Raw genomic sequence first — 81,082 nt, 5'->3', positions numbered from 1 at the left:
CTCTTCAGGGCCACCCCCTCCTAAGCCCCCGGCCCGCCCCGTCGACCGGGGGCGCCTCGTCTTCTTTCGCCAGCTTGCGCCACTTTGGGTGGTCGCGAGCCCTTGACCATATGGACAAACAGCAAGGAGTCACCCCATGCAACGACCCAAGATCATCCTCTCCTCCCTCGATCTGGCGCGCCTCGAGCGACTACTCGAGAGCCTGCCTCCCCAGCAGGCCCTCAACCATCCCCTGCAAGGGGAGCTCAGTCGCGCCGAGGTCCTCGAGCCCGGACAGATGCCCGCCGATGTGGTGACCATGAACTCCACCGTTCGCTTTCGTCTGGAGAGCAGCGGTGAGGAGCACAGCCTCACCCTGGTCTACCCCAAGGATGTGCAGGGAGATCCACAGCGCATCTCGGTGTTGGCCCCGGTCGGCTCGGCCCTGATTGGCCTGACGGTGGGTGATGAGATGACATGGCCGGGTCCTGCCGGCCAGCCCCTGCGGATTCGCATCCTCGAGGTGCTCTATCAGCCGGAGCGTGCCGGCGAGCTGCACCGCTAAAAAGGGGAATACAGATCAAGGGAGGCGCCGCTTCGACTTGAGTCGGGCCATGGCCAGGGGTAAGGTAGCGCCTCCTCCCTATTTCGGTTGTCACCATGATCACCATCGCCCTCATCGACGATCACCTGATCGTGCGCTCCGGCTTTGCCCAGCTGCTCTCCCTCGAGCCCGATCTCGAGGTGGTGGGCGAATTTGGCTCGGGCCAGGAGGCACTGGCCGGCCTGCCCGGCTGCGCCCCCCGGGTCTGTATCTGTGACATCTCCATGCCCGATATCTCGGGGCTGGACCTGTTGAGCAAGCTGCCTAGAGGGTTGGCGGTGATCATGCTGTCGGTGCACGACAGCCCCGCCCTCATCGAGCAGGCGCTCAAGGCCGGCGCCAAAGGATTTCTCTCCAAGCGCTGCCACCCGGACGAGCTGATCGCGGCGGTGCGCACCGCCGCCAGCGGCGGCTGCTACCTCACCCCCGAGATCGCCCAGAAGCTCGCCTGTGCGCGTCAGGATCCCCTGACCAGCCGCGAGCGCCAGGTGGCCGAGCGCCTCGCCCAGGGGATGGAGGTCAAGGCCATCGCCGCCGAGCTCGGCCTCTCTCCCAAGACGGTGCATGTGCATCGGGCCAATCTGATGGAGAAGCTGGGGGTGGGCAACAATGTCGAGCTGGCTCGCCGCCTCTTTGACAACTGGTGATGTACCGCCTTCCCCGCCTGCTGCCCCTGGCCCTCTCCGGCAGCATCATCTTCAGCGCCGGTTGGTTTTGCCTCTGGAGCATCAGCCTGCATCTGGTCGAGCGCCCCGAGCTGGCCGCCCTGCTCTTCCCTTTCGGCCTGCGTCTGGGATTGATGCTGCAATGCCCGCGCCGGTTTTGGCCGGTGCTGCAGCTCAGTGAATGGGGGCTCATCGCCTGGCTCCATAGCCAGGTTGGCATGCCCAATGCGAGCTGGCTGGTGGCCGGCTCCCTGCTCACCCTGCTGCCGGTGGCGCTGGCCCATCAGTGGCGCCGTGCCGACGAGTGGCACACCCTGCTGCTGCAAGGGGCGGCCCTGGTGGCGGCGGCCCTGCTGCAATCCTTGCTCTGGTTTGGCCAGGATGGGCTCACCGCCCTGCTGCTCACCCTCACCGGTGGCCTCACACTGGCCCCCACCTGCCTGCTTATCTGGCACTACCTGACCCGAGCCAGCTGGCAGCCCCTGGGCCCTGCCCTGGTGGCCCAACCGGTGGCCTGGCGCGCCCGTCACCTCATCTGGTATCTGCTACTGTTCGCGGTGAGTCTCTCCCTGCAGCTGGGGCTGCCCAAGGAGCTGGCCCGCTTCACCCCCTTCTGTCTCGCGCTGCCCATCATCGCCCTTGCCTGGCGCTATGGCTGGCAGGGAGCCCTGCTGGCCACCCTGATGAACGCCATCGCCCTTATCGCGGGCCAGACTTGGCACGATCATGCGGTGGACCTGCTTCTCTCCCTGTTGGCCCAGAGCCTGACCGGCCTACTGCTGGGGGCCGGGATCCAGCGTCTGCGCGAGCTCAACGGCGAGCTCGAGCACCAGCTCGCCTGCAATCGCCAGCTTGCCGAGCGACTGGTGGAGACCGAGGAGCACGTGCGCCGGGAGGTGGCCCGTGAGCTGCACGACGACATAGGCCAGACCATCACCGCCATCCGCACCCAGGCGGGGATCCTGCCGCGGCTGGCACCGGATAACCCCGGCGTGACCCAAAGCAGCGCCCTCATCGAGCAGCTCTCCCTCGGGGTCTATGATGCGGTGCGTCGCCTGCTGGGACGGCTACGCCCGCGCCAGCTCGACGATCTCCCCCTGGCCCAGGCGGTGCGCGCCCTGCTGCGGGAGATGGAGCTAGAAGCCCAGGGGATCGTCACTCACCTGGAGTGGCGCATCGACGAGGAGCAACTCAGTGAAGGGCAGAGGGTTACCCTGTTTCGGGTCTGCCAGGAGGGGCTCAATAACGTGGTCAAACACGCCGGCGCGAGCGCCGTGACCCTGCAAGCCTGGCATCAGGGGCAGTGGCTGCATCTGGTGCTCGAAGACGACGGTTGCGGCCTGCCTCAGGATCAGACCCCCCGGGGCTTTGGCTTGCTTGGCCTGCGCGAGCGGCTGCAGGCCATGGGGGGGGAGCTCTCCCTCTCCTGTACCCACGGCACCCGCCTCTCGGTCACCCTGCCCGGCAGACGTAACAAGGAGCGCTGATGTTCGGTTTTTTAAGAAGCCCGGCCTGGGCCCCGGCTATCACGGACCCGGCAGAAATAGCGCAGCGCTATCGCTATTGGCGCCGCCATATCCTGCTCTCTATCTATCTGGGGTACGCCCTCTTCTACTTCACCCGCAAGAGCTTCAACGCCGCCATGCCCGACATGCTGGCCAATGGCATCATAGCGCGCACCGATATCGGGTTGCTGGCCACCCTTTTCTACATCACCTACGGGCTGTCGAAGTTCTTCTCGGGCATCGTCAGCGATCACTCCAATCCCCGCTATTTCATGGGGCTGGGGCTGATGGCCACCGGTGTGGTCAACATACTGTTCGGTCTCTCCTCCTCGCTCTGGCTGTTCGCCCTGCTCTGGGTCGCCAACGCCTTCTTCCAGGGATGGGGCTGGCCTCCCTGCTCCAAGCTGCTCACCACCTGGTATTCGCGTTCCGAGCGGGGGGGCTGGTGGGCCCTGTGGAACACGGCCCACAACGTGGGGGGCGCCCTCATCCCCATGGTGGTGGCCACCGTGGCCCTGCACTATGGCTGGCGCGCCGGCATGATAGTGCCGGGGCTGTGCGCCATTGCCGCCGGTTTGTTCCTGTGCTGGCGACTGCGGGACAAGCCCCAGACCCTCGGGCTGCCGAGCGTGGGGGTATGGCGACAGGATGCTCTGGAGATGGCCCAGCAGCAGGAGGGGGCGGGTCTCTCCCGGCGCCAGATCCTCCATCGCTATGTGCTGACCAACCCCTATATCTGGCTGCTCGCCTGCTGCTATGTGCTGGTCTATGTGGTCCGTGCCGCCATCAACGACTGGGGCAACCTCTATATGCAGGAGCGGCTGGGGGTGGATCTGGTGACGGCCAACTCGGCAGTGACCCTGTTTGAGCTGGGGGGCTTTGTCGGCGCCCTGGTGGCAGGCTGGGGATCGGACCGGCTCTTTAACGGCAACCGGGGTCCCATGAACCTCATCTTCGCCGCCGGTATATTGCTCTCGGTGGGCTCACTCTGGCTGATGCCCTTCGCCACCTACGTGATGCAGGCGGCCTGCTTCTTTACCATCGGCTTCTTCGTCTTCGGCCCCCAGATGCTGATCGGCATGGCGGCGGCCGAGTGCTCCCACAAGGATGCGGCGGGGGCCGCCACCGGCTTTGTTGGTCTCTTCGCCTACATGGGCGCGGCCCTCTCGGGCTACCCCCTGGCCAGGGTGATGGAGATCTGGCACTGGCAAGGCTTCTTCGTGGTGATCGCCATCGCCGCCGGCATCTCGGCCCTGCTGCTGCTCCCCTTCCTGCGGGCCCAGGCCCCTCGCCAACCGGGCTGACGTCCTCAGAGCCCGGACGGCATCTTGTCCAGGCACTCGGGGCCACAGACCCGATTCTTGCCCAGGCGCTTGGCCCGGTAGAGGGCGAAATCAGCCCGCTTGAGTGCCGCCTCCAAACGCTCACCGGCCAGGATGCGGTCCACCCCCAGGCTGGCGGTCACCCTCACCTCGCCAAAGCTCAGCAGGGCTATCTCGGCACAGAGCTGCTCGCAGAGCCGATAGCTCTGGTCCTCATCGAGGTGCATCAGCAACACAAACTCCTCACCCCCGATCCGGGCGGCAACGGTGCCCGGCAAGCGCTGCAGCTGGCGGCCCACCCCCTGCAGTACCCGATCCCCCATCTCATGGCCAAACCTGTCATTGATCTGTTTAAAGTCGTCGAGATCCATCATGGCCACCACCAGTGGTGCCCGCTCCATCAGGGTGCGCATCCTCTGGTGCAGCCCCCGGCGGTTGTAGAGCCCGGTCAGCGGGTCATGGGTAGCCTGTTGGCGCAGGGCGAGGGTGTGGTGCTGAATACAGAGCAGCAAGACACCGACTGGAGTCAGGTAACCGGCCACCAGCATGGCCAGACAGGCGGTGATGATCGCGGCGCGATGATCCCAGGGCAGGGGTATGCCGCTCATCAGCAGGGTGTTGATCAACACGAAGAGGGTGAGAGAGAGGGTCACCAGCCCCAGCAGTAGGATCACCAGGCGATAGTTGTGCCCCCCGTGGCGCGCCAGTTGCCAGATGAGCATGGAGCCAAACCCCGAGAAGGCGATCGCCATCAGGAGCAGCGAGGCTCGCGGCATCCCTAGCCAATGACTCAAACCCAGCAATCCGATCAGCAGCAACATGCCGCCGCACCAGCGTTGCCACTCGTTGGGAAGTTGCAGGAAGGCACGCACCCCCGCCAGCATCAGGGCCGCATGAAGCAACAAGAAGAGATTACCGGCCCACAACCCCGACTGGAGGGTGAGCTGGGTACCCACCACAAAACCGGTCAGGCCGGCCAACGCCATCAGGCTGGCTGCCCACCAGAAGTGAATACCCGGGATTTGACGATAGGCCCGCCAGGTGAGGGTGAGGGTGAGAAAGGCCAGCACATAGCCAAACAAAACCATCAGTATCAGGAGGCGAGTATCGGTATGGGAGAGAGCTGCATCCATGCTTGTCTAACCTGACTCAACACTGACGGGAGTATATGGAAAAGCCGCTGCCGTGTCCCTATTGAAACATGACGGTAACAACACTTTTGACATCCTCATCATTGTTCCCCGCAGATACGGCCCAAAAGCCCCCCAAAAGGGGGATCGCCGCCTGTTAATCGAATGCAAAAAGTGCAGTATGCTGGGCAAAACATCGACAAGGATGACTCATATGGATGTGAAGCTGATCCTCCTCTACCTGGCCCCCCTGTTCCTGCTCTTTATCGGAGCCGAGATGTGGTACCTGCATCGTCACGGGGAGCGCTTCCCCACCGCCCGCTACCAGTGGCGCGATCTGCTGGCCAACGCCACCCTGGCCCTGATGCACCAGGGGGGGGATCTGCTCGCCGCCCTGCTCATCACCCACATCTATGATGCGGTCTGGGGATGGCGCCTGCTGGACATCCCGCTCACCTTCTGGAGCGTACTGCTGCTCTTCTTGCTACAGGATCTCTGCTACTGGCTGTTCCACTTCGCCAGCCACCACGTGCGCTGGCTGTGGGCCTCCCACGTGGTGCATCACAGCTCGGAGCGCCTCAACCTCTCCACGGCCTTTCGCCAGAGCCTGATGTACCCGGTCTCGGGGATGTGGCTCTTCTGGCTGCCGATGATCCTGCTCGGTTTTCCTCCCGAGGCGGTCGTCGCCACCGTGCTCCTGAGCCTCGCCTTCCAGTTCTTTGTCCATACCCAGGTCATAGGGCGCCTGGGCTGGCTCGAGTGGGTACTCAACACCCCCTCCCACCACAGGGTCCACCACGCCAGCAATCCGGGCTATATCGATCGCAACTTCGCCGGCGTGCTGATCATCTGGGATCGCCTCTTTGGTACCTTCGTGGAAGAGGATCCGGCCACGCCGTGCCGCTATGGCATCACCAAGCCCATTCACAGCTTCAACCCCATCACCCTCACCTTCCATGAGTGGCGCGACATGCTCCGTGAGGCGCGCCCCCTCCCCTGGCGAGAGCGGCTCGGGGTACTGTTTGGTCCCCCGCTGCCCCGCCAACATGACAGCGTGCCCGGGAAGGCTATCTTTAGGGAACCCTAATCCCCGGAGATATCCCCATGTTCAGGAGTCGACTCGCACAGGCCATCTTGCCCCTGCTCACCGCCACGGCCACCCAGGCTGTCACCCTCACCAGCCTGGACTGGCCTCCCTACACGGGGGCGACCCTGCCCGGGCAAGGAAAGACCAGCGAAGTGGTCAAGGCCGCCTTCACCGCGGCCGGAGAGACGCTCACCATCAAGTTCCTCCCCTGGCAGCGAGCCGTGGACGAGGCCAAGGCCAATCCCGAGGTGGTGGGCTACTTTCCCGAGTACCAGGATCCCCAGAGCCCCTGCCTCTTCTCGGATCCCATCGGCCATGGCCCCCTCGGCTTTGCCCAGCAACAGGCAAACCCCGTCACCTGGCAGAGCCTGGACGATCTCAAGGGCAAGAAGATAGGCGTGGTGACCGGCTATGTGAACACCGTCGACTTTGATAATCGGGTAGCCAGCAAGGCTCTCAGTGTCGATGCGACCACCTCGGATGCCCAAAACCTGCTCAAACTGGGCAACGGGCGGCTGGATCTCGCGGTGATCGACAAGAATGTGATGGGCTTTCTGCTGCAAAGCGATCCCAAGCTGCAAGGGCTGGCCGACAAGATCGGCTTCAACGATCGACTGCTGGAGGACAAGACCCTGCATGTCTGCTTCACCGACACTCCCCAGGGGCGGGAGGCACTGGCCCGCTTCAATCAGGCGCTGACCCGGGAGGCGGTGAAAAAGCTGATGGAATAACCGGCAAGACATCACCGAATGCAAAAAAGAGAGGGCCGATCGTGGATCGGCCCTCATCATATCACCCGGTGTTACCCAAGTATGATCAGTTGTGCTCGCGGCGCTTGTTACCAAACTTGCGCTTGTCAAAGCCACCTTCGCGGTTGCCGTGCTCGCGGTTACCATTGCCTTCGCGACGCTCCTTGAACGGACGGCGCTCCTTGTTGAAGGGGCGGTCACGGAACTGGCGCGGGGGAGCGCTGCGGGTCCCTTCCGGTACTTCGGTGTAGGGAGTGATCATCAGCGGGCGCTGGCAGACACGGGCGCGACGCAGCACTTCCATCACCTCGGCGCTCATGCCCTTGGGCAAGTCGACGGTGGAGAAGTCATCGGCGATCTCGATGTTGCCGATGAAGCGGCTCTCGAGGTTGGCCTCGTTGGCGATGGCGCCGACGATCTGACCCGGCTTGACGCCGTGATGGGAACCCACGTCAACGCGGAAACGCTCCATCTTCACGTCAGGATTGTCTTTGAGCGGACGCGGCTCCAGACCCGGCATGCGACGGGCCGGGCGATCGCCACGGTTAAAGTCGCGCTCGCCGCGGTTGTTGAAGTCACGGTCACCGAAGTCGCGCTGACGGTCGAACTCGCGGGGCGGCTGGGAGAGCAGCGGATCCGGCTTGGATTCGTCGAGCAGCAGGGGCTGATCCCCTTGCACCAGCTTGGCCAGGGCGGCAGCCAGCTCGATGGGGTCGACAGACTCATCCTGCACCAGCTCGTTGACCAGTTCGTAGTAGGTCTCGAGCTCCTCACCCATCATGGTCTCGCGAATGCGCTCCTTGAACTTGGTCAGGCGGTGCTGGTTGATGTCGGCGGTGGTCGGCATCTTCATCGGCTCGATGCTCTGACGGGTCGCATGCTCGATAGAACGCAGCATGCGACGCTCGCGCGGAGCCACAAACAGGATGGCCTCACCCTTACGACCGGCACGACCGGTACGGCCGATACGGTGCACGTAGGACTCGGTATCGTAGGGAATGTCGTAGTTCACCACGTGGGTGATGCGCTCGACGTCGAGACCGCGGGCGACCACGTCGGTGGCGATCAGGATATCCAGTTGACCCTGACGCAGCTTCTCGACGGTACGCTCACGCAGCTTCTGCGGGATGTCGCCGTGCAGGGCTTCACAGGCATGGCCACGAGCGGCCAGCTTGCCGGCCAGCTCTTCGGCGGCGTTCTTGGTACGCACGAACACCAGCAGGGCCTCGTAGGGCTCTACTTCCAGCAGACGGGTCATGGCTTCCAGCTTGTGGGAGCCGGTCACCTGCCAGTAACGCTGACGGATGGTGGTCGCGGTCGCAGTCTTGGAGGCGATCTTGATCTCTTTGGGGTTCTTCAGGTGCTTCTGGGCCACGCGGCGGATCTGCTCCGGCATGGTGGCAGAGAAGAGGGCAACCTGACGACCGGCCGGGCACTGGTCCATGATCCAGTCCACGTCGTCGATAAAGCCCATGCGCAGCATCTCGTCCGCTTCGTCCAGCACCAGGGCCTTCAGACCGGAGAGATCCAGGCTCTTGCGACGGATCAGGTCCATGACGCGACCCGGGGTACCGACGACCACCTGGGCACCGCGACGCAGGGCGCGGATCTGGGTGTCGTAGGAAGAGCCGCCATAGATGGGCAGCACGTGGAAATCGGGCATGTGGTGGGCGTAACGCTGGCACGCCTCGGAGACCTGGATGGCCAGCTCACGGGTCGGAGCCAGAACCAGAATCTGGGTAGAGCGATTGCCCGCCTCCAGGCGAGACAAAAGCGGAAGCGCGAAAGCAGCGGTCTTCCCTGTACCGGTTTGAGCCTGCCCCAGCAGATCATGACCCGCCAGGAGCGGCGGAATGGAGGCGGCCTGGATCGGTGACGGGCGCTCGTAGCCAACGTCATGCAGCGCCTTCAAAATGGGCGCGGCCAATCCCAGCTCGTCAAACAGGGGCAGTTGTTCGGTATCAGACATAGATTCTTCCAGGTTTAAGGCAGGCGGTTCACACCGCAGAATAGCAAAAAGGCGGCGATTATAGCGCCACTTTCTCCGGCTGTCTTGAAAAATGTGATTGGCATCTCAAAGACATGGCAAGTATATGCCTGTGTGGCACGATTGGCATGGTGATTTTTCAACCAGTGCTCTGGCACGCGCTTCAGAGGGTGCTGCCCGAACGCTTGGCCTTGAGTACCGCCATGGTGATCCGGCTGGTGCAGATGAGGCGATCCCGCTCATCCTTTATCTCTATCTGCCACACCTGGGTGGTGGCTCCCAGATGCACCGGACGGGTCACCCCGGTCACCACCCCTTCGCGCTTGGCACGTATGTGGTTGGCGTTGATGTCGAGACCGACACAGTAGTGATCCCCATCCACCGCCATATTGGCGGCAATCGACCCAAGTGTCTCGGCCAGCACCACGGAGGCGCCCCCGTGCAACATGCCCAGCGGTTGGTGGGTGCGACTGTCGACCGGCATGGTGGCGGCAATCCAGTCGTCGCCAAAGCCACTGTAATGAATATCGAGGTGGGCCATCAGGGTGTTGTGCGAACTCGCCTCCAACCCCGCCAGGCTCATGGGTTTCTTCCAGATAGACATTGCTCTTCTCTACACAGGTGTAGCCTTCGGCTACCAGGGATAAGTGACCCCGGGCCACTCTACCCAGGGCATGTCACGGCCGGGAAACACGGGCTGCTTCCAGTGCCAGCGGTTGACCAGCCAGCGCCGTAGCGCCAGGCCAAAGCTCTCCTCATCGATGGGGGCCTCCCCGACAAGCCAGAAGAAGGCCTCCACCTGCACCCCGGGCAGCAGCGAGGGGTAGAGGTAGACGCCCCCGATAAGCTTCGTCTCGGCGGCATCCCACACCGAGTAGACAAAGGAGCGACGGGCGCGAAACTCCGATACCTGCCACTCCAGATCCGCCTCGTGCTGGGCCAGGGAGAAGTGCGCCGACGGCCAGGGGTCATCGGAGCGAAACAGCTGATGCAGCCGCTCTCGCTCGCGCATCAGTGCCACATACTCCACCACCGCCTGAGCCTCGCCACACCCCTTGAGCACGAAACGGGCGTGGCAGTACTCCTCGGGCACCAGGAAGCGCTTGCTGGGTTTGAGCATCACAGCCGCTCGAGCAGCGCCTGCAGCGGGTGCTTGAGCTTCTCCCCCTCCATACGTCCCACCTGACTGCGACACGAATAGCCGGTGGCGAGGCAGCGCTCTTTGGGCAGCCGCGAGAGGGGCTCGGCCCAGCTCAACCCATAGATGGCGCGCGAGCGCTCCAGATGGCGGGCGTCGTGGCCATAGGTACCGGCCATGCCGCAGCATCCCACCGCCACCGCCTCGAGGCGGGCACCAAAGCGCTCGAATACCTGCTTCCACTGTTGGGTGCTGGCCGGCAGGGCGGTCTTCTCGGTGCAATGTCCAAACAGGTACCATGGCTCGTCACCGCTGGCCTCAACCTCGGGGGCCGGCAGCGAGAGCAGCCACTCCTGGGGCAGCAGCACCTTGAACTCACCGCGCGCCTCCCCCAGGGCCTTGACGTACTCGTCCCGGTAGCAGAGCACCATGGCCGGATCGACCCCGATAAGGGGCACCCCGAGGCGGGCCACCTTGCCCAGAAACTGGGCCGTGTTGGCGGCGGTGCGGGCAAAGGCGCGCAGGAACCCCTTCACATGCTGGGGCTTGCCATTGGGCTTGAAGGGGAGCAGGTAGGGCTGGTAACCGAGCCTGCCACACAGGTGCACCAGATCCCGCACCACGGGGGCATCGTAGTAGCTGGTGAAGGGATCTTGCACGATCAGCACCACCTTCTGGCGTTGCTCGGCACTCATGCGCTCGAGCCCCGGCAAGTCAAAGTAACGCGCCTTGTGGTCGTGCAGCGACTCGGCCAGGGTCGGTACCGACAGCAGGGGCACATCCACCATGCCGAGCACCTTCTCGCTCGCCTTCTGCATCCACTCCTTTTCCAGGAAGAAGTTGACCATGCGCGGCGCCTTGGCCATCAGGGGGGTATAGCTCTCTACCGTGCCGACGAAGTAGTCCTTGGGGGCGCGCAGGTAGCGGCTGTGGTAGAGCTGCATGAAACGGGAGCGAAAGCTCGGCACATCCACCTTGATGGGGCACTGGCTGGTGCACGCCTTGCACGCCAGACACCCCTCCATCGCCTCCATCACCTCGTGAGAGAAGTCGTACTGACCACGCGAGCGAGCCCAGGTGTTGCGCACCTTGTCGACAATCTGCTTGAAGCGTACACCGCCCGACTGCAGGGCCACCTCTTCGGCGAGGGGATCGAATCCCTGCAGGGCCAGCTGGCGCAGCCACTCGCGCATCAGGCCGGCGCGTCCCTTGGGGGAGTGACGCCGGTCGCGGCTCACCTTGACCGAGGGGCACATGGGGGAGTCGGTCTCGAAGGTAAAGCACAGACCGTTACCGTTGCAGTCCAGCGCCCGGGTGTAGCTCTCGCGCACCGCCACCGGGATCTGGCGGTCATACTTGCCACGCTTGGGGCCGTCCACCGACACCAGCTCGGCGGTACTGTCGAAGGGGGTACAGATCTTGCCCGGATTGAGACGGTTATTGGGGTCGAATGCCCCCTTGACTCGCTGCAGCTCCTCCCACAACTCACCGAAGAAGGCGGGACCGTACTCGGAGCGGAACCCCTTGCCGTGCTCGCCCCACATCAAGCCGCCGTATTTGGCGGTCAGCGCCACCACCCGATCCGAGATGCGCCGCAGCATCACCTCCTGCTCGGGATCGCACATGTCCAGGGCCGGGCGCACGTGCAAGACGCCGGCATCCACGTGACCAAACATACCGTAGTCGAGGCCGTGCTCGTCGAGCAGGGCGCGAAACTCCATGATGAAGTCGGCCAGGGACTCCGGCGGCACAGCCGTATCCTCGGCAAAGGCGACCGGCTTCTTGCGCCCGTCGGCATTGCCAAGCAGCCCCACCGATTTCTTTCGCATGGCATAGATGGTCTCGATGCTCGGCAGGTGGTCACACACCTGATAGCCGATGATGCCCGCCTCGCCGCGTGCCATCAGCGCGTCGATGCGCCGGCACAACTCGGCGACCTTGGCGGCGTGCTCGGCCTCGTCAAGATCGGCAAATTCGACGATGTTGAGCCCGTCCATCCGCTTGCCCGGCACCTCCTCGATGAGGCTGCTCACCGAGTGCCAGATGATGTCGGCCTTGGCCAGGTTGAGCACCCGCGAGTCCACCGTCTCCACCGAGAGGGCCTCGGCCGCCACCATAAAGGGGGCGCTGCGCAGGGCTGACGGAAAGCTGTCGTACTTGACGTTGACCAGGGTGCGAAAGCGGGGGATGGGGGTGATGTTGAGGCGCGCCTCGACGATAAAACCGAGGGAGCCTTCCGAGCCGCACAGCACCCGGCTCACGTCGAGGGCATCCTCGGCGGGGTCATAGAGGTGCTTGAGATCATAGCCAGTCAGGAAACGGTTGAGCCTGGGGAAGGTCGCCTCGATATCGGCGCGGCGCTCGCGGCCGATGCGATAGAGGGTACGATAGACCTCCCCTTCCCGGCTCTTGAGGGCCAGCTTGTCGGCAAGACGCGCGCCCTTGAGGGGCTCGGTAGCGATGATGTCGCCATTTTCCAGCACCGCCTTGAGACCGAGCACGTGATCCGAGGTCTTGCCGTAAACGAGTGAGCCCTGCCCCGAGGCATCGGTGTTGACCATGCCGCCTATGGTGGCGCGGTTGGAAGTGGAGAGATCGGGAGAGAAGAAGAAACCGTGGGGCTTGAGGGCGGCATTGAGCTGATCCTTGATGACCCCCGCCTGGACCCGCACCCACCCCTGCTCGGGATTGATTTCCATGATCCGGTTCATATATCGGGAGAGATCGACGATAATGCCGGCGCTTAAAGACTGGCCATTGGTGCCGGTGCCGCCGCCCCGGGGAGAAAACGTCAGCTCCCGGTAGCGGGACTCCTGTGCCAGGGTCAGCATACGGCTGATGTCGTCGGCGTCTCTTGGGAAGAGCACCGCCTGGGGCGTCACCTGATAGACGCTGTTGTCCGTCGCCATCGCGAGCCGGCCCGCATATGACCTGTCCATATCGCCCTGAAAGCCTCCTGCCCTCAAGGCATCGAGGAAAGCCAGGACGAGAGGGGACACACTGCCTTGATAATCGAGTCTCGGGATCATGAATCCTTGTTCCCTGCTTGTTTAACCATGTCAGTCGACATGCTGCTCCAGCCGGCGCTCCGGCGACCACAATGCGGCCGGCATCCACGCCGTCCGACATTCGCTCACATCTTGTTATTCGTCGGCGGGCAGTATACCAGCCACGACGGCGGCGGGATCAAGCCTGTCAGGCACCTTTCCACCACCTTGTTTGACTACCTATGGAGGATTGTTATGGCTTCTCTTAGCCATGTTATCAGTACAGAGAAACAGGCCCTCACCCTCTCTCTGTTTGGCTGTATCGGTTTTGCCACCTTCGGCATCGCCTACGGTTTGTTTGTCGGCTCCCATGCCATCTTGCTCGACGGCATCTTCACCCTCTTCAGCATGGGGATGACGGGTCTGGGTCTGGTCACCGCCTATCTGGTCACCCGCCCCCACGACGCCCGCTTCCAATACGGCTATGCCCACTTCGAGCCCATCGCCAACGTCATCAATGGCGCCCTCATACTGACCCTCTGTCTGGTTGCCCTCGGGGAGGGGATCACCGCACTGCGCCAGGGGGGACGAGAGATAGCGCTCGACCACGCCCTGCTCTACGCCGGCATCTCAACCCTCTTCTGTGCCGGGATCTACACCCTGGAGGCCAAGGTGGCACGGCGCACCGGCTCCGAGCTGGTGCGGGTCGATGCCAAGGAGTGGCTGGTCGACACCATTTTGAGTGCCACCCTGCTGGTGGGATTTGTCATCGCCCTGCTCCTCGAGCAGGCGGGTTATGGCCACTACAACCGCTATATCGACCCTGTGCTGGTCTCGGTGCTGGCCCTGTGTGCCACCCTGATCCCCATCAAGGTACTCGGACGCAATCTGCGCGAGGTGCTGAAAATCGCCCCCAGGGGGGAGGTACAGCAAAGGGTGCACCAAGAGGTGCAGGCCCTTCGCGATCGCTACGGGGTCGAGTGCTACAGCCATCTGGCCAAGAGCGGCCGCCGCTTCGATCTCGAACTCAATATTCTGGTGCCCCAGGGCCAGGAGTGGCCCATCGCCCGCCAGGATGCCCTGCGCCAGGAGCTCTGGAGCCGCCTCGGCGACACCCTGGGAGATGCCTGGCTATCGGTCTGCTTCACCGCCGAGAAGCGCTGGTTGTGATCCCCCCCATATAGGGTCTTTCACCGAGTTGTAACAAATATGTAAATGAAGTGACTCCTGTGCCCGGCATAACACGGGCACATTCCATCCAATGACAAGGAGTCACTCATGTACCACGCCCGGTTAGCCCTTCCTCTGCTGCTCACCAGCGCCTTCGCCCTGGCCGACACAGATGTCTATCTCACCAATAACGGCCCCGAGCCGGTTCAGATCGAGGTGCGCCACGATGGCCCCCTGCAAGAGGGAAGTCAGTGGACCCAGCACCGCCAGGAACTTGGTCCCTGGGAGCGGGCCATGGTACTGAGTTTCAACCGCTACGAGGGGGTCAAGGCCGGTCAGGTCGATCGCTTCGAGACCCGGGTCACCACCGCCGACGGCAGCCGCTACACCCTGAGTCAGGAGATGGTCGGCACCTGGTGGAACACCAGCCTGCGCCACGGGGGCGCCACCGAGGAGAGCAGCTCGGGCTGGCTGTCGGATCGCACCATCCATCGTCTCTCCGGCGCCAGCGAACTCGCCTTTGCCGCCCGCTATACCGGCCGCTATGACGATCTCGACTATCAGATCACGGCGCCCCAGAGTGCGCCCACCCCATCACCCGACGAGGGGCGCCTCTCGGTCGCTACCTACAACATCTGGGCCCTTCCCGTCATCGCCAAGCGCATCGGCGAACGGCTGGCCCTGCTGCCATCACACCTCAAGGGGTATGACGCCCTGCTGCTGCAAGAGGTGTTCGACGGGCGGCGCGACGCCTTCTTGCAGGCACTGGCCAGGGAGTATCCCTACCAGACCAAGGTGCTCGACAAGCCCGGCATCAACATTCACGACGGGGGCGTGGTGATCGTCAGCCGTTACCCCATAGTGCGCGAGGCCCAGTTCGTCTATCCCGACTGCACCGGCACCGACTGCTTCGCCGACAAGGGGGTGGTCTATGCCGAGGTGATCAAGGGGGGCAAGGCCTGGCACCTGTTCGCCACCCATGCCGCCTCCTTCGATACCGACGCCGCCCGCGCCATCCGTCAGACCCAGTTCCGCCAGATCCGCGACTTCGCCGCGCGTCTGGCCATCCCCAAGGGGGATACAGTGCTCTATGGGGGCGACTTTAACGTCAACAAGCGCAAGTTCCCGGACGACTACGCCGGCATGCTGGCGGGCCTCAACGCCGGCGAGCCCGGCTATGCCGGTTGGGATGCCACCTTCGATCCGCGCGTCAACGCCTACTCCGGCGGCCTGCTCTCGGGTGGCGCCAACGTGGAGTATCTGGACTACGTCATGGTGAGCCAGGATTACGCCCCGGCCAGTGCAAACCGCAACACGGTGGCCATACCGCGTACCAGCGCCGCCGGGATCTGGCCCGAGAGCAACCTCTCGGATCACTTCCCGGTACAGGCCGAGGTGAGTCGATGAAGGCGCGGCTGGGGGCGCTCGCCCTCTGCCTGCTCGGCGTCTGGCTGCTGTGGCCCGCAGACGGCCCCGCACAAACAGGTGCCGCGCCCGGGGCCCCGCTTCCCGCGCCGCAGGCCCACCCGCTCGCGCAGGAGACGCTTCGACAGGCGCCCAGCACGCCGCCCGCGGCTGCGACCGCGCCGGCTGTCGAGCCCTTGCCACCGCTGAGTCCCGGGCAGGAGAGCCTGCTCGCCGGGGAGGCGCAATCGAGCGACGCCCCCCTCAGTGACAAGGTGGCGGCCCTGTCGTCCCTGCTCGGGGAGCTGCCCTCGGCCCTGCTGGTGCAAGGACGCTACGCCCTCGCCCTGGAGGCCCTCGCCGAGGCGACCGAAGGGCTCTCGCAGGGCGAGCGCCTGGCCGCGCTCTCGAGCCTGCAGGATCAGTGGGCTCACGATGAGCCGGCCCTGGCTCCCGATCTTTTCAATCCCGCAGCCCGCCTGCAGCAGGCGCGTCAGCTCTGGCCCGATGATCCCGTGGCGCCGATGGCACGCCACTTTCTGCCAAGGGAGCAGGCCAGTGCCACCCTCGCCTTCGAGGCGCAGCAACAGGCCCAACGGACCGAGCGCCGCCACTACCAGGAGGCCTTGGCCGAGCTGGAGGCAAACCTGGCCCTGCGCCGGGACGCCATGGATGAGGCGAGCTGGCAGGCCGAGCGGGAAGCGGCCATCGGACGCTTTCGGCGCGACTTCTTTACGCCCGCCACACCCGTTCGGGAATAACCACAGCGGGGGCTCATGCCCCCTCTTCTCCCTCTATTGCTGCGATAAATGCAGCACTGCTTTGCTGTTAATGGCCTTTTTTGACAATAACACGCCCCCTATGCTGGAGCCCTCTGTTTGACACCTCTCGAGGCTCCCCATGCAACCCGATCTCCTCTTCACCCCCTTTACCCTTGGCCGGCTGACCCTCTCCAATCGCATCGTCATGCCGCCCATGACCCGCTCGCGCGCCGCCCAGCCTGGCGACGTGGCCACCGAGCTGATGGCCACCTATTATGCCCAGCGTGCCGGTGCCGGCCTTATCGTGAGCGAAGGCACCCAGATCTCCCCCCTCGGTAAGGGCTACGCCTGGACCCCCGGCATCTATAGCCCCGAGCAGGTGGCCGGCTGGCGTACCGTGACCGATGCGGTGCATGCCAACGGGGGCACCATCTTCGCCCAGCTCTGGCATGTGGGTCGCGTCACCCACCCGGACAACATAGGCGGTGCCCAACCGGTCAGCGCCTCGGCCCTGCGCGCCGAGGGGGTGCGGGTGTTTGTGGACAAGGACAATGCCCCGGGCTTTGTGGAAACCGTTACTCCACGCGCCCTTTCGGTCCAAGAGATTGCCGACGTGGTGCAGGCGTTTCGCCAGGCGGCCCGCAACGCCATGGCGGCGGGCTTTGATGGCATCGAGCTGCACGGGGCCAACGGTTATCTCATCAACCAGTTTCTCGACTCGGAATCCAACGCCCGCACAGACTGCTACGGCGGCTCCCTCGACAACCGCCTGCGCTTCCTGCGCGAGGTGGTCGAGGCGGTCGGCGCCGAGATCGGCATGGAGCGGGTCGGCGTGCGTCTGGCGCCGCTCACCACCCTCAACGGCACGGTCGACGCCGATCCCGAGCAGACCTACACCGCCGCCGCGCGCCTGCTCGGCGAGCTCGGCGTGGTCTACCTGCACATCGCCGAGGCTGACTGGGACGATGCCCCCCTGATGGGCGTCGACTTCAAACAGGCTTTGCGTGCGGCCTATCCGGGCACCCTCATCTACGCCGGCAAATACGACGCGGCACGCGCCCGCGCCGCCATCGCCGAGGGTTGGGCCGACCTGGTGGGCTTTGGCCGCCCCTTCGTCGCCAACCCGGACCTGCCGGAGCGGATCCGCCGCGATCAACCCTGGGCCCAGCACGATCCGGCCACCCTGTTTGGCGGCAGCGCCAAGGGGCTGACCGATTACCCCAGGGCCGACGGCTCGGCCGCCTGATCCCCGCCAAAGAGAGGCCCCGCACTGCGGGGCCTGACGTTTTTGCCGATGCGCCTAGAGAGCCCCCTCACCGAGGCTGGCTTTGAGAAAGTCGAGCCAGACACGCAGGCGCGGATCGCGCTGGGCATCGGAGTAGAAGACGGCATTAATCGGGCGCGAGGCACCGCTGTTGGCGCTGGCCAGCACCTCAACCAGGGCCCCGCTGGCCCTATCCTCGCCGGTCATAAAGTCGGACAGACAGACGATCCCCTCCCCGGCCAGGGCCAGCTGGCGCAGGGTCTCGCCGCTGCTGGCGCAAAGGCCGGGGGTCACCGGCAGGCGGTCCCCCAAGGCCGAGCGAAGGGGCCAGTGATTGAGGTGATCGGGCGCGATAAACCCAAGCAGGGTGTGCTGGCTCAGGCTTGCCACCGTCTCGGGTGTACCACTGCGAGCGAGGTAGGCGGGTGAGGCCAGCAGGCGAATGCGCGTGCGCCCGAGGGGCATGACGCGCAGGGAGGAGTCCTCCAGCTCGCCGATGCGGATGGCCACATCGACCCGGCGCTCCATCAGGTTGATAAACCCCTCCGAGCTGTGCAGCTGCAGCTCGATACGCGGATAACGCTGCCGAAAACAGCCGATGAGGGGCACCAGCTGGTGCAGGATAAAGGGGGTGGCGGCGTCGACTCGCAAGATCCCCTCGGGCTGCTCCCGGCGCATCAGGAGCGTCCCTTCCACCTCGGCCATCTCGGCGATGATCGTGAGCGCCTTCTGATAGAGCCAGGCCCCCTCTTCGGTCAGGCCCAGGCGCCGGGTGGTGCGGTTGAGCAGCACGGTGGAGAGCTTCTGCTCGAGGCGCTTCACGCCCCGGCTGAGGGCCGAGTTGTCGATGCCGAGGTTGTCGGCCGCCTGGCGAAAACTGCCCGCCTCCACCACGGCCACGAACTGCATCAACTCATCGGAGTGGATCTTCATGATGACGGATTTCCATGCAATAGTATCAGGGCTTTATATCGTCCCGGTCAGGGCCATGACAAGCCGTGCCCTGCCACCTCTCTCTGATTAACAGGAGCCCTCCATCATGGATGCCCCCCATCGCGATCCCGTTCGCCGCCTGACCCTCACCCTTGTGCTCCTGGCCCTGGTGGTCCTCGTCTATGTGCTGTTTGCCCAGCGCCTTACCCCCTTGAGCCGCGAGGGGAGCGTGCAGGCCTTTCTGATCCGCATCGCCCCCGAGGTGGCCGGCAAGGTGAGCGCCGTCGAGGTGAGCGATAACAGCCAGGTGGCCGCCGGCGCCCCCCTGTTTCGCATCAATCCGGATCCCTACCGCATCGCCCTGGCCCAGGCCGAGGCCCATGTCTCCAGCGTAGGGCAGGCGATCGGCGCCGACACCGCCGCGGTGCAGACCGCCCAGGCCCGCATGGTGCAGGCCAAGGCCGCGCGCGATAACGCCGCCGACAATGCGGCCCGGGTGCTGGAGCTGGCGCGCCGGGGCGTCATGTCGGCCGCCCAGCGGGATCAGGCCAGCGCCACCCTGGCCCAGGCCGAGGCCGCCCTCACCGCCAGCGAGGCCGATCTGCAGCGCGCCCGCCAGAGTCTGGGTCCCCAGGGGGAGGAGAACCCCCGCCTCAAGGAGGCGATGGCCACCCTGGCCAAGGCACGCCTGGACCTGATGCGCACCACAGTGGTGGCCCCCAATCAGGGCGCCATCACCAATATCCAGTTGGCCCCTGGCCAATATGCGGCCGTGGGCACCCCGGCCATGACTTTTATCGACACAGGCGCAATCTGGATCACCACCATGCTCGACGAGAATGCCCTGGAGTATCTCAGGGCGGGACAACCGGCCGAGATCCTGTTTGATGTGCTGCCCGGACGACTCTTCAAGGCCCGCCTCGAGAGCCTGGGCTTTGGCAGTGCCGGCAGCCTGGGCACGGATCAGAGCACGGGTCTGCTGATGGCCCCCAGCGGCAAACAGGCCGGGCGCCAGTTCCCCGTCACCCTGGTGCTGGACGAACCGCTGCCACGTGGCCTGCGCTATGGCTCCCAGGCGACCGTGCTCTTCTATCCGGGCAAGAGCGCCTGGATGGAGTGGGTCGGCGGCCTCTGGCTGCGTGTACTGGCCCAGCTCTCCTACCTCTCATGAGCGGGCAAGCATGGCGCCATGGGGCACTGCGTCTTGGGATAATGCCCATGGTTGTCCTGGCCATAGAGATGCAAAGCGGGGCCAGCCTGCCCATGCTCGCCCCCATCTTCACGGTGATCCTGCTGTTGCTGATGCCAGGACGCCCCCCCCTGGTGATGCTGGTCAAACTGTTGGGGGTAGTGGTGATCTGCAGTGCCCTCATCGGTCTGATGGCCCGCCTGACCGGCGGCAATCTTTTCGCCTTCTGGCTGACCATGATCGCGCTGGTGGTGGCCCTGTTTGCCCGCCTCGAGCGTAACCCGGCCGATCTGGTGGGGCTGCTTGGGCTCATGGTCACCACCATGAGCCTGGTGCTGGTACAAAGCGATCCGGGCTGGCCCATGGCCATCGCCCCCCTGATGGGCAAGGCCATCGTCAAGGCCATCTTCTGGACCCTGCTCGCCTTCGCCCTCTGGCCCCGCCCCTGGCCGAGCTGGCCGACCCCGGCGGCAACCGACAGCCGCCCCCCTTCGGCACTGCAGGTGCTGGGCAAGAGCGCCGCCCTGCTGTTGGCCGTGGCCCTGGCCATCGCGGCCCAGGATCAGAGCGCCATCCTCATCGGTGCCACCCTGGCCAACCTGCTGCGGGCCAATGATCCCACCCTGACCCGCAGCAATGCCCGCACCCTGCTCACCGCCAACCTGCTGGGCGCCCTGGTGGCCCTGCCCCTGGTATTGATCATCTGGTTGCTGCCCAATCCCCCCTTCGCCCTGCTCTGCGCCCTGGCGGCCAGCCTCTGGCTCTCGGGACGCCTGGCCTGCGGCTGGCCCATCCCCGTCATCCAGAGCGCCATGACGGTGCTGCTGACCCTGCTGGCCAGCCTGCTGCCGAGCCAGAGTCTGGTCGCCATGGGGGATCGCCTCCTCACCGTGCTGCTCACCGTGCTCTACTGCGCCCTGGTGATGCGGCTGCTGCACCCCGGCCATGGCGAATTGCTGAACACAGACCCATGACCACAGAGCGCCCGGGCCTCGCCTCGAGCCCGGGTCTCCTTCCTGGTGTCACCACCCAACCGTCACGATATGGAGCTTCGATGTCCTCTCCCTTCTCTCCCCTCGAATGGCGCCGTATCAACCTGGCCCGCCAGGGGCTGCTCACACCTCCTGCGGATCTGCTCACCACGGTGCAGCGCCTCGGCTATGTGCAGATAGATTCGATCAACGTAGTCGAGCGCGCCCACCACCATGTGCTGCACTCACGCCTGCCGGGCTACCAGCCCGCTCAGCTCGATGCCGCCCTCGCCCGTGGCGAGCTGTTCGAATACTGGTCGCACGCCGCCGCCTACCTGCCCATGGAGGACTACCGCTTCAGCCTGCCGCGCAAGCTGGCCCTGCGCGATGGCCAGCGTCACTGGTTCGAGCGTGACTGTGCCGTGATGGATCAGGTGCTCGGCCGCATCCGCGAGCAGGGCCCGTGCAAGGCGAGCGACTTCGACCACCCCGGTCACAAAGGGGGCTGGTGGGAGTGGAAGCCGGCCAAGAAGGCCCTCGAGCAACTCTTTATGGAAGGAGCGCTCATGGTGGTGCGGCGGGAGAAGTTTCAGAAGGTGTTCGACTTGACCGAGCGGGTACTGCCGACAGGCATCGACACCCGGCCCCCCGATGACGAGGCATTCGCCCGTCACCTTGTCGAGCGCTACCTAGCCGCCCAGGGCTTTGGCAGCCTCAGGCAGATGGGGTATTTGCGCCGCAACGTGCAGGCGCCCATCAAGGCGGCGCTGGCGGCCATGGAGGAGGAGGGCCGACTCGAGAGCTTTGCGGTCGGGCGCGAGCGCTACTGGTTCGAATCCGATCTCGCAGCCCCCACCGGAGTGCCCAACCGGGTGTGGCTGCTCAACCCGTTCGATAACCTGCTCATCCAGCGTGAGCGGCTGCGCCACTGGTTCGGGTTTGACTACCAGCTGGAGGTCTACCTGCCCGCACCCAAGCGCCGCTTTGGCTACTACACCCTGGCGCTGCTCTGGGGGGAGCACTTCATCGGCCGTCTCGACGTCAAGGCCGAGCGAGCCTGCGGCAAGCTGCTGCTTAAAAATCTGGTGCTGGAGCCGGCCGCCTATCGCGAAGACGGTCGGCTGCACGACTTCCTGCCGGCCCTGGAGCAGACGCTGGCCGACTACACCGCCTTCAACGGCTGCCAGCGCTGGAAGCTGGAGCGCAGCAGCGACCCCCAGCTAAAACGCCACTACAGCCGCCAGCAGTGGATCTCATAGCGAGGCGGCGATGGCCCAATGTCGGCTTGAGAAACAGGCGGAAGAGAGAGCAAAGCGGAAGAGCGTCAGGCTGCGCCTCCTCGTCCACACCATGTGGATGACCAGAGGGCAAAGGGGAGATAAGCGATAGATATTCCAGAAATGGAGGCGGCCCCACCAGCCACATCCCGGCACTCGAGTCCCCCGCCTTGGCTGCTTCCTTCCGGACCTGACCAGGTAGACGGGTTATCGATGCGAGAGGACCAATGGGGCCACCATCGAACGCGGTGAAGTCTAACAGAGCGCCCCTTCAATGCAACGGCTTTTTGCCTCTTTCAGGCGCGTTCGTCTGCTTTTTCAGCAAGTTGCCGCAACCTGGCGCAGCAGCCTCAGCTAAAGAGCATAAATTTCGCCCCCACCACGAGCAGCAGGCAGGCAAACCCCTGTTTGAGGCGCTTGGGAGGCAGACGATGGGCCAACCTGGCACCGATGCGGGCAAACTGGGTGCTGGTAAGCACTATGCCAAGAAGCGCCGGCAGGTAGACGTAGCCCACCGACCACTCGGGCAAGTCCCCATGCCCCCATCCGGCATAGAGATAGGAGAGGCTACCCGAGAGCGCGATGGGAAGGCTACAGGCCGCCGAGACCGCCACCGCCCGGCTCATGGGCACGCTGCACCAGGAGAGATAGGGCACGGTGAGCGAGCCCCCGCCGATGCCGAAGATGGCCGACATCCAGCCGATCACCAGCCCGGCCACCCCGTTACCCGCCCGTCCGGGCAGCGGCCGCCCCCCCTTGGGTTGCAGGGAGAGCCCCATCTGCAGGGCCATGGCCCAGGCGAAGATGCCGATGATAAGGTTGAGGGTGGTGGCCGGCAGCAAGCTGGCGGTGAGACCACCGAGCCAGCCCCCCAGGATCATGCCGACGGCAAGCTGGCGGATCAGGGGCCAATCCACGGCCCCGCGCATCTGGTGCACCCGCAAGGAGCTCACCCCGGTGAAGATCATGGTGAGCATGGAGGTGCCCAGCGCCAGGTGAGTGATGACATCGGGATGGACCCCCTGCAGGCGGAAGGTGGCGACCAGCACGGGGACTATGATGAGCCCGCCGCCGATGCCAAACAGACCGGCCAGCATGCCGGCGCAGGCCCCCAGCAACAGATACCCGAGAAACAACATAAGAATTCCTTGCTCATAACAAAACGGGATGGCGTAGAGCCATCCCGTCATGGTGCCTGTTAATTGAGGGGAATGGTACCGTCCATCACCTTGTAGAAGGCCAGCACGGCAAAGCCGAGCAGGGCCGCCGTCATCCCCTGCTCGAGGCGGTTCATGCCGCGCAGGCCGTGATGCTGACGCGCCTTCCAGTAGATGAAGATCCCCGGGCTATAGAGCAGGGCCACCAGCAGCAGGTACTCGATCCCCGCCGCATAGACCAGCCAGCAACCGTAGCCGGTGGCGATCAGGGCCAGCAGCATGTCGCGCTTGCGCTGATGGGGCTGCCCCTCATAGGTCTGCCCCGAGAGCGCCAGTTTGAGGCCATAGGCGCCGGAGAAGACATAGGGCACCAGGGCGGCCGCGGTGGCGATGTTCACCAGCGCCAGATAGGTGGAGCTCTGGAAGTAGATGACGATGAGGAAGAACTGCACCAGGGCAGCCGAGCACCAGAGCGACACCTGGGGCGAGCCGTTCTTGTTCTCCCGGGAGAACCACTCGGGGAAGACCCCGGTCTTGCCGGCGATATAGGGTACCTCGGCCGCCAGTACGGTCCAGCTCAGCAGGGCGCCCATCACAGAGATCACCAGGCCGATGTTAATCAGCCAGGCGCCCCAGGGACCGACCACCTTCTCGAGGATCAGGGCGGTGGAGGGGTTCTTGAGGGCGGCCACTTCCGGCTGGCTCATCACCCCCAGGGTGAACAGGGTCACCATGACGTAGAGGGCCAGGGCGCCGAGCAGGGCCAGTACGGTGGCGCGTCCCACGTCGCGGCGATGACGGGCGCGAGCCGATACCACCACGGCCCCCTCGATGCCGATAAAGACCCACAGGGTCACCTTCATGGTGGACTTGACCTGCTCGAGCACGGAGCCGAGCTCAGGGGTCTGTTGGCCCCAGATATCGAGAGTGAAGGTCTCCATGTGGAAGGCGAGCAGGATCGCCACACAGAAGACGATGAGGGGCACCATCTTGGCGATGGTGGTCACCACGTTGACCATGGCGGCCATCTTGACCCCCTTGAGCACCAGGGCGTTCACCGACCAGATGAGCAGGGAGGCAAGCACGATGGCGACGGGGGTGTTGCCATCGCCGAAGATGACCCGTTCCGGGGTATCGAAGAAGTAGCTCAGGGCGCTGAAGACCACCACGGCATAGGAGACGTTGGCCAGCAGTTGGCAGATCCAGTAGCCCCAGGCGGCATTGAAACCGATGAAGTCACCAAACCCCGCCTTGGCATAGCTGAAGATGCCGCCGTCGAGATCCGGGCGACGCATGGAGAGCGACTGATAGACCAGGGCCAGGCAGATCATGCCAAGGCCGGTGACGAGCCAGCCGATGGCGATGGCACCGACCCCGGCGTGGGAGGCGATATTTTGCGGCAGACTGAAGACGCCGGCTCCCACCATGGAGCCAATGACCAGGGAGACGAGGGCGCCAAGACCCAATTTATTATCCATCTCTGTCCCGTTGCTTGCTGTGGCAGCGATTGACGTCCCTATTCAATCCACTCGCACTAAAGAAGGCAAACCCCGCTCCGGGGCCCATGAAAAGGGCGGCAACTATATTGCATGATTATGCCTGCCGCAACGTTCATCACCTCTAATCGATCCGGTTTTGACCGGGCGCAATTTTACAGAAATGACACAGGTTGCCTGTGACAGGGGTCAAATTAGACAAGATCCCCTGACATTTCACACAGTTGCAATTTGGAGAAAGAGATGGCATGGAGAACGGCTGCATGGCCATGCAGCCGTCCATGCTGGCCATTCAGAGACGCAGGCCGCCGTCGATCTCGATCATGCGCCCACTCAGGTAGTCGTTGTGAAGGATAAAGCGCACCGTGTCGGCGATCTGGGCCGCCTCACCGAGTCGCCCGACCGGGATGGCCTGACGCATCCGATCCATCGCCTCGGGCTTCATGGCTGCCGTCATGTCGGTGGCAAACACCCCGGGGGCTATGCCCATCACCCGGATACCATAGCGCGACAGCTCACGGGCCCAGGTGACCACCAGGGCCGCCACCCCCGCCTTGCTCGCCGCATAGTTGCTCTGGCCCATGTTGCCGGCCCGGGCAATGGAGGAGACGTTGATGATGACGCCGCCCCCGGTCTGGCTCATCAGGGCCGCCGCCTCGCGGCCACACAGGAAGGTGCCGGTGAGGTTAACGTCGATGACCGCCTGCCACTGGGCCAGCGACAGCTTCTCGAGGGGATGACCATCCCGGCGCTTGATGAGCAGGCCGTCGCGCAATATGCCGGCACAGTTGACAAGCCCGCTGAGGGAACCGAGTTCGCCGAGTCGGGCGAAGGCCCCCTCCACCTCGGCCTCATCGGCCACGTTGCAGGGCAGCAGCAGCGCCTCCCCTCCCCGACTCTCCACCTCGGCCTGGGTCACCTCAAGATCGCTGCGGTTGACGTCAAGCAGCGCCACTCTGGCCCCTTCAGAGGCCAGCGCCAGGGCGATGGCCCGACCCAGACCACGACCGGCACCGGTCACCGCAATCAGCTTGTCATGAATATCCATGCTTACTCCTCTCAATGCTCCGGACCACGATAGAGCCGTTGAATGCTGGAAAAGTCGAGGGCCTCGTTGCCCCATTGGGCGTGGAGCTGAAACAGATTGCGGGCGGCGGCACCGAGCGGCACCGGTCTCCTGGCGTGTTCGGCCAACGCCATGGCCAGTCCCAGATCCTTGACCATCAGCCGGGTCATGAAGCCCCCCTGATAGTCGCGTGACGCCGGGGCACTCTCCATCACCCCGGGCCAGGGGTTGTAGCGCTCCAGGCACCAGTTATTGCCCGAGCTCTTGCCCATGATGGCCGAAAGCACGGCGGGATCGAGTCCCTCGCTCACCCCGAGGGCCAGGGCCTCGGCGGTGCCCGCCATCTGGATGGCGAGCAGCATATTGTTGCACATCTTGGCGATCTGACCGGCGCCAAGGGGGCCTGCGTGAAACAGGTTCTGCCCCATGGCCGCGAGTACACGCTTGGCGGCCTCCACGTCGGGCGCCTCCCCCCCCATAATGAAGGTCAGGGTCCCGGCCCGGGCCCCGGCGGTGCCACCTGAGACAGGCGCATCCACAAAGCGCAGCCCGCGTGCCCGCGCCGCCTCACCCACGGCGCGGGCCGAGGCAACGTCGATGGTCGAGCTGTCGATGACCAGGGTGCCGGGTGGCAGGGCGCCGAGCAGATCGTCGCCGAGCCAGAGGCCGGTGACATGCTGTCCCGCCGGCAGCATGGTGATGGCTACCTCACAGTCCGAGACCGCCTCGCGGGCGCTGGCCGCCGCGATGCAGCCGGCGGCGGCCGCCTCGGCCAGGTGCTCGGCCAGCAGATCGTAGACCCGCACCCGGTGACCGGCGCGGACCAGGTTGGCGGCCATGGGGCCACCCATGTTACCAAGACCGATAAATGCGATGTTCATTCTCTCTCCTTAGGCAAGTTGAGCCAGGGGATTGTCCCCGCCGCGCCAGCGCCACATGTCGGCCAGCCAGTCGGCGGGCACCTCGCTCTGCCTGGCGAAGCGCCAGCACGGGGACTTGTCCTTGTCGATAAGCAGGGCGCGCACCCCTTCCAGAAAATCCCCCTCCAGCACGCAGTTGACCGAGAGGGCGAGCTCCTCGGCAAACACCTCGGCCAGCGACAGGTGGCGGGCATGCCCGTATTGCTGCCAGGCGATGGCCCGGCTGATGGGGCTGCCACCGTGGCACGTCGCCTGGGCCTGGGCCAGGGCCGGCCAGGGCGCGAGATCGGCGGCAAACAGGCGCGCCAGGATCCCCTCGAGGGAGCGACCGGCCAGCAGCGCCTCTATCTGCCCCCGGTGGGGCAGCAGCAGAGGCTCGGGGGCCGGCATCCCCTCCCCGAGGCGAACGAGCAGGCCGAAGATGGCCTCATCGAGCGCCTCCCCCTCGAGCCGCCAGTCCAGCCCCTGCAGCCGCTCCTTGAGCTCAGCGCGGCGCGCCGCCGGGATCAGGGCATCGGCCATCCCGAGCGCCAGGGCATCGCTGCCGTTAAAGCGGGCCCCGGTGAGACCGAGCCAGAGCCCGAGCCGCCCCGGCATACGTGACAGGAACCAGCTGCCGGCCACATCCGGGTAGAGGCCTATGCTCACCTCGGGCATGGCGAGCAGGCTCTGCTCGGTCAGGATGCGAAAACGGGCCCCCGCCAACAGGCCGATACCGCCGCCCATGACGATGCCATGGCCCAGGCAGAGGATGGGCTTGGGATAGGTGTGAATGGCGTGATCGAGGCGGTACTCCTGCTCGAAGAAATCGGCGGCGAACTCACCGAGCACACTCACCGGCTGCTCCTGGGCCAGGTGGTAGAAGGAGCGGATATCACCGCCGGCGCAAAACGCCTTCTCTCCCCCCTCCAGCCAGACGGCGCGTACCCTTGGATCCTCAGCCCACAGGGCGAGCTGCCGGCTCAGGAGCCGGATCATCGGCAGGCTCAGGGCGTTGAGGGAGGCGGGGGCATCCAGGGTCAAGACGCCGATACACAGATCCCCGGGCAGGGGCAGATGGCTGACATGGACTGTCATCAGGCTCTCCTCGTCTCAGTAGTGCCAGCGGGGTGGACGTTTTTCCAGGAAGGCCTGCACCCCCTCCTGCTGATTGGGGTCATCAAACAGGGCGAGGAAGGCCTCGCGCTCCAAAGGCAGCGCCTCGTCACGGGGACGACGACGCCCCTGATTGATGAGCCCCTTGCAGGCACGCAGGGCCGCCGGGCTCTGCTGGGCGGCGTGAGCCGCCATGCGCCGGGCCGCCTCGACCCCGTGCCCGCTCTGCACCACCTGCTCCACCAGCCCAATCTCGTAACCCAGGGTCGCATCGACCCGCTCGCCGCACAGGATCATCCGCTTGGCCCAGCCCGGCCCCACCAACTCGGTGAGGCGCTGGGTACCGCCGGCACAGGGGAGCAGCCCTACCGAGGCCTCCGGCAGGGCCAGCACCGCCTGCTGCTCGGCGATGCGGATGTCGCAGGCGAGCGCCAACTCGAGACCGCCCCCCATGGCGAAGCCGTTGATGGCGGCAATGGTGACGCCGGGGAAGGCGGCCAGGGCGTCGAAGGCCTGGCCAAAGGCCTCGCCCACCTCGCGGGCCAGCCCCTTGTCATCGCCGGAAAACTGCTTGAGATCGGCCCCGGCACAGAAGAACTTCTCGCCGCTGCCAGAGAACACCAGGGCCACCACCTCGGGGCGGCTTGCCACCTCCTGCAGTATGTGGGTAAGGGCCTGCAATCCGTGCAGGGTCAGGGTATTGGCGGGAGCATGGTCCAGGGTCAACAGGGCGGTATGACCGTGATACTCCACATGGATCCTTGTCATCATGGGGCATTTACTCCAGGCTGAGCCCCTGCTCGCTGAGCAGGCGGCGGGCAATAATGAGGCGCATCACCTCGTTGGTTCCCTCCAGAATGCGATGCACCCGGGTATCGCGCAGATAGCGCTCGAGGGGGTAGTCGCGGGTATAACCATAGCCACCGAACAGTTGCAGCGCCTCGTCACAGATCCTGAAGCCGATGTCGGTCGCAAAGCGTTTGGCCATGGCGCACCAGGCGCTCTTGTCGGGGCAGCCCTCATCGAGCCTCGCCGCCGCCTGACGCACCAGGAGGCGCGCCGCGGCAAGCTCGGTCGCCATATCGGCCAGACGAAACTGCACGCTCTGAAATTCGCTGATCGGGTGACCGAACTGCTCGCGCTCCCGTACATAGGCGAGCGCGTCGTCGAGGGCCCGCTGGGCGGTTCCCACCGAGCAGGTGGCGATGTTGATGCGCCCGCCATCGAGCGCCTGCATGGCAAACTTGAACCCCTCACCCTCCTGCCCCAGACGATAGGCGGCAGGCACCCTGACCCCTTCGAAGATCACCTCGCGGGTCGGTTGGCTGTTCCAGCCGAGCTTCTCCTCGGCCTTGCCGTAACGCACGCCCCTTGTCTCGGCCGGCACCATGAAGGCGGAGATCCCCCCCGCCCCGGGGCCACCGGTGCGGGCCATCACCACCAGCACGTCGGTGCTGCCTGCCCCCGAGATAAACACCTTGCTGCCGTCGATGAGGTACTCCTCTCCCTCGCGCACCGCTCGAGTCTTGAGGGCAGCGGCATCCGATCCTGCCCCCGGCTCGGTGAGGCAGTAAGAGCCGAGCAGCTCGCCGCTCGCCAGGCGCGGCACCCAGACGGCGGCCGTCGCCTCGGGCAACCACTGCCCCAGCATCCAGCTCACCATGTTGTGGATGGTGAGGTAGGCGGTGGTCGAGGTGCAGCCCATGGCGAGCTGCTCGAAGATGAGGCTGGCATCGAGGCGGGGCAGCCCCAGACCGCCGTGATCCGGCGTGGTGTAGAGGCCGCAGAAGCCGAGCTCGGCCGCCCCCTTGATGGTCTCGATGGGGAACTCATGCTCCCGATCCCAGCGCGCCGCGTGGGGGGCCAGGGCCTCCTCGGAGAAGGCGGCCGCTGCCGCCATAAAGGCTCTCTGATCCTCGGTGGGTCTAAAGTCCATGTCTGCTCCTCAGCGCAGGGTGATGGTGAGATTGGGGCCGGCGGCCGACTCGTCGTCGAACCAGCGTTCGGTGACCGTCTTGGTCTCGGTATAGAAGCGCACCGCCTGTTTGCCGTAGGCGTGGAGATCCCCGTAGAAGGAGCCGCGCCAGCCGGTGAACGAAAAGAAGGGGAGCGGCACCGGGATAGGGACGTTGATCCCCACCTGGCCCACCGCCACCTCATGGCGGAAGTGACGCGCCGCGGCGCCGCTGCCGGTGAAGAGCGAGGTGCCGTTGCCATAGGGGTTGTCATTGATAAGTGCGATGGCCTGCTCCAGGCTCTCCACCTCCATGCAGGCGAGCACCGGGCCGAAGATCTCCTCCCGGTAGAGCCCCATCTCTGTGGTCACGCCGCGAAACAGGGTAGGCCCCATCCAGTTGCCCTCGGGGTAGCCGGGCACCTCCACCGAGCGCCCATCCACCAGACACTCGGCCCCCTCACGGACGCCGGCCTCGATAAGACCCGCCACGCGTGCCTTCGCCCCCTGGCTGATGAGGGGGCCATAGGCCGCCCCTTCGTCGTTCCAGGGGCCCGGGCGCACCGCGCGAAACGCCTCGGCCAGCTCGGGGATCCAGTCACGGGCCGCCCCCACGAAGACCGCCACGCTGATGGCCATGCAGCGCTGGCCGGCGGCGCCGACCCCGGCCCCCACCAGATTGCTCAGCACCTGGCTCTTGTTGGCATCGGGCAGGATCACCATGTGATTCTTGGCGCCGACGAAGCACTGGGCCCGCTTGAGGTGATGGGTGGCGGTGCGGTAGACATGGGCCCCGACCCGGGCCGAGCCGACGAAGCTCACCGCCTTGATGAGAGGATGGGTAATGAGCTGATCCACCTGCTCTCCCCTGCCGTGAATGACGCTGAGGATGCCATCGGGGGCGCCGGCCTCCTTGAAGAGCTCGGCCAGGCGCATGGGAGTGAGGGGATCCTGCTCGGAGGGTTTGAGCACGAAGCCGTTGCCACAGGCGATGGCGAGCGGAAACATCCAAAGCGGGATCATGGCCGGGAAGTTAAAGGGGGTGACACCGGCGCACACCCCGAGGGGCTGCATCCAGGAGTGGCCATCCACTCCGCGGGCCACGTTGCCCAGGGTCTCTCCCATCATCTGGCTGGCAATGCCGGAGGCTTGCTCCACCACCTCGATGCCGCGCCACACGTCCCCCTTGGCGTCGGCCAGGGTTTTGCCGGTCTCCTGGGCCAGCAGCTCGGCCAGCTCGTCATGATGCACCTTGAGCAGGTGGGCAAAACGCATCATCACCCGCGCCCGCTCCGGGGCAGGTACCTGTCCCCAACTGCGCTGGGCCTCGGCGGCGCTCTGGATGGCCAGCTCCACCTCATCGCTGGTGGCGCAGGGCACGCGCGCCAGCAGGCGCTGATCGAGGGGGCTGTGAACCGGCAACCACTGATCGCTTTGGGACGGCACGGCGTGCCCCCCGATGAGCAGGGGAAGGTCGCCAAAACGGGGGGATAACGAACTGGCCATGGCAGGGCTCCTCATGGAAATTTACCTTAGACTAACAACTGATTTACGTTTACGCTAACGTAAACTTACCCCTGGATTGGACGGACCAGTTGGGGTCATTCAGACCCGGCTGTCACTCTGGGCGCCCATCCCCATGACTCACGGAGAGAGAACCCATGCATGACGACAGCCTCGCCCCCCTGATCGATCAGGTGGAAGCCTTCTGCCAGAAGCGGATCGCCCCGCGCGCCGCCGAGATCGACGTGAGCAACCAGTTTCCCCGCGATCTCTGGCCCGAGCTCGGCGAGCTGGGACTGCACGGCATCACGGTGGCCGAGGAGTATGGCGGGGTGGCACTGGGCTATCTCGCCCACGTCATGGTGATGGAGCAGGTGAGCCGGGCCAGCGCCTCGGTGGGCCTCTCCTACGGCGCCCACTCCAACCTCTGCATCAACCAGATCCACCGCCACGGCACACCGGAGCAAAAAGCCAAGTACCTGCCGGAGCTGGTGAGCGGCCGCCACGTGGGGGCACTGGCCATGAGCGAGCCGGGCGCCGGCTCCGATGTGGTGAGCATGCGCCTGACCGCCCGGCGCGACGGGGATGACTTCATTCTCAATGGCAACAAGATGTGGATCACCAACGGCCCCGATGCCGAGGTGTTCGTCATCTACGCCAAGACAGATCCGGCCGCCGGCCCCAAGGGGATCAGCGCCTTTATCGTGGAGAAGGGCACCCCGGGCTTTGGCACCGCCCAGAAGCTCGACAAGCTCGGCATGCGTGGCTCGAACACCTGCGAGCTGGTGTTCGACCAATGCCGGGTGCCCGCCGCCAACCTGCTCGGCGCCCTGGGGGGCGGCGTGCGGGTGCTGATGAGCGGCCTCGACTACGAGCGCATCGTGCTCGCCGCCGGCCCCCTTGGCATCATGCAGGCCTGCATGGATGTGGTGCTCCCCTATGTGCGCGAGCGCAAGCAGTTTGGCCAGCCCATCGGCGAGTTCCAGCTGGTGCAGGGCAAGCTCGCCGACATGTACACCCGTCTGGCCAGCGCCCGCGCCCTGGTCTATTCGGTGGCCCGCGACTGCGACGCCGGGCGCACCAGCCGCAAGGATTGCGCCGCGGCCATCCTCTACGCCGCCGAGAGCGCCACCCAGATGGCCCTCGATGCCATCCAGCTGCTGGGAGGCAACGGCTACATCAATGACTACCCGACCGGGCGTCTGCTGCGCGATGCCAAGCTCTACGAGATAGGCGCCGGCACCTCGGAGATCCGCCGCTGGCTCATCGGCCGGGAACTGATGGGAGAGGCATGATGGCGCACCTTCTCTCCAGCCTCGACACCCGCGCTCCCGACTTTATGGAGAAGCAAGCCGCCATGGCCGCCCTGGTGGCCGATCTCGACGCCCGACTGGCCGTCGTGCGCCAGGGCGGGGGCGCGGCCAACAACGCCCGCCACCAGGCCAGGGGCAAGCTGCTGCCCCGGGATCGACTGCTGCATCTGCTCGATGCGGGCTCCCCCTTTTTGGAACTCTCCCCCCTGGCGGCCCACGAGGTCTATGACGAGCCGGTGCCCGCCGCCGGCATCATCACGGGGATCGGCCGTATCCAGGGACGCCTGTGCATGCTGGTGATCAACGACGCCACCGTCAAAGGGGGCACCTACTACCCGCTGACGGTAAAAAAACACCTGCGCGCCCAGGCCATCGCCGAGCGGCTGCACCTCCCCTGCCTCTATCTGGTCGACTCGGGCGGTGCCTTCCTGCCGATGCAGGACGAGGTGTTTCCTGACCGGGATCACTTCGGTCGCATCTTCTACAACCAGGCGCGCATGTCGGCCCGGGGGATCCCCCAGCTCGCCGTGGTGATGGGGCTCTGTACCGCCGGCGGCGCCTATGTGCCGGCCATGGCCGACGAGTCCATCATGGTGAAGAATCAGGCCACCATCTTCCTCGCCGGTCCACCACTGGTTAAGGCGGCCACCGGCGAGGAGATCAGCGCCGAGGCGCTCGGGGGTGCCGAGGTGCACTGCGCCCTCTCGGGGGTGGCGGATCACCTGGCCCGGGACGATGCCCATGCCCTCGCCCTAGCTCGCACCCTGGTGAGCCATCTGCCTGGCGATGACAGTGAGCCGGCCCCTTATGCAGAGCCGCGCTACCCCATCGAGGATCTCTACGGCCTGGTGGGTGCCAACCTCAAAAAACCGGTGGAGGCGCGGGAGATCATCGCCCGCCTGGTGGACGACTCGGCATTTGACGAGTTCAAGGCGCGCTTTGGCACCACCCTGGTCACCGGCTTCGCCAGCATCTGCGGCATGCCGGTGGGGATCCTCGCCAACAACGGGGTGCTGCACAGTGACAGCGCCCAGAAGGGGGCCCACTTCATCCAGCTCTGCAACCGGCGCGGCACCCCACTGCTGTTTTTACAGAACATCACCGGCTTCATGGTCGGCAGCGCCGCCGAACATGGGGGCATCGCCAAGCACGGGGCCAAGCTGGTCACGGCAGTGGCCTGCAGCCGGGTACCCAAGCTGACCCTGATCACGGGTGGCAGCTTCGGTGCCGGCAACTATGGCATGGCCGGGCGCGCCTTCGAGCCTGACTTCCTCTTCAGCTGGCCCAACAGCCGCATCTCTGTGATGGGGGGAGAGCAGGCCGCCGGCGTACTGACCCAGGTGCGCCTGGACAAGCTCGCCGCCGAGGGACGCCGCCCCGGGGATCAAGAGCTAGAGGACATTCGCCGCCCCGTGCTCGAGCAGTACGAGCGTCAGGGCCACCCCTACTACGCCAGTGCCCGCCTCTGGGATGACGGGGTGATCGATCCGGCCGACAGCCGGATTGTGTTGGCCCTGGCCCTGGCCGCCTGCCGGCAGCGTCCGCTGGGCGACGAGCAGTACGGCATCTTTCGCATGTAAAGGAGGCCTCATGAACGGATTGAGAGTGGAGCAGCACGGCCCGGTCGCCGAGCTCATCCTGTGCCGCCCCGAGCGCCACAACGCCCTCGATGAGCGGCTCATCGAGCAGTTGCAAGAGGCCCTGGAGGATCTGGGGCACACCCATGGCCAGCCCATCGAGCGGCGCCCCCACGTCCTTATCCTGCGCGCCGAGGGGGCCCATTTCTGCGCCGGGGCCGACCTCAACTGGATGAAGAGCCAGGCCCACAGCGACTTCGAACACAACCGGGAAGATGCCCGCCAACTGGCGCGTCTGCTCCACATCCTCCATACCCTGCCCATGCCGACCCTGGCCCTGGTGCAGGGGGCGGCCTATGGGGGAGCCCTGGGTCTCATCGCCGCCTGCGACATGGCCATCGCCGCCGAGGATGCCCGCTTCTGCCTCTCCGAGGTCTCTCTGGGTCTGGTGCCCGCCATGATAGCCCCCTATGTGGTACGGGCCATGGGGGTGCGTCAGGCCCAGCGCTATATGCTAAGCGCCGAGCCCTTCGACGCCATTACCGCCTGCCGCCTGGGGCTGGTACACGAGACCGCCCGCACCACCGAGCTGCTCACCCAGGGCCGCCAGCGAGCCGTGCGCCTGTGCCAAAACGGCCCGGAGGCGATGAAAGAGACCAAGCGACTGCTCGCCCACCTCTCTCTCGATCCGGCTCTCTATGAGGAGATCACGGTCGACGCCATCGCCCGGGTGCGTGTCGGCAAGGAGGCCCAGGAGGGGATGCAGGCCTTCTTCGACAAACGCCGCCCCGCCTGGCGCCAACATCAGGACCCCGACAAGGAGACCCCATGAGTCCGATCCGTCGCCTGCTTATCGCCAATCGGGGCGAGATAGCTTGTCGCATCATTCGCACTGCCCGCACCCTCGGCATCCACACCATCGCCGTCTACTCCGAAGCCGACGAGGGGGCACTTCACACGACCCTGGCCGACGAGGCCTGGCCCATCGGGCCGGCCGCCGCCCGGGAGAGCTATCTCGACGGTGAGAAGATACTCGCGGTCGCCCGCGCCGCCCGTGCCGATGCGGTACATCCGGGTTATGGCTTCCTCTCCGAAAACGACCGCTTCGCCGAACGTCTCGAGCAGGAGGGGCTGATCTTCGTCGGCCCACCGGCCAGCGCCATCCGCGCCATGGGAGACAAGGCCGGCGCCAAGGCGTTGATGGCTGCCGCAGGCCTGCCCCTGATGCCCGGCTACCACGGGGAAGATCAGAGCGAGGCCACCCTGCTCGCCGAGGCCCGCCACATTCCCTTACCGCTGCTCATCAAGGCGGCGGCAGGGGGCGGCGGCAAGGGGATGCGCCGGGTCGACCGACTGGAGGATCTCTGCGAGGCGCTCGCCTCGGTGCGCCGTGAGGCAGCCAGCGCCTTTGGCGATGAGCGGGTGCTGCTCGAGCGCTATCTCGAGCGGGCCCGCCATGTGGAGGTGCAGATCTTCGCCGACCGTCACGGCCACGCCATTTATCTGGGGGACAGGGACTGCTCCTTGCAGCGCCGCCACCAGAAGGTGATCGAAGAGGCCCCGGCGCCGAGCCTGCCCGACTCGCTGCGCCAGGCCATGGGGGAGGCCTCGGTCGCAGCCGCCCTGGCCATCGGTTACGTGGGGGCCGGCACCATGGAGTTTTTGGTCAGTGGTGACGACTTCTACTTTATGGAGATGAACACCCGACTACAGGTGGAGCACCCGGTCACCGAGTGCGTCACCGGCCTGGATCTGGTGGCCTGGCAGCTGGGTGTCGCCCAGGGGGATCCCCTCCCCCTGACCCAGGAGCAGGTACGGCTCACCGGTCATGCGGTGGAGGCCCGGCTCTATGCCGAGGACGTGGCCGCCGGTTTTTTGCCGGCCAGCGGCCCCATTGAGTGCCTCACTTGGCCGGACGGGGTGCGCATCGATACCGGTGTGCGCGCCGGGGATATCATCAGCCCCCACTACGATCCCATGATCGCCAAGTTGATCGCCCACGGCCGGGATCGCGCCGACGCCCTGGCCAGACTGGCCTGCGCGCTGGATGCACTGACCCTGACCCCCCTGAGCCACAACGGTCCCCTGCTGGCACGCCTGTGCCGCGACCCGGATGTGCTGACCATGGCCCACCATACCCAGTGGCCTCTGCCGACCGCTGACGCCCCCCCCCCGGAGATCGCCTGGCTCGCCGCCGCCCTGCTACTGATGCCACAGGCCGGCGACAGGGATCCCTGGCTGCAATTTCGGGGCTTTCGACTCGGGGGATTTCAGGAGCTGCAACTCACCCTGCAACTGGGGGAGATGCGGCGCCCCCTGACGCTCACCTTCGATCGCCGTTCCCATGTGGCCTGGCAGGGACAATGGATCCCCTGGCGCCGGGAGGACTCGCAATTGCAACTCTTTATTGGCGGGCACTGGTGCACCATGGGGTGGCGCGGGGCGGCCCTCCATCTGGAGGGCGCCGCCTACCCCTTCCTCTTGTGTCACCCTGACCTTGACCCTGTCGAGGCCGAGGCGGCACACGGCGCCATCGCCCCCATGCACGCCATGGTGGTGGAGGTGCTGGTGCGCACCGGTGAGCGGGTCGCCAAGGGGCAACCTCTGGTGGTGCTCGAGGCGATGAAGATGGAGCACACCCTGCGCGCCCCCGAGGAGGGGCAGGTCGCCGCCATCCACTGCGCCCATGGCGATCAGGTCAGCCAGGGCATGACGCTGGTCAGCTTCGAGGAGACCTAGATGAGCGATCGTGTAACCCTGGTGGAGATGGGCCCCCGGGATGGCCTGCAAAACGAACCCCACCACCTCCCCCTGCCACTTCGCATCGAACTGGTGGAACGCCTGTGGCGCAGCGGCCTCTCCCGCATCGAGGTGGCGGCCTTCGTCTCCCCCAAGCGCGTTCCCCAGATGGCCGATTCTGCGGCCCTTCTGGCCGCCCTGCCCCGCCACCCGGACCTGCGTCTCGGCGCCCTGGTACCCAATGAGCAGGGACTCATGGCCGCCCTTGGCGCCGGCGTGCAGGAGATTGGCCTCTTTACCGCCTGCTCCGAAGGCTTTACCTTGGCCAACATCGGCATGGGTATTGAGGAGTCTCTGCTGCGCTTTGGCCCCCTGGCCAGCGAAGCCCGCCGCCACGGGGTCCGGGTGCGGGGCTACCTCTCCACCGTCATCGCCTGTCCTTATGACGGCATCACCCGCCCCAAACGGGTGGCTCAACTCGCCGCCCGGCTGCTCGACCTTGGCTGTGACGAAATTTCCCTCGGCGATACCATAGGGGTCGGCACGCCGGGCAGCGTGGCGCCCATGCTCGACGCCGTGCTCGGCGAGGTACCTGCCGGCCAGGTGGCGGTCCACTTTCACGACACCTATGGCCAGGCCCTGGCCAATCTGTTACCGGCTCTGGAGCGGGGTATACGCATCATCGACAGCTCGGTGGCCGGGCTCGGCGGCTGTCCCTATGCACCGGGGGCCTCGGGTAACCTGGCCAGCGAAGAGGTGGTCTATCTGCTGCAAGGGCTGGGGCTCGACTGCGGAGTCACTCTCCCGCTCCTGGCCGCGACCGGAGAGTGGATCAGCCGGGCGCTGGGGCGCCCCAACGGCTCGCGCACCGGGCGAGCCCTCTGTGCCAAGGCGCGTCAGGAGGTGCACTCATGAACCGAACCTATACCATCTCCCAGCTGGCCCAGGAGTTCGACATCACCCCCCGCACCATCCGCTACTACGAGGATGAGGGGCTGCTGACCCCCACCCGGGAGGGGCAAAGTCGCATCTATAACCAGCGGGATCGTACCCGCCTCAAGCTGATCCTGCGGGGCAAACGGCTGGGTTTTAGCCTGGCCGAGGTGCGCGAACTGTTTGAGCTCTACGATGCCGATCCCTCGAGCCGCACCCAGCTGCACTCCATGCTGGCGCTGATCACGGTGAGACGCGCCGCCCTGGATCAACAGATGGAGGATATCCGCATGGTGATGGCCGAGCTCGAGGCAGCCGCAAAACGCTGTCAAAGGGCCCTCGATGACTTGAATTCCGGTGCCGCCTAGGAAAAGCTGAGAGTGGGGCTTGAGCGGGGGATGATGGATGAGGTGGCTGACTGGATTGGGGCTCTTTTTCGCCTGCTTCGCCTGGGGTGCCGTCGAGGTGAAGGTCGGCGGCTATCCTTTCGCCCCCTTCGTGGAGAAGCGCGCCGATGGGGGTTGGCAGGGGCTGACGCTGGATTTAATCGAGGCGCTCAACGCCGGGCAGTCTGACTATCACTTCCTCTTTGTCCCCACCTCGAGCGCCAACCGCTATGAGGCGCTGCAGCTTGGTCGTTTCGACATGATGCTGTTTGAAGACGTCAACTGGGGTTGGAGCAGTGAGCGGATCATGATCTCCCCACCCTTTCTGTTTGACGGCGAACGCTACATCGCCCTCAACAAGCCGGGGCGGGACCAACGTCTGTTCGACCAGATCGACAAGCTGCGTCTCATCGGCGTCAAAGGGTATCACTACGGCTTCGCCGACTTCGAAGGGGATCCCGCCATCTTGCAACAGCGCTACGACATCCTGCTGGTCAAGGATAATGTCAGTATCATCAAGGCACTGCTCCTGGGCAGGGGCGATGTGGGGATCATCACCCAGGCCTATCTGCAGCGCTATCTTGACCAGCACCCCGAGCTCAGGAAGCAACTGCTCATCTCCCATAACTGGGATCAGCGCTATCAGCTCAGGGCCCTCATCCATCCCGCATCCAGGGTGAGCCTTCCCATGCTCCAGCATTATCTTGGCGAGCTGGAGCAAAAGGGGGTACTGACCAAACTGTGGCAAGCCTATGGTTTGAGCGCCGTCGCGGTGCGATAATGGCGCCATCAAAGGCCTGAGTGAATCCATGTCGTACTCCCAGCTTCGCCGTTACTGGCCCCTCATTCCGTTTACCCTGCTGATCTTGCTGATCTGGCAGACCCCTGTGCTCCTGCATCGCTATCTGCCCCCCTGGCTGGCCGAGCGCACCGGTCTGCAACTTGAGTGGCAACCTCCGGTATTTGGCCTTCACACCCTGAGCCTTCCCGCCCTGAGCCTCAGGGACAGCGCAGGAGCCCCCCTGCTCGCCTGGGACGAGCTTACCGTGGCGCCGGCCTGGTGGGACTCACTGCGTCAGCAACGCCTCATCCTTCACACCCTGTCTCTGGGCGGGGCTCGCCTCGAGCTGGTACGCACCGGTGACGCCACCCTCAATCTGATGACGGCGCTGGCCCCCTTGCGCGGCGATGCCAGTGCCGCGCCCTCCGGCACCCCACCCGGGCTGGAGATTGGGCAGCTGAGCGTGCGGCGCGGTGCGATTCACTATCGCGACGAACGCGCCCTGGCCAAAGGCCGCCGGGATCCGTCGCTCACTCTGGATAACATCGACCTGACCCTGCCCGGCGTTAACCTGATGGCCGCAGCGCCCCTGCCCTATACCCTGACCGCTCGCCTCAACGGGGCGGCGCTGCAGAGCAAGGGAGAGGTGCGTCTCTCCCCCTGGACGGTCAGTGGCGACAGCCGGCTCGAGGGGCTCTCCCTCGCCCCCTTCACCCCGCTCTGGCAACCCTGGTTCAAGGCAACGATCACCAAGGGCACCCTCACCGCGGCAGCCCGCTGGCAGGCTGGCGAGGCGGGCTGGAAGATAGAGGCAGGCAAGCTGCAACTGGGCAAGGTGCATCTGGCTCGCAGCAAGGCTCAGCCCGGCAGACCGGGCGAGTGGCTCAACTTCGCCACCCTCGCCCTCGACGGGATCAAGGTCGATGGCCAAAAACAGCAACTGAGCGTCAAGAGCCTGAGCTGGCAATCCCCCCATCTGGCGCTGCTACTCGACGAGCGCTATGAGCCGGACCTGATGGCCCTGCTGCCCCCCACTGACGCCAAAGACACTGCGCCTCCCACACCCTGGCGCTGGACGCTGGATAAGGTGCAGCTCAAGGGGGGGAGTATCGACCTGTGGGAGTCCAGCTCCGGCAAGTCCCGCCAGCGTGCCTTCTCGAATCTGGATCTGACCCTGGGCGCTCTCTCGGAGCGGCTCGACAAGCAGAGCCCGTTCACCTTCTCAACCCGGCTCGACCAGGAGGCCAAAGGCTCGTTCAACGGAGCGATAAGCCTCTCCCCCCTGCGCCTGACGGGGGCCCTGGCGCTTGACGAGATTCCCCTGGGTTGGGCCCAGGCCTATGTACAAAACTACCTGAGGCTGCGCATCGAGTCGGGTGCGCTCACCACCCGCCAACAGCTGCATCTCGAGCAGGACAGCGCCGGACGTTGGCGCCAGGCCACCCTGGAAGGGGGGCTGACCATTCGTGATGTCCGGGTGGTGGACAAGCGCGACAACCAGCGACTGCTCGCCTGGCAGGAGCTGCAGGTGGAGCGGCTCAAGAGCGATCTGCTCACCCTCAAGAGCGAGATAGGCCGTGTTCTTCTTGAGCAGCCCTTCAGTCGCCTCGAGATAGACAAGGAGGGCAACACCAATCTCGCCTCCCTGCTGCTGCCCAACGCCCCGACCCGGGATCCGCAGAGCGCGGGCCCAACCCCTCGCCTGCATATCGATGAGGTCGTCACCCGTCAGGGCAACCTGCGCTTTGCCGATCGCCGCCTGAGCCGGGACTTTGTGGTCGATATCGCCGCACTCAACGGCATCACCCGCAACGTCAGCAACATCCCCGGCAATCGCTCCCGGATCAGCCTGCAGGGCAAGGTAGATCGCACCGCCCCCGTCTCTATCGAGGGGAGTGCCAACCTGCTGATCGAGGAGCCGGTGCTGGATCTGGTGGCCAATTTCAAGAGCCTGGAGCTCACCACCTTCACCCCCTACAGCGCCACCTATGCAGGCTACGCCATCGATCGGGGCCAGGTCTCCATGACCCTCAAATACCAGTTGGAGGGGAGCAGGCTCGAGGGGAGTAACGACATTCGCATCACCAAGCTCAAGCTGGGCGAGAAGGTGGAGAGCCCCCAGGCACTGGATCTCCCCCTCAAGCTCGCCATCGCCCTGCTGTCGGATGCCAATGGCGTGATCAACCTGGATCTCAAGGTCAAGGGGGATCTCAACCAGCCTGACTTCAAGATAGGCAGCCTGCTGTGGAACGTTCTTGGTAACACACTGAGCAAGGCGGTCACCGCGCCCTTCTCCCTGCTCGCCTCCCTCTCGGGGAGCAGTGAGTCTCTCGATGAGGTGCAGTTTGCCCCCGGTGAGAGTGAACTGGCGCCCGCCCAGCGTGAACGGGTCGCCAGCCTGGCCGATGCCCTGCAGCAGCGCCCCCGGCTCGGGATCAACCTACGCGGTGAGGTCGACAAGCGGGGAGATCTGCTGGCGCTGCAGCGCCAGCAACTGGAGAACCAACTCGGCAAGGAGCTGGATCGCAGTATCTCCCTCGGCGACATCGGGCAGGATCCCGAGATGCAGGAAGCCCTGGAGGATCTCTTCCAGACCACCTTCGCTGGCCCGCTCAAGGAGCAGGCTCTGGCCCATCAACTGGTCCCGGGCAGCAACGGCGCCTGGCAGTGGGGCATAGAGACACTGGCCACCCGCCAGGAGGTGAGCGACAAGAGCCTGCGCCGGCTGGCGACACGCCGAGCCCAGGCCATCAAGGCAATGTTTGTGGATGATTACAAGATCCCGCCGGATCGGGTCTTCGTCCTCGACAGCCAGATAGCAGGTGAGCAAGGGGGGCCCCGCGTCCTCTTCTCTACCGAGCTCAACTAAAAAGAGCCGTTTTCACACCAAGTGTGCAACAGCGCAAAAACAGGGGGGAAACAATCGGTTTCTCCCCTTCCCATGTTGTGGTTTTTTTTCACCAAAGCCGAGCTTTCCCCCTTGTCTCGTCCCGTGGCCATGACTAGAATCCCGCGACTTTTTAATCAATCCCCCACCTTTGGAGATCCTCACGTGAGTGAAAAACTGGCCAACCCGGCACCCCTCGGTCTGATGGGCTTCGGCATGACCACCATCCTGCTCAACATCCACAACGCAGGTTTCTTCCCGATCAGCGCCATGATCCTGGCCATGGGTCTCTTCTACGGCGGCGTCGCCCAGATCATCGCCGGCATCATGGAGTACAAGCGTGGCAACACCTTCGGTGTGACCGCCTTTACCTCCTACGGTCTGTTCTGGCTGACCCTGGTGGCCCTGATCGTCATGCCGACCATGGGTCTGGCTGAAGCCACTCCCCACGCCTACATGGGCTGGTACCTGCTGATGTGGGGCGTCTTCACCCTCTTCATGCTGTGCGGCACCGTCAACTTCCCCAAGGTGAAGCAGTTTGTCTTCGCCTCATTGACCGTACTCTTCTTCCTGCTGGCCGCCCGCGACTTCACCGGCAGCACCCTGATCGGCACCATTGCCGGTTTTGAAGGGATCATCTGTGGTGCCAGCGCCATCTACCTGGCCATGGCTACCGTGCTGAACGAGCAGTTCGGCCGCGTCGTGCTGCCCATCGGTGAGAAGGCCAAGCCGGTCGCCACCCTGAAAGCCGCCGCCTGATCACGGCGCGTCGAGATGAAAAAGGGCTCCCGATGGGAGCCCTTTTTGTTGCCAATATCCCTCCCCCGTCGGGGAGGGCGAATGCACTTAAGCGCGATCGAGCAGGATGTTGAGCATGCGGCGCAGGGGCTCGGCGGCGCCCCACAGCAGCTGATCACCCACGGTGAAGGCGGAGAGGTACTCAGGCCCCATGTTGAGCTTGCGCAGACGACCGACCGGGATGGCCAGGGTGCCGGTGACGGCGGCCGGGGTCAGCTCCCGTGCCGTGATATCGCGCTCGTTCGGGATCACCTTGACCCAATCGTTGTGGGCCGCCAGCAGGGCCTCGATCTCGGCCAGGGGCAGATCCTTCTTCAGCTTGATGGTGAAGGCCTGGCTGTGGCAGCGCAGGGCACCGACGCGCACGCACAGACCGTCGACCGGCACCGGGGCGCCGTCGATGCCGAGGATCTTGTTGGTCTCGGCCTGACCCTTCCACTCTTCACGGCTCTGACCGTTGGGCAGGGCGGTGTCAATCCAGGGGATCAGGCTGCCGGCCAGGGGCACGCCGAAGTTATCGACCGGCAGGGTGCCGGAGCGGGTCTTCTCGGTGATCTTGCGCTCGATGTCGAGGATGGCAGAGGCGGGATCGGCCAGCTCCACCGCCACCTCGTCGCGCAGCAGCCCCATCTGGGTGACCAGCTCGCGCATATGGCGGGCGCCGCCGCCGGAGGCGGCCTGATAGGTGGCCACGCTTACCCACTCCACCAGATCGGCCTTGAACAGGCCACCCAGGGCCAGCAGCATCAGACTGACGGTACAGTTGCCGCCGACAAAGGCCTTAACGCCCTCGTCCAGGGCGCGCTCGATGACATCGCCGTTGACCGGGTCCAGGATGATAACCGCGTCTTTTTCCATGCGCAGGGCCGAGGCGGCATCAATCCAGTAGCCTTGCCAGCCGCTGGCCAGCAGGCGCGGGTAGACGTCCTTGGTGTAGTCGCCACCCTGACAGGTGATGATGATCTCCTGGCTGGCGAGCGCCTCGATGTCGAAGGCATCCTGCAGGGTGCCGGCATCGATACCGAAGTTGGGGGCGGCCTCGCCGGCTTGCGAGGTGGTGAAGAAGGTGGGCTGGATGCGGGCGAAGTCCTTCTCTTCCTGCATGCGGCTCATCAACACCGAGCCCACCATACCGCGCCAACCGACCAAACCGACTTTTTTCATGATATTTCCTACCCTGGATAGCTGAGAAACTCTCGATAAAAACGCCCTGAGCCCCTTTGGCAACAGAGCGGTAACAAACATTGCGCTGCGAAAAATGCGTCTCTCCACATTACGGATTGTGGGCCGACGCGCAAGTCGATTTCTGCAATATTCCTCGTCGCTTGCTGCAACAGTGTCCCATCCGGGCCAAAGATGGCGCAAAGGCCTCTCTCCCCGTTATGATGAGGACCCATGGCAGCGCGCTGCCCCGCCGGGGACGACCCTGGCGGCCCTCCTTTCGCCGGGACGACCCGGCACCGATAGTGACGCGCTCATGTCCTGGATAGTGCTACTGCTGGCCGGCCTCTTCGAGGTCGCCTGGGCCATTGGCCTTAAATACACCCACGGGTTTAGCCGCCCCCTCCCCACCCTGCTCACCCTGGCGGCCATGGGGGTGAGCATAGCGCTGCTCGCCCAGGCGGTGCGCCAGCTGCCCCTTGGCACCGCCTATGCGGTGTGGACCGGCATAGGCGCCGTCGGTACCGTGCTGCTCGGCATCCTGCTCTTTAACGAGCCGGCCAATGGTGCCCGGCTGCTCTGTGTCGGGCTGATTATCGCCGGCATACTGGGGCTCAAACTGGTCGGTTAATCCCCTGAACGGGGTGACCGCAGGCGAGCGAGAGGGTGGCGCGCCAAATTCCTCGCCCAATGGCCTGCCAAGCCCCCCCGCTCCTGCTATTATCTGCGACCAAACATGAGCCTATCAGGAACAACAGTGATGACTGACCATACCTTTATCCCCGGCAAGGACGCGGCACTGGAAGACTCCATCGAGCGCTTCCAGACCAAGCTGCAGGCCCTGGGCTTCGATATCGAAGAGGCCTCCTGGCTCAACCCCGTGCCCAACGTCTGGTCCGTGCACATCCGCGACAAGGAGTGCCCCCTGTGCTTTACCAATGGCAAGGGTGCCAGCAAGAAGGCCGCCCTGGCCTCGGCTCTGGGCGAATACTTCGAGCGTCTCTCCACCAACTACTTCTTCGCCGACTTCTACCTGGGTGAAGAGGTCGCCAATGGCGACTTCGTCCACTACCCGAACGAGAAGTGGTTCCCCATCGAGGGCGACAAACTGCCGGCGGGTCTGCTCGACGACTTCACCCGCAAGTTCTACAACCCGGAAGGGGAGGTGACCGCCGACATGCTGGTGGATCTGCAATCCAACAACGACGCGCGTGGCATCGTGGCCCTGCCCTTCGAGCGTCAGTCGGATCACCAGACCGTCTACATCCCGATGAACATCATCGGCAACCTCTATGTCTCCAACGGCATGAGCGCTGGCAACACCAAAACCGAGGCGCGTACCCAGGGCCTGTCCGAGGTGTTCGAACGCCACGTCAAGAACAAGATCATCGCCGAGGCCATCAGCCTACCGGAGATCCCGGACGAGGTGATCGCCCGCTATCCGGGGATCAAGGCAGCCATCGACGCCCTGGAGGCCGAAGGCTTCCCGATCCTGAGCTATGACGCCTCCCTCGGTGGTCGTTATCCGGTCATCTGCGTGGTGCTGCTCAACCCCAAAAACGGTACCTGCTTTGCCTCCTTCGGCGCCCACCCGCGCTTCGAGGTGGCCTTCGAGCGCACCGTGACCGAGCTGCTGCAGGGCCGCGGCCTCAAGGATCTCGACGTCTTCATGCCGCCGGCCTTCGATAACGACGAGGTGGCGGATCACCACAACCTGGAGACCCACTTCATCGACTCCTCGGGCCTCATCAGTTGGGATCTGTTCAAGCAAGACGCCGACTTCGAGTTCGCCGACTGGAACTTCGCCGGCTCTACCCAGGAGGAGTTCGACCACCTGATCGGCATCTTCCACGAGCTCGAGCAGCCGGTCTACATCGCCGACTACGAGCACCTGGGCGTCTACGCCTGCCGCATCCTGGTGCCGGGCATGTCCGACATCTATCCGGCCGAGGATCTGCTGCTGGCCAACAACAACATGGGCGCCCACCTGCGCGAGGTGATCCTGGCCCTGCCCTCCCTGGAGTGGGATGCCGAGCAGTACATGGCCCTCTACGACCAGCTGGAAGAGGAAGGACACGACGAGCGCACCCGGGTGCGCGAGCTGCTCGGCATCGCCGCCGCCAAGGGTACCGCCCTGCACACCCTGCGAGTGGGTGAGCTCAAGGCTATGCTGGCCCTGGCCGCCGGTGAGCTGGAGACCGCCCTGGAGTGGATCGACTGGACCATGGAGTTCAACCAGTCGGTCTTCACCCAGGATCGCGCCAACTACTACCGCGCCCTGAAGAGCTCGGTCGAGCTGCTGCTCGATGACGAGCGCGAGCCCGAGCAATACTTCGCCGTCTTCACCCGCATGTATGGCGAGGCCGCCTTCCAGGAGGCGTGGCGCCATGCCAACGGTGAGGCGCGCTTCCATGGCCTTGAAAGCGGCGACGAGTCGCTGGTTCAGTTCCCCCTGCACCAGAAACTGCTGGCCGCCTATGAGAAGCTGCAGCGGGCCAAACGAGCCTTCAGCTGGCAGTAACCACAAGAGGGGGCTCAGGCCCCCTCTCTCTTTCCCGACGCTGTGCCCTTCATCACAAAATGGTGATAAAGAACAATAATTACCCCTTATTGGCTAACCCATTTAGACGTAGCAAGCTGTTGAAGTAGCACGACTTTTTTTTAGCAGTAATTGGCGGCTGCCAATTTAAGCGTTATCAATCATAGGGTTATAAACCCATTAAAAGTGGTTTCACCGGCAACTCAATCCCAAAATAAAGCCTCAAAAGAGGCTGATTGATGTAGTAAAATTACATTAATGATTTGCGAAAATTGATCATGGTCAACTTTGGCGCCAGGTGCCTTTGCTATGATTTCACCAGACATCAACTCTCGGGTGACACTGAATTGAAAGCCGAATCCCCCTTCGATAGTCTCAAGCCTGAAGCCATCGCCGCACTGGCAGAAGACATTACCTACGGAAAAGCCACCAAGCCCGCTTACAAGGCTTTCCCCCTGGCCATCACGGCCGGTGCCTTTATCGCTATCGCCTTCATCTTCTATATCACTGTCACCACGGGTGCCGGCACCATGCCCTGGGGCATGACCAAGCTGGTGGGTGGCCTCTGTTTTGCTCTGGGCCTCATCCTCTGTGTGCTGCTCGGTGGTGAGCTGTTCACCTCCACCACCCTGACCCTGGTGGCCAAGGCGGCCAACCGCATCACCTGGGGCCAACTGTTTCGTAACTGGGGTATCGTCTATTTCGGTAACCTGGTGGGGGGGCTCATCATGGTGGCCCTGATCGCCCTCTCTTCCCAATACATGGCGGCCGATGGTCAGTGGGGCCTGAACGCCATGAAGGTGGCCCAGCACAAGATCCACCATACTTTTATCGAAGCCGTAGCACTGGGCATCCTCTGTAACCTGATGGTGTGCCTCGCCGTGTGGATGGCTTTCGGTGCCCGCAGTGCAACCGACAAGGTGATCGTCATGCTGCTGCCGGTGGCCATGTTCGTCGCCTCCGGTTTCGAGCACAGCATCGCCAACATGTTTATGATTCCGGTCGGCATCGTCATCCACGCCATCGCAGGCCCCGAATTCTGGCAGGCCATCGCCATGGACCCGGCCAAGTTTGCCGACCTGACCGTATCCAACTTTGTGTTCAACAACCTGATCCCCGTCACCATCGGCAACATCATAGGTGGTGGTGTCATGGTTGGTCTGACTTACTGGTTTATCTTCCGTCGTCATCATTAAGGATGATTGCGGACTACATCAATACCGTGAGAGGTAATGAAAATGGCAGAACTTAACGAACAGTTCCAAAAAGCATGGGAAGGCTTCGCAGCCGGTGAATGGCAGACCTCTGTCAACACCCGTGACTTCATCCAGAAGAACTACACCCCGTATGAAGGTGACGAGTCCTTCCTGGCTGGCGCGACCGAAGCTACCACCAAGCTGTGGGACAAGGTCATGGAAGGGATCAAGATCGAAAACCGCACTCACGCGCCGGTCGATTTTGATACCGACCTGCCCTCCACCATTACTTCTCACGATGCCGGCTATATCGAGCAGTCTCTGGAGAAGATCGTCGGCCTGCAGACCGACAAGCCGCTCAAGCGCGCCATCATCGCCAACGGCGGTATCAAGATGGTCAAGACCTCTTGCGAAGTCTACGGTCGTCAGCTGGACCCCATGGTCGAGAAGATCTTCACCGAGTACCGCAAGACCCACAACCAGGGCGTGTTCGATGTCTACACCAAGGACATCCTGAACTGCCGTAAGTCCGGCGTTATCACCGGTCTGCCTGATGCCTACGGCCGTGGCCGTATCATCGGTGACTACCGTCGTGTCGCCCTCTACGGTATCGACTTCCTGATGAAGGACAAGCTGGCCCAGTTCAAGTCCCTGCAGGACGATCTGGAAAACGGCGTCAACCTGGAAGCCACCATCCGCCTGCGCGAAGAGATCTCCGATCAGCACCGCGCCCTGGGTCAGATGAAGGAAATGGCCGCCAAGTATGGCTGCGACATCTCCGTACCGGCCACCAACGCCCGTGAAGCCGTGCAGTGGACCTACTTCGCCTACCTGGCGGCGGTCAAGTCCCAGAACGGTGCCGCCATGTCCTTCGGTCGCACCTCCAGCTTCCTCGACATCTACATCGAGCGTGACCTGCAGAAGGGTCTCATCACCGAGCAAGAAGCCCAGGAGCTGATGGACCACATGGTCATGAAGCTGCGTATGGTTCGCTTCCTGCGTACCCCGGAATACGATTCACTGTTCTCCGGCGACCCGATGTGGGCCACCGAGACCCTGGCCGGTATGGGCGTTGATGGCCGTACCCTGGTCACCAAGAACAGCTTCCGTATGCTGAACACCCTGTACACCATGGGTCCGTCCCCGGAGCCGAACCTGACCATCCTGTGGTCCGAGAAGCTGCCGACCGCGTTCAAGAAGTACTGCGCCAAGGTTTCCATCGAAACCTCTTCCGTTCAGTACGAGAACGACGACCTGATGCGTCCGGACTTCAACAACGATGACTACGCCATCGCCTGCTGCGTCTCCCCGATGATCGTCGGCAAGATGATGCAGTTCTTCGGTGCCCGTGCCAACCTGGCCAAGACCATGCTGTACGCCATCAATGGCGGCGTGGACGAGAAGCTCAAGCTGCAGGTCGGTCCGAAGACCGCACCGATCACCTCCGAGTACCTGGACTACGACGAAGTGATGGACAAGCTGGACCACTTCATGGACTGGCTGGCCAAGCAGTACGTCGCTGCCCTGAACATCATCCACTACATGCACGACAAGTACAGCTACGAAGCCTCCCTGATGGCGCTGCACGATCGTGATGTGTACCGTACCATGGCATGTGGTATCGCCGGCCTCTCCGTTGCCGCCGACTCCCTGTCTGCCATCAAGTACGCCAAGGTCAAGCCGGTGCGTGACGAAGACGGTATCTCCATCGACTTCGAAATCGAAGGTGAGTACCCGCAGTTCGGTAACAACGACGAGCGCGTCGATGCCATTGCCTGCGACCTGGTTGAGCGCTTCATGAAGAAAATTCAGCAGCTCAAGACCTACCGTGGTGCCGTTCCGACCCAGTCCGTACTGACCATCACCTCCAACGTGGTGTACGGCAAGAAGACCGGTAACACCCCGGATGGCCGCCGCTCCGGCGCTCCGTTTGGCCCGGGTGCCAACCCGATGCACGGTCGTGACCAGAAGGGTGCCGTTGCCTCTCTGACCTCCGTCGCCAAGCTGCCGTTTGCCTATGCAAAGGATGGTATCTCCTATACCTTCTCCATCGTGCCGAACGCACTGGGCAAGGATATGGATGCCCAGAAGGCCAACCTGGCCGGTCTGATGGACGGTTACTTCCACCACGAAGAGAGCGTAGAGGGTGGCCAACACCTGAACGTCAACGTGATGAACCGCGAGATGCTGCTCGACGCCATGGAAAACCCCGAGAAGTACCCGCAGCTGACCATCCGTGTCTCCGGCTATGCCGTTCGCTTCAACTCCCTGACCAAGGAGCAGCAGCAGGACGTCATCACCCGTACTTTCACTGCCACCATGTAATTCATAGGTTCAGTGATAAAACCGGCGCCTCGTGCGCCGGTTTTTTTTTGGCCTCTTCAGGGCGACCGGGGTCAGGATGACCGGAGGCCCGGACTCTGGCGGAGATCCAATAAAAAAGCAGGGTCTCCCCTGCTTACTCTTTCTTGCCAAACCCTGACTGTTTCAGGGTATGGCCGCTGCTGTTGTGCCAGGCATCGAGACCGCTTCGGTTGTTCCCTGCCACCAGGCTGGCGGCGAGGCTCGGGCTGTTGAAGAGTTGATCCACCGTGAAGCGATATCCCTCGTCATGACGCGCGAGGGCCCCCTTGGCCAGCAGCTCTTCGCGCAGCTCGATCACCGCCTCGCGCAGGGAGGCCGCATCCTCGCCGTTGGCGGTGGAGCCCGCCAGCACCATGAAGCCCGGGCTCTGGCGCTTGCCCACCGGGTAGCCCTGCGCCTCAGCACCCTTCACCGAGAAGTGGTAGATCTCCCGCTCGCCGGGGCGACTCTCGGCCAAGGCCCGTTGCAGGGCCATCAACTCTTCATAGATGTCGATCGGCACCACAGCAGCCTGCCGGTTGCCCTTGCTATCGACGATGAAACTCACCTGTTTCTGTAACAGCATCCCTGAGATCCCCTGAGCCAGAATGGCTTCTATTTTAACCATCCCGGACAGAGGGGATCCAGCCTCGGGCGCCTCTGGTTTTGCCACCCATGTCACCAACTGGCATAGTAGTAACCTCTTGACCTGGCTGGATATCCCCATGATCACCCTGAGCGGCGTGCGCAAGTGTTTCGATACCGGACGCCAGTCCCTGACCCTTTTTACCGGGCTCGACCTCACCCTGGCGCCCGGCCGTCTGCACCTGCTGCTTGGGCAGAGCGGCTCGGGCAAGTCGACCCTGCTGCGCCTGATTGCCGGACTCGAGCGGCCCGACGCCGGCACCATTACCCTCGATGAGATCCGTCTCGATACCCTGGCTGCCGATCCCATGGCACGCCTGCGCGGTCGCCACTTCGGCATCGTCTACCAAGAGTACAATCTGCTGCCCACCCTCAAGGTGTGGGAGAATCTGGCCCTGGCCCTCGAGGTCAACCGCCTGCCGGTGGATCAGGGCGCCATCATGGCCCTGCTCGATCGCCTCGGCGTGGCGACCCAGGCCGATCGCTTCCCCGATACGCTATCCGGTGGGCAGCGCCAGCGAGTGGCACTGGCCCGCGCCCTCATCCACCGCCCGCGCTGGATCCTGGCCGACGAGCCCACCGGCAGCCTGGATGAGGCCAACGCCGCCCAGGTGATGGATCTGCTGGTGGCGGCGGTACGCGAGCAGGGGTGCGGCCTGCTGCTGGTCAGTCACAACCCGGCCTATGGGGCTCTGGCCGATCGGGTGCTGCACCTGGAAGGCGGCGCCCTGCACGAGTCGCGCCCATGAGTCTGGCCCTGCGCTCCCTGCTGCGCCTCTATCGCACCCATCCCTGGTTGCTGCTGATGAGCCTGTTTGGCCTCATTCTGGGGGCCGCACTGGTGGTGGCTATCGATCTTATCAATCACAGCGCGCGCACCAACTTCGTGGCGGCCCGCACCCAGATAGAGGGAGAGGCCAACTGGCGCCTGGCTCCCGAGGGGGGCATCGACGAGCGGCGTTTCGTCACCTGGGCCACCTCCCTCCCGGGACTCGATGCCGCCCCCCAGATCCACGCCTGGCTGCGCGACGAGACCGGCCAGCCGTTTCAGCTCATCGGCATCGATCCTCTCTTCGGCGGACCATTGCGCCGCCTCATTCAATCCGGCGCCCCCGAGCCGGCCAGTGAGGATGAGCAGGCGGTCTGGATCGCCCGAAAAGAGGCGGCCCGCCTCGATTGGCAGCTTGGGCAGCCACGCACCTTCCTGCTCGCCGAGCGACGCCTCACCCTGCGCCTGGCGGGTCTGCTCGAGGAGGGGGAGATCCCCCTCGATCACCTGCTGGTGACCGATATCGGCCTGGCCCAGCAGTGGCTGGGACGCGAGGGGCGCATCGATCGGGTCTACTTTCGGCTGGACGAGGCCGGGGTGAAGGCGTTGACGGCCCGGCTTGCTCCCGGCGAAGCCCTCGAGCGCACCGGCCCCGAGCTCGATGCCAGCCGGCTCGGGGATGCCCTGGCCCTCAATCTCACCGCCCTCTCCCTGCTGGCCCTGGCGGTGGGGCTCTTCCTGGTCTTCAACGCCCAGCGCTTCGTGCTCTCGGTGCGCCGCCCCCATCTGGCACGTCTCATCACGGTCGGGCTGGGGCCAACGCGCCTGCTGCGCCTGCTCGCCACCGAGCTGCTGCTCATCACCTTAACCGGCGCCCTGCTCGGCATGATGCTGGGGGTGGCCTTGGCGGCCGCCCTGATGGGGCAGGTGGGGCAGGCACTGGGGGATCTCTATGGCCCCAACCCCATCCATCTGCTGCGCCTGACCCCCCTCACCTTTATCAAGACGCTGCTGCTCTGTCTGGCCGGGGTGGTGGCCGCCAATCTTCCCGCCTGGTATGGCCTGCTGCGCCGCCCCCTGCGCGAGCTGGAGCTACCCGGCCCCGGGATGAGCCGGCCTCGCCTGCGCCGATGGATGGCGCTGATGCTGCTCGGACTTGGCGGCGTGCTGCTCGGTTGGCAAGCAAGCGGCCTGCCCGGCGCCCTGCTGCTCTCGGCCTGCTGGCTGCTCTCCATGGCCCTGTGGCTGCCGGATCTGCTCACTCCGCTGCTGGGGCGACTGCGCCACCTCGGGCGCAGAGAGCAGTCGAAGAATGGACACAGAGGCGGCCCCTGGCTGTTGCGCCTGGCCATGAGCGAGCTCGACTTCGAGCGCGAGCGCAACACGGTGGCGGTGATGGCCCTGCAGCTCGCCATCGCGGCGGCCATCGGCATCGGCGTCATGGTGGCGAGTTTTCGCCTGAGCGTGGAAGGGTGGCTGGTCCAGCGTCTGGCGGCCGATCTCTATGTGACGGCCCCTCGAGCCCCCCAGGGGGGCTATGCCAGCCTCCCGCCGACCCTGATCCCCTGGCTCGAGGCGCAAGGATCGCTTCAGCTCTCCCGGCGACGAGTCGACTCGGCCCTGCTCGGGGATCAGGCCATCGAGTTGGCGAGTATGGAGATGATCCCGCCTCTGATGCGCGGCTATCCCCTGCTCACGGGGCGTCTGCCCGGCCCCGGCGAGGCCCTCGCCAGCGAGCCCCTGCTGCGCCGTTTCGACCTTAAGGTGGGAGACAGGGTGCACATCGAGGGTCCCTTCGGTCGGCTCACCCTGCGCCTTTGCGGCAGCTACCGGGACTATGGCAGCGACAAGGGGCAATTGCTGCGCCCCTGGCAGACAACTCTTAACCCCCACTCCCTGGCGCTCTTTGCCCCCCCACCCGAGTTAGAGGCCGAGTTGGCGGCACGCTTCGGGGACGGTGTGCGCCTGCTGCCCGCCCGAGGGATCCTCACCCAGGCGCTGGCCATCTTCGATCAGACCTTTGTGGTGACCGAGCTACTCAAACTGCTCATCCTCGCCATCGCCTTCGCCGGAGTCGCCATCGCCTTCATGGTGCAGGGGCTGGCCCGCGCCCCCTGGCAGCAGACCCTGCACGCCCTCGGCCTCACCCGGGGGGAGCTGCTGCGCCTGCAACTGTGGCAGGGGGGCGTGCTGGGGCTGCTCACCGCCCTGCTCGCCCTGCCGGTGGGGTATGGCCTGGCCTGGATCCTGATCGAGGTGGTCAATCCCCGCGCCTTCGGCTGGAGCCTCGCCTTCACCCCGGCCCCCGCCCACGCCGCCCTGGCCCTGCTGCTCGCCCCCCTGTCGGCACTGGCCGCCTCGGCCCTGGCCTGGCACCTGACGAGAAGAGCCTCATGACGCGCTTTCTGATCCTGCTGCTGTGCGCCCTCCCCCTCTGGGCCAGCGAGCTCGGCTCCCTGCTGGGGGGCGATGCCACCGGCTTTCGCAAGGCGAGCCGGGAGCATCCCCTGCGCCTGCCCCTCGATCACGGGGCGCACCCGGACTACCGCTCCGAGTGGTGGTATCTCACCGGCCATCTCAAGGATGAGCAGGGGCGCGAATATGGCCTGCAGTGGACCCTGTTTCGCCAGGGGATAAGACCCGGCGAGGCGGCCAGCAACCCTTGGCGCATTCCCCAGATCTGGCTGGCCCAGGCGGCCATCACGGATCTGGCCAGTGGCCGTCACCTGAGCGACGAGCGCATCAGCCGCCAGGGGCCCGGCCTTGCCGGGGCAAGCCGCGGGCGCTACTGGCTGCGGGATTGGGCGCTGATCGCCCGGGGTGACGATCTCTTCCCCGCAACCCTGACCGTGAGCGCCGCCCCCTTCACCCTGGACCTGGAGGCGATCGCCAGCAAGCCCGCCGTGCTGCAGGGGGATGGAGGCTACAGCGAGAAGAGCCCGGGTAACGCCTCTTACTACTACTCCTACCCGAGGCTCTCCTTGCGCGGCACCCTCACCCTGGGCGGAGAGGCCCGTGCGGTGCAGGGTCAGGGCTGGTTCGATCACGAGTGGAGCAGCTCGGTATTGGCCCAGTGGCAGGCGGGGTGGGACTGGTTCTCCCTGCAGCTTGACGACGGGCGCGAGCTGATGCTGTTTCGCCTGCGCACCAAGGCTGGGCACACTGAGCCCGAGAGCCGCTACGCCGTGGTGATTGAGCGAGACGGCCGCCAGCGGCAGATCCCGGCCGGGCAGATAAGTTTTATCCCGGGCAAGGTGTGGCGCGGCCCCAAGGGGGAGGCCTATCCCATCGAGTGGCGACTCAAGGCCGGGGATCTTAACCTCACCATCCGGGCCCGCCAGGCGAGTCAGGCCATGAGCGGACACTTCGACTACTGGGAGGGCGCGGTGAGCGTCTCGGGGGATGCCAGCGGCCTGGGTTATCTGGAGATGACCGGGTATTAGGCCGGCATGGAGTGCCACATGATCCCGCGCCGGAGTGAGCCAGCGATTCGATACCGCCCCGACGGCCCTGACCGAACGCGGGTGACGTTCTGGCCACTGCTTAGGGGCGACTGTCACCTGTTTCTCTTTCCTGACTCAGACCCCCATTGACGGCTCCTGTTTTGAGGCCAGGATCCCGGCCGGGATCCATCGCCCCCGACCACCCTGAGTGTCGATCTCAACAATCCATCACCTAAACTGCGCGCTCGCTCACAGCGTCACGAGCACAAAAGACACTCATCCTCCCGTGTCAGCCCCAGTACAAGGTGGCAACCCTATGATCGACCTTTATCGGCGACCAGAACCCGCCACCAGTACTGCTCGAAGGTTAATACCATGCACATGAGCTCCCTCACTGCCGCACTGTTACTCCTGACCACCTTTGCCTCTCAGGCCGCCCAGAGCGACCCTCTGCCGGCCTGGAATAACACGGCCGCCAAACAAGGTGTCCTTGACTGGATTGCCAACGCCACCGACCCCGCCAAAGGAACCTTTATTCCCCGGGAAAAACGCCACGTAGTGTTTGATAACGACGGCACCCTCTGGCCAGAAGCACCGGTGACATTTCAACTGCAATTTGCGGTGGACGAGATCAAACGCCTGGCCCCGGCACACCCCGGGTGGAAGGCGGATCCCATCGTCCAAGCCACACTCAACAACGATTTCCAGGCTATCGCCAAATCCGGCCGGCGAGGCCTGGCACGCTTGCTGGCTCTGACGCACAGCGACATGGATTCGAGCGAGTTTCGTCAACGCGTGACCACCTGGCTCAGCCACCACCGGGATCCACGTTATGGATGCCAGTACGATCAACTTGGCTACCTACCGATGAGACAGCTGCTTGATCTCCTCAGGGCCAATGACTTCCAGACCTGGATTGTCTCCGGCGGTGGCATCGATTTCATGCGGGTCGTGTCTGAAAAGATGTACGGTATCGCGCCTCAACAGGTTATTGGCTCCTTTGCCATCAACACCTTCGCCCTCAGCCAGGAGGGGAGCGAGATCCAGAAAGGCATGAGCGGGGCCTTCTTCAATGACGGGGCGAGTAAACCGGTGGCTATCCATCTCTTCATGGGTCAGCGCCCGGTGGCGGCGTTTGGTAACAGTGATGGGGATGTTCCCATGCTGCAATACACGTCGACCAACCCTGACTACGCCCCCCTTGGATTACTGATCCACCATACCGATGGCGAGCGTGAATACGCCTACGATAGCCATCCGCCGGCAAGCGGCAAGCTGGTCGAGGGGCTTGCTCAAGCCAAGCAACGGGGCTGGGTCGTTGTGGATATGAAAAACGACTGGAACAGGGTTTTCGACCCGGCCCTTTGCCCGGGGGCCCCTTAAGGGAGCTGCCGCCCCGCCAGGAGTGGGCGATTCAGGCCGGTATCCGGCCATTGCGCACCAGGGCCCGGCGAATATTGCGGCACATCTTGCCAAAGCGGCTGAGTTCGTCGAAGGTGGGGGGAATGCCCCGCTCGATCTGATGCTGCCAATAGCAAAGTTCGGTATCGACCAGCTCCATCAGCTTCTTGGGGCAACCGAGGCAGGTGTTGTCGGGACCACAGCGAAAGGTATCGGCCCGGTAGAGGGGGAACTCCCTCTTGACCGCATCGATAATTTGCTGCATTGCAGTGATCCTGTCCGGTTTTCTGCTCATCATGCGGCCCCCTCTCACTGGCCGGGGATGATAGGGGGGCCACGCCTTGAGATCCATACCTCCTCCGGTCGAGCACCGTGCCTGCAAACCCGATTTTGACCCGAAAGCCGAAGTTGCTTACTCTTGCCTCCTCTTTCCCTCTGGATCTTCCCATGTGCACCCTCTTTGCTGGCCAGAGCCCTGACCACTATACCTGCACCACCCGCTCGGTCCGGCTCTGTGGCCACAGCACCAGTATCCGGCTCGAAAACAAGTTCTGGGATATCCTCGAGCAGATTTGCCAGGCCGAGGGACGCACCATAGGGCAGTTTCTCTCAGCGCTCTATCAGGAGTCTCTGGCCAGCGGCATGGACAAAAGTAACTTCACCTCTCTGCTGCGCTGCTCATGCCTTATCCACCTCGAGACTCGTACCGCTACATCCTAGGCAAAACGGCCGCTGCGCTCGATAAACTCGATCTTGTAGCCGTCGGGGTCGGTGATAAAGAAGAGGCGCGCCAACAGCATCCCCTCATGGCGCATCTCTCTGATCGGTGAAGGGGCAAGCCCGAGGCAGATCAGCCTGTGGTGGGCCGCCTCTATCTCCTCCACCGTCACGGCCATATGGCCATAGCCGCTACCGTGGCTGTAAGGCTCGCGCTGGTCGTGGTTGTGGGTCAGCTCGAGCTCGTAGCCGCTCTGCTCATTGGCCAGGTAGCTCAGGGAGAAGTCCTCGAAGAGAAAACGATCCTTCACCTCGAGCCCGAGGGCATCACGATAGAAACGGGTCGACGCATCCAGGTCGCGGACCCGGATCATGGTGTGGGCTAATTTGGTCATCTTGGCTCCTTGGTAACGAGAGCCTTAGGGTAACGAGTCGCTCATCGTGTGGGGTAGTAGCGCGCTACCACAGGCGCATGCCCCTCACACCCGCCCCGGTGCCGTCAGGGGAAAGCGCAGGATAAAGCGGCAACCCGCACCGGTAAGCACGGGGGCCAGATCCAGACTCCCCCCCAGGATGGCACTGGCAATACGCCGTGAGATGGCCAGCCCCATCCCTGAACCTTGCCCAAGTCGGGTGGTGAAGAAGGGATCGAAGGCGTGGGCCCGCACCTCGGGTGCCATACCGGTGCCATTGTCCTCCAGTGTCAGCTCTACCATTCCCCCTGTCACCCTGGCCTCCAGGGTGATTTGTGGATCACTCACCCCCGCCAGTCCGTGGCGCAACGCGTTTTGCAACAGATGGTGGAGCAAGAGTCCCAGTGGCTCGGGGAAGCTGTCACAGCCAATACCCTGCGGTACCCGGTTCTCGACCCTCACCCCCCCGGGCTCCAGCCCCTCGACCCTGACTTGCTCGGCAATACGCTCGCACAGATCGAAACGATGGCGCTGCTCGGAGACCTGCTCGACAGAGACCCGTTTAAAGTCATTGATGAGGCGGCTCAGACGCTGCAGCTCCTTGTCGGCCACCGAGCAGATCTCACGCCCACTCACCACAAACTCTTCGAGCAGTGAACGGGCCAGCGTCTTGCTCTCTAGCTGCCTCTCCAGGGCGGCGAAACGATCCCCCAGGGTGGTGAGCAGGGTGATCACGTTGCCAAGAGGGGTATTGAGTTCGTGCGAGACGCCCGCCACCATGGCCCCCAGCGCCGCCAGCTTCTCGTGATTAAGCAGCTCCTCCTGCTGCACCTTGACCGAGTACAGAGCCGTGGCAAGCTGCTCCCCGCGCTCCACCAACGCCTGCTGGGCCGATTCAAGCTGCAAATTGTCGAGCAGGATGTGCAAGCTGGCCTGCACGCTGTCGCGAAACTGCTCGAGCAGCTCGGGATAGGGAGAGGGATAGGGGTTCTCTTCCCGGCTCAGCACACAGATGGTGCCGAAGATATGGCCATCGGGCCAGAGGATGGGGAGACCGCAGTAGGAGATCATCTGCAGCTTGATATCGGGGTTGTGATCCCACAGGGGATCCTTGAGGGCATTGGGCACGATCAGGGGACGGCGGGTATCCATCACGTGCTCGCAGTAGAGCCCGGAGTCGAGGTGCTCCCGCGCCCCCTCCCCATAGCAGTTGTCGGAATGGTTACCGCTGACGAAGACCTCTATCTCCCGGGCATGGACCCGCATGATGAGGCTCGCCGGTACCTCGAACAAGCGGGCGATGAGATCCAGGGTCTGCTGCCATGAGGCCTTCAGGTTAACCGGGATCTCGATATCGGCGTGGATGGGGTACTTGGGGGAAAAGGCACTCATGGTGAACAGTCCAACGGGTTATCTCTGAATAAGATAGACCCGCGCCACCCGGCTCACCCGTCTTGAGCGGCAAGAAAGGCGATGGACTGACGATTGAATCGCTCCGGGCTCTCTACGTTACAGACGTGGCCGCATCCCTCGATCACCGCCAGCTCGCTATAGGGGTCGCGCGACACCTGCTCGCGCACCGGCGCGAGGAACATGTAGTCCTCCTCTCCCATGATATAGAGGGTCGGAATCGAGACCGGTCGCTCGCGAAAGTAGCGCATCAGGGGGTTGACCTCGGTGGCGAGACGAAACCAGCGTTTGAACTCCTTCTGACACAGGCGCCGCGCCTCGCGCACGAAGAGCAGGCGCGACTCGCGATGGCGATCCCGTGGCATGATGATGAAGGCAAACAGACGATAGAGCCACATATAGGGAAGGATGTGCTGACCGAGGCGTCCCAGTTGCACCAGGATGCGCGAGCGAATATCGAGGCGCAAGATGGCGCCGCCCAGCACCATGCTCTTGACCCGCTCGGGGCAGAGCTCGGCCAGATGGCGGATAAGGATGGTCCCAAGGGAGATGCCGACGAAGTGGGCACGCTGGATCCCCAGGTGATCGAGCAGGCGGACGATATCCTCGGTCACCGCCCGAAAGCTGTATTTGCCCTGCACCACCTGCTGCAGGCGATGGGAGTGGCCGTGACCGCGCAGATCGAGCAGCAGCACATTGAAGCGCTCCCGGTACGCCTTGAGCTGGCGAAACCAGATGTTGGAACTCCCCCCCGCCCCGTGGACGAAGACAACCCAGGGCCTGTCGGGCCCAACTTCATAGGTCTTGTGATAGAGCATCCGCGCATGCGCCTCTGTCGGGGTTATACTGGGTCGCCGATTCTAACAGAAAAGCCGGAGCGAACCTTGATAACGCTCACTGCCGTGCGGGATCACCTGCTAAGCCTCCCCGCCGCCACCGAAGATACTCCCTTCGGACCTGAGGTACTGGTCTATCGTCTGCACGGCAAGATGTTTGCCCTGCTGCGCTGGGAGGCCAATCCCATGGTGCTCAACCTCAAGTGCGATCCCGAGCTGGCGCTGCTGCTGCGCGAGATCCACCCGGAAGTGACCCCGGGCTGGCACATGAACAAGCGCCACTGGAACAGCGTTACCTTGCAAGACACCCTGGCCGACGATCTCTGGCAGGGGTGGGTGCACCACTCCTATCAGAGGGTAAGTGCCACCCTGCCCCGCCGCCTGCAGAGGCCTCTATGATGCTGACCATCAGCCCCATGCAGCCAGGCGATCACGACGCGCTGGCAACCCTGTTCGAGCACTCGGTACGCCATAGCGCTCCCGGGCACTACACACCACAGCAGGTCGAAGCCTGGGCGGTCGGCGCCCGCAGCCCCGCCTTTCTAAGGGAGCTGGCCGCCAGCGAGGGCTGGGTGGCCTGGCTGGATGCAAACCGGGTGGGTTTCGTCACCCTGACCAGAACTGCCCATCTGGGTCTTCTCTATGTGGCACCGGATCACCAACGACAGGGCATAGGCGAACATCTGGTGACCACAGTGCTCGCCTCTGCCAGGGAGAGAGGCTGGCACGAGCTGCAAACCGAGGCCAGTCTGCTGAGTCTTGGGCTATTTTTAAGACTGGGTTTTCGGGTGACGGCGCTCGAGCAGATCCGGCGCGGGTCGGTACTCTTTTCCCGCCATCGTCTCCGTTACCGATTGTCATCCCCGGTGGGCTCACTACAATAGCTCCATTTCCATCACACATTGAGTAGCGCGACATGGTTGTAGACGGTGAAGGGTATCTGGCGCTCATCGAATATCTGGTCGAGAGCCTTGGACTGTTTGAGCAAAAGGGCGACGAGGCCGGAGGTGAGACCATCGAGCATCTGGTGAGCGACCAGGTCGCCGAGAGCCTGATCGCCTTGTGCGAGCAGAACCCTCAGCTCGACTCCAAGGTCCGCTTCGTCATTATGCGTGAAGCCGACTCAGTGGTGGCCGACCTGCAAGAGGTCCTCTCCGCCGTCTGGGAGCGTCCGGCCACGGCCGCCCAGCGGGAGTTTCTCATCGAATTTATCATTCTTATCAAGAACCTCTTCGACAGCGCCATCCGCTAACCTGATTCCCCCACCCAAAAAGAAACAGGCCGCCCGTTGCAGCGGGCGGCCTGGCTTGCTGTCATCTTGTTTGGCAAGAAGTGTCTGGTCTGGGCCCCCGTCCATGAGGGCTCAACTGGTTGGAGCACTCCTGGCAAAGAAAGTTCATTTTATTTCTGCTTTTTTTACTACCGGTACAGTTTGCGTTCAATTCGCCCCAACGGGCAGGCAGACACCAATCCCCCCCAGACCACAATACCCCTCGGGATTCTTGGCCAGATATTGCTGGTGATACTCCTCGGCGTAATAAAACGGAACCAGGGGCAAGATGGCCGTGGTGATAGTCCGGCCATCACCGCTTTGTGCCATCGCCCCCTGATAGACGGCCAGGCTTGCCTCGGCCTCGGCCCGCTGCGCCTCGTCGGCCCAGAAGATGACAGAGCGATACTGAGTGCCCACATCACCGCCCTGGCGCATTCCCTGCGCCGGATCGTGATGCTCCCAGAAGAGGCGCAGCAGATCCCCGTAACGAATACGGGTCGGATCGAACACCACCTGCACCGTCTCTGCGTGACCGGTCAGGCCGCTGCATACCTCTCGATAAGTGGGATTGGGGGTCATCCCGCCCTGATAACCCGCCGCCGTCGACCAGACCCCTTCCTGCTGCCAGAAGAGGCGCTCGACGCCCCAAAAACAGCCCATGCCAAACCAGGCAACCGCCATCCCATCGGGCCAGGGCCCGACGGTGGCATGCCCGTTGACAACGTGCACCGGATTGACGGCTAGGGGCTCGCTACGCCCCGGCAGGGCATCGGCGGGCGATACCAGGCTGATGTTTTCCATGACTCTCTCCTGACGGCTCCATGAGCGAGCGACAATACGGGAGAGTCAGACCCGGGATCAAGAGGGGTCAGACGATCCAAAACCCTTCGACACCCTCCTCCCCGCTCACCTTGAGGTGGAGCAGCAACTCATCCTCACAACTCGAGAAGGTGCCCTTCCAGAGCAACAGGGTGTCGTGACCCCGCCGTAGCCGGGTCAGAAAGGTGAGACGAAGACAGGGGCCAAAGCGCTCGCGAAACTGGAGGCTTCCCTTGTGAAACCGCTCGGCACCGTACTCCCCGGCAACGAAGTCGGGGGGCAAGAGGGCCGAGAAGCTGGCCAGATCCCCGTCGCCATAGGCCGTGAGCAGTTGCAGTAGCAGAGGGCCAAGCCGCTCGGCCAGAGGCTCATCCTCCGGCAACTCGAGATGTGGTTGGGTCATATGACTCTCCCCTCTGAAACAGGCTGTGATGCGCTCATCCTAGCACCTGGAGAAATAAAGAGCTCACTCAGAATAAATAAGCTTGATTTGTGAATTGATTTTCATATATTGACCCCATTCGTGACTTTCTATTGTTAGGGCTTCAGCTGTGCGTGAAAGGGATCCCGCTCTGGTCAATGCATTTCGTCAATCCACCCCCTATGTCAACTTCCATCGGGGTGGCACCTTCGTGTTGATGGCGGGGGGAGAAACCATCAGTCACCCCAACTTCAGCAACATCATCAATGATATCGCCCTGTTGCAGACGCTGGGTATCCGTCTGGTGCTGGTCTTCGGCGCCCGCCCCCAGATCGACGAGGCGCTGGCCCGCCACCAGATAGCCCCCCACTTCCACAAGCAGACCCGGGTCACCGACGAGGAGAGCCTCGCTATCATCAAGCAGGTGTGTGGCGGCATGCAGTTCGAGATCACCTCCCGCCTCTCCATGGGGCTGGCCCACACCCCCATGCAGGGGGCTCGCATCAGCGTGGTGAGCGGCAACTTCGTCACCGCCCAGCCGCTGGGGGTGGACGAAGGGGTCGACTACTGCCTGAGCGGCCGGGTACGACGCATCGACACCGACGGGATCCGTCGCCAGCTGGATCAGCAGAACCTGGTGCTCATCTCCCCCATCGGCTGCTCGGTCACCGGCGAGAGCTTTAACCTCTGCTCGGAAGAGGTGGCCCAGCGCATCGCCATTGATCTCAGAGCCGACAAGCTCATCTGCTTTAGCTCCCATCAGGGGGTGCTCGACGCGGGGGGCAATGCCATCTCCGAGCTCTTTCCCGAAGAGGCGCAGGAGCATCTGGCCCTGCTCGCCCAGGAGGGGGATCACCTCTCGGGCACGGCTCGCTATCTGCGCGCCGCCATCGCCTCCTGCCGCGGCGGGGTACCGCGCTCCCATCTGGTGAGCTACACGGAAGACGGGGCCTTGCTGCAGGAGCTCTTCACCCGGGAGGGGGTGGGCACCCAGATAGTGCGCGAGAGTGCCGAGCGGGCGCGCTCCGCCACCATAGACGACATCGGCGGCATACTGGACCTTATCCGCCCCCTGGAGGAGGAGGGCATTCTGGTGCGCCGCTCCAGGGAACAGTTGGAGATGGAGATCGAGCACTTCACCGTGATCGAGCGCGACGGCCTCATCATCGGCTGCGCCGCCCTCTACAGCTTTCCCGACGAGGCGATGGCCGAGATGGCCTGCGTGGCCATTCATCCCGAGTATCGCAGTGGCCACCGGGGGGACATGCTGGTCGGCCGGGTCAGCGAGCAGGCTCGCAGACAGGGGATAGAGCGCCTCTTCGTGCTCACCACCCGCTCCATCCACTGGTTTCAGGAGCGCGGTTTTTATCCTGTGGTCGTGGAGGATCTTCCTGTGGCCAAGCAGCGCCTCTACAACTGGCAGCGCCGCTCCAAGATTTTGCTAAAGAACATTACTTAATTGATTGATTTAAAATGAGTAAAAAAAGAACCCTTAATGTTTGTCGATTCTTGATTGACACTGATAACCAAGACGGGTTATTTGTTTAATTACTCCACCGCCCAAGGGGTGGAGCCAGAAGAGGAGCGTTGCCCAGGCAGCCAGGGGGAGGAGTTCGGTCTCCGACGATCCCGGGCCAGGGGGAGCAGCGCCGAGATGGGAAGCATACCGTTATGCATCCCGTCGGCTGCGGGGGCTGAATCCCCCGGGCTGTCATCGGTGAAGGGTTAGTCCTTCTCAGGTGGAGCGCTTCTGGCCGGGATGTTCACCTATTCCTGCCATTTTACCGCTTCCCCTGTCTTTGTCCGATGGACCGGCTTTTTTATATAGACAGGAGTTTTCATGACCGCTCTCAACGTCGCCAAGTTTGGCGGCACCAGTGTCGCCGATGCCACCGCCATGGGCTGTTGCGCCGATGTCGTTCTCGCCAATCCCGCCACCCGTATTGTGGTGCTGAGCGCCAGCGCCGGCGTCACCAATCTGCTGGTCACCCTGGCCCAGGGGGAACTCGGTGACGAGGCCCTGGGCGAGCAGCTGGCCCGGTTGACAGAGATCCAGCAGCGTATCCTCGACGCCCTCTCCCCCAGCCCCGAGCTGCGGGCGGCCATCTATGCCCAGCTTGCCGAGATCGAGGCCATGGCACGCCAGGCCAGGTTGCACACCGATGCGGAGCTGGCCGATCGCCTCATCGCCTGTGGCGAGATGATGTCGAGCCGCCTCTTCACCGAGCTGCTGCGCCAGCGCGGGGCCAGCGCCCAATGGATCGATGTGCGCCAGCTGCTGCGTACCGACAGCCGCTTTGGCAAGGCGAGCGTCGATCTCGAGACTACCCGTACCCTCTGCCAGCAGACGCTCTCACCCCTGCTCGGCGATACCATCGTCGTCACCCAGGGCTTTATCGGGGCCGACGAACATGGCCGCACCACCACCCTGGGCCGGGGTGGCTCGGATTACAGCGCAGCCCTGCTCGCCGAAGCGATGGATGCCGGCAGCATCGAGATCTGGACCGATGTTCCCGGCATCTACACCACGGATCCGCGCCTGGTGACCCGGGCCAGACCCATCCCCGAAATCAGCTTCGCCGAGGCGGCCGAGATGGCCACCTTCGGTGCCAAGGTGCTGCACCCCTCGACCCTGCAACCTGCGGTGCGCAAAGACATCCCCGTCTTCGTCGGCTCGAGCCGGGATCCGGCGGCCGGCGGCACCTGGATCCGCGCAGCCACCCGCAGCAGCCCCCTGTTTCGTGCCGTGGCCCTGCGCCGCAACCAGGTGCTGGTCACCCTGCACAGCCCCAACATGTTTCACGCCTACGGCTTTCTGGCCGAGGTGTTTGGCATCCTGTCACGCCACCGCATCTCGGTGGATCTCATCACCACCTCCGAGGTGAGCGTCTCCCTGACCCTGGATCACACCGGCAGCCAGAGCAATGGAGAGACGACCCTGAGCGACAAGGTACTGGCCGAGCTCGGTGAGCTGTGCAAGGTCAAGGTAGAGAGCGGGCTCGCCCTGGTGGCCCTTATCGGCAATCGCATGAGCGAGGTCAATGGTGTGGGCAGCCAGGTCTTCGCCACCTTGCAGGATCACAATATCCGCATGATCTGCTATGGGGCCAGCGCCCACAACCTCTGCTTCCTGGTGGGCGAAGAGGAGGCCGGCGCCGTGGTCAACCGGCTGCATCAGGGTCTGCTCGGCTAATCGATCCGGGTCCATGGAGGGACCCGTCATCAACTGTTAATCAGATCTTCATTTTCCGGTCATAAAATTGACAACGAGAGGGCATTGGCCGCACCATCGGCCACTCTCGTTGCTCAAGGACAGGGCCAGATGAGATCCCGATTTGTCACTCCAGCCGCCGACTGGCGGCGCCTCCTGCTCCACCTGCTGTGGGGCCTGCTTCTCTTTGCCCTGCTGCTTCCCTGGCTGCGCCTCGACGCCGTGCTGAACCGTTTCGAGCCCATCGACTTTCACAGCGGCACCCTGCAGGTCGCCCGCCTCGAGCAGGCCTCCCTGCTCTACAAGAGTGACGAGCGCGGCATGTATGTGGTACTGCATCACAAGTGGCGACTGGCCGAGCCCCTGCAAGGAGCCGACCGTCTCACCTTCATCCTGCGCCGGGAAGACGGCGGTGAGGCCGGCCGCCTCGACATCGATGCCAGCAAGCGCCAACGCTGTGGCGACAAGGGGTGCCTTGTACAGCTCAACAGCACGATGCGCGTCCCCGATGATGCGGCCAGCCGGGAGTACTCCCTCTGGGTGAAACCGCAGATCCAGGGGGCACCGCTGCCCACCCGCTTCCTGCAGATCTTGCCGGCCCGGGGCTTCTCCCTGCCCCAACTGCTACTCGCTCTCGGCACCATAGTGCTGGTCAACGCCCTGTTGCTGCACCTGCTGGCTCCCCTGTTTCGCCTGCGCCGACGCTCCCGGCTGGCGGCCAGCCTGCTGCTGGGTAACCTTACCTTCCTGCTGCTGCACGGCTTTGCCTTCTTTCGCTTCGGTGAGTTCACCCTCTGGTCGGGATTTCGGATCGAACACTACTACCTGGCCTGGGGCACCATGGTGATAGGCTGGGGAGTGTGCGCCCTGGCCGGTTTTCATCTCTACATGGGACTGGCCTTCACCCTCTTGATGGGCTTAGGCCTTGTCGCCAACTTCACCAAGATCGCCATCTACGGGGTGCCCATCGGTGGCAATGATCTCGGCAACCTGCTGGGGCTGCTCCAGATCCTGCGCGAGGAGCACCCTTGGGCGCCCTGGGCGCTGGCCCTGCTGCTGGCGCTCGCCTGCTGGCGTTTCGCCCTGTCGCGCTGGCTGCTGCGCGGGGTTGCGGCTACCCTCGCCTTCTTTGCCCTGTGCGTCTTCGCCACCCAGGCCAGCAACCGCCTGCTCGGCCCCAACGTGCGTTATTTTCAGCACAGCGTCACCTATCACAGGGATCTGATCCGCGCCGGCCCCGGCCTCTACCTCTTCAACCTGGTGGATGACATGGTGAGCCAGGGATCCATCTTCCGCTACCCCCTGCTCAGCTCGGGTCTCGCCCCGCAGCGGGAGCACGCTCCCGAGCATCACCCTCCCCTCTGGGACAGGGTGATCGTGCTGCAATATGAATCCCTCTGGCTCGGTTGGCAGGGGAAGATCTGTGCCAGGGCGCCGGAGCTCACCCTGCCCGCCGGCGTGCACCAGTGGCGCAAAACCATCCACTCCCCCACCACGGGAGGGATGACGGTGCTGGCCGAGTTCGAGATGAACACCGGGCTGCCGGTGGGACTGCTCAAGCAGGGCATAGTGCCCTATTACTATCTGCAGCCGAGTGTGCCGAGCCTCGCCAACACGGCGCGGGCCAACGGCTATCAGACCCTCTTCGTCCACCCCTATGTGGAGAAATTCTGGGGCAGGGATCGGGCGATCCCGGCGCTGGGCTACCAGACTCGCTGGTTTGAGGAGGCCTTTACCACCCTCTCTCACAAGGGACTCTATGTCTCGGACGATGCCATGATAGCTCGCCTGCTGAGCGGCGAGGCTCCCCAGTTTGCCTATGGGGTCACCATGCAGGGGCATGGTCCCTTCGATGGCCCGCGCTATCAGGGGGCCGAGCTCGATGGCGCCTGCCCCGATCTCCCCGCCGACGAGCGGCAGACCCTCAACACTTACTACACAGGCGTGGTGGATGCCATGGCCTCATTGCAGAAGCTGCTCGAGACCCTGACGGCCGGCGATGAACGTTTTTTGGTGATCGCCTTTGGCGATCACCAACCCTTCCTGATGGGTGCGGGGGATGGCATCCTGGGTCCCAACCCAACCCGGGCGGCCCGCTACGAGATCCCCCTGATGGTCTTCACCCGCGAGGGGGATCTGCTCGACCCGGCCACCGCCTTCGGCGAGGTGCGCCAGCTCTATGAGCTGGGCCAGATCACCCGAACCCTGTTGGCCGGCCGCCTGCAGGCCGCCGAGCCTCAGCCCCTGCTGCACCCGGTATTGGGTGAAGAGGCAGGATTTGACCCCACGCCCCTGCTGCCCCAGATCCGCGCCACCTTCAAAAGCGACGCCCTTCCCTGATAACAAGGGGGTTGGCCCCGGGGTGAGGGGCGATTAGTATGGCTCCCCTCACCGCACACGGAGTCCTTTTCATGTCCGATTGTCCTTGCGGCCAGGGCCGCCCCTATGCCGACTGTTGCCAACCCCTGCATCTGGGCGCCGCCGCCCCCACTCCCGAAGCGCTGATGCGCTCCCGCTATTGTGCCTTCGTGCTGGGACTGGGGGAGTACCTGGTCGAGACCTGGCATCCGGACCATCTGGGGGGCCTCAGCGCCGAAGAGCTGGGGCAGCAAGATACCCGCTGGGATCATCTGGAGATCCTCGGCAGCGGCGAGCAGGGCGATCAGGGGTGGGTCGAGTTCAAGGCCTGGTTTCAAGATGGCGGACAACTTGCCTGCCTGCACGAGCGCTCTCGCTTCCTGCGCGAGGCGGGACGCTGGCGCTACACGGAGGGGGAGATATCGCCGCCCCCCACCCGGATCGGTCGCAACGATCCCTGCCCCTGTGGCAGCGGCAAGAAGTTCAAGAAGTGTTGTGCCTCCTGAGGGAGTGGCCTTAAATGAAACACATCTCTGCATGTAAGGAGGCGTTGTGACAGAACAGAGCCAGGCCAGTGCCATCAAGCAGAAGCTGCTCGCCCAGCGGGAAAAAGGGACCCCAATCAAGGGGAGCGATGTGCTCTCCTACCTGCAACCCGCCAGCGAGGCCGGCGTCGAGGTGATCACGCCGACCGGGGTCAACCGGGCACTCCCCGCCGTCCTGATCGGGTCGGATCGCCGCGGATTCCTCTACTTCACCCTCTACACCGTCTCGGCCAACGAGGCGGCCCTCTGCTGCCGCCCCGGTTATCGGGTCGCCATCTCGCTGGTGTGTGAACGGGGCATGGGAGCCATGGTGCACTTCAGCAGCTTCATCGAGCAGTTCAGCAGTGCGCCGCTGGTATTCACGGTGCGCACACCCGAGAGCCTGCTCTTGAGCAAGATCCGCAAGGAGACGCGCTATCCGGTCCAGTGTGAAGGGCTGGCCGTGGTCGGGCAGCGCCAGGTCGAGATCAGCCTGCTCGATCTCTCCCAGGATGGCTGCGCCTTCGCCACCAATCACCTGGCCCCGCCCTTCTCCCCCGGTTGGCAGCTGGAGCTGCGCTTTCGACCCGCCACACGGGATGCCACCCAGTTTCGTCTCACCGGCACCCTCTGCAACCTGCGCACGGTCGGAGGACAACACCGCTACGGCATGCGCTTTGACGCCCATGGCCGCCAGCAGAGCGCACGCTTCTTCGAGCATCTGGAGTTCAATGGCCACCACATGGTGATGCGCCAACATCAGCCGGAGGCGCACCAATGACGCTCCCGACGAGTGCGATATGGCTCACAAAAAACCACACAACACCCATCGCTTGAGCGTTTGCGCTCATTAATTTGGTCTGAATCAAACATTTTTCATGGCGTTCCCGTCACACTGCTCCTAACAAGAAGCAGTGAGATGAGCACAATGAAACGGATCACCACCCAGGTCGTTATCATAGGCGGCGGGGCAACGGGCGCAGGGATCATGCGCGATTGCGCCCTGCGCGGTATCGACTGTGTTTTGCTCGAGCGCGATGACATCGCCTCGGGCACCACGGGCCGCAACCACGGCCTGCTCCACTCCGGCGCCCGCTACGCCGTCACCGACCAAGAGTCTGCCCGCGAGTGCATTCAGGAAAACCGCATCCTCAAGCGCATCGCCAGCCACTGTGTGGAGGACACCGGCGGTCTCTTTCTCACCCTGCCGGAAGATGACATCGGCTTTCAGAAGACCTTTATGGAGGCCTGTGCCCGCGCCGGCATCGAGACCCGTCAGCTCGACCCGCGTGAGGCGCTGCTCCTCGAGCCCAACGCTAACCCGGCCATGATAGGGGCCATCCAGGTACCGGATGGTACGGTCGACCCCTTCCGTCTCGCCGCCGCCAACGTGCTCGACGCCAAGGAGCACGGTGCACGTATCTTCACCCACAGCAAGGTGCTGGGGCTGCTGCGCACCCAGGACAGAGTGCACGGTGTCAAGGCCATCAATACCCGCACCGGCGAAGCCTTCGAGGTGGAGTGCCAGGAGGTGATCAACGCCGCCGGGATCTGGGGCCAGCAGATCTGCGAATATGCCGACCTCGGCATCCGCATGTTCCCGGCCAAGGGCTCCCTGCTCATCATGGATTACCGCATCAACCAGCTGGTGCTCAACCGCTGCCGCAAGCCGGCCGACGCCGACATCCTGGTCCCCGGGGATACCATCTCCCTCATCGGCACCACCTCGAGCAAGGTGGACTACCACACCATCGACAACCTCAAGGTGACCCCGGAAGAGGTGGAAGTCTTGCTGCGCGAGGGGATCAAGCTCTCCCCCATCATGGCGCGCACCCGATTGCTGCGCGCCTACGCCGGGGTACGCCCCCTGGTCGCCGTGGACGGGGACGAGTCGGGCCGCAACATCAGCCGCGGCATAGTGCTGCTCGATCACGGCGAGCGCGACGGCCTGCAGGGCTTTAACACCATCACGGGCGGCAAGCTGATGACCTATCGCCTGATGGCCGAATGGGCCACCGATCTGGTGGCCAGGAAACTCGGCAACAGCACCCCCTGCCGCACCGCCGAGCTGGCGCTGCCCGGCTCGCGCGACCCCGAGAAGGTCTCGGCCCCGGGTCTGAGTGCCCCGGCCGAGGGCTCGGCCCAGTACCGCCACGGGGAGCGGGTCATCGCCTTCTTTCGTGACAATCCCAGGGCCAATGCCCTCATCTGCGAGTGCGAGATGGTGACCGCCGGCGAGATAGAGTACGCCCTGCGCGAGCTGGATGTAGACAACCTTATCGATCTGCGCCGCCGCACCCGGGTCGGCATGGGCCCCTGTCAGGGTGAGCTGTGCGCCTACCGCGCCGCCGGCCTGATGCACGAGTACGGCAAGGCCGATGGCCGCCAGGCCTGCGTCATGCTGCGCCAGTTTATCGAGGAGCGTTTCAAGGGCACCCGCCCGGTGTTGTGGGGGGATGCCCTGCGCGAAGCGGAATTTACCTACTGGATTTATGAGGGGCTGTTCGGGCTGGGTAGCTGGACCGCCGAGCCGCGCACTGAGGAGGCCGCATCATGAGATTCGACAGCATCATCATAGGTGGCGGCATCGCCGGCCTGTGCGCCGGCCTGCGTCTGGCCGAGGCGGGGCAGAAGAGCCTCATCATGGCCTCGGGTCAGAGTGCTCTGCATTTCTCCTCCGGCTCGGTGGACTTGCTGGGCGGCGAGGGGGATCCCCGCACCGCCCTGCCCGACTTCATCGACCGGCACCCGGAGCACCCCTATGCCCGGGTGGGCCACGCCAATGTGCTGGCCAGCCTGGACGATCTGCAGCGCCACTGCGCCGCCGAGGGACTCATCCTGACGGGCGGCGAGCGCAACCACAGACGCCTCACCCCCATCGGTACCCTCAAGGAGACCTGGCTCTCTCCCGATACCTGCGCCATCGCCGGCGACACGCCCCAGCCCGAGCGGCTGATGCTCGCCACCCTGGAGGGATTTCGTGACTTCCACCCGGCCCTGGCCGCCGCCAATCTGGCAAACCAGCCCGGGTTTGCCAATACCCGCATCCTCACCGGCGAGCTGCGCCTGCCCCAGCTGGCCGAATTTAGCCGCAATCCCCACGAGTTTCGCTCCGCCGACATCGCCCGCCTGTGCGATCGCCACGATCTGCTGGCCGACCTGGCCCGGGAGATCTCGCGCCTGATGCACGAGGCCGGTGGCCACTGCCACCATCTGGTGCTGCCCGCCTGTCTCACCCTGGGGCTGGTAGGCGAGCGCCTGAGCGAGCTGGAAAAACGCACCGGCTGCACCATCCGCGAGGTCGCCACCATGCCGCCGTCGCTCATCGGCATGCGCCTGCAGGAGACCCTCAAACGCCGCTTCATCGCACTCGGCGGCACCTATCTCACCAGCGAGCGGGTGCAGGGGGCACACTGTGCAAACGACCGGGTGATAGGCCTCTACAGCCAAAACGGGGAAGACGTCCTGTTCGAGGCAGACCACTTCATCCTCGCCACCGGCAGCTTCTTTAGTCGCGGCCTGGAGTCGCGCCTGCGCGGCATTCGCGAGCCCATCTTCGGTGCCGACGTGCTCAGCGACCCGGAGCGCGATGCCTGGGCTGGTCGCCGTCTGTTCAGCCACCACCCCTTCATGGGCTTCGGCGTCAAGACCGACGAGCGGCTGCGGGTACTGCGTTCAGGCCAGCCGCTCACCAACCTCTTTGGTGCCGGCAGCATACTGGCCCACTACGATCCGATTGCCGAGGGCTCAGGCTCCGGGGTGGCCGTCGCCACCGGCTGGCAGGCCGCCGGCCACATTCTGGAGTCGGCCCGATGAGACCTATGCCCCATATCCCGTGCCTTCAATCCCAACGGGAGGAGAATTGATATGCTGCTCGATCACGCCAACCAGACCTTCGATCAATGCATCAAGTGCACCGTCTGCACCGCCTACTGCCCGGTGGCCAAGGCCAACCCCGCCTACCCGGGCCCCAAGCAGGCCGGTCCGGACGGGGAGCGCCTGCGCATCAAGAGCCCGGCCCTCTATGATGAAGCGCTCAAGCACTGCACCAACTGCAAACGCTGTGAGGTGGCCTGCCCGAGCGGCGTGCGCATCGGCGACATCATAGCCCGGGCCAAGCACCAGTACGGGGGGATGAAGCCGGGGATCCGGGAGTTCGTCCTCTCCCACACCGATCTGATGGGGGGCATGTCTACCCTGATGGCCCCTGTGGTCAACCTCACCACCAGCCTCAAGCCGGTCAAGATGGTGCTCGACAAAGCCCTCGGGGTCTCCTCCCACCGGGATCTTCCCAAGTACTCCCAGGGCACCTTCCGTGGCTGGTACAAGAAACAGAAGGCGACCCAGGCCAGCTATGGACGTCAGGTGGCTTACTTCCACGGCTGCTACGTGAACTACAACCATCCTCAGCTCGGCAAGGAGCTGGTGCAGGTACTCAACGCCATGAACATAGGCGTGCAGCTGCTCGAGCGGGAGAAGTGTTGCGGTGTGCCGCTCATTGCCAACGGCTTCATGGAGAAGGCCAAGGCCCAGGCCGCCTTCAACATCCAGCAGATGGAGAGCACCCTCACGGGCAATGAGATGCCCCTGCTCACCACCTCCTCCACCTGTGGCTTTACCCTGCGTGACGAATATCCCCACCTGCTGGAGCAGGACAACCACAAGGTGCGCAGCCGCATCTCCCTCATTACCCGCTTCTTGTGGCAGGAGTTCCAGAAGGGCAACCTGCCGGCCATGAAGCCGCTCGATCTGCACATTGCCTACCACACCCCCTGCCACATGGAGAAGATGGGGGGCGTCATCTACACCCTCGAGATCCTGCGGGCCATCCCCGGGGTGCGCGTCACCGTGCTCGACTCCCAGTGCTGTGGCATCGCCGGCACCTATGGCTTCAAGTCGGAGAACTACGCCACCAGCCAGAGCATCGGCCAGGGGCTGTTCGAGCAGATTGGGCGCCTCAAGCCGGATCTGGTGATCACCGACTGCGAGACCTGCAAGTGGCAGATAGAGATGAGCACCCCCTACCGCTGCGAGCACCCGATCCACCTGCTGGCCCAGGCCCTGGCCTGAGCAATCCGTCACCCAAAAAAGAGCCGGCATCAATGCCGGCTCTTTGCGTGACGCAGCAGGAATCACTTCACGATCAGGTTGTGCTGATCGATGAGAGACTGAAGTATGTCGTGGTTGCTGTGCCCACTGAGGCTCCATTGGCTCACATCGACGTTCTCCAGGGTGATCTGCTGGCTCACCTTCCCATCCCTGGCCGGGGAGACAGCGAGATCCAGCGTCTTGAGTCCATTGCTGCCATCGCTCACCGCCAGTTGCAGATGATTGAGCAGACCATCGACACTGTGGTCACTGGCCCCCTTGAGCAGCTCGGAGAGATCGATAGCATCCCCCTCGCCGGGGTTGAAGTCGGTGATGATATCGTGAGCCGGTGTATTACCCCCTTCGTCCCCTGCCCCCCACAAGAAGAGATCGCTCCCCTTGCCCCCGGTCAAAATGTCATTGCCGGCCCCGCCACGCAGCACATCGTGCCCGTCGGAGCCTGTCAGGGACTCCGCAGCCCCACTCCCGAGCAAGGGTCCACTGGCGTGAGCATGGATATCGATGCTCTCCGGCAGTGAAGCCAGCAGAGTGCCCCCGACGCTCGACTCGGCGCTCACGGTCAGATGGTGAACCCCCTCTGCCAGACCGCTCACAAAGAGTGGCTGATGATGATCGACCGGCAGCAGCCAATTACCCAGCCCCAGATCCGAGCCGATCACATTACCGTGCTCATCCACGATGTGGGCACCGTCCAGGCCGCTCAGTCGCAAGGAGAGCTCACCCGGCGCCGGATTGACCACATCTGCCGAGATACCGAGCGGTACCGCCGTTCCCACCAGGGTAACGATATCGCCGCTCTCCACCAGCAGGGTCGGCATATCCGGCTGAGCCAACACATGGACAGGCAGGGTGTCGCTGTCAGTCATCACACCGCCGGCCCCGCTGTTACCCAGATCAGAGGTGGTGACATGCAGGGTATCACTGCCCCAGAAATGGGCGTCAGGCTGATAGTGCACGGCACTGGCAAGCAGCAAATTAATCTCGCCAAGCGTCCCGGTCAGCACCAGTTGAGGAGATCCCGACCCACTCGCACTCACCGAGCCCGCACTGCCGCTCAGGGCCAAAGTGCCGTGAGAGACACTCAGGGTCATGGAGACGGGGTGTTGCCCCGCATCCACATCCTTCACGCTGATGCCAGAGAGGGAGAGAGCGCCATCCTCTTGCACCGTCAGGCTGGCCGGCACCTGGTTGACCGGGGCATCGTTGACCGCCTGCACCTCGATGGGCAAGACGTCGCTATCGCTCAGGGGCCCGCCACTGCCGGTGTTGCCAAGATCATCGGTGACCATGGTCAGGGCGTCCTGGCCATTGAAGTCCTGGACGCCTTGATAGGTCACACCGCCACTGAGCAAGGCATTGAGACTGGCCAGGGTGCCTGTCAGCACCAGGGAGCCGGTACCATTGCCAACCACGCTCACGCCGCTGCCAGCCGGCAGGTTGAGGGTGCCGTGTTCGACCGAGAGGCGCACCTCGATGGGGCTGTTGCCCGCATCCACATCCGTCACCTGCAGCCCCCGGATGACGAAGGGGGTATCCTCTTGCGCCACTTGGGGATCGCTCGGCAGCACATTGACAGGCGCATCGTTGACCGGACTGATATCCAGGTGGATGCTGCCGCCTACCTCGGGGCCGAGGGCACCGTTATCCAGACTCTGGGCCGTCACCTTGAGATCCACAGCGCCGTTGGCGTCGTTGGTCACCAGCTCCACCGCATCGAGCCTGCCGCCATCCGTGGTGATCTGCCAGACGCCGCCCCCGAGATCCACCACAGTGCCGGCGACCCCGTTTGGCAGCCGCACCTCTGCACCGTCCGGCACCCCTTCGAGGGTGACGCGAACCTGCTCGGGTCCATTTTCGTGCACATTGCCGGCACTGCCACCGGTGGCCTGGGTATCCCGGGTCTCCAGCCCCAGGTTCAGGGTGATCACCTCCCCTTCCGTACCGCTCGCCCTGTCCTGAATATCGGCGACGATGGGATCCCCCACCGGGTTGACGGTGACGGTGAAGCTGTCACTGGTTTCAAGAGGTAGCGTGAGCCCCTTGTCCAGGGTGAAGGCACTCAGGGTGAGATTCACACTGCCGCTGAAATCTGCCGGCGGGATCAGGGTCAGTTTGGCGAAGTCCGTGCCCACCGGCACCTGCCACACACCGCCGCCGTTGTTGACCGCGGGGGCAGAGAGGGTAAAGCCATCGGGAACCCCTTTTATCTGGAGTGCCACTATCTGCTCGGAGCCGTCGTTGTCCACCAGGGCGGCATCGAAGCCTGCAAGGCTGACGCTGCCATCTTCATTACCCGTCACGTCGTGCACGGTGAGCGTCGCCGGATCGTTGACCGGTATGACCTCGAAATTCACCTGGCCGCTCCAGCTGCCGCGATCGGTACCCGTGGTGGCGGTATCGAGAATATCCACCGTCACCGCAAGCGGCACCTGACCGCTGAAGTGCTCTTTGGGTACAAACACCACATCCTTGAGGCCATTGGCATCCACCACCAGCGACTGGACGGGATGACCGTTGCCATCGAGGAAGTGGCCGTACCTGGCATCGACGGTCACCGTCACCCGCTCCACCGTCTCGAGACCGCCATTGGTCACCGAAGGGCTGATATCGGCGAGTTTCACCGAGAGATCGAGGTGGATCTCGGTGTCTTCCAGGTTATCCGGCTGGCCGTCGCCGTTGACATCCTTCACCGCCAGTTGCAGGCTCGGCGCCCCATCGTGGCCGCTATGGATATCGACCTCGGGGGTGATGGAGAGGGTGATCTCTTTCTCCACCATCTTGGTGTCACCGCTCACCGTATCGGTGTTAACCAGCCGCACAGTGAAATGCAGGCCATCACCGGCGTAGTCCTCTGGCAGGGTCAGGGTCAGGCTGTCGAGATCGCTCAGGCCATTGGGTAACTTGATCAGATACTCGCCGTTGACGAAATCAAAGGTGAGCCCCTGCACACTGACGCCGGCTGGCAAACCGGTAATGACGATGCTGAGCTCGTCGTCGCCGTTGTCGCTGCTGCCCAGGGTCACCAGCTGCCTCAGCTGGGCGCCAACATCGACGCTGTGATCTTCCACTCCCGTGATGGGCTGGCTGTTGTCAAGATCGACCGTCGCGGCAACCTGGCTCCCGTTGTTTGCCGCATGGAACTCGGCGCTGGTATTGAGCTCCCGGTACACTGGTGCACTGATATCCCCCTCGCCGTTGTCCCCAAGATCGATCACCCTGGCGTTGACCTTGAAGGCGACGGTACCGGTAAAGCCATCCGGCGCGTGCAGCGCATAGCTGCCAAGAGCGCTGTTCGGCACAGTCCAGTTGCCCTTGCCATCGCTGATGCCCCCCACCACCACAAAGCCCGGCGGCAGGTCGCTGATGACCAGATAGTCGATGACCTCACTGCTGCCGGGATCGAGATCCTCGAAGGTGAACATGCCCTTGAGCGGGATATCATGCCCGTCCTGGCTATCCAGCTGGCCGGTTTGTACCAGCTGGCCATCGGGCTCCACCACAGCCCGAATATCCACGAGCAAGGAGCCCTCGATCACCTTCTGAGCCGTGGCACTGGAGTCCACATCCTGCTGGGTGATGGTGACATGGCTCTGGATGCGGGTGTCCCTGTCGCTGTCTTCGGGGGCTTTGACCAGCAGCTGGCCGCCATTGAGCAGGTTCTGCAGGTCGGCGTCGCTCAAGTCCACGGCGCCCCCATTCACGGTCAACTGGGTATCCACTCCCCCGGCCCGGATCCAGATTTCATAACCGGGTTCGATGCCGGAGAGGCTGAGGTGCGTCACCCGTTCGGCGCTGTCACCCAGATCCGGGCGCCACTCGAGCAGAGTCAACTGATCTTCCAGACCATGGCTGGTCTTGGCATAGTCGCCGGCGTCGATCTCGGGCTCCACCTTGATGGTGAGTGGCACATCGAAGCGCTGGTGATCCCCGTCATTCTCGGTCACCACTAGGTGGCCGACGAGGTGAATATCGGCAGTACTGTTGGGAGGCGGCTGGATCTGCAGATTGCCAAGGGATGACACATTCACCTGATAGAGGGGATTGCCCTGGCCATCGAGCCCGGCAAAGGTCAGGGTCAGCTCCTTGCCGCTGCCGTCAAATACCCTGGCCCCGGCCGGCAAGCCTTCCAGCACCAGATTGAGGCTCTCGGAGGTGTCTTGCGGCGTGTCGACCTTCTCCCCCGACTCCAGCCGGAAATCGAGCGGCGCCCGGCCATCTTCCTTGGTGGTGATGGTGTAACCGTCGCCCTCCTGGGCCCACCCCGTGGAGTGAAGGTCAACATGCGGTTTATCCACGACCCCGACCAGATCCACGTGCAGGGTCTGGCTGCCGGTCTCCTTCTCATTGACCAGGGTATGAATCTGGCCGTTGGCATCGGTCAGGGTGGCGCTGTCCTTCACCACCCCCTTGATGGTCAGATCAAAATCGACGTTGCTGTTTTTCGGCGGCTGCAGCTTGAGGTCATTGATGCGATCGTAGGGCACCTCGTAGTAGCCGTTGGCATCCAGGGTGACCGCCACCCCGCCGAGTAGCAGAGTGGCGCCGGTGGGCAGGCCGCTGATGCGCACAAACAGCTGTTCGGAGCCATCACTCGTGTCCCCCAGATGGCCGAGCACTATCTTGTTGCCAAGGTTGAGCAGGGTGTCTTCCTTACCCTGGATCTCGCGCACGGTCAGCTTGGCGTCATCGGCCAGGGGCTTGACGTTGATCACCACTTCGATGGCATCCCCAAAGGCCTTGTTCTGACCGCTGACCACCGGCACCTTCTCGGTGCTGACCGGGGTGACCGAGAGCTTGATGTCGCCGCTGTAGTCCTTGCCGGGCACCACGGTGACCTTGTTGATGTTGCTGGCCGAGACGCTGTAGATGCCGCTGGCATTTGGCTTGAGCTCGGCGCCGTTGAGCATGAGGGTGCCCTTGCCCGCCTCCCATTTGATCTGGTAGCTCAGGCTCTCCGAGCGGTCCGTATCGGTCAGGCTCGCCTTCACATTGAGCCTGATGCCACTGCTGTCCTCATCGGTGCTGTCGTGCAGGCTGGTGCTACCGGTGACCCACACCGGCTTGTCGGCAATGCCGCGCACCGTGATGGCCAGATCGCCGGTGACAGGATCCGGCGCCGTGCCCTGGGTCACGCCAACTTGTAGCGCCACCTGGAAATGCAACGGCTGACCACTGTTGCTCCAGCTTGACCAGTTGGCATCCGGCACAAAGGTGAGGCCGGTGGTGGTGTAATGGACCTTGTCACCGGTGACCATGGCCTCGGGTGGTACGATAAACCACTGGCCATCGGCCGTGGTGGTCAGCGCCACCCCGTTGTAGTAGAAGGTGCCGTGGGCATTGGCAGGCGCCTGAATAAGGAGCTCATCCACATGCTCGCCCCGATCAAAATCGCCAATATCGAGCGCCATCTGGATGGGGATGCCCTGGCTCGGATCCTGGGCGCCCTGATCCTCCTGCCCGGTCACGGGATTTACGGTGAAGCGCACCGCCTCATCCTGCAGATTGAGGGTCAGGGTGCTCTGTGCGGTATCACCGTCGCCGTCGACGAGCTGGGCTGTGATGACCTGACTGAGGGTACTGGCATCGTGATCAACACCCGCCCTTGGGGTGAAGCTGTAGTTGCCATCCGCCCCTATGGTGAGGGAGCCCATCACCTGTTTACCATCCGGGCTCATCACCTCCAGGGTCAGGCTGCCGTTGATGGCATGCATCTGCCCGTTGACGGTGACCGATGCCACCCTGGCGCCATCGGCCCCCTCGTTGGCCGGCGGCAGCAGATCGCCGCTCACGGCGCTGCCGGTTTCGCTCAGGCTGTGAGTCAGATGGGTGCCGACGGGCATGTCATCCTGCACCGTGACTCGCACGCTGACATTGGGGCTGCGATCTCCGTCGTGATCGGTGACAAAGAGTGGCACCTCGATGGCCAGCTCATCCTTGCCCTGGGCCCCGTGATCGAGCTGACCCACCAGATAGACGCCATAACTGCCGCTGGCATCGAGATGGATCCAGAACACCGGCTTGCCACCCTCGGCCATGGCCAGATACCAGCCTGGATTGCTATGGGCGACCAGGGTCACCGCCTTGCCACCCGAGGTGAGGTGATTGGCCTGATTGAAGGCGGCCACATCCAGCTGCAGCGACGCCACCCTGTCCGACCCTGCGCTGATAGTCACCCTGCCGCCCGCAGTCTCACCGCCCTCGGTCGGGGTGGTGCCCGGATGCTGGGTACTGCTGGCATCGAGATCCGACTCCTCAACCCGCACCGGCTCGATGGCGATGACAAGCGGATTCTCACCATCGGTCACCATAATGGTGGCCGTCCCCTGGCGCTGGCTGCCGTCGCTGTCGGTGACCTGGACCGGCAAGGTCAGATTGAGCGTGTCGCTCGCCTTGTGATCCAGATTGGTGTGTACCGTCACCCGATAATCCAGGGTCGCCTCACTATGGGCCTCAATGCGCCCCGGCACACTCGGCAGGGTCACGCTCAGCACCAGGGTGCCGCTCGCCGTGACCGCCTGGAAGGCGTGGCCGTTGCTGCCCGGCACTTCCTGCCAGGTGAGGGTCTCCCCGTTGTGGGTGACGGGATTGCCATCGGCATCCAGCACCTGGCCGGAGAGAGTCAGGCGCACATCCGTCACGGGATCGGAATCCGCCTTGATGGTGATCTTGCCAGTATCCTGCTGATCATCCGCGCTCGAGTTGACGCCATCAAAGCGTCCTTCTTCCAGAGTCACGCCGGTGAGCGTCAAGGTCGGCTTGCCCCCTTCCGCAATGGAGACATTGAGGGTGCCCGTGGTGCTGTCGTTGTTGCCGGAGCCCTTGTCGCTGTCGACAACGTTGACCTTGAACGGCAGCTCGGTGGCGTTGCCACTGCTCTGATGTACCCCTTCGAACAGGGTCACCTTGTAGTCGAAACCGTTGTTGGCGGCGTTGTCGAGCTTGCCAACCAGCTCCACCTGCAGCACCTCGATTCGCTGACCCGCCACCTCCACATAACCCTTGAGGATCTGGCTGCCCGGGATGGCTGGGTCGCCATCCACCAGTTCGTATTTCACCGGTTGACCCAGGGCGGTCAACGCCGGCTGCTCGGCCGGATCGGCAAACGACACCTCGCTCACCCGATCCGAACCGGCGCTGATCTGGAACTGGCCCGTGCCGGTGAGAGGATTGTGACCATCGAGGTTGCCCTCATCCAGGCTGACACCGCTACCCGCGACAAAGGTGGGGGCGCTGCCATCCTTGATGACCAAGGGCAACCGGGTGGAGGCCCTGTCCCCATCTTTATCCGTGAGCGTCACCACCAGCGGCAAGTCGAGGGACTCGCTCCCCTGATGATCCAGCTCGCCGCTCAGGGTGACTTTGCTGGTGACGCTCCAGTTGCCATTGCTCTCCACCAGATCGAGCTCGGCCCGCAATACCTCGCGACCGTCCGCACTGGTGCCCACCAGATCGCCGTTGCCATCCAGGGTAAAGGTGACCGGGCTGCCATGGCTGCTGTATTTGCCATCCAGACTCTGCTGGATGGCCGAGATGTCGAACTTGAGACTATCGCGCGCCAAGGCATCTGCACCGTGGCTTACGGTAAAGCTCATGGTGCTCACCACAGCCCCCGCCCCCTGATTGGCCTCGGTCATCCCGGTGCCGGCCACGGCGCTGATCACCGGGTTGGCCCCGTCGCCGATGGCGACGCTCAAGCTGGAAGAGACGCGATCTCCGTCGCTATCGGTCAGGGTAAACGCGGCGCTAAGCAGGCTGTCGGCACTGCCC

Annotated in this window: 65 protein-coding genes, 1 other RNA gene and 1 riboswitch; of the genes, 42 read left to right on the top strand and 24 right to left on the bottom strand. The window is 64.1% G+C overall.

From position 1 onward, the window contains the following. Positions 1-136: 136 nt before the first annotated feature. The 4 genes from rnk to uhpC all read left to right on the top strand — a co-directional run bounded on the left by rnk (position 137) and on the right by uhpC (position 4,057). Entirely contained in the window at positions 137-544 is a 408-nt protein-coding gene (gene rnk / locus BN1133_RS07975) for a nucleoside diphosphate kinase regulator (RefSeq protein WP_050665999.1), read from the top strand. A 95-nt stretch (positions 545-639) separates the two neighbouring features. Beyond that, positions 640-1,230: a response regulator transcription factor UhpA gene (uhpA, locus tag BN1133_RS07970; RefSeq protein ID WP_050665998.1), complete on the top strand. Its 591-nt coding sequence runs from the start codon at positions 640-642 to the stop codon at positions 1,228-1,230. Next, on the top strand, positions 1,230-2,735 hold the full coding sequence (gene uhpB, locus BN1133_RS07965) for a signal transduction histidine-protein kinase/phosphatase UhpB (protein WP_050665997.1): 1,506 nt from the start codon (positions 1,230-1,232) through the stop codon (positions 2,733-2,735). The genes uhpA and uhpB overlap by 1 nt, the downstream gene beginning before the upstream one ends. Next, the gene (gene uhpC, locus BN1133_RS07960) at positions 2,735-4,057 is read left to right on the top strand and encodes an MFS transporter (RefSeq protein ID WP_050665996.1); all 1,323 of its coding nucleotides are present in this window, start codon (positions 2,735-2,737) and stop codon (positions 4,055-4,057) included. Before uhpB ends, uhpC begins: the two co-directional genes overlap by 1 nt. A 5-nt stretch (positions 4,058-4,062) precedes the next feature. Here uhpC and BN1133_RS07955 read toward each other — a convergent pair whose 3' ends face one another. Next, positions 4,063-5,208, bottom strand: coding sequence for a GGDEF domain-containing protein (locus BN1133_RS07955; protein WP_050665995.1), 1,146 nt, complete (start codon positions 5,206-5,208; stop codon positions 4,063-4,065). A gap of 211 nt (positions 5,209-5,419) precedes the next feature. Here BN1133_RS07955 and BN1133_RS07950 point away from each other — a divergent pair, with 211 nt between their 5' ends. Together BN1133_RS07950 and BN1133_RS07945 are read left to right on the top strand one after the other, a co-directional pair. After that, on the top strand, positions 5,420-6,292 hold the full coding sequence (locus tag BN1133_RS07950; RefSeq protein ID WP_050665994.1) for a sterol desaturase family protein: 873 nt from the start codon (positions 5,420-5,422) through the stop codon (positions 6,290-6,292). A gap of 17 nt (positions 6,293-6,309) precedes the next feature. Further along, positions 6,310-7,023 (top strand): substrate-binding periplasmic protein, encoded by a 714-nt coding sequence (locus tag BN1133_RS07945; RefSeq protein ID WP_050665993.1) that lies wholly within the window; start codon positions 6,310-6,312, stop codon positions 7,021-7,023. 85 nt (positions 7,024-7,108) lie between these two features. Here BN1133_RS07945 and BN1133_RS07940 read toward each other — a convergent pair whose 3' ends face one another. From BN1133_RS07940 to ydiJ, 4 genes are all read right to left on the bottom strand, one after another. After that, positions 7,109-9,010, bottom strand: coding sequence for a DEAD/DEAH box helicase (locus tag BN1133_RS07940; protein WP_050665992.1), 1,902 nt, complete (start codon positions 9,008-9,010; stop codon positions 7,109-7,111). Between the two features lie 181 nt (positions 9,011-9,191). Beyond that, positions 9,192-9,632, bottom strand: a complete 441-nt coding sequence (locus BN1133_RS07935) for a hotdog fold thioesterase (protein ID WP_050665991.1) — start codon at positions 9,630-9,632, stop codon at positions 9,192-9,194. Positions 9,633-9,662: 30 nt separating this feature from the next. Next, positions 9,663-10,148 (bottom strand): hypothetical protein, encoded by a 486-nt coding sequence (locus tag BN1133_RS07930; protein ID WP_050665990.1) that lies wholly within the window; start codon positions 10,146-10,148, stop codon positions 9,663-9,665. After that, entirely contained in the window at positions 10,148-13,195 is a 3,048-nt protein-coding gene (gene ydiJ, locus BN1133_RS07925) for a D-2-hydroxyglutarate dehydrogenase YdiJ (protein ID WP_050665989.1), read from the bottom strand. The genes BN1133_RS07930 and ydiJ overlap by 1 nt, the downstream gene beginning before the upstream one ends. Before the next feature lie 213 nt (positions 13,196-13,408). Here ydiJ and BN1133_RS07920 point away from each other — a divergent pair, with 213 nt between their 5' ends. The 4 genes from BN1133_RS07920 to BN1133_RS07905 all read left to right on the top strand — a co-directional run bounded on the left by BN1133_RS07920 (position 13,409) and on the right by BN1133_RS07905 (position 17,734). Next, positions 13,409-14,323 carry a cation diffusion facilitator family transporter gene (locus BN1133_RS07920; protein ID WP_050665988.1) on the top strand — a complete coding sequence of 305 codons (915 nt, stop codon included), beginning with the start codon at positions 13,409-13,411 and terminating at the stop codon, positions 14,321-14,323. Between the two features lie 108 nt (positions 14,324-14,431). Then, positions 14,432-15,730 carry a sphingomyelin phosphodiesterase gene (locus BN1133_RS07915; RefSeq protein WP_050665987.1) on the top strand — a complete coding sequence of 433 codons (1,299 nt, stop codon included), beginning with the start codon at positions 14,432-14,434 and terminating at the stop codon, positions 15,728-15,730. Beyond that, positions 15,727-16,488, top strand: a complete 762-nt coding sequence (locus tag BN1133_RS07910; protein ID WP_082177953.1) for a hypothetical protein — start codon at positions 15,727-15,729, stop codon at positions 16,486-16,488. Before BN1133_RS07915 ends, BN1133_RS07910 begins: the two co-directional genes overlap by 4 nt. Positions 16,489-16,627: 139 nt before the next feature. Continuing rightward, the gene (locus tag BN1133_RS07905; protein ID WP_050665986.1) at positions 16,628-17,734 is read left to right on the top strand and encodes an alkene reductase; all 1,107 of its coding nucleotides are present in this window, start codon (positions 16,628-16,630) and stop codon (positions 17,732-17,734) included. 54 nt (positions 17,735-17,788) lie between these two features. Here BN1133_RS07905 and BN1133_RS07900 read toward each other — a convergent pair whose 3' ends face one another. Then, entirely contained in the window at positions 17,789-18,685 is an 897-nt protein-coding gene (locus tag BN1133_RS07900) for a LysR substrate-binding domain-containing protein (RefSeq protein WP_050665985.1), read from the bottom strand. A 106-nt stretch (positions 18,686-18,791) separates the two neighbouring features. Here BN1133_RS07900 and BN1133_RS07895 point away from each other — a divergent pair, with 106 nt between their 5' ends. The 3 genes from BN1133_RS07895 to BN1133_RS07885 all read left to right on the top strand — a co-directional run bounded on the left by BN1133_RS07895 (position 18,792) and on the right by BN1133_RS07885 (position 22,104). Further along, positions 18,792-19,856: an HlyD family secretion protein gene (locus BN1133_RS07895; RefSeq protein ID WP_050665984.1), complete on the top strand. Its 1,065-nt coding sequence runs from the start codon at positions 18,792-18,794 to the stop codon at positions 19,854-19,856. Continuing rightward, complete coding sequence (locus tag BN1133_RS07890; protein WP_050665983.1) at positions 19,853-20,848, top strand: DUF2955 domain-containing protein; 996 nt, start codon at positions 19,853-19,855, stop codon at positions 20,846-20,848. The genes BN1133_RS07895 and BN1133_RS07890 overlap by 4 nt, the downstream gene beginning before the upstream one ends. 80 nt (positions 20,849-20,928) lie before the next feature. Beyond that, positions 20,929-22,104 carry a winged helix-turn-helix domain-containing protein gene (locus tag BN1133_RS07885; protein WP_050665982.1) on the top strand — a complete coding sequence of 392 codons (1,176 nt, stop codon included), beginning with the start codon at positions 20,929-20,931 and terminating at the stop codon, positions 22,102-22,104. A gap of 151 nt (positions 22,105-22,255) precedes the next feature. Here BN1133_RS07885 and ffs read toward each other — a convergent pair. The 9 genes from ffs to BN1133_RS07845 form a co-directional block, all read right to left on the bottom strand. Next, positions 22,256-22,352: signal recognition particle sRNA small type (gene ffs, locus BN1133_RS19620), an RNA gene on the bottom strand. Between the two features lie 120 nt (positions 22,353-22,472). Next, the gene (locus BN1133_RS07880; protein ID WP_050665981.1) at positions 22,473-23,261 is read right to left on the bottom strand and encodes a sulfite exporter TauE/SafE family protein; all 789 of its coding nucleotides are present in this window, start codon (positions 23,259-23,261) and stop codon (positions 22,473-22,475) included. A 59-nt stretch (positions 23,262-23,320) separates the two neighbouring features. Then, on the bottom strand, positions 23,321-24,757 hold the full coding sequence (locus tag BN1133_RS07875; RefSeq protein ID WP_050665980.1) for a basic amino acid/polyamine antiporter: 1,437 nt from the start codon (positions 24,755-24,757) through the stop codon (positions 23,321-23,323). 310 nt (positions 24,758-25,067) lie between these two features. Then, positions 25,068-25,823, bottom strand: coding sequence for an SDR family oxidoreductase (locus BN1133_RS07870; protein ID WP_050665979.1), 756 nt, complete (start codon positions 25,821-25,823; stop codon positions 25,068-25,070). Between the two features lie 11 nt (positions 25,824-25,834). Then, on the bottom strand, positions 25,835-26,722 hold the full coding sequence (gene mmsB, locus BN1133_RS07865; RefSeq protein WP_050665978.1) for a 3-hydroxyisobutyrate dehydrogenase: 888 nt from the start codon (positions 26,720-26,722) through the stop codon (positions 25,835-25,837). A 9-nt stretch (positions 26,723-26,731) separates the two neighbouring features. After that, entirely contained in the window at positions 26,732-27,838 is a 1,107-nt protein-coding gene (locus tag BN1133_RS07860) for an enoyl-CoA hydratase/isomerase family protein (protein ID WP_050665977.1), read from the bottom strand. Between the two features lie 15 nt (positions 27,839-27,853). Then, entirely contained in the window at positions 27,854-28,624 is a 771-nt protein-coding gene (locus tag BN1133_RS07855; RefSeq protein ID WP_050666017.1) for an enoyl-CoA hydratase, read from the bottom strand. A gap of 10 nt (positions 28,625-28,634) precedes the next feature. Further along, positions 28,635-29,792 (bottom strand): acyl-CoA dehydrogenase family protein, encoded by a 1,158-nt coding sequence (locus BN1133_RS07850; RefSeq protein WP_050665976.1) that lies wholly within the window; start codon positions 29,790-29,792, stop codon positions 28,635-28,637. A 9-nt stretch (positions 29,793-29,801) separates the two neighbouring features. Continuing rightward, complete coding sequence (locus BN1133_RS07845; RefSeq protein WP_050665975.1) at positions 29,802-31,316, bottom strand: CoA-acylating methylmalonate-semialdehyde dehydrogenase; 1,515 nt, start codon at positions 31,314-31,316, stop codon at positions 29,802-29,804. Between the two features lie 155 nt (positions 31,317-31,471). On the opposite strand from BN1133_RS07845, the gene BN1133_RS07840 reads away from it, so the two are divergent. From BN1133_RS07840 to BN1133_RS07800, 9 genes are all read left to right on the top strand, one after another. Beyond that, positions 31,472-32,608, top strand: coding sequence for an isovaleryl-CoA dehydrogenase (locus BN1133_RS07840; RefSeq protein ID WP_050665974.1), 1,137 nt, complete (start codon positions 31,472-31,474; stop codon positions 32,606-32,608). Beyond that, complete coding sequence (locus tag BN1133_RS07835; RefSeq protein ID WP_050665973.1) at positions 32,608-34,206, top strand: carboxyl transferase domain-containing protein; 1,599 nt, start codon at positions 32,608-32,610, stop codon at positions 34,204-34,206. The genes BN1133_RS07840 and BN1133_RS07835 overlap by 1 nt, the downstream gene beginning before the upstream one ends. 10 nt (positions 34,207-34,216) lie before the next feature. Next, entirely contained in the window at positions 34,217-35,035 is an 819-nt protein-coding gene (locus BN1133_RS07830) for an enoyl-CoA hydratase-related protein (protein WP_050665972.1), read from the top strand. Continuing rightward, positions 35,032-36,942, top strand: a complete 1,911-nt coding sequence (locus tag BN1133_RS07825; protein ID WP_050665971.1) for an acetyl/propionyl/methylcrotonyl-CoA carboxylase subunit alpha — start codon at positions 35,032-35,034, stop codon at positions 36,940-36,942. Before BN1133_RS07830 ends, BN1133_RS07825 begins: the two co-directional genes overlap by 4 nt. Further along, on the top strand, positions 36,943-37,857 hold the full coding sequence (locus BN1133_RS07820; protein WP_050665970.1) for a hydroxymethylglutaryl-CoA lyase: 915 nt from the start codon (positions 36,943-36,945) through the stop codon (positions 37,855-37,857). Beyond that, positions 37,854-38,243, top strand: coding sequence for a MerR family transcriptional regulator (locus BN1133_RS07815; RefSeq protein ID WP_050665969.1), 390 nt, complete (start codon positions 37,854-37,856; stop codon positions 38,241-38,243). The genes BN1133_RS07820 and BN1133_RS07815 overlap by 4 nt, the downstream gene beginning before the upstream one ends. A gap of 37 nt (positions 38,244-38,280) precedes the next feature. Continuing rightward, positions 38,281-39,042, top strand: a complete 762-nt coding sequence (locus tag BN1133_RS07810) for a substrate-binding periplasmic protein (RefSeq protein WP_050665968.1) — start codon at positions 38,281-38,283, stop codon at positions 39,040-39,042. Positions 39,043-39,070: 28 nt separating this feature from the next. After that, positions 39,071-41,911 carry a DUF748 domain-containing protein gene (locus tag BN1133_RS07805; protein WP_050665967.1) on the top strand — a complete coding sequence of 947 codons (2,841 nt, stop codon included), beginning with the start codon at positions 39,071-39,073 and terminating at the stop codon, positions 41,909-41,911. Between the two features lie 183 nt (positions 41,912-42,094). After that, positions 42,095-42,688: an acetate uptake transporter gene (locus BN1133_RS07800; RefSeq protein ID WP_050665966.1), complete on the top strand. Its 594-nt coding sequence runs from the start codon at positions 42,095-42,097 to the stop codon at positions 42,686-42,688. An 87-nt stretch (positions 42,689-42,775) separates the two neighbouring features. On the opposite strand, the gene asd is transcribed toward BN1133_RS07800, so the two are convergent. Then, positions 42,776-43,891 carry an aspartate-semialdehyde dehydrogenase gene (asd, locus tag BN1133_RS07795; protein WP_050665965.1) on the bottom strand — a complete coding sequence of 372 codons (1,116 nt, stop codon included), beginning with the start codon at positions 43,889-43,891 and terminating at the stop codon, positions 42,776-42,778. 313 nt (positions 43,892-44,204) lie between these two features. On the opposite strand from asd, the gene sugE reads away from it, so the two are divergent. The 4 genes from sugE to pflB all read left to right on the top strand — a co-directional run bounded on the left by sugE (position 44,205) and on the right by pflB (position 49,948). After that, positions 44,205-44,519 carry a quaternary ammonium compound efflux SMR transporter SugE gene (gene sugE, locus BN1133_RS07790; RefSeq protein WP_050665964.1) on the top strand — a complete coding sequence of 105 codons (315 nt, stop codon included), beginning with the start codon at positions 44,205-44,207 and terminating at the stop codon, positions 44,517-44,519. A gap of 129 nt (positions 44,520-44,648) precedes the next feature. Beyond that, a complete protein-coding gene (gene ycaO, locus BN1133_RS07785; protein WP_050665963.1) occupies positions 44,649-46,409 on the top strand; it encodes a 30S ribosomal protein S12 methylthiotransferase accessory factor YcaO in 1,761 nt (586 codons plus the stop codon). Between the two features lie 365 nt (positions 46,410-46,774). Then, the gene (gene focA / locus BN1133_RS07780; protein ID WP_050666016.1) at positions 46,775-47,623 is read left to right on the top strand and encodes a formate transporter FocA; all 849 of its coding nucleotides are present in this window, start codon (positions 46,775-46,777) and stop codon (positions 47,621-47,623) included. A gap of 42 nt (positions 47,624-47,665) precedes the next feature. Continuing rightward, the gene (gene pflB / locus BN1133_RS07775) at positions 47,666-49,948 is read left to right on the top strand and encodes a formate C-acetyltransferase (protein ID WP_050666015.1); all 2,283 of its coding nucleotides are present in this window, start codon (positions 47,666-47,668) and stop codon (positions 49,946-49,948) included. A gap of 133 nt (positions 49,949-50,081) precedes the next feature. On the opposite strand, the gene BN1133_RS07770 is transcribed toward pflB, so the two are convergent. Then, on the bottom strand, positions 50,082-50,549 hold the full coding sequence (locus tag BN1133_RS07770; protein ID WP_050666014.1) for a DUF4357 domain-containing protein: 468 nt from the start codon (positions 50,547-50,549) through the stop codon (positions 50,082-50,084). 142 nt (positions 50,550-50,691) lie between these two features. On the opposite strand from BN1133_RS07770, the gene BN1133_RS07765 reads away from it, so the two are divergent. The 4 genes from BN1133_RS07765 (at position 50,692) to BN1133_RS07750 (ending at position 56,206) form a co-directional block, all read left to right on the top strand. After that, positions 50,692-51,360: an ABC transporter ATP-binding protein gene (locus BN1133_RS07765; RefSeq protein ID WP_050665962.1), complete on the top strand. Its 669-nt coding sequence runs from the start codon at positions 50,692-50,694 to the stop codon at positions 51,358-51,360. Next, entirely contained in the window at positions 51,357-53,777 is a 2,421-nt protein-coding gene (locus tag BN1133_RS07760) for an FtsX-like permease family protein (protein WP_050665961.1), read from the top strand. The genes BN1133_RS07765 and BN1133_RS07760 overlap by 4 nt, the downstream gene beginning before the upstream one ends. Continuing rightward, entirely contained in the window at positions 53,774-54,823 is a 1,050-nt protein-coding gene (locus BN1133_RS07755; protein WP_050665960.1) for a lipocalin-like domain-containing protein, read from the top strand. The genes BN1133_RS07760 and BN1133_RS07755 overlap by 4 nt, the downstream gene beginning before the upstream one ends. 375 nt (positions 54,824-55,198) lie before the next feature. Continuing rightward, positions 55,199-56,206, top strand: a complete 1,008-nt coding sequence (locus BN1133_RS07750) for an HAD family hydrolase (protein ID WP_153006660.1) — start codon at positions 55,199-55,201, stop codon at positions 56,204-56,206. A 31-nt stretch (positions 56,207-56,237) separates the two neighbouring features. On the opposite strand, the gene BN1133_RS07745 is transcribed toward BN1133_RS07750, so the two are convergent. Next, a complete protein-coding gene (locus BN1133_RS07745; protein ID WP_050665959.1) occupies positions 56,238-56,489 on the bottom strand; it encodes a hypothetical protein in 252 nt (83 codons plus the stop codon). A gap of 182 nt (positions 56,490-56,671) precedes the next feature. Between BN1133_RS07745 and BN1133_RS07740 the strand changes: the two genes are divergently transcribed. Continuing rightward, a complete protein-coding gene (locus BN1133_RS07740) occupies positions 56,672-56,944 on the top strand; it encodes a ribbon-helix-helix domain-containing protein (protein ID WP_050665958.1) in 273 nt (90 codons plus the stop codon). Here the strand turns inward: BN1133_RS07740 and BN1133_RS07735 are convergent. From BN1133_RS07735 to BN1133_RS07725, 3 genes are all read right to left on the bottom strand, one after another. Continuing rightward, positions 56,941-57,336, bottom strand: a complete 396-nt coding sequence (locus tag BN1133_RS07735; protein WP_050665957.1) for a glyoxalase superfamily protein — start codon at positions 57,334-57,336, stop codon at positions 56,941-56,943. The two genes, BN1133_RS07740 and BN1133_RS07735, sit on opposite strands and share 4 nt — an antisense overlap. An 84-nt stretch (positions 57,337-57,420) precedes the next feature. Beyond that, positions 57,421-58,746 carry a GAF domain-containing sensor histidine kinase gene (locus BN1133_RS07730; protein ID WP_050665956.1) on the bottom strand — a complete coding sequence of 442 codons (1,326 nt, stop codon included), beginning with the start codon at positions 58,744-58,746 and terminating at the stop codon, positions 57,421-57,423. Between the two features lie 53 nt (positions 58,747-58,799). Continuing rightward, positions 58,800-59,582, bottom strand: coding sequence for an alpha/beta fold hydrolase (locus tag BN1133_RS07725; RefSeq protein WP_050665955.1), 783 nt, complete (start codon positions 59,580-59,582; stop codon positions 58,800-58,802). Between the two features lie 69 nt (positions 59,583-59,651). Between BN1133_RS07725 and BN1133_RS07720 the strand changes: the two genes are divergently transcribed. From BN1133_RS07720 to BN1133_RS07710, 3 genes are read left to right on the top strand one after another with little or no spacing between them, the layout of a single operon-like run. Continuing rightward, positions 59,652-59,999, top strand: a complete 348-nt coding sequence (locus BN1133_RS07720; RefSeq protein WP_050666012.1) for an MmcQ/YjbR family DNA-binding protein — start codon at positions 59,652-59,654, stop codon at positions 59,997-59,999. Then, positions 59,996-60,484, top strand: coding sequence for a GNAT family N-acetyltransferase (locus tag BN1133_RS07715; protein ID WP_050665954.1), 489 nt, complete (start codon positions 59,996-59,998; stop codon positions 60,482-60,484). The genes BN1133_RS07720 and BN1133_RS07715 overlap by 4 nt, the downstream gene beginning before the upstream one ends. A 32-nt stretch (positions 60,485-60,516) precedes the next feature. Beyond that, positions 60,517-60,852: a DUF3802 family protein gene (locus BN1133_RS07710; RefSeq protein WP_050665953.1), complete on the top strand. Its 336-nt coding sequence runs from the start codon at positions 60,517-60,519 to the stop codon at positions 60,850-60,852. Between the two features lie 186 nt (positions 60,853-61,038). On the opposite strand, the gene msrA is transcribed toward BN1133_RS07710, so the two are convergent. After that, positions 61,039-61,674, bottom strand: coding sequence for a peptide-methionine (S)-S-oxide reductase MsrA (gene msrA, locus BN1133_RS07705; RefSeq protein ID WP_050665952.1), 636 nt, complete (start codon positions 61,672-61,674; stop codon positions 61,039-61,041). A gap of 67 nt (positions 61,675-61,741) precedes the next feature. Further along, positions 61,742-62,095, bottom strand: coding sequence for a hypothetical protein (locus BN1133_RS07700; protein WP_050665951.1), 354 nt, complete (start codon positions 62,093-62,095; stop codon positions 61,742-61,744). Positions 62,096-62,243: 148 nt separating this feature from the next. Between BN1133_RS07700 and argA the strand changes: the two genes are divergently transcribed. The 8 genes from argA to glpC all read left to right on the top strand — a co-directional run bounded on the left by argA (position 62,244) and on the right by glpC (position 73,276). Then, on the top strand, positions 62,244-63,572 hold the full coding sequence (argA, locus tag BN1133_RS07695) for an amino-acid N-acetyltransferase (RefSeq protein WP_050665950.1): 1,329 nt from the start codon (positions 62,244-62,246) through the stop codon (positions 63,570-63,572). 110 nt (positions 63,573-63,682) lie between these two features. Then, positions 63,683-63,871: riboswitch (Lysine riboswitch) on the top strand. An 82-nt stretch (positions 63,872-63,953) separates the two neighbouring features. Then, a complete protein-coding gene (lysC, locus tag BN1133_RS07690) occupies positions 63,954-65,306 on the top strand; it encodes a lysine-sensitive aspartokinase 3 (protein WP_050665949.1) in 1,353 nt (450 codons plus the stop codon). Between the two features lie 129 nt (positions 65,307-65,435). Next, complete coding sequence (locus BN1133_RS07685) at positions 65,436-67,664, top strand: LTA synthase family protein (RefSeq protein WP_050665948.1); 2,229 nt, start codon at positions 65,436-65,438, stop codon at positions 67,662-67,664. A gap of 71 nt (positions 67,665-67,735) precedes the next feature. Next, a complete protein-coding gene (locus tag BN1133_RS07680) occupies positions 67,736-68,188 on the top strand; it encodes a YchJ family protein (RefSeq protein ID WP_050665947.1) in 453 nt (150 codons plus the stop codon). Between the two features lie 46 nt (positions 68,189-68,234). Then, a complete protein-coding gene (locus BN1133_RS07675) occupies positions 68,235-68,987 on the top strand; it encodes a PilZ domain-containing protein (protein WP_050665946.1) in 753 nt (250 codons plus the stop codon). A 147-nt stretch (positions 68,988-69,134) separates the two neighbouring features. Beyond that, entirely contained in the window at positions 69,135-70,763 is a 1,629-nt protein-coding gene (gene glpA / locus BN1133_RS07670; protein ID WP_050665945.1) for an anaerobic glycerol-3-phosphate dehydrogenase subunit A, read from the top strand. Then, a complete protein-coding gene (gene glpB / locus BN1133_RS07665) occupies positions 70,760-72,022 on the top strand; it encodes a glycerol-3-phosphate dehydrogenase subunit GlpB (RefSeq protein ID WP_050665944.1) in 1,263 nt (420 codons plus the stop codon). The genes glpA and glpB overlap by 4 nt, the downstream gene beginning before the upstream one ends. A gap of 51 nt (positions 72,023-72,073) precedes the next feature. Continuing rightward, positions 72,074-73,276: an anaerobic glycerol-3-phosphate dehydrogenase subunit GlpC gene (gene glpC / locus BN1133_RS07660; RefSeq protein WP_050665943.1), complete on the top strand. Its 1,203-nt coding sequence runs from the start codon at positions 72,074-72,076 to the stop codon at positions 73,274-73,276. 62 nt (positions 73,277-73,338) lie between these two features. Here the strand turns inward: glpC and BN1133_RS20310 are convergent. Then, positions 73,339-81,082: T1SS-143 repeat domain-containing protein (locus BN1133_RS20310; protein WP_197273655.1), on the bottom strand; the 7,744-nt coding region annotated here is incomplete at its 5' end.

This window comes from Aeromonas schubertii (assembly GCF_000820105.1).
Taxonomy (GTDB): Bacteria; Pseudomonadota; Gammaproteobacteria; order Enterobacterales; family Aeromonadaceae; genus Aeromonas; species Aeromonas schubertii.
This window is presented reverse-complemented; position numbering and strand designations above follow the sequence as displayed.

Excerpts from the sequence above, each read along its gene's own strand:
- rnk (WP_050665999.1), top strand. The coding sequence starts at position 137 with ATGCAACGACCCAAGATCATCCTCTCCTCCCTCGATCTGGCGCGCCTC.
- uhpA (WP_050665998.1), top strand. The coding sequence starts at position 640 with ATGATCACCATCGCCCTCATCGACGATCACCTGATCGTGCGCTCCGGC.
- uhpB (WP_050665997.1), top strand. The coding sequence starts at position 1,230 with ATGTACCGCCTTCCCCGCCTGCTGCCCCTGGCCCTCTCCGGCAGCATC.
- uhpC (WP_050665996.1), top strand. The coding sequence starts at position 2,735 with ATGTTCGGTTTTTTAAGAAGCCCGGCCTGGGCCCCGGCTATCACGGAC.
- BN1133_RS07955 (WP_050665995.1), bottom strand. The coding sequence starts at position 5,208 with ATGGATGCAGCTCTCTCCCATACCGATACTCGCCTCCTGATACTGATG.
- BN1133_RS07950 (WP_050665994.1), top strand. The coding sequence starts at position 5,420 with ATGGATGTGAAGCTGATCCTCCTCTACCTGGCCCCCCTGTTCCTGCTC.
- BN1133_RS07945 (WP_050665993.1), top strand. The coding sequence starts at position 6,310 with ATGTTCAGGAGTCGACTCGCACAGGCCATCTTGCCCCTGCTCACCGCC.
- BN1133_RS07940 (WP_050665992.1), bottom strand. The coding sequence starts at position 9,010 with ATGTCTGATACCGAACAACTGCCCCTGTTTGACGAGCTGGGATTGGCC.
- BN1133_RS07935 (WP_050665991.1), bottom strand. The coding sequence starts at position 9,632 with ATGTCTATCTGGAAGAAACCCATGAGCCTGGCGGGGTTGGAGGCGAGT.
- BN1133_RS07930 (WP_050665990.1), bottom strand. The coding sequence starts at position 10,148 with ATGCTCAAACCCAGCAAGCGCTTCCTGGTGCCCGAGGAGTACTGCCAC.
- ydiJ (WP_050665989.1), bottom strand. The coding sequence starts at position 13,195 with ATGATCCCGAGACTCGATTATCAAGGCAGTGTGTCCCCTCTCGTCCTG.
- BN1133_RS07920 (WP_050665988.1), top strand. The coding sequence starts at position 13,409 with ATGGCTTCTCTTAGCCATGTTATCAGTACAGAGAAACAGGCCCTCACC.
- BN1133_RS07915 (WP_050665987.1), top strand. The coding sequence starts at position 14,432 with ATGTACCACGCCCGGTTAGCCCTTCCTCTGCTGCTCACCAGCGCCTTC.
- BN1133_RS07910 (WP_082177953.1), top strand. The coding sequence starts at position 15,727 with ATGAAGGCGCGGCTGGGGGCGCTCGCCCTCTGCCTGCTCGGCGTCTGG.
- BN1133_RS07905 (WP_050665986.1), top strand. The coding sequence starts at position 16,628 with ATGCAACCCGATCTCCTCTTCACCCCCTTTACCCTTGGCCGGCTGACC.
- BN1133_RS07900 (WP_050665985.1), bottom strand. The coding sequence starts at position 18,685 with ATGAAGATCCACTCCGATGAGTTGATGCAGTTCGTGGCCGTGGTGGAG.
- BN1133_RS07895 (WP_050665984.1), top strand. The coding sequence starts at position 18,792 with ATGGATGCCCCCCATCGCGATCCCGTTCGCCGCCTGACCCTCACCCTT.
- BN1133_RS07890 (WP_050665983.1), top strand. The coding sequence starts at position 19,853 with ATGAGCGGGCAAGCATGGCGCCATGGGGCACTGCGTCTTGGGATAATG.
- BN1133_RS07885 (WP_050665982.1), top strand. The coding sequence starts at position 20,929 with ATGTCCTCTCCCTTCTCTCCCCTCGAATGGCGCCGTATCAACCTGGCC.
- BN1133_RS07880 (WP_050665981.1), bottom strand. The coding sequence starts at position 23,261 with ATGTTGTTTCTCGGGTATCTGTTGCTGGGGGCCTGCGCCGGCATGCTG.
- BN1133_RS07875 (WP_050665980.1), bottom strand. The coding sequence starts at position 24,757 with ATGGATAATAAATTGGGTCTTGGCGCCCTCGTCTCCCTGGTCATTGGC.
- BN1133_RS07870 (WP_050665979.1), bottom strand. The coding sequence starts at position 25,823 with ATGGATATTCATGACAAGCTGATTGCGGTGACCGGTGCCGGTCGTGGT.
- mmsB (WP_050665978.1), bottom strand. The coding sequence starts at position 26,722 with ATGAACATCGCATTTATCGGTCTTGGTAACATGGGTGGCCCCATGGCC.
- BN1133_RS07860 (WP_050665977.1), bottom strand. The coding sequence starts at position 27,838 with ATGACAGTCCATGTCAGCCATCTGCCCCTGCCCGGGGATCTGTGTATC.
- BN1133_RS07855 (WP_050666017.1), bottom strand. The coding sequence starts at position 28,624 with ATGACAAGGATCCATGTGGAGTATCACGGTCATACCGCCCTGTTGACC.
- BN1133_RS07850 (WP_050665976.1), bottom strand. The coding sequence starts at position 29,792 with ATGGACTTTAGACCCACCGAGGATCAGAGAGCCTTTATGGCGGCAGCG.
- BN1133_RS07845 (WP_050665975.1), bottom strand. The coding sequence starts at position 31,316 with ATGGCCAGTTCGTTATCCCCCCGTTTTGGCGACCTTCCCCTGCTCATC.
- BN1133_RS07840 (WP_050665974.1), top strand. The coding sequence starts at position 31,472 with ATGCATGACGACAGCCTCGCCCCCCTGATCGATCAGGTGGAAGCCTTC.
- BN1133_RS07835 (WP_050665973.1), top strand. The coding sequence starts at position 32,608 with ATGGCGCACCTTCTCTCCAGCCTCGACACCCGCGCTCCCGACTTTATG.
- BN1133_RS07830 (WP_050665972.1), top strand. The coding sequence starts at position 34,217 with ATGAACGGATTGAGAGTGGAGCAGCACGGCCCGGTCGCCGAGCTCATC.
- BN1133_RS07825 (WP_050665971.1), top strand. The coding sequence starts at position 35,032 with ATGAGTCCGATCCGTCGCCTGCTTATCGCCAATCGGGGCGAGATAGCT.
- BN1133_RS07820 (WP_050665970.1), top strand. The coding sequence starts at position 36,943 with ATGAGCGATCGTGTAACCCTGGTGGAGATGGGCCCCCGGGATGGCCTG.
- BN1133_RS07815 (WP_050665969.1), top strand. The coding sequence starts at position 37,854 with ATGAACCGAACCTATACCATCTCCCAGCTGGCCCAGGAGTTCGACATC.
- BN1133_RS07810 (WP_050665968.1), top strand. The coding sequence starts at position 38,281 with ATGAGGTGGCTGACTGGATTGGGGCTCTTTTTCGCCTGCTTCGCCTGG.
- BN1133_RS07805 (WP_050665967.1), top strand. The coding sequence starts at position 39,071 with ATGTCGTACTCCCAGCTTCGCCGTTACTGGCCCCTCATTCCGTTTACC.
- asd (WP_050665965.1), bottom strand. The coding sequence starts at position 43,891 with ATGAAAAAAGTCGGTTTGGTCGGTTGGCGCGGTATGGTGGGCTCGGTG.
- sugE (WP_050665964.1), top strand. The coding sequence starts at position 44,205 with ATGTCCTGGATAGTGCTACTGCTGGCCGGCCTCTTCGAGGTCGCCTGG.
- ycaO (WP_050665963.1), top strand. The coding sequence starts at position 44,649 with ATGACTGACCATACCTTTATCCCCGGCAAGGACGCGGCACTGGAAGAC.
- pflB (WP_050666015.1), top strand. The coding sequence starts at position 47,666 with ATGGCAGAACTTAACGAACAGTTCCAAAAAGCATGGGAAGGCTTCGCA.
- BN1133_RS07765 (WP_050665962.1), top strand. The coding sequence starts at position 50,692 with ATGATCACCCTGAGCGGCGTGCGCAAGTGTTTCGATACCGGACGCCAG.
- BN1133_RS07760 (WP_050665961.1), top strand. The coding sequence starts at position 51,357 with ATGAGTCTGGCCCTGCGCTCCCTGCTGCGCCTCTATCGCACCCATCCC.
- BN1133_RS07755 (WP_050665960.1), top strand. The coding sequence starts at position 53,774 with ATGACGCGCTTTCTGATCCTGCTGCTGTGCGCCCTCCCCCTCTGGGCC.
- BN1133_RS07750 (WP_153006660.1), top strand. The coding sequence starts at position 55,199 with ATGCACATGAGCTCCCTCACTGCCGCACTGTTACTCCTGACCACCTTT.
- BN1133_RS07745 (WP_050665959.1), bottom strand. The coding sequence starts at position 56,489 with ATGCAGCAAATTATCGATGCGGTCAAGAGGGAGTTCCCCCTCTACCGG.
- BN1133_RS07740 (WP_050665958.1), top strand. The coding sequence starts at position 56,672 with ATGTGCACCCTCTTTGCTGGCCAGAGCCCTGACCACTATACCTGCACC.
- BN1133_RS07735 (WP_050665957.1), bottom strand. The coding sequence starts at position 57,336 with ATGACCAAATTAGCCCACACCATGATCCGGGTCCGCGACCTGGATGCG.
- BN1133_RS07730 (WP_050665956.1), bottom strand. The coding sequence starts at position 58,746 with ATGAGTGCCTTTTCCCCCAAGTACCCCATCCACGCCGATATCGAGATC.
- BN1133_RS07725 (WP_050665955.1), bottom strand. The coding sequence starts at position 59,582 with ATGCTCTATCACAAGACCTATGAAGTTGGGCCCGACAGGCCCTGGGTT.
- BN1133_RS07715 (WP_050665954.1), top strand. The coding sequence starts at position 59,996 with ATGATGCTGACCATCAGCCCCATGCAGCCAGGCGATCACGACGCGCTG.
- BN1133_RS07710 (WP_050665953.1), top strand. The coding sequence starts at position 60,517 with ATGGTTGTAGACGGTGAAGGGTATCTGGCGCTCATCGAATATCTGGTC.
- msrA (WP_050665952.1), bottom strand. The coding sequence starts at position 61,674 with ATGGAAAACATCAGCCTGGTATCGCCCGCCGATGCCCTGCCGGGGCGT.
- BN1133_RS07700 (WP_050665951.1), bottom strand. The coding sequence starts at position 62,095 with ATGACCCAACCACATCTCGAGTTGCCGGAGGATGAGCCTCTGGCCGAG.
- lysC (WP_050665949.1), top strand. The coding sequence starts at position 63,954 with ATGACCGCTCTCAACGTCGCCAAGTTTGGCGGCACCAGTGTCGCCGAT.
- BN1133_RS07685 (WP_050665948.1), top strand. The coding sequence starts at position 65,436 with ATGAGATCCCGATTTGTCACTCCAGCCGCCGACTGGCGGCGCCTCCTG.
- BN1133_RS07680 (WP_050665947.1), top strand. The coding sequence starts at position 67,736 with ATGTCCGATTGTCCTTGCGGCCAGGGCCGCCCCTATGCCGACTGTTGC.
- glpA (WP_050665945.1), top strand. The coding sequence starts at position 69,135 with ATGAAACGGATCACCACCCAGGTCGTTATCATAGGCGGCGGGGCAACG.
- glpB (WP_050665944.1), top strand. The coding sequence starts at position 70,760 with ATGAGATTCGACAGCATCATCATAGGTGGCGGCATCGCCGGCCTGTGC.
- glpC (WP_050665943.1), top strand. The coding sequence starts at position 72,074 with ATGCTGCTCGATCACGCCAACCAGACCTTCGATCAATGCATCAAGTGC.